The organism is Flavobacterium sp. (assembly GCF_025352015.1).
Taxonomy (GTDB): domain Bacteria; phylum Bacteroidota; class Bacteroidia; order Flavobacteriales; family Flavobacteriaceae; genus Flavobacterium.
Genome location: NZ_JANXUG010000012.1, coordinates 1 through 113,163, shown reverse-complemented (window position 1 = coordinate 113,163; position 113,163 = coordinate 1). Strand labels below are relative to the sequence as shown.

The window sequence follows — 113,163 nt, the reverse complement described above, 5'->3', positions numbered from 1 at the left end:
ATAATTCCCGGTAGTTACGGCTGTTGTTGATGCTAAAACGGTTCCTCCGGTGGCAACGTTATACCATTGCAAAGCTGTTCCTGTGGCAACTAAATTTGCAACCGTAGCTGATCCACAAAAGGTTTGTGCTGATGCTGTTGGCGGAGGTGGAGTCGCACCAGAAGCACTTACAGCAAAACTGATAGTTGTTGTTCCTGTACCACTATAATTTGAAGCTGCGATAGTATAGGTTGTTGTCGATTTTAATTCTGTTGGAGTACCAGACAAAACACCAGTGGTAGCATTAAAACTCATACCTGTTGGCAATGCTGGCGCAATTGTAAAAGGTAACAAAGAGGTTATTTTACGTATACGCTGCGTGTAAGAATCTGCAACAAATACATTTCCTAAAGCATCGGTTGTAACCCCAACTGGAAAATAAAAGGAAGCAACATTTCCTATTCCATCTGTATATTGGCTTGAGCCATTTCCGGCGTAAGTACTTACCAATCCGGTGTTATCAATTTTTCTAATAACCGAATTGTAATAATCTCCAACATAAATAGTACTTGTTGCATCAACAGCAATACCTATTGGATTATTAAAGTTTGCTAATGTCCCTTGAGCATCAGTATAACCGCCATAACTTCCTGCTAAAGTACTTACTGTTCCATCAGTAGCAATTTTTCGAATTCTATTATTTGTGGTATCGGCAACGTATAAAATTCCTGTTGTATTATCTATAGCTATGCCTTGAGGATTTTTAAATCTGGCGATATTTGATGCTCCATCTGCATAGCCTGAAAGAATATATCCGGCAACAGTGGTCACTAAACCCGTTGAACTAATTTTTCTAATACGACTGTTTTTTGTATCGGCAACAAAAATATTACCAGATGTATCTACCGTTAAACTATATGGATTGTTAAATTTTGCAGCAGTGCCTTGACCGTCAAGATAACCAACAGTACCGTCACCGGCAATTGTTGTCACAACTCCAGCAGGTGTAATTTTACGAATACTATTATTAAACGTATCTGCTACATAAATATTTCCTGCGGCATCAAGAGCTATTCCTTTTGGATTATTAAAAAATGCGACCGTTCCCTGACCATCAACATATCCTGTAGAAGTGTTACCCGCAAATGTTGAAACAATACCATCGGTGGAAACTTTTCGGATGCAAGAATTAAAATCATCTATAACATAGATTACACCGCTAGACACTGCTGCAACTGCAACAGGGCTGTTGAACATTGCCATTGTTCCGCCTTGTCCGTTTTCTAAACCACGCACAGCAGTTCCAGAAAAAGTATTAGTATCGCCAGTGCTAGTTATTTTTCGAATACAATTATTTGATACATCAGCTACAAAAACATTTCCCGAGGTATCTGTAGCAATTCCCTCTGGATATTTAAAAGTAGCTATAGTTCCTAAACCGTTTACAGCACCAAATGCACCTGTGCCTGAGAAGGTTGTTACTACGCCAGTACTAGTTATTTTTCGGATACAATTGTTATTATAATCTACAACATATATATTTGCCGAAGCATCAACTGATAAGGCACGTGGAGCGTTAAATTGTGCCGTTATTCCTAGCCCGTTTATTAGTCCTGGGCTACTGTTACCGGCTACTGTTGTTACATTTCCTGTATTTGATATTGCACGAATCCGATTATTAGACGAATCGCTCACATATACAATTCCTGAATTTGTTATTGCAACTCCTATTGGATTATTAAATTGTGCTGTTGTTCCTTGTCCGTCCAAATAACTGGCTGTTCCGTCACCAGCGATGGTAGTTACTGAACCTGTATTAGATATTTTTCTAATGCGATTATTACTTGCATCAGCTACATAAAGGTTTCCAGAAGTATCGACACTTAATCCTTTTGGACCCGAAAATAGGGCAGCAGAAACTTGACCATCAAGATAACCAGATGCTGCAACATTACCTGCAAAAGTAGATACTATTCCTGCCGCTGTGATTTTTCTAATCGCATTCGAATTTGACTCGGTAACATATACATTTTCGGAAGCATCCACAGCTATTGAATAAGGTACGTTAAATTGTGCCACATCACCACTACCGTTAGCAAATCCCGGAAATCCTGTACCTGCAAAAGTAGACACATACCCTGCTGCAGTTATTTTTCGAATACAATGATTTTGACTATCAGCAATATACATATTCCCCGAGGATGCAATTGCTATTCCTGTTGGACTATAATATTTGGGAGAGGCAGAACTACCATCGGCAAAACCAGCGGCACCATTGCCAGCAATAGTAGACACATTTGCTCTTACTGATGGAATTCCGGCGCTTAAAGATGGTGTAATGGGAACAATAACGTTGTTTATAGTATAGTTGCTTTGTACTCCCGAATACGTTACACTTGGAGCTTGGGCAGACATAAAAGTGCTGAAAAAAATAAATAAAAATAGCGTCAAGCTACTTTTGATATTTAATCTTTGCGTACTGGATTGTTTATTTTTCGGTAAAATGTAATTATTAGAAGTTACATTTATCATTTCAACTAAATTAAAATATGTTTGTGTAAATTTTTTCATTTTAAATTTGGAATTGCAATGATACTCAATTTTTAGATTTAAATACTTTCAAATCAAAAGATTGCCAAAATTTAACATCTTAAAAATGTAAGTTTTTTTCTAAAAAATAGTTATCATTAGTTATCAACAAAATTCATTTTTTTTAACTAAATTAATTTTTTAACATTTTAACAAAGAATATTATTATTATTTAATATTTTAAATAAATAAGATTTAAAATATTGTGATAAAATGAAAGTTATAAAGAAGAAGAAAATACTTCTAAATAAGCAATTTATCTATTAAAAGTAAATATATCCGCTGAAATACAATATTTTTTAATTCGTACGAATATTTTCATTAAAATAAAAATATTGTTTTTATATCCAAAAAAAAGCACTTTTTAGAACTTGTGCAATAAACATCCACAGAGAACTTTGAACTGGAATTTTACAAAACAATATTATTCAATTTATCGATTAAAATACAAATAAAATCTATGAAATGCACTATTTTATATTTTAATATAGAAGTATTCTTATTTTTTTAAAGATAATAACTAGTGAAAAGCAAAATATTATTTTTTTTGGGCATAAAAAAACCTCTTTATAAATAAAAAGGTTTGCTCTATATAATTATTATATCACTAATAATAAGTTGGTTATACTTTTTTAAAAAAATTATAAATCAATTTTATAGGTTTTTCTTGTTCTAAAAGTTGAGGGATCAAAATGTTTCCACATATTGTGAATGGCGTGATTATCTTCTAATTCTGGGGTTCTAATACAGTTTAGAATTCCCTTTTCATTAAAAGTTTTATAATATTCGTTAAAAATTATTGCTGTTACGCCTTTACTTTGATATTCTGGTGCAACACCTATTAAATAGAAAAGCACTTCTTTGCTCTCTTTTTTGGCTTTTAGCAAATGATAAAATCCAAAAGGAAACAGGTTCCCTTTTGCTTTTTGCAAGGCTTCAGAAAAACTGGGCATAACAATACTAAAAGCAACCATGGTATCATCTTTGTCCATCACGAACTTGATATATTCAGGATTAATGAAACTGATGTACTTGTTTTTGAAATATTCTTTTTGTTCATCAGTAATAGCGACAAAAGACGACAAGTTTGCATAAGAAGCATTAAACAAATCAAACATCTTACCTACATAAGGCATAATGTCTTTGTTTTTGGTGAAATTCAGAGCATGTAAATGATACCGCTGCTTAATCAATTCATCTGCCTTTAAAAAGAGTTCTTCTTTAACATTGGCAAAAGGAAATTTATTTTCGAGATATTCTTTTTCTTTAACATAACCCAGTTTTTCTAAATGCTCCGCGTAATACGGAAAGTTATACCACGTAATCATTGAACCAATCTCATCAAAACCTGTAGTTAAAACGCCAACTTTATCCAAATTTGAAAAACCCATCGGTCCTTCTACATATTCTAAATTGTTTTTTTTGCCAAGTTCATAAACTTTTTCAAGCAATGCTTTGGTCACTTCAATTTCATCAATAACATCCCACCATCCAAAGCGTACTTTGTTTTTTTTCTGAATGTTGACTTCATCCCAATTGATAATAGCAGCTATTCTTCCGACCACTTTATCGTTTTGATATGCCAAATAAAAAGTGGCTTCAGCCGATTTAAAGACGGGATTTTTTTCTTTATCGAACGTGTCTAATTCATCATTAATCAACGGCGGAACCCAATATGGATTATTTTCATATAAAGTAAATGGAAATTTCACAAAGGCTTTAAGCAGTTTTTTGGTATTGGCTTCGACTATGTCAATCATTTATTTGGTCTTTTCTAATTCTACTTCGTCTTTACGTTTTTTGCCTTTATCTTTTTTTGATTCTTTATCTTTTTTTGATTTTTTTTCGCCTTTTACCCGCTTATAATTTGTTTCATAATTGTTATCAAAACGCCAAGCCATACCAATATTTGCCAAAAGTAACGATGGTGTTTCTTTAATGTTTTTACTGAAAGAAGCATCTAACTGTATATTTTCACGAACCAAATAGGCAGCTCCAAGACGGAAAACGGTATCAGCATAATAATCACTTTTATACCCCTGGAACTCAAAAAATCCGGACCAAAGCATGCTAAATCCTCGAGTCATTGTGGATATTATTCCCAATGTTGGGTAGTCAGTCATGTATTTATCGGCAATAATATTGTTTACCCAAACCCATTTACTTCCAAAATGATGCTGTGTAATAATCATTACTTTTGGGCTAATCATTCTGTCCGTCGGGAAGGTAAACGGATTGTTTCCAAACTTTAAATTCACCCCAGCATAAACGGCAACTGCGGGAATAAATTGATTCCATTTGAAACTATGATTGGCTTTCCAACTCAATAAATTTGGCTTATCCTCTTTTATGAAAGGATCATAAACCAAATATTTTGCGCCTAAAGTAACCTGTTTAAAGCCACCTCGAGTGTCATTAACCAGGGGCGCTTGATACCAATCATACTGGTATTGTGTATTAAGATCAAACTCAAATTGGTCAAAAAACGCGCCATATCGTGCATCAAGTTCGGTTCCAAAACCATTGGCTTGATAACCCAATAAATCGTGTTTTTCTCTAATGCCATACAATCCAACTTCAGCTTGAATCACCGTTTTTCCAACAGAAAATGCTGACATCGATTTGCCAGGTCTGTTAGAGTTAATAATGTCTGTATATTGTGCGTACTGGCTAATAGAAATCAAAAGAAAACTTGCCACAAGCATATTTTTTATAGTCGTCATAAGGTACGGAAATTAATCAATAAAACTTTGTCAATCAAAAGTACTATATTTTATCATTTATTTAAGAAGTCAAACCAAATTTTAAATTGCGAAATTTAGTATTTTTGACAAAATTATTTTCACTATGGAAACCGCATCTTTTCAAACACTTTTAGATACTATTTTATTTATTGTCATTTTCTATTATGTTGTGAAATTTTTAGCGCGTTTGTTTTTACCCGTTTTAGCCAAAAAAGTAGTCGAAAAAGCATCACAACAATTTCAGCAACAACAACAAAATTATCAAAACCAAAATGCTGCTCAAAATCAAACGGCGGAAAAACCAAAAGATAAAAAAATCGTTGGCGACTATGTTGATTTTGAAGAAATAGAATAAATTCGCCTTTCAGTTGTTAACGAACTATCAACTGACCACTATCAACCTTCAACTAAAAACATGAAGCAACTTCAAAAGCACTATCCTCATCTTTTAGCCATAATCGGTTTTATTGTTATCTCTTTAGTTTACTTCTATCCTATCATTCAAGGCAAAAAAATCTACCAATCCGATATTGCAAAATATACCGGAATGGCGAAAGAACAAATTGATTTCAGAGCCGAAAATCATACCGAACCCTATTGGACTAATTCCTCTTTTGGCGGAATGCCAACCTATCAAGCTGGAGCCAATTATCCGAATGATTATATTGGAATGTTGGATAACGCTATTCGTTTTCTGCCTCGTCCGGCGGATTATTTATTCCTTTACTTTTTAGGATTTTATGTTTTAATGCTGGTCTTTAGAGTTGATCCTTTGAAAGCTTTTTTTGGCGCATTGGCTTTTGGCTTATCAACTTATCTGATTGTCATTCTGGGCGTTGGGCACAATGCTAAAGCACATGCTATTGGTTATATGCCGTTTGTAGTTGCTGGTTTTATTCTGGTTTTTAGAAAGCGATATTTGCTTGGAGGAATTCTAACCATGCTTGCTGTTGCGCTCGAAATTACTGCCAATCACTTTCAAATGACGTACTATTTGTTACTGCTTTTGATAGTCATGGGATTCTTTTTTGTATACCAACTTTATAAGGAAAAGAATCTAAAATCATTGCCAAAAATACTTGGAACATTTGCCGTTGGAATCATTTTAGCTGTGGGTGTAAATGCCACAAGTTTGATGGCGACAAAAGAATATACCGACTTTAGTACACGTGGTAAAAGTGAACTAACTTTCAATACAGATGGCACTAAAAAAGAAGCTAACATCGCCATGGATAGAAGCTATATCACCGAATATAGTTATGGCATTGTAGAAAGTTTAAATTTGTTTGCACCAAGATTATTCGGTGGTGGAAACAATGAAAAGCTAACCGAAGATTCCCATGTTTATAATTTTATGCTCAATTATGGCGCTTCACCAGAAGAAGCACATCAGCTTACGGATAATTACGCTGTGACCTATTGGGGCGACCAGCCACAGGTAGCTGCTCCGGCTTATATTGGCGCTGTAGTTTTCTTCCTTTTTGTATTGGCATTATACCATGATGAACGCAAAATAAAATATGCTTTCCTTGCCGGAGCTATATTCTCTTTATTACTTTCTTGGGGGAAAAATTTATCGATACTGACGGATTTCTTTATTGATTATGTTCCAATGTATGACAAGTTTAGAGCCGTTTCTTCTATTCAGGTTTTACTCGAATTGTGTGTGCCGGTTCTAGCCATTATGGGATTGCAATCGTTTTTTACCAATGACGAAAACCGTTGGAAAAGTTTATGGAAAACCAGCGCAACAACTTTAGGAATTATTGTTTTGTTATTTTTATGCAAAGGCATGTTCCACTTTGTTGGTGAAATCGACAGTCAGTTAATTGAAGCTTTGAAGCAACATCCGGATAAATCATTCGGACCACAATTTATAGAGGCACTTAAAGACGACAGACGAGATTTATATTCAGCCGATTTATTGCGTTCTGGATTTTTAATTACCATTACGTTCGGCGCACTTTATTTATATATCAAAAATAAATTGGCAGCTAATACAGCCGTGATTTTGGTTGGCGTATTTATGGTTTGCGATTTATTTTTTGTAGATAAAAATTATTTAAGTAACGATGGACAGCAATTCAGAAGCGCGCAGGAAGTTGCTGTACCATACCAACCAACACAAGCCGATTCGTTGATTCTTCAGGATACAACAAACTATAGAGTGTACGAAGTTGCCGGCGGAATTTACAGTCCGCGTTCGTCATATTTTCATAAATCAATTGGAGGCTACAGTGCCGTTATGCCAAGACGATTTAAGGAAGTTTACGAATATCAAATCCAAAAAAGTATAGCAGATTTGGGCAGCATCATCGACCCGAAAACACTTTCCATTACCAAAAGTCTTTCTGTTCTCAATGCGTTTAATATTAAGTATTTGATTGTTGGCACTGAAAAAGGCGATATTCCAATTGTGAATCCTTTTTATAATGGAAATGCATGGTTTGTTAAAGATGTTTATTTCGAAAAATCATCTGACGATGAAATAAAGGTTTTAGGTCAAATTGATTCCAAATACGTTGCTGTTACACAAGATAGGAATTGGTCAAAATTAGGTAAACCTAGAAAATATTTGACAGATAGTTTGGCAACAATCAAACTAGATTTATACAAGCCAAATCATCTCATTTACACTTCTAATAGTGCAGGTGATGGTTTCGCAGTCTTTTCTGAAATCTATTATAAAAATGGTTGGAAAGCTACAATTGACGGAAAAGAAAGTGCTATTTTTAGAGTTGATTACACTTTACGCGGAATGCAAATCCCAAAAGGAAAACACACTATCGAGTTCAAATTTGAACCACAGGTTGTAAAAACAGGAAGTACTATTGTGTTATTTAGTTCAATAATAATGTTGCTGGTGATTATTGGTGGCGTTTATTTTGATAGAAAAAGGATTCAAAATAGTTCAAGTTAATTTTGTAAATTTGAGATACTAATTCAACAAAAATGAAGCCAAGCAAATTAAATCACGCTCATCCTGCCAGAATGGAGTCACGTTATATTGATGAGATTAGAAAGATGTCTTCGCAACAGCGTTTTGAAAAACTGATGGCTATTATCGAAATATCCTATCTTTTGAAAACAGCCAAAAAAATATCAAAATAGTTAAATGGATAGTCAAATAATTGAAATTTGGAAGTATCTATTTTTAAATAAAGTCAAATATTTGACCATTGGTGGCTTTGCAGTAAGTATATATGGTTACGGAAGAAATACAGGAGACGTAGATTTATTTATTGAAGATTCGATTGAAAATAGAGAAAATTTAAGAGACGCTTTGAAAAAAGCAGGAATAGGAGATTTTGAAAACATAAAAACAATGCAATTTATACCTGGCTGGACCGATATTACTTTAAATTTTAATTTACGATTAGATATTATGACGTCCGTAAAAGGTCTAGAAAATAATACTTTTGAGCAACTTTTAGACAAAGCTTACATTACGGAAATTAACGACATTCCTGTTTATTTTTTAGATTATGAAAATTTGATTAAAGCTAAAAAAGCAGCTAATCGTCCAAAAGATATTTTAGATATTGAAGAATTAGAAAAAATCAATAAAAAATCTAATTCTTAAACTTGAAACCTGAAACCAAAAAACTCTTAATCATCACTTATTATTGGCCTCCAGCTGGTGGTCCCGGAGTACAGCGATGGTTAAAGTTTGTCAAGTATTTGCCAGATTTTAATGTTCAGCCGATTGTCTATATTCCTAAAAATCCAACTTATCCGATTATAGATGAAGGTTTGCAGAGTGAAGTTTCGAAGAAAGCAGTTATTATCAAAAACAAAATCTTCGAACCTTATGGTTTCGCTTCGATGTTTTCAAAAAACAAAACCAAGAAAATAAGCTCTGGCATTATTCCAAATCAAAAGAAACAATCCTTTTTAGAGAAAACTTTACTTTGGGTTCGCGGCAATCTTTTTATTCCCGATGCGCGGTTTCTTTGGGTAAAACCTTCTGTAAAGTATTTGAAAAAATATATTGAAGAAAATCATATTGACACGATTATAACATCGGGGCCACCCCACAGCCTGCACTTAATTGGTTTAGAGTTAAAGAAAGATTTGAACATAAAATGGTTAGCCGATTTCCGTGATCCATGGACAACGATTGGCTATCACAAAGCCTTGAAATTATCTTTGTATGCAGAGAAAAAACACAAAGCTTTAGAGGCAGCAGTCTTAAATTCCGCCGACACAATTATAGTAACCAGCAGAACCACAAAAACAGAATTTCAAGCAATTACATCGAAACCTATTGAAGTCATTACCAATGGCTATGATATTGAAAAAATCGATAAGCAACCGCTCGACGAAAAACTTACTTTGGCACATATTGGCTCCTTTTTATCCGAAAGAAATCCCAAAATACTTTGGCAAGCATTACAGGAATTGGTTACTGAAAATGCAGATTTCAAAAATGATTTCCGACTGAAATTAATTGGTGCCACAAGTCAGGAAGTTTTAGATACCATTTCCGAATTCAAGCTGAATGATTACGTCCAAAATTTGGGTTATATTTCGCATCAGGAAGCTGTCAAACATCAAAGAAAATCACAGGTTTTGTTACTCATCGAAATCAATTCCGAAGAAACTAAAAGCATCATTCCAGGAAAACTTTTTGAATATATGATTTCAGAAAGACCAATAATAGCAATCGGTCCAAAAGATTCCGATTTTGCTGAAATCATTACGGCAACCAATACCGGCGTTTTCTTTACCTACAACGAAAAGGAAAAACTAAAAGCCTTACTTTTGAAATACTATCAGGAATATAAAAACCAAAACCTAAAAGTTCATGCGGTTGGGTTGCAGCAATATTCCAGAAAGAGTTTGACTGCACATTTAGCAAAGTTAATTTCTTAACCACAAAGACACAAAGAAGGCACGAAGTTCACAAAGAAAAAAATGATACATTCGTAACTCATAACTTATAATTCATAACTCATAGCTCCAATATGGGAATCGTCCAAAGTCAATCTATTAAAAACACTATTATCACGTTCCTTGGATTTGGGATTGGTGCCATTAATGCGTTGTTTTTGTACACCACCTTTCTCGGAAAACTCCATTACGGAATTGTAGCAACGGTTCTTTCGGGCGCTAATATTATGATGCCGATTATGGCTTTTGGTGCACAGAATACTTTAATTAGATTCTTCTCTTACTATAAAAATCAAAAAGAGCGTGATGAGTTTTTGACCTTTATGTTGATACTTCCGCTGGCTTTAATCATTCCACTCGGATTAGGATTCTACTTTTTTTACGATAACATTTCACACAGCTGGATAAAGGAAAACCCAACGCTAAAACCGTTCTTCTGGCTGATTCCTGTCATTGGTTTGTTCATGGCGTATTTTGAAGTTTTTTATGCTTGGGCAAAGGTGCATATGAAATCAGTAACAGGTAATTTCATTAGTGAAGTGTTGGTTCGGCTTATTGTTATGCTTCTACTGATAGCTGTTCAATTCAATTGGATTGCTAAAAACACTTTTGTTTATGGTGTTGCCCTCGCCTATTTTGCACAATTAATCGGCATGAAATTGTATGCTATTTCAGTAAAGATGCCTGTTTTGCGTTTTGTAATTCCTAAAAATGTAAAGGAAATTATTCTGTATTCGCTGTTTATCATTGTCTCTGGAGGCGTTGCTGTGATGCTTGTCGACTTTGATAAAGTAATGATTCCACAATACAAAGACATTGGTCAAAATGCATTGTATGCCGTGGCGATTTTTATCTCTACAGTAATTGCTGTGCCAAGTCGGGCAATGACACAAATAATTGCACCGATTACTGCCAAATTAATGGTCGAAAACAAGCACGATGAACTGAATGATTTGTATAAAAAAAGTGCTATAAACCTTCAAGTAATTGGCGGATTTATAATGATATTAATTTTTGTTAACATTAAGGAAATGTATCACCTCATTCCGAAAGATTATAGCGGTGGAATCTTGGTTGTTTTCCTAATTGGATTATCTAAATTCTACGATGTTTTGCTTGGTAATAACAATTCGATTATTGTAAATACAAAACACTATAAAACTGTATTATTATTTGGAGTTTTTACAGTAGCATTGATGATTATTTTGAACATGATTTTCATTCCACTATATGGAATTGAAGGTTCTGCTTTTGCGACTTTAATTACGGTAATGATTTACAATACAATTAAACTTTTCTTTGTAGTCAAGAAAATGGATTTGTATCCGTTCACCAATAAAACACTAGAATCTTTTGGGATTTTGGCTTTGTGTTTCTTGCTATTTTACTTTTGGGATTTTCCGTTTTATACCATTATTAATATTGGATTGAAATCGATATTAGTTGGAGTTTTGTATGCGTTTCTAAATTATAAACTAAAAATTTCTGACGACATCAATACTATAATTAAGGACAATCTGAAGAAGGTGAAGCTCCTGTAATTCTTTTCGCAAACAATACTGAATATATTTTTGTATTTTCGTAATTCAAAATCAATTAAACCAATCTCATGAAAAAAACACTTGCGGGACTACTTGTTTTACTTACCATTACATTCATTAGTTGTAAATCTGATAAAAAAGAAAACAACGCCGATACCGACAAAAACTTCGCTTCTTTTGAAACTAAATTTTTAGATGCTTACTGGAAACAATATCCTGCTCAATCAATAAATCAAGGTTACGGAAAGTATTATGACAAGCTGGTTGTACCAAACGCAGCGGCTTTCGACGACAATGTCACTTTTTCTAAAAAATGGTTATCCAATTTAAACGCGTTGAATTATGATCAATTGAGTGATAACAATAAGATAAGTTTCAACATCATCAAAAACCAATTGGAAAGCGATATTTGGTACATATCCGTTTTCAAACAACAGGAATGGGATGCTTCTGTGTACAACATTAGCGGGTCTTGCGACTATATCATCAACCAGCCATATGCACCAATGGATGAACGTTTGAAAATCTTAACCAAATATCTGGAGAATTCGGATGCTTATTATAAAGCAGCTTTGGAGAATTTGAAACAACCAACCAAAGAACATTTGGAAATGGCTATCAATCAAAACAAAGGCGGAATGCAATTGTTTGGCAAATCGCTTACTGATTCGATTTCGGCTTCGCATTTAAACGCTGCGGATAAAAGGACACTGCAAAAAAACATTGCCAAAGCAGTTACTGCCATGAATGATTATGTGAGTGGTTTACAAAAAATTGATGCTGATAAAAACTTCAAATTCAAAGATTACAGAATAGGTAAAAAACTCTTTACCGAAAAATTCAAATACGATTTAGCGACTGATTTTACGCCAGAACAGATTTATGATAAGGCTGTTGCCGATAAAAAAATGTGGCACAACAAGATGTATGTTACAGCAGATAAAGTCTGGACAAAATATTATCCAACTCAAGCTAAACCAAAAGACAGCTTGGAAGTAATCCGAATGGTGTTGAGCAAACTACAAGGCAATCATCCCACACCAGCAGAATTTTATCCAACACTTAAAAAACAGGTAACTGAACTGAAAAAGTTTATTAACGAAAAGAACCTATTCGATTTCGATACTAGTTCTACTCCTATTAAAGTTAGATATATGCCGGAATATGCCCGTGGATTTGCATTAGCAAGTGCTGAATTTATTCCACCATATCAAAAAAAGGGAACAACCTATTACAACATTGATGATGTAACGAAATATCCGCCAGCAAAAGCAGAAAGCGCTTTACGCGAAACCAACTTCTACTCTTCACAAATATTATCTATACACGAAGCTGTTCCGGGACATTGCGTTCAGGGAATTTACAACAACAAAAAATCGCCAGATGTGTTGCGTTCTGTTTTTCAAAATGGCGCTATGATTGAAGGTTGGGCGGTGTATTGCGAAAACATGATGGTAGAAAACGGTTGGGGAAATCACGAACCCGAAATCGAATTGGCGTTGGGTGTTTGGAAACTTCGCGAATTAGCCAATGTTATTATTGATTATGATATTCAATGCTTAAACAAACCAAAAGAAGACATCGTAAAATTATTATCAAAAGAGTGTTTCCAAACTGACCAGCAAGTTGAAGAAAAGTACCACCGAGCAACCGTTTCGCAAGTACAACTTTGTTCCTATTACAGCGGTTCAACGGCGATTATGCAACTACGGGAAGAGTATAAAAAGAAAATGGGCGATAAATATAGCCTGAAAGATTTTCACGAGAAATTCCTAAGTTTTGGCAGTTCACCTGTGAAGTACATTCGTGAACGAATGTTAGAATAATTTAGTAAAAGACATAGTATGACAAAACAAATATGGCTCAATCTTCCTGTGAAAGATGCCCTGAAATCGAAAGACTTTTTTAGTAAAATTGGATTTACCTTTCTGGAAGAAAGAACAACACCCAATTCGGCTTGCATGATAGTTGGCGAAAGCAACTTCGTAGTCATGCTTTTTGGGGAAAGTATGTTTCAGAATTTTATCCAACACCAAATTACCGACACCAAACAATCAAGTGAATTCCTGATTTCGATAGATGCTGAAAACCGCAAAGAAGTAGATGCAATTGCACAAAATGCAAAAGCTGCAGGCGGAGTTGTTTTTGCCGAACCCGCCGAAAATCAAGGCTGGATGTATGGTTGCGGTTTCTGCGATTTAGATGGGCATCGTTGGAATGTGCTTTATATGGATTTAAGTAAAATGCCACAATAGACAGTATTCAGTGTTCAGAAAGCAGTTGACAGATACTTCTAAAACTATAAATATTTAAACTTAAAAAAATGGCATCAGTTAATCCTTATTTAGTTTTCAACGGAAATTGCGAAGCAGCATTCTTATTCTACCAATCAGTATTTGGAGGTGAATTTCCATATATGGGAAAATTCAAAGACATGCCGCCTTCAGATGACCCGAACTGTCCACCGCCATCAGCAGAAGAAGAAAACAGAGTTATGCACGTTTCTTTGCCTATTGGTAACGGAAGTGTTTTAATGGGAAGCGACAGCAATTCTCAAGGTGGTGATGTTGTTATCGGGGCGAATGTTTCTATTTCCATCAATACCGAAAGCCGTGCCGAAGCGGATAAACTTTTCAACGGATTATCATCGGGTGGTAATGCTTTTATGCCAATGAATGATACCTTTTGGGGCGCTTACTTCGGAATGTTTGTAGATAAATTTGGAATTCATTGGATGGTCAACTTTGATGAAGTTCCAAAGAAATAATTTTTAAAAACTATAATAACTTAAATGCCTGTTAATCGACGGGCATTTTTTGTTAATTATCTTCGAGACTTTCTTTATAAAAATATCTGAAATATAAGGTTTACTATTCATAATTATACATCTTAACTCATTATATGAATATTTTATTTTATATTTTAAATAAAAAAAAATATTTACATTCGTAAGATATTTATAGTATATATGGATGCCATTATAATGCTTGCTGGCAGCTTTATATTTCAGCTAACTCTATTTTAACCAATAAAATATTTATATATTCATGCAAAAAAACATCTTTAAAATAATTTTTATTTTGCTTAATTTTTACACTGGAGTGGCTCAAAACATTACGGGTAAAATTATTGATTCTAAAACCGGACAAACAATACCTTATGCCAATGTTAAAATTAATGGTTCTGAAAACCTGGTTTCCAATGCCGAAGGTTACTTCACCATTTCCGAAAATAATAGCAGCGATACCGCAGTGATGGCAGTTTCTTATTTGGGCTATATAGAACGTCATTTAACTGTGAAAGAACTTAAAGAATTAGCGCTAACTATTGCTTTAGAACCCGGGGTTGTTGAATTACAAGTCGTCAATGTATCAAATGTAAGACCCAATCCATTAAACATAATGGCAGAGGTAAAAAAGAATTTAAATCTGAATTACAAAAGTGATGGTCTGCCAGTAAAGAACAAAGTTTTTTTCCGCGAAAGCTATTCTCTTAAACCTTCCAAATTAGATCTGGAAATTACCAAATCTACTGGGTATTCTAAAAAAAATCTGCAGGAAGTGAATACTCAAGTAAATGCCTTTACCTCCAAATTAATTAAACAACCACCAGTTGTATATAGTGATATTCTCTTAAATTATTATACTAAAACCACTAAAAAAGACGATAAATCTATCTTTTTATCAAAACTTGAAGTTATAAAAGCTACCAGGCTCAAGGATGAAAATAATTCATCCTCACTTGATGATATTCAAGAAAAAGCCAGCAAACTATTTCTTCAACATTTAGATACTACTAAATACTACCGAGTTAAAAGTGGTTGGTTTGGCTCTCATGACACGATTTCGTTACGTAAAGATTTCCATAAGAAAGAGAAAGCGAGTCAATTGACTACCAAAAAATCCGATCTAAACCAATTTATTATGCAAAACAATTTTTTAAATAGTGGACGGCTTACTTTTGTAAATCAGCCCGAAATATATGACTACACTTATGAAGGTGCCATCTATTCTAAAGAAAATGAATTTGTATATGTATTATCGTTTAAGCCTCGTAAAAGCAAAGCACAATATATTGGCAAACTGTATATTTCGGAAACCGATTTTGCGGTATTGAGAGCTGACTTCGCTTTAGCAGAAGGGGAAACGGTCAGCGGCTTCAATATGAAATTTCTTTTGGGGATAAAACAATCTGAAAATGTAAGCACTGGAACAATCATTTATAAACAAAATTCATCAGGTGTTGGGTATTTCCTTCAATATGCTGCTATAGAAACTGGGCAGTATATTTATCTGAACCGACCTATCAAATTTATAGAGATAAGCAGTGAAGAAAGAGATGTGCTAGCTTTAGATCTTAAAATTGAAACCACTATAAAAACTAAAAAAGAATATCTCAACATATTGAAGTCTGAAAGCACACAAACAACGATAGTTAATTTAAAAGAGGAAGACTTTAAATATTTGAATTTAAAACATTACGACCCTAAAATATGGAAAGACTACGGCGTGATTGAACCTTTAGAAAAAATGAAGCAATTTCAAGCGGGAGATTAATTACAAAACATATCTATTTTTAACTGTTTTAATTACCAATTTCAGTGTCGAAATAAGGATTTAATTGCTAAAAATTTTAAATCCCAGCCACAGTTTTTATCTCATTAATAATCCTAACAGCTAAATCATCCGCTAGGTGTTGGGATTGCGCTTCGGTGTAAATTCGGATAATTGGCTCTGTGTTCGATTTTCTTAAATGGACCCAATTTTCAGCAAAGTCGATTTTCACTCCGTCAATAGTATTAATTACTTCATTTTTATATTTTTCAGTCATCGCAACCAAAATAGCATCAACATCAATCTGTGGTGTTAATTCTATTTTGTTTTTGCTCATGTAATACTGCGGATAAGAAGCGCGTAATTCGGCAACAGTCATATCAAGATTTGCCAAATGTGTTAAGAACAAAGCCACTCCAACCAAGCTATCTCTTCCGTAATGTGATTCCGGATAAATGATTCCGCCGTTTCCTTCTCCACCAATAATAGCATTGGTTTTCTTCATCAACTCAACCACATTTACTTCGCCAACTGCACTCGCCTGATAGCTTCCGTTGTGTTTGTTGGTAATGTCTCTTAAAGCACGAGATGATGACATATTGGAAACGGTATTTCCCGGAGTTTTACTCAATACATAATCGGCGCAAGCCACCAAAGTATATTCCTCGCCAAACATTTCACCATCGTTAGAAATAAAAGCCAAACGATCAACATCGGGATCAACAACAATTCCAAAATCGGCTTTTTCTGCTACAACCAATTTACAGATGTCGCCCAAATGTTCTTTTAGTGGTTCAGGATTATGCGGAAAATGTCCATTTGGTTCGCAGTATAATTTCACGCACTCCACTCCCATTTGCTCCAATAATTTTGGAATAATAATTCCACCCGAAGAATTCACACCATCAACAACCACCTTAAATTTTCTTTTGGCAACAGCTTCGGCATCAACCAACGGCAAATCCAAAACTTCATCAATATGAATATCCATGTAAGCATCATTCACTGTAATTTCGCCCAAAGAATCAACATCTGAAAAATCAAACGCTTCCGATTCGGCAATTTCTAAAATCAATTCACCTTCTTTTCCGCTTAAAAATTCGCCTTTAGCATTCAATAATTTTAAGGCATTCCATTGTTTCGGATTGTGCGATGCGGTAAGAATAATTCCACCATCGGCATTTTCCATCGGAACAGCAATTTCAACAGTTGGTGTTGTTGAAAGCCCTAAATCGATAACATCAATGCCTAATCCAAGTAAGGTATTCATCACCAAATTGTGAATCATTGGTCCTGAAATTCGCGCGTCCCGACCGATAACTACTTTTAATTTGTCATTCTGACGCAAGGAAGAATCTCGGTTATTTTTAAGGAACGTCCCATAAGCCGATGCAAATTTTACGGCATCAACAGGTGTTAAATTGTCACCAACTTCCCCGCCAATAGTACCACGAATTCCAGATATAGATTTTATTAGAGTCATTTTAGAGGTTTATAAGGTTATGAATTTAGAAAGTTTAGAACTTACTAGCAAATATAATTAAACTTGTACAGTTCCAAAATAGCATTATTCAAAGTATTTTTTAAATTTACAAAAGCTAAACTTCTAAACTTTCTAAACTCATAACCTTTCAATGAACTTCCTTGCTCACATCTTTCTTTCTGGCGATAACGATTTAGTAAAAATCGGAAATTTTATGGCGGACAGTATTCGTGGACATAGTTATGAAGTTTATCCCGAGGAAATCCAAAAAGGAATTCTGCTGCATCGTTCGATAGATAATTTTACCGATATGCACCACGTTTATAGGCAAAGTAAGCATCGTTTACACAAAAAATACGGACATTATTCGGGTGTGATTATGGATATTTTCTATGATCATTTTTTAGCCAAAAACTGGAATACCTATTCCAATGAAAATCTCGAAGATTACGCTGATAACTTTTACCATCTTCTAAAAGAACATTATGATATCCTTACCGAAAGAATAAAAGGCATGATGCCGTATATGATTGCCCGCAACTGGTTCGTGAGCTATGCCACTATTGACGGTTTACAAATAATCATGTTCCAGATGGATCATCGCACCAAAAACCGAGTAAATATGCACGAATCGATGGTAGAATTGCAACAATACTACACCGAATTTGAACACGAATTTACCTTGTTTTTTGAAGAATTACGTCAGCATTGTATTGATAAATTAAAAGAACTGAATGGTTAATATGAAACCGAAGGTTCACGAATTCCAAAAAACAAATTTTAAAGTTATGAGTAAAAAGTACTTCTTTTTATTGCTACTGATTTCCGTTTCGATTTATTCACAACAAAAAGGTCTTATTGCCGATAAAGCTATGGTTGTTTCTGCACGAGAAGAAGCCTCTAAAATTGGTATTGACATTGTCAAAAAAGGCTGCAATGCGGTTGATGCCCCCAGATTTCATAACCAATGGCTACCTGATGACATTATGGTAGAACCTAAAAATTTGATAAAATCATCATTGAAAATCTGATGTCTAAAGGACATAGTATCAATGAAAAATTTGCCCCTGTTTTAGGAAAAGTCGATGCTGTTTTGATCCAATCTGACGGAAAATTAGAAGGTGGAGCCGATTATAGAGGCGACGATAAAGCAGCGGGTTATTAAATTTAACTGTGTATTTTATGAAATACTCTTTTTAAGAAGTATTTTAGCAGATTCAAAATTTGTATAAATGCCTGCAAGCAAAGCTTCCAATTTTAAAATCATTTTCAGGAGTATTTTCAGGAGAGCCGAAAATTTAATTTTTCTTTTAAAAGACACATTAAGCCCGCGAAATTTTATCTACTTTGCTTGTGTTGTTGTGGCAATCACCTGCTCTTTTGCCGTAATTATTCTTAAAAGTTTTGCGCACAATATTTTCCTTTGGGCGAATGACATCAACGGTTTTTTAAAACTACCTTACATCAATAGTGTATTGCCAATCGTTGGTATTTTACTCACTGTTTTTGTTGTTCGGAATTTTTTAGGAAATAGTTTAGAAAAAGGCAGTTCCAAAGTACTTTATGCTGTAGCCAGAAAAGGCGGTATCGTTCCTAAAAAACAAATGTATGCCCAAATCATTACGAGTTCATTAACGGTTGGTCTTGGTGGTTCCGCCGGATTAGAAAGCCCCATTGTGATTACTGGTGCTGCTTTTGGTTCTAATTTTGCCCAAAAATATCATCTTTCTCAAAAAGACCGAATCTTGCTTCTTGCTTGTGGTGTTGCAGCTGGTATTGGTGCAGCCTTCAATGCTCCTATTGCTGGAGTTTTATTTGCCATAGAAGTGGTTTTAACAGATATTTCTATAGCCGCATTTATCCCTATCATTATTTCAGCAGCAACTGGCGCACTGATTTCTACGGTGTTTTTGAGCAGAGATACACTTTTAAATTTTGAACAAATTTTAAAATTTGATTATCACAATACGCCTTTCTATATTTTATTGGGGATTTTAGCGGGTGTCGCTTCTATTTATCATGCGCGAACATTCGAAAGAATTGAAAAATTCTTCGGTACTTTTAAAAATAAAGGCTATCGCAGAGCCTTATTTGGGGCTGTAATTTTAGCGATTTTAATTTTCTTTTTCCCCACTTTGTTTGGTGAAGGTTATGAAAGTATCAAAACCTTATCGTCCAAAAATCCGAGTATTTTATTAGACAACACCATACTCGAAAAATTTAAAAGCAACGATTGGGTTTTGCTTGCTTTTGTGGGCGTAACCATGCTTTTAAAAGTATTTGCGACAGGTTTAACAATCGGGAGCGGTGGTAACGGTGGCAATTTTGCACCCTCACTTTTTGTAGGCTCCTACCTTGGTTTTGTTGTGGCAAAAACAGTAAATTTACTTAACATCACGCATCATTTACCAATTGCCAATTTCACCGTAGTAGGTATGGCGGGAATCTTGAGTGGCTTGTTTCATGCACCCTTGACTGCTATTTTTCTTATCGGAGAAATTACCGGTGGTTACAATTTAATGGTTCCGTTGATGATTGTTTCCTCAATAAGTTATGCAGTTTCCAAACAATTCGAAAAACATTCGATGGAAGTAAAAGCACTGGCGGCAAAAGGCGAAGTTTTTACCAGTGATAAAGATAAAAATATCCTGCAAAGCATCGATTTTTATAACTTGGTACTACAAAACTATATAACTTTGAACATTGAAAGTTCTATGGAAAACGTAGTCGAAATTTTCTCAACTACTGCCCAAAAAATCATTCCCATCCTTGATGAACAAAAAAATTTAATTGGTATCATCGATTTTGAAGAGGTCAAAGCCATTATAGTTAATCCCTTTCGTGTAAAATTTATGAGCATCGGTGAAATCATGAGTCAACCCAAAGAGTTACTTTTATTTGAAGACAAACCTGAAAAAATAATGAAATCATTCGAAACAACCAAAGCTTCTATTTTACCAGTAATTTACAAAGGAAAATACTTTGGTTTCTTGACCAAAATTGATATACTCGAAAGCTACCGTCAACGGTTGAAGGAGATGATTATAGAATAATCTTTTTTAACAATAACTTCTAAACTGTCTATTCAAATTTTCCTCCCAAAACACTACCTTTGCGTTTTGCCAAAAATGCTATGTTAGATACAGAAAATACTATTGAAGTCCTTGGTGCTCGCGTGCACAATTTAAAAAATATTGACATCTCTATTCCACGTGAAAAACTAGTCGTTATTACTGGACTATCTGGGTCAGGAAAATCGTCTCTAGCTTTTGACACTATTTATGCTGAAGGTCAGCGAAGGTATATCGAAACCTTTTCGGCGTATGCACGACAGTTTCTTGGCGGATTAGAACGTCCTGATGTTGATAAAATTGACGGACTTTCTCCCGTAATTGCCATTGAACAAAAAACAACCAACAAGAGTCCGCGATCAACTGTAGGTACCATTACCGAGATTTATGATTTCTTGAGATTGCTTTATGCTCGCGCTGGCGAAGCATATAGTTATGTTACTAGCGAAAAAATGGTTTCCTATTCAGATGAGCAAATTAAGGAATTGATTATTCAAAATTTTACAGGAAAACGCATCACCATTTTGGCACCCGTTATTAGAGCCAGAAAAGGGCATTATGCCGAATTATTCCAGCAAATCACCAAACAAGGTTTTTTAAAAGTCCGCGTGAATGGTGAGGTGCAAGATTTACTACCTGGCATGAAACTCGACCGTTATAAAACCCACGACATCGAAATTGTGATTGATAGAATGGTCATTGAAAACAATGAAGAGCATGAAAAACGACTTATCGAAAGTATCAAAACCGCGATGTATCATGGCGAGAATGTATTGATGATTTTAGATCAGGATACCAATGAAGTCCGCTATTTTAGTCGGAATTTGATGTGTCCCACTTCGGGAATATCGTATCAAAATCCGGAGCCAAATTTATTTTCGTTCAACTCTCCAAAAGGTGCTTGCGAACATTGTAAAGGTTTGGGAACTGTGCACGAGATAAATTTGAAAAAAATAATTCCCAACTCGAAATTATCGATAAAAAATGGAGGTTTTGCTCCGCTTGGCGAATACAAAAGTTCATGGATTTTTAAACAATTGGAAATTATTGGTGAAAAATTCGGATTCAAAATCACAGATGCCATTGAAACGATTCCAACAGAAGCGATGGACGTTATATTGCAAGGTGGAAAAGAAAAATTTGCCGTTGCTTCAAAAACATTGGGTATCACCAAAGAATACAAAATTGAGTTTGAAGGCATCTCTCATTTTATAAAAAATCAATATAACGAGAATACCTCTACGGCTATTAAACGCTGGGCAAAAGAGTTTATGGATGAAATAGAATGTCCTGAATGTCATGGCTCACGTCTAAAAAAAGAAGCCATGTACTTTCGCGTTAACGAAAAAAGCATTTACGATTTATCGACTATGGATATCTCAGATTTGTTAGCTTGGTTTGAGGATTTAGATACTCATTTGAATGAAAAACAAAAAATTATTGCCATCGAAATCGTTAAAGAAATTAAAGATCGGTTACGCTTTTTAGTAAATGTTGGATTGAATTATTTATCGATAAATCGCAGTTCCAAATCCCTTTCGGGTGGTGAAGCTCAACGCATTCGTTTGGCGACTCAAATTGGTTCACAATTGGTGGGCGTATTGTATATTTTGGACGAACCAAGTATTGGTTTACACCAAAGAGACAACGAAAAACTCATTCATTCGTTAGAACAATTACGCGATATTGGGAATTCAGTTTTAGTCGTAGAACACGATAAGGATATGATTGAACGCGCCGATTATGTGATTGATATTGGTCCAAAAGCCGGAAAATTTGGCGGCGAAATTATCAGCAAAGGCACACCAAAAGAATTATTGAAAGAACACACCATTACAGCCATGTATCTTAATGGTGAAATGAAAATTGAAGTACCCAAAAAACGTCGAGAAGGCAATGGAAAATTTCTGAAACTGAATGGCGCCACGGGAAATAATCTCAAAAATATTTCTATCGAATTGCCTTTAGGAAAACTGATTTGTGTCACGGGAGTATCGGGAAGCGGAAAATCAACTTTGATTAATGAAACCTTGTATCCTATTTTGAATGCGTATTATTTCAACGGCGTCAAAAAGCCACAACCTTACAAAAAGATTGAAGGTTTGGAACATATAGACAAAGTAATCGATATCGACCAAAGTCCGATAGGCAGAACACCACGTTCAAATCCTGCGACTTATACTGAAGTTTTTTCGGAAATTAGAAGTTTGTACACCATGACCCCCGAAGCCATGATTCGAGGTTATAAAGCGGGTCGTTTTAGCTTCAATGTTTCGGGCGGAAGATGTGAAACCTGCGAAGGCAGCGGTGTGCGAACCATCGAAATGAGTTTTCTTCCAGATGTGTATGTAGAATGTGAAACGTGTATGGGCAAACGTTTTAATAGAGAAACTCTGGAAATTAGATACAAAGGAAAATCTATTTCGGATGTGTTGAATATGACTGTCGATGAAGCCGTTCCTTTCTTTGAAAACATTCCAAAAATATATAGGAAAGTAAAGACAATTCAAGATGTTGGTTTGGGTTACATTACTTTGGGACAACAAAGCACCACGCTTTCTGGCGGTGAAGCCCAGCGCATTAAATTGGCAACCGAATTGTCTAAAAAAGATACCGGAAACACCTTTTATATTATGGATGAACCCACTACAGGCTTGCATTTTGAAGATATTCGTGTGTTGATGGAGGTTATTAATAAATTGGTTGACAAAGGCAATTCTATTTTGATTATTGAGCACAATATGGATGTCATTAAACTAGCCGATTACATTATCGATATTGGTCCCGAAGGCGGAAAAGCTGGTGGTGAAATAGTAGCAAAAGGAACTCCAGAAGCGCTAATCAAAAACAAAAAAAGCTATACTGCGCAGTTTTTAAAAAAAGAATTACTTTAGTGCGTTTATTTAAAAGATAAAAATTACAATAAAATTGATATGCAATGAAGAAAGAAGATTTTCTAAATGAAGATGACAGAATCCACGATAAACTAAAACAGAAACCTTGGAACGAGATTCGAACAAACGATTCCTGGGCGATTTTTAAAATCATGTCGGAGTTTGTAAATGGTTATGAAACCATGGCTCGAATTGGACCTTGCGTTTCTGTTTTTGGTTCGGCACGAACAAAACCAGACGACAAATATTATTTATTAGCCGAAAAAATTGCCTATAAAATCAGTAAAGCTGGTTATGGCGTAATTACCGGAGGCGGTCCCGGAATTATGGAAGCTGGGAACAAAGGCGCTCATCATGGCGGTGGAACATCGGTTGGACTCAACATAGAACTGCCTTTTGAACAACATTACAATCCGTATATTGATAAAGACAAAAACCTAAATTTTGACTATTTCTTTGTTCGCAAAGTAATGTTTGTCAAATATTCACAGGGCTTTGTCGTAATGCCGGGTGGTTTTGGAACTTTGGACGAATTGTTTGAAGCGATAACTTTAATTCAGACAAAAAAGATTGGAAAATTCCCCATAATTCTTGTTGGCACTGATTTTTGGTCCGGTTTAATTGATTGGATAAAAACAGTTTTAATCGAAAAAGAAAAAACAGTTTATATTGAGGACATGAATCTCATCAAAATTGTAGATACCGAGGATCAAGTAGTAGAAGCTTTGGATAATTTCTATAAAAAATATAATTTGAGTCCAAACTTTTAATAACATTAAAATCAAAATCCCAAATCCCACTGGATATCTCATCGGAATTTGGAATTTATTTTTTGGATTCAAGAAAAAAAATATGTTTTTCAACTCGTTTCAGTTTGCCTTTTTCTTGCCAATAGTACTGCTATTGTATTGGATAGTTGGCGCTAATTCTAAAGTAAAACAAAATTATATTTTGATTGCAGCAAGTTACTATTTTTATTCTTGTTGGGATTATCGCTTTTTATTTTTACTGATTTTTTCAACCTCTTTAAGTTATTTCTCTGCGATACAAATAGAAAAAAGCACAACGCCCTCTGCAAGAAAGTTTTGGCTGTGGCTGTGTGTTATAGTGAGTATTGGTTTTCTCGGGATTTTCAAATATTATAACTTTTTTGCCTCTACCTTTTCTGGATTACTCAACTCCATTGGGTTGCATTCGAGTCCGCTTTTACTGAAAATTATTCTGCCTGTTGGAATCTCTTTTTACACCTTTCATGGATTATCGTATAGTATCGATATTTATTACAAACGCATCAAAGCGGAGCGAAATATAGTAGATTATTCTTTGTTTGTCAGCTATTTCCCGTTGCTTGTGGCTGGTCCTATTGAAAGAGCCACCCATTTGTTACCACAACTGAAAGTGCCAAGAAAGTTTGATTATGAAAAAACCAAAGAAGGAATCTACCAAATCATTTGGGGTTTAGTCAAGAAAGTCGTTATTGCTGATACCTGTTCGATGTATGCCAATGCTGTTTTTGATCATTACCATTCGATGAATTCTTTATCTTTGATTTTGGGGGCAATTTACTTTGCTTTTCAAATTTATGGCGACTTTTCGGGCTATTCGGATATTGCTTTGGGAACTTCAAAACTCTTTGGCATTGACTTATTGAAAAACTTTGATTTTCCTTATTTTTCCCGTGATATTGCAGAATTTTGGCGAAAATGGCATATTTCATTATCGTCGTGGTTTCGGGATTATGTATATATTCCCCTAGGTGGTAGCAAGGGTACTAAATTATTTCAAATCCGAAATGTATTCGTGATTTTCTTATTGAGCGGATTTTGGCATGGTGCCAATTGGACTTTTATCGTCTGGGGATTACTAAATGCGCTTTACTTTATTCCTTTGTTATTGTTAAACAAAAACAGAACTAACCTTACTGCCTTTAAAATTTCATTCGATTTTACATCCTTTAAAATTGTTATCAATATCGTGTTAACCTTTACTATAACCTGTTTTTCTTGGATTTTTTTCAGAGCCAAAACCATACAAGATGCACTAGCGTACATCAAACGCATGGTAACCAATTTAGATTTTACTCCACAATATTTCAACTTCGAACGCTACAGCTATGAACTCCTTTTTATGCTTTTGTTCTTTGTTATGGTTGAGTGGCATAATCGTTATAAAATAGAACCGCTATCGGGCAAATTTTCTTGGATTAAGATAAGTTTGAGCATCATGGCGATTCTAGCATTGGGCGTTTTTACAGATTATAAAAACTTTATTTATTTCCAATTCTGATGAAAAAGTTTTTACTATTTGTATCGAAAATTTTACTCGTTATCCTGCTTTCCGCTGTGGTGTTAGATGTTTTGTATACCGCTATTTATTTACAAAGTTCCAAAAGAAACAAGATAGAATACGTTTATAATTCCCAATGCAAAAACTTTGATGTAGCTTTTCTTGGTTCATCGAGAACACAAAATCACATGAAGGCAAAACTTTTCAATGATAAAGGAATTACAGCCTACAATTTTGGCATGAGTGGTTCCAAATTAGACGAAACGGCTTTGATGTTAAAACTAATGTTAGAACGAGGATATAAAATCAAAAACATCATTTTGGATGTCGATTTAAACCTTAATAGCAATGCATATTCGGATGGGGTTCGAGCTATGTATATGCCATATTTGACATGTTCACCAACGATACAAAACCACTACAAAACAATTCCTGAATATAACAAACTGCGGTATATCCCGTTTTATAGATACCTTGCGAACGATGCCAAAATTGGATTGAGGGAAGTATTCTTTTCATTAGTAGGTAAAAAATCTAATTCGTTGGAAAATTTTGGTTATTTTCCTTTAAGTGGAATGGGGAAAAATATGAGTTATGAACTTTCGGATTACACACCAAAAAGAAATTTTGCTTACGAAGAAATAAAAACTATTTGCAAAAAAAATACTATTCATCTCATTGCCATTAGCACGCCGATGTGTCAAGAATGTGATTCAAATACTTATTTTAACGCAATAAAATCTGTGTATCCCGAAGTTTATAATTATGAAAACAAAGTTACTGACGATAAGTATTTTTCCTCTTGTGGTCACATGAATGTAGCAGGTGCCACATTATTTACAACTATAGTAGTAAACGATTTTATCCAGAACAAATTCAAAAATTGAAAAAAATACTATTTCTTTTGTTTATTATCAATCAATCGCTCTTGGCCCAACATAATTCCAAAATGGTTGTAACGGTTGATCATGATAAGAAAGTACTGACTGTTAATCAGCAACTCACTTTTTCTAATCAGACCAACGACACATTGTCCACAATTGTTTTGAATGACTGGACTAACGGCTATAGTTCAAAATACACGCCTTTGGCTGCCCGATTTTCGGATGAATTTGAAAGAGGTTTTCATTTGGCCAAAGAAAAAGAACGTGGCAGAACTAGCGCGCTCGTAATTTTAGATGAAAATCAAACCGCTTTAACTTGGGAACGCGATGTAAATCACCCCGATGTTATTCAAATTGAACTAAAAGAAAAAGTAATGCCAAATCAAAAAATAACCATTGCATTACAGTATTCTGTTAAAATCCAAAGTGATAAATTTACCAAATATGGGTATAATGATAGTGGACAATTGTATTTAAAAAATTGCTTCCTTATACCAGCACGTTATGAAAATCATAGCTTTGTGAAATATGACAATTTGAATATAGATGATTGTGCCAATGCCCTTTCTGACTATCAAATTGAAATGAAAATCGCTCAAAATTTTGAATTAAATTCCGATTTGAAAGAAGTGCAAAAAGAGACTAGTAATGGCTTCACCACCTATCAATTATCTGGAGAAAAAAGATTGGATTACACGCTTTTGATTGAAGGAAAAAGGGATTTTGAAGTTTACAAAAATGGCGCAATCGAAATTGTTTCCAATATAAAAGACAATCGATTAAACGAAATTCAAAGAGCACTTATAGTCGATAGAGTTGTGACTTATGTAACCAAGAATTTAGGAGAATTTCCGCATGAAAAAATAACCATTACCCAAACAGACTATGACAGAAACCCATTTTATGGTTTGAATCAGTTGCCTTATTTTATTAGTCCGTTTCCAGAAGAGTTTATGTATGAAATTAAGTTTTTAAAAACGTATCTGAATAATTATTTACACAACTCCTTACAACTTGATCCAAGAAAAGATAATTGGATTTTTGATGGAATTCAGGTATATTTTATGATGAAATATATAGAAGAATTTCATCCAGAAAGTAAGATGATGGGCAGTATTGCCAAACTAAAGTTACTCAAAAGCTATAATTTGGTTTCACTCGATTTTAACGGTCAATACAGCTATTTATACATGTTGATGGCTCGCAAAAACTTGGATCAACCGTTGGGAAATCCAAAAAATACTTTGATAAAATTCAACGAAAAAATTGCCTCAAAATACAAAGCCGGATTAAGTTTAAACTATCTAGATGGTTATCTTGAAAACAATGTGGTTCAAAATAGTATTCAACAGTTTTTCGAATTGAATAAAAAACAACAAACCAATCAAAGTGATTTTGAAAGCATTTTAGCCGCCAATGCTCCAAAAAAAATCAACTGGTTTTTTGATGAAATGATCGATTCTCGTGACATTATCGATTTTAAATTCGACAAGGTTACCCGAACTAATGACAGCGTTAGCTTTTCGTTAAAAAACAGAACCCAAACCACGGTTCCAATTTCAATATATGGATTAAAAAACAAGAAAATTGTTTTCAAAAAATGGATTGACATTCCAACCTCTGACACCATTTACAGCCTGCCAAGAAACAACGCAGATAAAATTGTCATCAATTATAAAAATGAAATTCCCGAATTTAATTTAAGAAACAACTGGCGCTCTTTACGCAGTTTTCATTTGAACAACCGACCGCTAAAATTTATTTTTTTCAAAGATTTAGAAGACCCCAATTACAATCAAATTATTTATATACCTACGTTGGACTACAATTTATATGATGGTTTTTTGCCAGGTTTTCGTTTTCACAACAGAACCATATTGGACAAACCCTTCAATTTTGATTTGAATCCAACCATATCCACCCGAGCACAAAGCTTATCAGGCAGAGGTTCTTTGTTTATAAATCAGTACAACAGAGACAGCAATTTGTATAACATTCGCTATATTATGAGTGGGCAATATTTGCATTATGCTCCCGATGCTTATTATACAAAATTGGCTCCAACCGTTATATTTTCGTTTAGACCCGATGATTATAGAGATAATAAAAAGCAAACCATAGTGATCAAAGAAATTGTGGTCAATAAAGAAACAAGTGCCTTTACTATTGTGGAAAACAGCGAGAATTATGCTATTTTTAATGCAAAATATTATAATGTTCGTACCGAAGTTACCAAACATTTTTCGTTTTTGGGAGATTTTCAATACGCCAAAAACTTTGGCAAACTAGCTTCTGAAATACAATACCGAAAACTTTTTGACGATAACCGTTCGTTAAACCTTCGCTTTTTTGCAGGTACTTTTTTGCATAACAAAACAAATTCGACTTATTTCGATTTTGGTTTGGACAGACCTTCTGATTATCTTTTTGAAAGCGAATACATTGGTCGTTCAGAAACCAAAGGATTGTTTAGTCAACAATCCATTATTGCTGATGGTTTTTTTAAATCAAAATTAGAAACTAGAACCGCAAACAAATGGATGATTACAACTAATGCCAGTTATAGCATTTGGACATGGATTGAGGTGTATGGCGACATTGGTTTTATAAAAAACAAAGATGTTGCACCCCAATTTGTTTATGACAATGGTATTCGCTTGAACTTGGTTACAGATTATTTTGAACTGTATTTTCCTGTTTATTCTAATAATGGTTGGGAAGTAGGTCAAAAAAATTACGGACAAAAAATTCGTTTTATTGCCACATTTAGGCTCGAAACACTTGTTAATCTTTTTACTCGAAAATGGTTTTAAATCAAGGTAGATTTTTTAATAATTTGCGGATGCTCGTGCAAATCAAAAATTTTGTTGAATTTTTTTCAGTACACCGTCATTTAAAACAAATAAATTGCAGATAATTAAACCTATATTATTCCAGCAGAATATACTTTGTTACTGCTTTTTATTTAATTTTGTTTCCTCAAGAAATTTTTCCCGTCAATGGCTGAAACTACATCAAAAACCGAAATTACCTTTGCAGACTTCAAACTAGAAGTGCTAAACGATTACAAAATTGCAACAATCAGCAGAGAATGCAGTCTTCTTGGTCGAAAAGAAGTGCTAACAGGAAAAGCAAAATTTGGAATCTTCGGTGACGGAAAAGAAGTGCCGCAATTGGCAATGGCGAAAGCATTTCAAAACGGCGATTTTCGTTCAGGATATTATCGTGATCAAACGTTTATGATGGCAATTGGTCAATTGTCTATTCAGGAATTTTTTGCCGGTTTGTACGGTCATTCCAATTTAGCACACGATCCCATGAGTGCCGGAAGACAAATGGGCGGACATTTTACCACTCATTCAATCGACGAAAATGGCAACTGGAAAAACCTGACGCAACAAAAAAATTCTAGTGCCGATATTTCTCCAACTGCAAGTCAAATGCCGAGATTGTTAGGATTGGCACAAGCCTCCAAAATTTATAGAAATGTACGAGGCTTGGAAGATTTTACTGATTTTTCTAAAAAAGGAAATGAAATCGCATGGGGAACCATTGGTAATGCTTCTACTTCCGAAGGATTATTTTTTGAAACCATCAATGCCGCAGGAGTTTTACAAGTTCCCATGATTATCAGCGTTTGGGATGATGATTACGGAATTTCAGTTCATGCCCGACATCAAACCACCAAAGAAAGCATATCAGAAATCCTTAAAGGTTTTCAGCGCGATACAACTGTAAAAGGGTACGAAATTTTAACGGTCAAAGGTTGGGATTATCCAACTCTTGTCGCTACTTACGAAAAAGCCGCCGAAATTGCTCGTGAAGAACATGTTCCGGTTTTGATTCACGTTCAAGAACTGACCCAACCTCAAGGTCATTCCACATCGGGATCGCACGAACGGTATAAAGACACCAACCGATTAGCATGGGAAACCGATTTTGATTGCTTAACGCAAATGAAAAAGTGGTTACTTGAAAATGATTTGGCTTCCGCCGAAGAACTAAATACCATTGAAACCAACTCAAAAAAAGAAGTTCTGGAAGGGAAAAAAATTGCGTGGGCAGCTTTTATAGCACCTATGAAAGAAGAACAACAAGAATTAGTTTCGTTATTAAATTCAATAGCAACAACAAGCGCCAGCCAAGTTATTATCGAAAAAGAAGCATCAAATTTGGCATCCATAAAAGAGCCTATTCGTAAAGATATTTTAACCGTTGCCCGTAAGGTTTTGCGAATGATTGTTCATGAAAGCGGAAGGACACAACTAGCGGATTGGATTGCGAATTATACGAGCAAAATTCAACCCAAATTCAGTTCGCATTTATTTTCACAATCAGATAAAAATGTTTTGAATGCAACCGAAATTGCTGCCACATATCTCGATGATGCGCAAGAAGTAGATGCGCGATTGGTTTTGCGCGACAACTTTGATGCACTCTTTTCAAAATATCCGGAAGTGTTGGTTTTTGGCGAAGATGCCGGAAATATTGGTGACGTCAATCAAGGTTTAGAAGGCATTCAGGAAAAATACGGAGAACTTCGTGTCGCTGATGTGGGCATTCGGGAAGCCACAATTATCGGTCAAGGAATAGGAATGGCACTGCGCGGTTTGCGCCCCATTGCCGAAATTCAATATTTAGATTATTTGCTTTATGCCATCCAAATCATGAGCGATGATTTGGCAACGCTGCAATACAGAACTCGTGGCACACAAAAAGCACCTTTGATTATTAGAACACGCGGCCATCGTCTGGAAGGTATTTGGCATTCGGGTTCACCAATGGGAATGATTATCAACGCCGTTCGTGGCATTCATGTATTGGTTCCTAGAAATATGACCAAAGCCGCTGGTTTTTACAATACCTTGTTAACCACCGATGAACCAGCATTAGTAATCGAATGTTTAAACGGCTACCGTTTGAAAGAAAAAATGCCAACCAATTTAGGCGAATTCAAAACTGCCATTGGCGTGGTAGAAACTTTAAAGACAGGAAGCGATATTACGATTGTTTCCTACGGTTCAACACTTCGAATTATAGAACAAGCTGTAAAAGAGTTACTGGAAGTAGGTATAGATGCCGAAATTATTGATGCGCAATCCTTGTTACCCTTCGATATAAATCATGATTGTGCAAAATCGGTTACAAAAACCAACCGTTTGCTGGTAATTGATGAAGATGTTCCCGGCGGCGCAAGTGCTTATATCCTGCAACACATTATCGAGGAACAAAAAGCATATTCCTATCTTGATAGTCAGCCGCAAACATTGACAGCAAAAGCGCATCGTCCTGCTTACGGTACCGATGGCGACTATTTTTCGAAACCATCAGCAGAAGATGTTTTTGAAAAAGTATATGCCATGATGCATGAAGCAATGCCAAATAAATTTCCGAGTTTATATTAATACTAAAAATAATGCAACAAAAGCAATTACTAGACTTAACCGAAACCTTCGGAAATCCACTATATGTTTATGATGCCGATAAAATTGAATATCAGTACCAGCGTTTAAATAATGCTTTTAAAGTAGAAAAACTTCGCATTAATTATGCGATGAAAGCCTTGTCCAATGTTTCTATTTTAAAACTATTGAAGAATTTAGGTTCAGGATTAGATACCGTTTCTATTCAGGAAGTACATCTGGGTTTGCATGCAGGTTTTACGCCCGACAAAATTATTTTTACCCCAAATGGTGTTTCCTTTGAAGAGATTGAAGAAGTAGCCAAACTGGGCGTTCAAATCAATATTGACAATCTTTCTATTTTAGAACATTTTGGCACAAAATATCCAAAAGTTCCTGTTTGTATTCGTATCAATCCCCATGTCATGGCGGGTGGCAATGCTAATATTTCGGTGGGGCATATCGATAGTAAATTTGGGATTTCTATATATCAAATTCCGCATGTTTTAAGAATCGTTGCCAATACCAAGATGAATATCAACGGAATCCACATGCACACAGGTTCAGATATTTTGGATATTGAAGTATTCTTGTATGCCTCGGAAATTCTGTTTGATACAGCTAAACAATTTGCAGATTTAGAATTTCTCGATTTTGGTTCCGGATTTAAAGTCCCTTACAAAAAAGATGACATCGAAACAAATATTGAAGAATTAGGGGAAAAACTAACCAAACGTTTTTTGGCATTCGAAAAAGAATATGGTCGTGAGCTCACCTTGGCTTTTGAACCCGGGAAATTTTTAGTAAGCGAAGCTGGTTATTTTTTAGCCAAAGTAAATGTCGTAAAACAAACCACATCAACCGTTTTTGCAGGAATAGATAGCGGTTTTAATCACCTGATACGACCCATGTTTTATGGCTCACAACACAGCATAGAAAACATCTCAAACCCCAAAGGAAAAGAACGGTTCTACACCGTAGTAGGTTACATTTGCGAAACCGACACCTTTGCCAACAACCTCAAAATAGCCGAAATCCAAGAAGGTGATACCCTTTGTTTTAAGAATGCAGGAGCATATTGTTTCTCAATGGCGTCTAACTACAACTCCCGTTTTAAACCTGCCGAAGTGTTATGGAAAAATAACAAAGGGCATCTAATACGAGAACACGAAACCCTCAACGACTTGCTGCAAAACCAAATTATGATAGATTTATAATCATAATCCTAAATATCCAATACCGCAAAAGCATCTTTTAGAGATGCTTTTTTTGTGACTAGGTTATAAAATTCCTCCTCTAATCCCGTTAATTATTTATAAGATATTTTTATATATTTGAAATTGTAATAAAGATTGACGGGTGTCAGACTAATAAACCCACATTTGGTTAGATTAGTCTGATTTTATCAGACTAATAAATGAATTATAAATAAGCGTAGCGCCCCCAGGAATGAAAGACATTAATCGAAACTTTATGAAATATTATTATTTATCCTTTATTGTTTTTTTAATCTTTTCATGTACAAAGGAAGACGAGAATAATGTTGAATTTATATCCCTTGAAATAAATTCATGGGGCAAATCTGATTATAATGATGTGCAAATTTTTAGAAAACAAAATACTTATAAGCTTTTTGATACCTGTGATTTCAACATTAATTGGATTTACAATTTATCGTCAAAGTTATGATAGCTATAGAGAAACCCGAATTTTATTTTGGGGGTTGAATGGAGAAAAGGATACAAGCAAAGCCCTTTAAAACCGTTTAGCGAAGTAACTAATTTAATTTTCTTCAACCACATAAACGCATGCACTTCGTACCACTTTTTAAAACCATTCTGTAGTACTAAATAACTATTTACTTTTGTAGTACTATTTACTTGACGCCCCTGTTTCTATTTTCAATCCTTACTTTAATTCAATTGTTCTTGAAATACTTCAAGTAAAAATTTAGGCGAAATCATTTTGTTGGGTGAAGCTTCCATTGCTTTCAAAACACGTTCAACAGCATTTGGATTTAAACCCATATTGATGCCAATTTCATGTATTTTTACATGCTCGCGTTCATGCAAAACTCCGTCACTATGCATCAATAAAGCCAAACGATAAAATTGCTGCACGCGTTCAAATTCAGATTTAATAACAACAGGATACGCTTCTTGATGAAACAAGTTCTTAAAATCGGCTTTTGGTATCTGCAGTTGCTCCGCAATCATCGTCAGGAACAAATGTTCTCGTTCATGCAGCTTACCATCTATAACCGAAAAGGCAATCATTTCCAACAAAAGTGCTAATCGTTCCTCGTAATTGTTCATCAAGTGGTTATTAATTCTGAGCTAAAATATAATTTTTTGCGAAATTTTGCTACTTTATAGCTTTCAATTCATTTTTGATTTATTTTTACATTACTAAAAATGAAATCATGAAAAAGTTAAACCTTATTTTTTTAATACTACTACTCTGTGCTGTGACTGCCAAAGCGCAATTTGGAAACCCCAACAATAGCTTGAGATCTAACAGGATGCCAATGTCAGCGCCCAAAAAACCATCAGCAGAGGAAGTTGCAAAAAATAAAGAAGAACAAATAGATAAGTTCATCAATAAGCTAAAAAAAGATTTAACGCTGGATGAACTTCAAACGATAGCCATCAAAAACGAAATAGTAGCCAATAGTCGCAATATAGATATTGTAACAAAAAAAGAAATTTCGGACGAAAGTAAATCCAGCGAAATAAAAGCAATGATGGACAAGACCGAAGTAATCATCAACTCCTATTTGAATAAAGAGCAAAAAGAAAAATATATTGCTTTAAAAGCAGGTGGTAAATCCAAAACAAAAGATAAAAAAACCAAAAAAGAGGACACAAATACCGAAAAATAAAACTTAACCATACTCCATTTGAAACCTTATTTGTGGTTACTAATTGTATTAATTTTTGGCACTATCACGGCACAGCAAACAACCGCCAGTAAGCAAATTTCTACTTTTACAATTGACGCACCTCAATTAAAAATCACCAAAAAAATTTGGGTCTATCTACCCAAAAACTACAGCCAAACAACCAAGAAATACCCTGTCATTTATATGCACGATGCACAAAATTTATTTGATGCAACAACCTCTTACATGGGCGAATGGAATGTGGATGAAACCTTGGATAGCATCAGTGCGCAAGTTATCGTTATTGGGATTGAACATGGCGGAGACAAACGTATCGAAGAATTAACGCCATTCAAAAATACCAAATATGGTGGCGGTAATGCCGCTGCTTATTTAGACTTTATTGTAGTTACTTTAAAACCAAAAATTGATGCCACCTACCGCACTAAAACCAATTCAAAAAACACAGCCATTATGGGAAGTTCGCTTGGTGGGCTGGTTTCGTTTTACGCCGCATTAAAATACCCAAAAGTATTCGGGAAAGTAGGCTGTTTCTCGCCCGCATTTTGGTTTAACCGAATTGAGCTCAACGAATTACTAGCAAAAACTAAAGATTTTAAAACAAAAATCTATTTTTTATGTGGTGATAACGAAGGCGATGCCGATGTAATCCCCGACATGAAAAACATAGAACATTGGGTCAACACAAAACGTTGTGAATGCCTAAAACTAAACAAAGAAGTTATCGTCAAAGGAGGACAACACAACGAAAAATTGTGGAGAGAACATTTCAAAAAGGCGTATCTTTGGCTGTTTTAATTGGGTATTGGTTTTTAGGACTTGAGTCTTTGCTTTTTGCTCTTTGCCAAATGACTTTTGCCTTTCGCACTTTGCTTTTTGCCTTTCGCTCTTGAATTTTTAATTATAAATTTTAAAAAAATGAACAACAACGATATTTTTAAAAAACTTCGCGTAGCCTTGCAATTGCGAGACGATCAAATTGTAGAAATCCTCGAACTAGTAGATTTTATAATGTCAAGAGGAGAAATAGGCAACTTGTTTCGCAATGAAGACCATCCTAATTTTATGGAATGTGGCGATCAAGTGTTACGTAATTTTTTAAACGGATTGGTAATTCATCTGCGTGGCACCAAGGAAAATCCCAAAAATGCCATGGAGGTTATCAAACAAAATCAAGCAGTAGTAAAGAAAAATAATGCTGAAACCAGAACCAAAAACGAACAGAGCGCAGCTAAAGCTAAACCAGATTTCGCACGAACCAACAGCAAACCCAACGAAGCGAAACCTAAAACCAATTTCAAAAAGAAGCCCTTTAATCCCAAAGATAAAAAACCAGCACCAAAAATTCCGATAGTTGAAAAAGTTACCTTTAAAAACGGAAAAAAATAATTATTACATGGGGATAAATGATATATTTGCTTATCAATAAACCAATTAACCAAACATTATAACAATGAAACTAATCTGTAAATTTGTAATGGCCTCTCTTGCAACGGTCGTTTTTTCGTGCAACAATGAGGCTGAAAAAGCCAACAGTACTACTTCAAAAATCAGTACAGCAACATTAACTGTTACCCCAAAGAAATTTTTATTCGATGCTACAAAAGCCGAAACAGCAGGCAACGCTGATTGGGTAATTGATGAAGATTCCTCAAATCCACAACGCATTCCAACGCCTGCACAAGCAACCATTACGGCTACAACTCCCGAAAATTATTGGACAGGAGCGCTTTCGTCATGGGGAATTGCTTTAGTAAAACTGGGTCACACCGTAGAAACTTTGCCCGTAGGAACTGCTATTACTTATGGTGGTACGGGAGCCCAAGATTTGAAAAACTATAGTGTATTTGTAGTGGATGAACCCAACACACGATTTACAGCCACCGAGAAAACTGCCATTTTAAACTTCGTAAAAAACGGTGGCGGATTATTTATGATTTCAGACCATACCATTTCAGACAGAAATAATGACGGCTGGGATTCTCCCGCAATATGGAATGATTTGATGTCAAATAATGCGGTACAAACCAATCCTTTTGGAATTACCATTACCTTAAATAATTTTTCAGAAACTACTTCTAACCGCTTAAGCGCAACAACCAACCCCATTTTGAATGGCTCGCAAGGAACCGTTTCCCAACTGAAATATTCCAATGGCGCTTCAATGTCTATTACAACTACTGTCAATCCTACTGTTCAAGGACTCATTTGGAGAAGCACTTCATCGCAAGGAACCTCAAACATTATGTGTGCTTCGTCCACTTTTGGAACCGGAAGAGTTTTCGCAATTGGTGACAGTTCGCCTGCCGATGACGGAACAGGTGCTGCTGGTAATACACTATATCCTGGTTGGACCGAGCTAGCTTCGCACGCGCGTTTGCATCTCAATGCTTCATTGTGGTTGGCGAAGTTGTAAAACTTAATTATAGAATAAAAAAATCCCCTCGTTTTAAAACGAAGGGATTTTTTTATTAATCATCTTTAATGGTGATGACCACTTCTTCATCGAACTTGTATTCGCCTTTTTTATAAACATCTTTGTTGGGCAGTACAACTTCGTATGTATAAATGCCTTTGGGTAATAAAAAGAGGCATTCTTTACCGTTTTTTTGTATAACGAGTTCTTTTTTAATCTCGTCTCCTTCCTCGTTTTTACCCACTATCCTGAAAGTAATTTTATCAACCAGTTTGTTTTTGACGCAAACACTTTCAATAAATTTACTATCCGATTTAGCTCCTTTGGCGGTTTTAAAAATACTTAAACCGGTTAGCAGTAATTCTCCGCCTTTAAGAGCAGTTTGAAGATCGGATTGGGCAAAGCATAAAGTAGGTATTATTAGTAATACCATTTTAAATTTTGACAACATGGCTCCAAGTTGTACCTCATCAAATCTTAAAAATGAAATCTACGCTTATTGAAATTTACTTTGTTCTAACAATGTTAATAACTTGTCTATCATGATATTTCTCTAAATTAATATTGTACTTACCTGAAATAGTGTCCATAATATTTTTGAAATTATTAAGGTCATATTCTTTACTATCTAATTTAATTTTAGATTTACTATTTTTAGAATTAATAATTGATTGAACTAATGCATTATCATTATTTGTAGAATAAGCATCCAAACTAGTTGATTCTATTTTAGTATCACTTGATATGTATGTTTTTTTTGAACAATTAACGAGTGAGAACATTAATAGAATTAACAATATTGTTTTTTTCATCTTAGTATTTTTTTATTGGTACTAATTTAAGGTTAAAAAATTAAATCTACGGTTTTAATTTACAAACATTGCTCAAACCACAAACATTATTCAATGCCTGAGTTGCTGCACTTCCTGGAACAAAAAAACGCACACCAGTAACATCATCTGAATACCATAAGCCGGCAATCGCACAATCACCACCTCCATACCAAAGTCCATGAGTTGCTGTAACTCTATTTCCATTTACATCATTTAATACATAAATAAAACCACTTTCATTAGAACAGGCATTAGTTACTTCTATTGAAGTGAAACGGTCAGATTTAAATTTAAAAGGTTTAGTAGAAATTAATTCTGCTTCCACAACTTCAAAATCAGAACTTTCAATTTTGTCTAAGTCATTTAATTTATACAAACTCTCGAGTTTTAAAAATTTCAACTCTACTTTTGGGTTCTCCTGTCCATAAGATATACTACTAAACACTACCACGGCAAATAAGCCAAATACTAATTTTTTCATTTTTAATTGTTTTTAAAATTATACATTTTTTCCGTTTAACAAAACATTTCGCGATATATTTTGATATTGTAAAATTGCTACTATTCTTAACCATTGCCAAACAACAAATTGTTTAAATCAAACAACTTATTGTTTGAAATTATTAAAAAGTTGTTTGAAAAAACATCCTTTTTATACAATAAATCTGTAATTCCTTCGTTATACTCTACCACACTTTAATAAATTTCAAATACCACAAAAAACAAATTATTAATAATTAAAAAAATCAAAACCATGACAACAGGTATTAAATTGAAATTGTTACGAGAAAAAAGAAAATTATCCCAAGAAGAATTGGCCTATAAAATAGGTGTAGTTCAGGCCACAATTGGCAATTGGGAACGTGGTAAAAGCATTAAAGTGGATTATATCCCCAAATTGGCTGATATACTAGAGGTGTCGTCAACCTATTTTATGGAAGAAAGTCAGCCAATAATTAATGATCCAATTACTGATGCAATAGTCAATAATGAAACAGGTTTTGAAATAACAATAAAAACTCCCAATACTTTATTTGATGACCTTAATAAAAAAATGGATTTTATAATTAACCAGTTCAATGGTGTCTTATAATTACTAAGTCAATAAAAACAAAATCAACTTACAGTATATACAACAAAAAATCCTGAGCTTTCACTCAGGATTTTTTTTATTCGTTTCGATGTCTTTTCTGTTCGCGCGCCAACAAGGTATTCTTCAGCAGCATGGCAATCGTCATTGGACCAACCCCGCCGGGAACTGGTGTTATATATGAGGCTTTTTTTGAAACCGCTTCAAAATCTACATCACCGGTAATTCGGTAGCCTCTTGGATCATTTTTATCTTCAACACGTGTAATTCCAACGTCAATTACGACTGCATCATCTTTAATCATTTCGGCTTTCAAATAATTAGGAACACCAAGAGCCGTGATAATAATATCAGCTTGTGTTGTGATTTGGGCAATGTTTTTAGTATAACTATGAGTGAGTGTTACGGTTGAATTTCCCGGAAAACCTTTTCTTCCCATCAGTATACTCATTGGCCTTCCTACGATGTGACTTCTTCCAATCACAACAGTGTGTTTGCCTTTGGTTTCAACATTATATCGCTCTAATAATTCCAAAATTCCAAAGGGTGTTGCCGGAATAAAAGTGGTCATATCCAGCGCCATTTTTCCAAAGTTTTCAGGATGAAAACCATCTACATCCTTGCTTGGATCAATGGCCATTAATATTTTCTGTGTATCAATTTGTTCGGGCAAAGGCAATTGAACGATGAAGCCATCGATATCATCATTTTCGTTAAGTTCAGCAATTTTTTTCAATAGCTCCGTTTCCGAGGTGGTACTTGGCATTTGGATTAAAGTCGATTCAAATCCAACCAATTCACATGCTTTTACTTTGCTTCCTACATAAGTTAAGCTTGCACCATCATTGCCCACAATTACAGCCGCCAAATGAGGAACTTTTTCATGGTTTAACTTCATCTTGTCAACTTCAGCTGTGATTTCGAGTTTGATGTCTTTAGCGATTTTTTTACCGTCCAATAATTTCATAATTATTTAAAGTTTTAGCTTGAGCGTTTTATATATATGAAATCCTGTTACTAGCTATTTTATAAAAAAAGGTTTAAATTTTGCTACTTGAAAATTTAAACCTTACACTTTTATTTCATTCCTCCCATCATCTTCATCAAATTTTTTCCGCCGCCGCCTTGCATCATTTTCATCATTTTGCTCATTTGCTCAAATTGTTTCATCAACTGGTTTACTTCTTCTATTTTTCTACCCGACCCTTTGGCAATTCGCAATTTTCTTTTCATATCAATTACAGAGGGTTTGCTGCGCTCTTTTGGCGTCATCGAATGAATTATAGCCTCAATATGTTTGAAAGCATCATCTTCAATTTCTACATCTTTCAATGCTTTTCCGGCACCCGGAATCATTCCAACAAGGTCTTTCATGCTCCCCATTTTTTTTACTTGCTGAATTTGAGCCAAGAAATCATCAAACCCAAATTCGTTTTTGGCAATTTTCTTCTGAATTTTTCTGGCTTCTTCCTCATCATATTGCTCTTGTGCTCGCTCTACCAGCGATACAACGTCGCCCATTCCGAGAATTCTTTCTGCCATACGTGCTGGATAAAACACATCAATCGCATCCATTTTTTCTCCAGTTCCAATAAATTTGATTGGCTTATCGACTACTGATTTAATAGAAATGGCAGCTCCACCACGAGTATCGCCGTCTAATTTGGTTAGTATAACGCCGTCAAAATTCAATCTGTCATTAAACGCTTTTGCTGTATTGACCGCATCTTGACCCGTCATGGCATCTACAACAAACAAGGTTTCTTGTGGTTTAATAGCGGCGTGAACATTGGCAATTTCGTTCATCATTTGCTCATCAATTGCCAATCGACCAGCCGTATCGACAATCACGACATTAAAACCTTTTGATTTTGCGTAAGCAATAGCTTTTAGAGAAATGTCAACCGGATTTTTATTTTCGGGTTCTGAATATACTTCCACTCCTATTTGGTCTCCCACCACATGCAACTGATTGATTGCCGCAGGACGATATATATCACAAGCGACCAAAAGTGGTTTTTTATTCTTTTTAGTTTTAAGATAATTGGCGAGTTTTCCAGAGAAAGTTGTTTTCCCAGAACCTTGCAAACCCGACATTAAAATCACGGTTGGATTACCCGAAAGGTTTATTCCTGTTGCATCGCCACCCATTAATTCGGTTAATTCGTCTTTCACGATTTTAACCAATAATTGTCCTGGCTGCAAAGTCGTTAATACATTGGCACCAATTGCTTTTTCTTTAACTTTTGTGGTAAAATCTTTGGCAATTTTAAAGTTAACATCGGCGTCAAGCAAAGCACGACGTACTTCCTTTAAAGTTTCGGCTACATTTACTTCGGTTATTTTCCCATGTCCTTTGAGGATATGGAATGCTTTATCTAGTTTATCACTTAAATTACTGAACATGATTTTTTATTTTGAATGGTAAAGGTACTATTTTGAATTGAAATTTGAAATTTGAAATTATTGAAACTACATTCGATCTGGCACTTCAATTCCTAATAATTTAAAGGCAGATTTTATAGTTTCGCCTACTTTTTTTGAAAGTTGAACTCTGAACGTTTTTTTAGTCATATCTTCTTCCCCTAAAATGGATACTGACTGATAAAATGAATTGTATTCTTTCACTAAATCATAAGTGTAGTTGGCTATCAAAGCCGGCGAATGATGGTGTGCCGCATTCTGAATTACTTCAGGAAAAAGTTCCATTTGTTTTACTAATTCTTTTTCTTTCGGATGTAATTCTTTTATGTTTAAAACAATACTCAAATCAAATTCGGCTTTTCTCAAAATAGACTGAATTCTCGCATACGTATATTGAATAAAAGCTCCCGTATTACCAGCAAAATCAACAGATTCTTCGGGATTAAAAAGAATTTGTTTCTTCGGGTCTACTTTCAAAATGTAATATTTTAAAGCTCCAAGTCCAATGATTTTAAATAGTTTCGCTTTTTCATCAGCAGAATATCCTTCGAGTTTTCCTAATTCGGTTGCAATTTTTCCGGCAGTTGCGGTCATTTCTTCCATCAAGTCATCAGCATCGACAACAGTTCCTTCTCTTGATTTCATTTTCCCCGACGGCAACTCCACCATTCCATAAGACAAATGATATAAACTTTCTGCCCATTCAAATTCCAATTTTTTTAAGATTAAAAACAATACTTTGAAGTGATAATCCTGTTCGTTTCCGACGGTATAAACCATACCGCCTATATCTGGAAAATCTTTCACGCGTTGAATAGCGGTTCCAATATCTTGCGTCATATAAACGGCTGTCCCATCAGAGCGCAGGACAATTTTTCTGTCAAGACCGTCGGCAGTTAAGTCAATCCAAACCGAACCGTCAGCATCTTTCTTGAAAACACCTTTTTCTAATCCAATTTGAACGACTTGCTTTCCCAGCAAATAGGTGTCGCTTTCATAATAATAGCTATCAAAATAAACTCCCAAATTTTTGTACGTTTGCGCAAAACCATCATAAACCCATTGGTTCATAGTTCTCCAAAGCTCGATTACTTCTGGTTTTGCCGCTTCCCAATCTAAAAGCATTTGTTGGGCTTCTTGAATAATTGGTGCTTGTTTTTTGGCTTCCTCTTCTGTTTTTCCTTGAGCAATTAGTGTCGCTATTTGGACTTTATATTCTTGGTCAAATTTTACATAGAAATTTCCAACCAGTTTATCTCCTTTTAAGCCAGTATTTTCAGGTGTTTGACCGTTGGCAAATTTTTGCCAAGCCAACATTGATTTGCAAATATGAATTCCACGGTCGTTGATGATTTGGGTTTTATAAACTTTTTTGCCCGATGCTTTGATGATTTCTGCTACAGAATAGCCCAAAAGATTATTACGTACGTGTCCTAGATGCAGTGGCTTGTTAGTATTTGGCGAAGAATATTCTACCATTATTGCTTTTGCATTTGGCGAAGCCGAAACAAATCCGAAACTTGGATTATCTTTTATTTCGTTGAAGAAATTGATATAATAGTCATCCGAAACTACCAAATTTAAAAACCCGGAAACAACGTTAAAACCAATAACAACTGTACTATTTTCAGTTAAATAATTTCCAATTTTTGTTCCAATCTCCATGGGGTTTCCTTTAATAATTTTCAATAAAGGAAAAACAACCATCGTTGTATCACCTTCAAATTCTTTGCGAGTAATTTGAAAATCAACTTTTTCGATTGAAATATCAAATAAATGACTGACTGCATTTTGAATTTGTATCGTAAGGATTTGATAAAGCATGGCATAATTTGTTAGAGTTGGCAAAGATAAACATTACAGTAGAATTTTAATAACAACATGGCTTTATAAAAAATAAGAAATTATACGTTTAAAAAATATATAATGTAAGTTTTTTTGTTTTAAAATTAACAATATTATGTATTTAATCGATAATATTTGTATTTTAACGACACATTGAATAATCTTTGTCTTGTCAAAATCCCCAAATTATGAAAAAGATATTACTCCTAACCTTACTCACACTTTCCATCACTGGTTTTTCGCAACCAATATCGGTAAGTACCACAAATTACACAGTACCACAATTGGTAAATAATGTGTTAATCAATTCACCGTGTGTCTCTGCTACCAACATCACGTGGCGAACAGGCACTAATTTTGGTTCATCCAATGGGATTGGATTTTTTCAAAATACTAATACAAATTTTCCCATGACAAGTGGTGTTATTTTAAGCACTGGAAATGTTGTTAATGCACCTGGCCCCAATACCTCTTTATTAAATGACGGTTCATCATCTTGGTCTGGCGATGCTAATTTAGAAGCAACATTGGCAGCTTCTGGAATTAATATGGTTTCTAAAAATGCTTCTGTTTTGGAATTTGATTTTACGCCCATTTCTCCCAACTTTAGTTTTGATTTTATTTTTGCTTCCGAAGAATATGGTAATTTTCAATGTTTATACTCTGATGCATTTGCATTTTTACTAACAAACATGAGTACAGGCGTTACTACAAATCTAGCAGTAATACCAGGTACCAATGTGCCAATTTCCGTGGTAAATATTAGAGATTTTCAGTATAATTCTTCTTGTCCATCGGTAAATCCGCAATATTTTGGAAGTTTTAATGGTGGTTCAGGAGCTGCAAACTCGGCTACAAATTACAACGGACAAACAAAAGTTTTGACAGCAGCATCTGTATTAACTGCTGGTGTTCCTTATCATATTAAATTAGTTATCGCTGATAGAGCAGATCCGCAATCAGATTCTGCAATTTTCTTATCTTCGAACAGTTTTAATATTGGACAAAATGTTTTAGGTCAAGATTTAACATCAGCCAATAGTGCTGCTTTATGTTTTGGCACAACTCATACACTAACTACTGGCTTAAGTACAAGTAGCTATTCATTTATATGGAAAAAATATGGTGTAACTATTTCTGGAGCCACTGGATCTACACTAGATGTTACTCAAGCGGGTATTTATAGTGTAACCTATACGAACTTATTTAGCACTTGTTCCCCTGTAACTGATTCTATAACTGTAGAATTTAATCCTGAAATAACTTCTCCTAATCCCGTTACACTTTACAGATGTGACATGGGTTTAGCAACATATAATTACAATTTAGGTTTAAACACGCCTGTAGTTAAACAAGGTTTGCCCGCAACAACAGTAGTTACTTATTTTGCATCACAAAGTGATGCAGATAACAATAGTAACGCATTACCGTTAGTATATACTAGTCCCGCTGGAGCTACTGTATATGTTAGAATTCAATTGCCCAACAGTCCCTGTTTTTCTACAAAATCATTTCAGTTACAAGTTTCTCCTCCACCAATTGCCAACCAACCGCCAAATATGATTAGATGTACAAATACACCTGAACAAAATACGGCATATTTCAATTTTACGCCACAAACTGCTGTTGTTTTAGGAACACAATCACCAAGTATATATGGCGTTAGTTATTACACTTCATCAAATAATGCTACCAATAGAATAAATCCAATTGCAGATCCCACTTATGGTTTATATGCTAGCACAACAATTTATGTGAGAGTTGAAAACAGTAGCGATCCAGGATGTTTTAGTGTAACGAGTTTTAATTTAATTGTAAATCAAACTCCAATAGTTGATGTGTTTGAAGATGTAATTGTTTGTAATACGTATACATTACAACCGTTAGTAAATGGGAATTATTTCACCCAAATTGGTGGAGGTGGCACACCTTTGTTTGCGGGAGATGTTATAAGTCAAACCCAAACTATCTATATTTTTAATCAACCTGGCGGACCCGGAACTTGTGCTGCGAACAGTTCCTTTAAAGTTACTATAGTTGATGAAAATTCGCTGTCACCTGTAGATTTAAGTAGTTGTGGAAGCTATACATTACCAACATTAACATACGGAAAATATTATACACAATCTGGTGGACCAAACGGTGGTGGAACAGTAATTCCTTTTGGAACAGTAATAACCACTTCACAACTGGTCTATTATTATTTTACTACTACAATTGCGCCAATTTGCGTTGTTAATTCAAGTTTTTATGTAACAATTATTACAAATTTATCTGTTGGGATAAGAAATGATGTATTTGATTGTTCATCGTATGTTTTACCAACGTTATCCGTCGGAAATTACTATACTGGACCAGGTGGAACTGGCACTCAGTTACCCGCTGGTACAGCAATTATGTCTAATCAAACTGTTTATGTGTACTCCACTACAACTGGACCAACGCCATGTTCGGCCGAAGATAGTTTTGAGGTTTTTATAGGAATTGTTCAACCTGCCGATGTTTCTCAATGTAATGGTTATACTTTACCACAATTACCAATTGGCAATTATTTTACTGCACCAAATGGAGGAGGTCAACAAATTCCTGCAGGCACTATTATTAATACGAATTCAATTATTTATATTTATGTTCCAACAACAAGTGAAGGAGTTAATTGTACCAATAATTTACATTTTACATTAACTTTTGCGCAACCACCTGTTGATACCTTACCAAATGTTTCGGTATGTGAAACTTTTACTTTACAAGCACTGTCAAATGGAAGTTATTTCTCTGGTACTGACGGAACAGGAACGCCAATGTTTGCTGGTGATGTTATTTTATCAACTCAAACTATTTATATCTTCAAGAGATTGGATGCGACTTGTTCCAACCAAACTAGTTTTACGGTTACTATAAACCCTTTACCAACAATCGATTCTCGTTCAGATATTGATATTTGTGACCAATATGTTTTGACTCCGTTAAATGTTGGAAATTATTATACGGGTTCGGGCGGAACTGGATTAATGTTAGCAGCTAATACGGTTATAACCACCTCTCAAAGGATTTATATTTATGCTATTACAAACACAACCCCAGCATGTAGCGCCGAAAATAGTTTTCAAATTAATATTTTTACAACTTCTGCAGATGTGATTCAGAATATAACTGCATGTGATAGCTATGTTTTACCGCAATTAACGACTAATAATAAATATTATACTCAAACTGGCGGACCAAATGGAACAGGAATGGAAATTGCTGCAGGAGCAACAATAACATTGAGTCAAACGATATACATTTTCAAAGAATCAATCATAAGAACTGCATTTTCATGTATTGATGAAACTTCATTTACTGTGACGATAAATCATACCCCAACTCTAGCACCTATTTCAAATTCTTTTTCATGTAATTCGTATACTTTACCTTCATTAACATTTGGTAATTATTATACAGGTTCAAATGCAACGGGAACTTTGTTAAACGCAGGAGCTATTTTAACAGCAAATCAAACGGTTTATGTATTTGCTCATTCGGCTACATCACCAGATTGTACTACAGAACGAAGTTTTGCCGTATCAATTTTCAATGTTGATAATTTACCAAACGTGACCATTTGTGAAAGCTTTCCGCTTCCCGCATTGTCTTTTGGCAACTATTATACAGGTCCAAATGGTACAGGAACTCCTTTAAATGTTGGAACAGTTGTTAGTACATCGCAAACTATTTATATATATGCTTTGTCGCCATTTCTACAAAGATGCAGTGATGAAAGTTCATTTACAATAACTATAATAGACACACCAATTGCGCATCCAATTCCTGCAAATTTTACAACGGTTTGTGACCAAGATGGTACCAATGATGGAATAACATTATTCAACCTAACGTCATTATCTGCAACAGTTTTGGGAACTCAAACAGGAAGTGAATTTCAAGTTACCTATTACGAAAGTCTAGCCGATGCAACTACAGGAGCAAATCCAGTAACAGCCTCTACCCAATCTGTTGTTTATGTGAGAGTAAAAAATACATTGACGGCAAATTGTTTTGACGTAAAACCAATTTCGATTCTAGTTAATAAATTACCTGAACCAACACCTACCGACGGTATCATTTGTATAGATAGTAAAACAGAGATTCTTTTAAATCCATACAACATTTACAGTGGTCTACCAAGTGCCAACCATACTTTTGTATGGACGAATGCAACAGGAACCACAGTTGGAACTGCCAATAATTATCAGGCCGTTTTACCAGGAATTTATACTTTAGTAGCTACCAATAGTACAACGGGTTGCAGTTCACCAGCGGTAAATATTACTGTTTCTCCATCAGAACCAGCGGTTGTTGCTTATGAAGTGAGTCAAGATTTTTCGGATAATCAATCCGTTACTGTGACTGCAACGGGTCAAGGAAATAATTTTGAATACCAACTAGACGATGGAAATTTCCAAGACAGTCCTATTTTTGAAAATGTAGGTTCAGGTATTCATACAATAACCGTTAGAGATAAAAATGGTTGCGGAAGCACTACTGTTCGGGCTCTAATTGTGAATTATCCAAAATTCTTTACGCCCAATGGGGATGGTTATCACGACACATGGAATATTAAAGATTTATCTAATCAATCCACCGCTAAAATTGAAATTTATGACCGATATGGAAAATTGCTTACGCTAATAAAACCAAGTAGTAATGGTTGGGACGGAACCTATAACGGTCATTTAATGCCATCTGACGATTATTGGTTTAGTGTCAAATACACCGATCAACATCAGGTTGCACAAGAATTTAGAGCCCATTTCGCCATGAAGCGATAACCTACATTACAATTATGTTGTGCAAAAGCCATCTTTTAACGGATGGCTTTTTGTATTTAGAAGAAAATTTTACCATTTAATAATAGCACTTGCCCAAGTAAATCCGCTACCAAAAGCTGCTAGAACTAAAGTGTCGCCTTTCTTAATTTTTCCGTTTTCCCAAGCTTCGGTTAACGCAATAGGAATGGAAGCTGCTGTTGTGTTTCCATATTTTTGAATATTATTAAAAACCTGGTCGTCACGTAACCCAAATTTCTTTTGAATAAACTGCGAAATCCTCAAATTTGCCTGATGTGGAATCAACATATTAATATCAGAAACTTGTAAATCATTGGCTTGTAAACCTTCATTAATTACTTCACTAAAACGAACCACAGCATGTTTGAATACAAATTGTCCATTCATATAAGGAAAATAACTTTCGTCGTCGGGATTTTTATCTGCCAAAATATCAGTAACCCATCGTCCTCCCATTCCCGGTGCTAAAACAGCTAATTCTTTGGCGTGTTCCCCTTCTGAATGTAGATGCGTTGACAGAATGCCGCTCGCATCATCGCTCCTTGTCAAAATTACAGCACCAGCGCCATCTCCAAAAATTACCGAAACGCTTCGACCTCGCGTGGTCATGTCTAATCCTAATGATTGTACTTCGGAAGCAACCACTAATATATTTTTATACATCCCAGTTTTAATAAACTGATCGGCAACAGACAAAGCATAAATAAAACCCGAACATTGATTGCGAATGTCTAAAGCACCTATAGTTTTCAAACCTAGTTCTTTTTGCAATTCAACGCCTGCTCCAGGAAAATAATAATCCGGTGAAATGGTTGCAAAAACTATAAAATCAATTTCATCAGTAGCAATTTCGGCGCGTTCTATAGCAATTTTTGCAGCCTTTACTCCCATTGAAGTTGTGGTATCTTGACCGCGAATAATGTGTCTTCGTTCCTGAATTCCAGTTCGCTCTTGAATCCATTCGTCACTAGTTTCCATTATTTTAGACAAGTCATCATTGGTAACCACATTTTCTGGAACATAAAAACCTAACCCTGATATTTTTGAACGAAACATATAATTTGTATTAAATTATCGAAAAGAGAAACAAATTTAAGCATTTTTCACGGGTAGCGATTTTATTTTAAGATTTAATAAATATGTAACTACGAGTTTGTAAATTGGCAGAATAAATCAAATCTTTTTGTTATGAAAAAATTAAAGTTGCTTGTTGTTATTTCTTGCTTTTGGACAACAATATCGGCAGCCCAAGAAAATCTTGCCTATCAAAAACCGCCCGCAACAATTTTAGCGTTGGCAGATTATGAAAAAGCACCAAATGTGAGTATGGATTCAAAAAAAGAGTACCTGCTTTACACCTATCGAAATACTTATAAATCGCTTGATGATTTAAACCAAGACGAAATGCGTTTAGGAGGTTTGCGCATCAATCCGATTACTAATATTGCTAGTGCGGTGAATTATATTTCAAACTTAAAAATTAGAAAAATAACCAACAAAACTGAAACTCAAATTAGCGGTTTGCCCGAAAAGCCACGAATTGCATTTGTAACGTGGTCGCCTAATGAAAAGAAAATTGCGTTTACCAATACGATCGCAACCGGAATTGAATTATGGGTTATAGATGTTGCATCGGCTACAGCCCAAAAGCTTACCTCTGCCAAGCTCAATGCCAATCTTGGAACCCCAATAAATTGGATGAACGACAGCAAAACTTTATTGGTAAAAATGATTCCTCAAAATCGTCCATCCTTACTTGATACTAAAAAGGAATTACCAAAAGGACCAACTGTTTCTGGAAGCGATGGCTCAAAATCGCAAAACAGAACCTATCCTGATTTATTAAAAAACAAGACAGATGAAACTAATTTTGAAACGCTAATAACTTCAGAATTATACAAAGTTTCGATAACAGGGAAAGTTGATTTTTTCAAAGAAAGCGATTTATATGCTGGCGAAAGTTTTTCTCCAGATGGCACTTATTTAATGTTGACAACCATTCAAAAACCGTTTTCTTATATCGTTCCTTACAGTCGTTTTGCTCAAAAAACTGTGATTTATGATACCAATGGAAAAGAAGTTAAAGTGGTCAATGAAATTCCGTTGAACGAAGTGATTCCTAAAGGTTTTTCATCTGTAAGGAAAGGGAAAAGAAGTTTAGGCTGGAGAGCGGATAAACCAGCAAATTGGGCGTATGTAATAGCATTAGATGAAGGTGACCAAGCAGTAAAAGCAGCCTTTAGAGACGAAATTTTTACGTGGGATGCACCCTTTAATAGCGAACCAACATCATTAATTAAAACGCAACAACGTTTTGATAACGTAATTTGGGGCAACGAAAAAATTGCTGTAGTTACGGATGAATGGTATGACACCAGAAATACGAAAACATATCTGATTAATCCATCAAATCCGAATAAAGCTGCAAAAATTATTTCAGACAGAAACTCCCAAGATATTTATGCTGATCCTGGTAATTTTGAAACCAAACGAAACGAAAACAATCGCTATGTTCTGGCAATCGAGAACAACAATGCGTATCGTATTGGGAATGGTTTTACAAAAGACGGGCAGTTTCCATTTATTGATGAATTTAATTTGGAAACTTTGAAATCAAAACGTTTGTATACCTCAACATTTAAAGACAAAAAAGAAACATTACTTTCGATTGAAGATTTCAAAAAAGGAGAAGTTTTGGTGCAAATTCAATCTAAAAATGAATTTCCAAATTATTTTTTCAGAAATATAAAATCTAATAAATTACTGCAACTTACCTACTTCAAAAATCCGTTTGAGAGTATAAAAAATGTATATAAGGAAGTGATTAAATACAAGCGCAAAGATGGAGTAGATTTATCTGGAACCTTGTATTTGCCCGAAGGTTATGATAGCGCTAAAAAGTCTGCGAAATTACCTTTATTGATTTGGGCTTATCCCGCAGAATTTAAGGACAAAAGCTCTGCAGGACAAAATGATAAAAATCCAAATGAGTTTACCTTTCCTAACTATGGCTCTTTTGTTTATTGGGTAACCAAAGGCTATGCTGTTCTTGATGATGCTTCGTTTCCTATTATTGGGGAAGGAACCGCTGAACCCAATGATACTTTTATAAAGCAATTAGTAGATGATGCTGCCGCAGCTATTGATGCCGTTGATAATTTGGGGTATATCAATAAAAAGAAAGTAGCCATTGGTGGTCATTCCTACGGTGCATTTATGACAGCAAATTTATTGACACATTGCTCTCTTTTTGCCTGCGGAATTGCCAGAAGCGGGGCATATAACAGAACCTTAACTCCGTTTGGGTTTCAAAGCGAACAACGAAACTATTGGGATATTCCAACAATTTATAATGAAATGTCGCCCTTTATAAATGCCGATAAAATGAAAACGCCTTTACTACTTGTTCATGGCGATGCCGACAATAATCCAGGAACTTTTACGCTACAATCGGAACGGTATTTTCAGGCCTTGAAAAATTTAGGTGCACCTGTTAGATTGGTATTATTGCCAAAAGAAGCGCATGGCTATGTTGCAAAAGAAAATATTTTGCACTTGCTTTGGGAACAAGATCAATTTTTAGAAAAATATTTGAAGGATTAATTTATACCAAAGAATATTTAAAGAAAAGAAATACTGAATTTTTTTGATTCAGTATTTCTTTTTTAAATAAAATGTGTGTCCAATTGGAATAGTGTTTTCACTTTCAAAAAACAAACTTCCCTTGTTATAGTTGGCTTCAATGAGGTAATGACTTCCTAAAAAATAGGAATTTATAACGGTAACTTTCAAATCTGATTTGATTACTATTTGTAATTGATGTGGATAAATTAGTTCAGATTTTCCGTGAACTATAATTTCGTTTACATCCCCAAAAAGAGATGCGATATACTTGGTTTTTGGAGTTTCGTAAAGTGCTTTAGGATTTCCTTCTCTGATAAGTTTGCCATCTTTTAAAACTAAAACTTGATTTGCAAATGCCAAAACATCGGCACTATCATGGGTTGCAAAAATAGTTGTGATTTGTTTTTCTTTTAAATAACTAAACAATTTTCTACGCAAACTGTTTTTTCTAAAATTATCAATATGACTAAAGGGTTCATCGAGCAACAAAACTTCGGGTTCCAATGCTAAAACTTTAGCCAATGCAACGCGTTGCATTTGTCCTCCACTTAAATATTTTGTTTTTACAGCTGCATATTCAGTCATTTCCACAGTTTTCAAAAGATCAGCTATTCTTTCTTTTTTCTTTATCGGAAAGACATTTGAAATAAAGTTACCTACATTTTCGGCAACTGTTGTAAACGGCATTAAATCAAAATCTTGAGCTAAATATTTCATAAAATCCATTCCTGGAATAACAAGATATTTTGGTCCTAATATTTGGCTTTCTTGCCAAAAAATTTGACCTTCATCCAAATCATAAAGTCCGTAAACCAATTTAAGCAAAGTACTTTTTCCGCAACCACTTTCACCAATAATAGCCAAGTTTTCACCTTTTTTTACATTAAAAGAGAGAGAACTGATTGTTAATTTTTCTTGGTAAGAAAATGAAATATTGTTGACTTGTAGCATCATATAAAATGAATTACAAAATTGAACATTCTGTATTGAAATAAAAAATATATTTAAGTAAGTAGCCGTTTTTAAAAATTTTATTTTTGTTTAACATGCAGATTTTAAGGTATATTTTATATTTTTTATTAAATTAGATTTACTTTTGTATACCCAATGTCAGTTACCATTTGAATGATTTATGAAATTGAAAATCTACATAACCTCGCTTTTATTTTTAGCAATAGTTAAAACGTATGCACAAGTTGGTATTGGCACCACATCGCCCGATGCCTCATCAATGCTAGATATTACATCAACTAACAGCGGACTTTTGATTCCAAGAGTGTCTTTAACAAGTGTGAGTGATGTAGCTACCATTGCTTCTCCGCTAACTTCTTTATTAGTTTACAATTCGGGGTTTTCACCTAATGGATATTATTACTGGAATGGCTCAATCTGGGTTCAACTGGCTGTAGGTTTAAATGCTGATTGGTCGCTTACAGGAAACACAGGTACAAGTGCAGCTACAAATTTCTTCGGAACTACTGATGATGTTGACATAGTTTTTAAACGATTTAATATTAGATCGGCATTTATAGGCAACCCTACTGGAGCAACTTCTACCACCGCAAATGTAAAAAACACTTCGCTAGGTGCCAACTCGTTGGTAAATCCTGCAGCTGGTTACAGAAATACAGCTATTGGCACTAATGTGATGCCGGGCAATACAACTGGGAGCAGAAATGTGGCTGTAGGAGATGTAGCTTTGTCTTCGAACACAACAGGGATAGAAAATGTTGCCATAGGTGTAGGTGCTTTATTTTCTAATTCAACTAATAGTTCAAACGTTGCCGTGGGAAGAAATGCTCTGACTGCGAATACTGCAGATTTTAATACTGCTGTTGGTGATAGAGCTTTAAATACAAATTCCAATGGCACATTAAATACCGCTATTGGTGTAAATTCATTATTTCAAAATACACTTGGAAATAACAATACCAGTGCAGGCGTTCAATCTTTGAGATCTAATACTACAGGAAATAACAACTCCGCATTTGGATATCAAAGTTTTTTTAGTAATATTTCTGGTATTGGAAATCTTGGCTTGGGATATCAAGCAGGATATAATGAAACCGGGAGTAATAAACTTTATATTGAAAACTCTAATGCAGATGCTAATAATGCTCTAATTTATGGTGAGTTTGACAATAATATTGTTAGAATAAACGGAACATTGCAAATTAGTAATCCAGCTTCTGCACCAGGCTATTCGCTGCCAATTGTTAGAGGAACAGCTGGGCAATTTTTACAAACAGACGGTAATGGCGGAAGCTCTTGGTCGTCTAATACTGTTTTTCCTTACACAACAACTGGCGCAGCAACTGGCGTTTATCTTGTAGCACTAACACAATATACTATTAGAGTTTTTGGCTCTGTTTCAGAAATCAGGTTACCAACACCAGTTGGTAATACAGGAAAAATATTCGTAATTATTGGTAGTAATGGCATATCTTCCAAAGTCTTTTCAAGTACTTCTGGAAATATTTATGATGACGTTACCAATGCATTCATTACAACTATATCTGGCAGTGTGCGATATACTGTTCAGAGCGATGGCACTGATTGGATTGTTATTGCACGGTAATAATCAAAATTATTTGTAAAAGACAAGAGCGACAGAACTCAAACGTGGAGTGTCGCCCTTATCAACCTAACCAATAAATAACCACAATTTCACTTAAGAAATATATTTTTCAAATGACTTGGTGTCAATTCGAGCTTTTAAATCGTGTAACAAATTATACAATCCAAAGAAAGTTCTGTTGATGTATAAAAAATGTTTAGAGCCTCTATTTCCATTCATTTTTCGGAGTTGTGTGTCTTTTGAAAATTCTTCGCCCATTTGAGCAATTTTTCCAAAGAAATCATCATCAGAAAAATCAAAAAATTCTCCGTGAAAAGGTTTAGTGAACAAGCTCAATAAATCGTGAAAGATTTTGGTGAAATATTTTATTTCCTCTTTGCTGTCATCTAAACGTAAAATCTCTAATTCATATAATTTTTCATTAAATAAATCTGGATTGTTGATTATTTTTGGATTCGCCAATTCAAAATAAGGAACATAAAACTCTTCAGGCACTTGTTTTATGCAACCAAAATCTATAGCGATTAAAGTATCATTTTCATCAATTAAAAAATTTCCAGGATGCGGATCGGCATGTACTTGTTTTAAATAATGCATTTGATACATGTAAAAATCCCATAGCGTCTGTCCAATCTTATCTCCTTTCTTTCTATTCTGATTATGAGCCGTAAACTCGGATAAATGCTCACCATCAATCCATTCCATAGTAAGGATTTTTTCGGAAGATAATTCAGGATAATACTCAGGAAAACGAAGATTTATTATTGGTTTACACCATTCCGAAAACTCTATGCTTTGCTTTAATTCCAAAATATAATCCGTTTCTTCGAGCAATTTATTTTCGACTTCCTGAAAATATTTTTCTGAATCTTTGCCTTTTAAATTAAACATTCTTGTAGCAAATGGTTTTACCAATGCCAAATCTGAACTTATACTTTCCGCCACTCCAGGGTATTGGATTTTCACAGCAAAGTTTTTCCCGTCTTTGGTTGCTTTATGTACCTGACCGATACTTGCAGCATTCATAGCATCTGGAGTGAAGGAATCGTATATTTCTTCGGGATATTTCCCTAAATATTTTTTAAATGTTTTGCGTACCAATGGTGCTGATAGCGGTGGAACCGAAAATTGCGATAACGAAAATTTATCAACGTATGCTTGTGGCATAATACTTTTGTCCATGCTCAACATTTGAGCCACCTTCAACGCGCTTCCTTTTAAATTTTTTAATCCATCATAAATATCTTCAGCATTATTTTCATTCAGTTTATCTCTGTTCAAAGACGGATTGACTATTTTTTCTCCATAATAAGCAACATAATTTCCGCCTACTTTAAAACCAGTTTTTACTAATTGGCTTGCTCTTTCTATTTTTCCTGTTGGAATTTTATCTAATGTTTTCATTATTTTCTTTTTTCTTTCCAAAGAAATTTTCCTAAATCTAACAAATTCTCCAATTGTTTTGTGTCTAACAATCCAACAACTGTGTTTACGGATTTTTCAATTAAAATATCTGTTTTTTCAAAATTTTTGGACGTATCGTGGTTCCAAAATTTTAACAAAAGTAAAAACTGAATCCAAGCACCTTCGGAAAAAACAGGTTCGATAACTTTCAAAAATTTTTCATTACTACTTGTCGAAGATTCTCTAATAATCGCAGTTATATACTCTTTAAATCGGTTTCTAAACTGTTTTAAATATTTTAAATTTTTGATTCCTTCTTTATTATTTTTCAGAGCGAATAGCACGTATGACCTATTTAAAGTCATTATTTCAAAAAGAGTAAAATATAAAGTGAGCAATTTATCTTTATCGGCGTAACTTTCAAATGCGGTATCTTTTTCGATAATAACCAAAGCATTGTCAAAAAATTTAACCCAAATTTCATTTTTTAAAGCCTCAAAAGAACCAAAAAAAGAATAAAAATCGCTCTCATTAAAATCGTGATTTTTACAAAAAATATATATATTTTTAGGTTCTTGATTATGAAGTAGTACATCATTCATATAGTCTGAAATGATTTGATTATCATCAATTAAATTTTTTTTTATAGAAGCTTTTTTAGATGTTGCCATGATAATTGTTTTACCGTACAAAACTACAAACTGTTTAATCATTTTCAATATATATTAAACAAAATATTTTGTTAAAATTTTAGTTCATAAAAAAAGGCTGTCTTTGTTAAGACAGCCTTTTAAATTGCGTTAAACTATAATTTATTTTTCTGTTTGCTTTTTTGCGTCTTGAACCATTTTATCATTTGCAGTAATAGCAAACTCAACGCGTCGGTTTTGACTTCTACCTTCGGGCGAATCATTAGTCGCAATTGGATCTGCTACGCCAATACCTGTAGTTACAAATCGTGAAGAAGCTAATCCTTTACCTGATAAATAACTTTTAACAGATGCGGCTCTTTGATCAGACAATTTTAGATTATATTCTGCTGAACCCGTATTATCGGTGTAGCCATAAATTTGGATATTAGTGTCAGGATATTGATTAAAAACTGAAACTAACTTATCCAAATTAGCTTTTGCAGCGGCAGTCAAAGTTGATTTATTAGTATCAAAACGTACTGCATTTTCACCCAAAACCAATTTAATACCTTCTCCAACTCGTTCAACTTGAACACCAGGCAAAGCGGTTTGAATTTCACGTGCTTGCTTGTCCATTTTATTTCCAATAACGCCACCAGCAACGCCGCCTATTACACCACCCAGTACTGCGCCCAGCGCGCCATTGCCACCTTTTCCAATATTATTTCCTAAAATTCCACCTAAAAGCGCACCTCCAACGGCACCAATAGCTACACCTCGTTGTGTTTTATTGGTATTCTTTGCTGCTTCGCAACTTGTGAATAAATTAACTGAAAGAAAAAGACTGACTAAAACTATAATTATTTTATTTTTCATATTGATTTGATTTTTAATTTTTATTAAATTGATATACTACATCGATCATTTTTCCAGCTATATTCACGTTTTCTGTAAGCTGAAAAGAAGTATCTGTTTGATTGGCTATGTTCAAAACATAACCCGACTTCACTGTTTTAGCTTTTGCTGCATCTAAAATTTTCATTACAAACTGTCCATCTTTGTTTATAAACCAAGTAATCGGCGTACTATAAGAAGTACATTTTGGACTGTTTATTGTGAAGTTGCCTTTGTTATTGTTAGCTACAAATTTCCAAGTACTCCCAACAAAACATTTGGAATCAGCCAAGTCAAATGAAGTAGCTTTGATTACATCTGAACCAGGATACGTAACCGCAGAAATGGTCCAGTTTCCCTTTATTCCACTTTCTGTTCTTGTGTCCACTTTTGTACTTGTGGCAGAATTGGATTTGCAACTGAAAATTAAAATCGAAAATAAAGTTGCTAAAATAATTTTTTTCATAATTTATACTTTTAAAAATAATGCAAATATACGCTCATTTTTTATTTGTCATTTACATAATAACACAAAATTTACAAAGAGTTATTTGTACGTCAATTTGTCATAAATGAAAATATTGGTATTAGTTTTGAGATGTCGATTAAAAATGAATTAATCCACCTGTCAGTTGGCAGGCTTAAAAATAATAAATATGACAACAGGAAAAATTAATGTATCAGTAGAAAACATCTTTCCACTTATTAAGAAGTTTTTATACAGCGACCACGAAATTTTCTTGCGCGAATTGGTATCCAACGCTACTGATGCAACGCTAAAATTGAAACATTTAACCAGCATTGGAGAAGCCAAAGTAGAATATGGTAATCCAATTATTGAGGTTAAAATAGACAAAGAAGGCAAAAAATTGCACCTTACTGACCAAGGATTAGGCATGACTAGCGAAGAAGTTGAAAAGTACATCAATCAAGTTGCGTTTTCTGGTGCTGAAGAATTTTTAGAAAAGTATAAAGACTCTGCCAAAGATTCCGGCATTATTGGTCACTTTGGACTCGGTTTTTATTCGGCATTTATGGTTGCAGAAAAAGTGGAGATTATTACCAAATCTTACAAAGATGAGCCAGCCGCACATTGGATTTGTGATGGAAGCCCATCATTTACATTGGAACCGCATGATAAAACCACAAGAGGAACAGAAATTATTCTTCATATTGCAGAAGATTCTCTTGAATTTCTAGAAGAATTCAAAATTAGAGAGTTATTAACCAAGTATAACAAGTTTATGCCAGTGCCAATTAAATTTGGTACTCGCAAAGAAAAAATTGAACAAAAAAAAGGTGAAAGTGTTGCCGAAGAAGATAAAGACAAAATCTTTACTGAAGTAGAAGTAGATAATATCATTAATAACCCAAATCCTGCTTGGACAAAACAACCAGCAGATTTAACCGATGAAGATTACAAAAAATTTTACCGCGAACTGTACCCTATGCAGTTTGAAGAACCATTATTTAACATTCATTTGAATGTAGATTATCCGTTTAATTTGACTGGAATTTTGTATTTCCCTAAAATGTCTGCCGATTTGCAATTGCAAAAAGACAAAATTCAGTTATATCAAAATCAAGTCTATGTAACTGATAATGTTGAAGGAATTGTTCCTGAATTTCTTGGCATGTTAAAAGGTGTCATCGATTCGCCAGACATACCCTTGAACGTCTCGCGTTCGTACTTGCAAGCTGATGGAAACGTGAAAAAAATTGCCAATTATATTACTCGTAAAGTAGCCGATAAAATGAAATCATTGTTTTCTGAAAATCGTGAAGACTTTGAAAAAAAATGGAACGATATCAAAATCGTTTTAGAATATGGTATGCTTTCTGAACCAAAATTCTATGAAAAAGCAGGCGATTTTGTTTTATATCCAACGGTGGATGACAAATATTATACATTGACCGAACTTAAAGAAACTATCAAAGCAAACCAAACCGATAAAAACGGAAAGTTAGTTGTTTTGTATGCCTCAAACAAAGATGCACAACACGGTTATATTGAAATCGCCAAAGAAAAAGGATATGAAATTATCTTGCTTGACTCTCCTATTGTTTCGCATTTAATTCAAAAATTAGAAGCAGATAATGAAAATCTAACTTTTGTTAGAGTTGATTCAGACCATATTGATAAACTCATTCAAAAAGAAGAAACACAAATTTCTAAACTATCTGACGATGAGTCAACTCAATTGAAAACCGTTTTAGAAGAAATTGTGCCAAAGTCTAATTATTCAGTGCAGTTAGAACCTATGGATAGTGCGGCCGCACCATTTATAATTACGCAACCTGAATTCATGAGACGAATGAAAGAAATGAGTCAAAGTGGCGGTGGCGGAATGTTTGGAATGGGCAATTTTCCAGAAATGTACAACTTGGTTGTTAACACCAATTCTGATTTGGCAACCACCATTTTAAATACATCTGACAAAACCGCTCAAGAAGAATTGGTAAAACAAGCTTTAGATTTGGCAAAAATTTCACAAGGATTATTGAAAGGTGAAGCGTTAACTGCTTTTGTTAAGCGTAGTTTTGAGCTTATAAAATAAAAGTGAATTTTGCAAATTTAACCCTGTACGAGTTTAAAGCTTTGGCAGGGTTTTTTATTGTACTTATTTCCCACCTTCGCACTTTGTAATAGTAATTTCCATGACCTTACATATAGAAACCCCAGCGCTTCTCTTTTCGGCAACATCATTGATTTTGCTTGCCTATACCAATCGTTTTTTAACTATTGCTCAAATCATCCGTAATCTAAAAAAACATTACGATGAAGTGCATACAAAAACGATTTTGCTACAAATTAACAATCTAAACCTCCGATTATCGCTCATAAGATACATGCAACTATTTGGTGTGGTGTGCTTATTCCTTTCGGTATTTGCCATGTTTTGTTTGTTTTTAGAACAAATAACTATTGGAATTTATCTTTTTGGAGCGAGCTTACTAACACTGTTGATATCATTAGGAATATCGTTTTGGGAAATAAGCATATCAGTTAAGGCATTGCGGTTGCATTTGAGCGATTTGAAAGAATCAGAAGATAAAAAATAATAAGCTACCTTTGACGAATAGTTTTTTTTAAACTAAATTGCTAAATAAAACTGCTCTTATGGAAATCAAAAATGATTTAAAACTAGCCGTATTAATTGATGCCGATAACGTTCCGTATGCCAATGTTAAAGAAATGTTTGAGGAAATTGCCAAATATGGTACTCCTACATTCAAACGAATTTACGCCGATTGGACAAAACCAACAGTAAGCGGATGGAAAAAAGTTTTACTCGAAAACGCCATTACGCCAATTCAACAATACAGTTACAGTAGCGGGAAAAATGCCAGCGACAGTGCTTTGATTATAGATGCGATGGATATCCTTTATACTGGAAAAGTAGATGGTTTTTGCATTGTTTCAAGCGATTCAGATTTTACACGATTGGCAACGCGTCTGCGAGAAGCCGGTATGAAAGTTATTGGCATTGGCGAAAAGAAAACCTTAACACCATTTATAACCGCTTGTGACAAATTCATCTATATTGAAATTTTAAAAAAACCAGATACCGAATTAGTTGTCGAAACCAACAATAAAAAAGTTTCCAAAAATACTAAAACATCATCTAGCAATCCAATTAGTCAAATAGATCCAAAAATAATCAAGCTTTTTGCGGATTCCATCGCTGATATAGAAGATGAAAACGGCTGGGCATTTCTGGGTGAACTTGGAAATTTAATGCTCAAAAAGAAACCTGATTTTGATTCCAGAAATTATGGTTTCCCAAAATTACTTGGACTTATTAAAAACATTGACCGTTTTGAAATTGACGAACGCGATAGCGGCAAAAACAACATTAAACTCATATACGTTAAAAGAAAATAAGTGACTGCTTAATTCGAGTGCATTTTAAAAAAAAATAATGATTGGCATAAGAATTCAGAAATTGTACAAAGTAGGAGAATGAAAAATACTTTTGGATTACAAATAACGAATAATAAATTATCAGAGCTTTAAACTGTGGAACTTTTTTTAACAATGCCGTCAAAGAGTATACAATAATTAGTAAAACAAATTAAATGGAAAACAAGCAAGACAATCTTAAAATTCTCAAAAATAAATATATCCCTACCGCTGAATTTTATAGCCAAATAATTGACAGCTTACAAGACTATTCGATTTTTACATTAAACAACGAATTTATCATCAATAGTTGGAGTTCAGGTTCAACAAAAATATTTGGTTACGAGACCGAGGAAGTTATTGGACAATCTTTCCATTTAATTTTTACAGAGGATGATCTAAAAAACGGTATCCCAAAAAAAGAAATAGAAACTGCTTTAAAAGAAGGCAGAGCCACTGATAATAGATGGCATATTGCTAAAGATAAAAGTCTTTTTTATGCTTATGGATTGGTTTTTCCACTTATCGGTTTTGAAGGAGAGCTATTGGGTTATGTTAAAATTTTACGAGATTTAACAGAAAGAAAACAATCTGAAGATGCTATAAAAAAATACATCAGGGATTTAGAAGAGCTAAATACTCACAAAGAAAGTGTTTTGGCAATTCTCTCACATGATTTAAGAAGTCCGCTATCGGGTATTATCAGCACCGCAAAGTATTTAAAAGAAAATTTCTATAAAATGGAACCAGATGCTGTACAGAAAATGCTCGACTTACTTTATAAAGCATCTACAGAAGAATTAAATATGTTAGATTATTTAGTAGAATGGGCTCGAATTAAATATGCATCAGATACCTTTTCTCCCAAAAAAATAAAACTAACCGAATATATTGATAAAGTATTTGAAACTTTAAACGAAACTGCTCAAATAAACACTATAAATCTGCATCACGAAATTGAAGACAATACCTCTGTTTTTGCGGATGGTAAAATGTTGATCTCTATCATACAAAATATCGTTTCTAATGCCATAAAACATACCGAAAAAGGAGGGACTATTTCGGTTACAGCAAAAAGCACAGAAAACAAAATTATTGTTCTAGTAAAGGATACTGGTGTGGGAATGTCGAAAGATATTATGCAAAGACTTTTTACGCCTCAAATGAAAACACTTTCAGAAACTAGAAAAAAAGATAAAGGTGCAGGCATCGGATTGTTATTGGTAAAAGGATTTTTAGAAAAAAATGGAGGCGAAATATGGGTTGAGAGCATTGAAGGTGAGGGCTCGTCTTTTTATTTTACATTACCTATTGAGAAACCATTATACAAAATTGGAAGTTCAGAGGAAATTATGTTCGATGAAAGTGAATAATAATATGAGCATTATACTTCTACAGAAACAAACCTTAAATAAGCGATTACAGTGTTTAAGTATTTTCTAATGCTGAAATCGTTTTCTACTCTATTTATTTGTGTTTTGTAGTCTATACTGATGATTTAGAACATAAAAAAACAAAAAAAATCCGCTGTAAAGCGGATTAAATTTTAAGCCAAAGAGTAGAATTATAGTGCCAAAACACTATTTTCTGCTCCAGCAAATTCATTATAAGCAAAACTATCTGCTTCTGGATCGTTAAGGTAATTTCCATCAACTAAATATTTGAACTCAAAAGAATTGTCTTTTGGTAAATCAAAAGTAGCTTTGAAAGTTCCCGTTTTTAGTTTTAATAATTCGCCTTCTGCTGGATTCCAATTATTGAAATCACCAACTACTGCAGCGGTATTTGCTCCTTTTGCTTCGATAGAAAAGGTAACTTTAACAACTGGTTTTGTTTTTATAACTTGTTTTTTAATAGCCATAACTAATTCATTTATAGATTACTGCGCAAAGTAACGCATAAGTTTTATATGTTTTACACCGCTCATCACTTTTAGGATATTACTAAAAAGAAAGCCAATTTTAGAGAAGATATTTATTTTTAAGTACTTTTAATTTTACATCTGTGACTAAGAAAACGTTTTCTTACTACATTATCTTTAAATGAGATTTCTACATTTTAAAAATAAATTCTACCTTTAATGCATTAATTTGACACTATGGAATCTGAAAAATATGAATTATATGAATATGCAAAAAGCAGAATCAAACAAAAAAAACGTTTGTACTATCATTTTGTATTGCTCTGTTTAGGTAGTGTTTTCTTATTTGTTGCTAATAAATGGTTGTCCTTTTATCCTGATACCTCTTGGTGGAAATGGGTAGTTACTGTTTGGGTTTTTATTTTTATACTTCATGCCATTAAAATTTTTATTACCAATAGCTTTATGAATAAAAATTGGGAGCGTAATGAAATTGATAAATTGATTGTAAAACAATCTAAAAAAGTGGAACAAATACATTACGATTTAGATAATTCAAAATCAACTACCGAATGATTACTCTCATTGCTGCTGTAGGCGAAAAAAATGAACTTGGCAAAAACAATAAATTACTCTGGCACTTGCCCGATGATTTTAAAAGATTTAAAAACGTAACTTCAAATCATTATATTATTATGGGAAGAAAAACTTTTGAAAGTTTTCCTAAACCCTTACCCAATAGAATACATGTTATTATTACTCGTCAAAAAAATTATGCGCAGGAAGGTTGCCTCGTAGTTGATTCTCTTCAAAAAGCGATTGCAGTTTGCAGGCATGGTGAAGAAATATTCATTATTGGTGGCGGTCAAATTTACAATCAATCTTTAGAAATTGCTGATAAACTAGACATTACCAAAGTGCATCATACTTTTGAAGCCGATACTTTTTTCCCTGAAATTGATACCACGAAATGGAAATTAACCTCATCGGAATTTCATCCAAAAAACGAAAATCATCTCTTTGATTTTAGTTTTGACACCTATTTGAGAAAGTAAATAGAGACAATGCCTTGTATTAAAATATTGGTTTATATTTGCCAAAAAATTTGCATGTCAAAGAATATTACTCCCTATAAAGATTCGTCATTAGGTAAAAAAGAACAAATTACGCAAATGTTTGACAACATTTCTGGAAGTTATGACGGTTTGAACAGAGTTATTTCGCTTGGAATAGATGTAAAATGGAGAAAAAAAGTGGTAGCTCTCGTGGCAGCAAAAAATCCAGAAAATATTCTTGATATAGCCACTGGTACTGGAGATTTAGCGATTTTAATGGCTAGTACATCAGCAAAAAAAATTATTGGACTTGATCTTTCGGTTGGTATGCTTGAGGTTGGAAAGCAAAAAATTCTCGACAAAAATCTTGCTAATAAAATTGAAATGGTTGTAGGCGATAGCGAAAACATTCCGTTTCCTGATGATTATTTTGAAGCTATTACAGTTTCCTTTGGCATTCGAAATTTTGAAACATTAGACAAGGGTTTAACTGAAATTCATAGGGTTTTAAAACCAAACGGGCTTTTTGTAATATTAGAAACTTCTCTTCCAACCCAATTTCCGTACAAACAAGGTCATGCCTTTTACACTAAATTTATGCTCCCTATCATTGGAAAAATCTTTTCTAAAGACAAAGATGCTTATGGCTATTTATCAGAATCGGCGGCAAATTTTCCTTATGGCGAGGCTTTAAACAATATTTTGAGAAAAAATTCGTTTATAGACTGTAAAGCTATGCCGCAAACATTTGGTGTTGCTACAATTTACACGGCAACTAAAAAATGAAACTGAATTTTTCGGTATTATGAAAAAAATATTTATTTTACTTCTATTCATTTCCTTTCATACTAAAGCACAATTGGGTAAAAGTTTGTTTACCAAAGATCCTATCATCAATTTGGAAAATTTTGATAAACAAAAAGTGTATTGGGGATATTATTTGGGTTTTAGTAATTTTGATTTCAAAACCGAATTTAGAAATAACACTGCTCCTGCAATAGATGTAAAGGGTCAAACGGGATTTGATGTTGGACTTGTCGGCGTATTTAGGCTTCAAGAATATATTGAACTTAGATTTGAACCCGGCTTGTACTATGCCAGCAGAACCTTAACCTATTCGCAGTTTACTAATGATCGTGATGGTGTGAGAGAAGTAAAATCAACGTATATTGATTTTCCGTTGTTGCTTAAATTTTCGTCGTTAAGAACAGGAAATGTGAGACCTTATTTAGTTGGCGGATTGTCTGCCACATTAAATCTTTCAAGTAATTCAAAATCAAAAGATGATAATTTGCAACAAAAATTCAGGGTAAAACCTTGGACTCAAAATTATCAATTGGGTTTTGGTGTTGATTTTTATTTCGAATATTTCAAATTTTCTCCTTCTATACGCGGTGTTTTTGGTTTAAAAAACGAATTAATTCCAGACGATGACCCCAATAGTCCTTGGACAGGCAATATTCAGTCCTTAAAAACACGCGCTGTTCTTATCAATTTTACTTTTCATTAATAGATCTTCTAAACTCGCTCAAGAAAATAGCTGCGGCTGTGGCTACATTCAAACTTTCGGTTTGTTGCATATCGCCAAATCTAGGAATCGCAATTTTGTTTTTAATTATTTTTTTTAAACCATCAGAAATACCATTGGCTTCGTTTCCAAGAATTAAAATGGCTTCTATGGGTAATGCTGCCTGATAGATGTTTTGACCGTTCATAAATGTGCCGAAAACTGGGAGCGAACTTTCTGATATAAAGGTATTCAAATCTAGATAATTTATAGTAACCCTCGAGATTGAACCCATTGTAGCCTGAATAACTTTTGGACTATAAACATCCACCGTTTCAACAGAGCATAGCAATTGCTTGACGCCAAACCAATCACAAAGTCTAATAATAGTGCCTAAATTTCCTGGATCACGAATATCATCCAAAGCAAGGATTAAACCCGAGGTTTCTATTTTTTTTGCTATTGGAATTTTAAAAATACCTAAACAAGAACTTGGCGAGTTCAAAGCCGAAATTTTGTTCATGTCTTGCTCTTTCAAAGTTGTTTTTTGAGTGCTATTTACTTGTTCAAAAAAAGTATCCGTAACATATAAATGTTCTAACTCAAAATTTGATTGTAACAATTCCTGTATTACTTTTACACCTTGGGCAATAAACAATTGATGCGCGTTTCGGTATTTTTTTAGTTGAAGACTTGTAATTAGTTTTATTTGGTTTTTACTAATCATAAAATACTGTACTTTTGAATTAAATATTTGACAACTCTTGAAAAATAGTCTCACAAAAATATCATTATTTATTCTAATTGGTGCAATTATCTTTGGGTGTAATACCACTAAAAGAGTCCCTAAAGGAAAAAATCTTCTTACCAAAAATGACGTTTATGTTGATAATAAAAAGAACACTCTTGATGATATTTTAAACCAACTTTACCAAAAACAAAACACCGCTATTCTTGGGTATCGCCTCCGATTAAACATTTACAATTTGGCCAAACAAAAAACCGATTCCATATATAGAGCAAAGTTTTACAACAATCCCGAAAAATATTACCGCAAAGCAAAATGGCTTTCAAAAAAACAGGTCAAACGATTGGGCGAATCTTTTTGGTATGCTGGCATACATAATTTCTTAAGAAAAACTGGTGAAGCTCCAGTGATTTTGGATACTACCAGCACAAAAAAATCACTTCGCCGCTTGAAATCATATTATTTTAATCGTGGCTATTTTGATGTTACGACCAAATACAAAATTGACAGCGTTGGCGCAAAAAAAGTAAAGCTCCGATATGATATTGTAACCGGAAAACCATACATCCTAGACAGCATCAACTCCTACATTTTGAGCAAACCACTAGATTCCATTTATCAACTACGAAAGAAGAATTCCTTTTTGAAATCAGGACAAAAATTTGCAACAAGCAATTTTGATGAGGAAAAAGCCAGAATCAGTGCCGATTTTAGAAATAATGGTGCTTATCGTTTTCAACAAAATTATGTAACTTTTGATATTGATACTTTGTCGGATAAGCATTTGGCCGACGTAGATTTGATCATTCAAAACGAAACAGTAAGAAAAGAGGATAGTTTAAAAAACGTTCCTTTTGAACTGTATAAAATTAGCAAAGTCAATATTTTTTCGGATCATAGCCCTGCTAATCCTAATGCTATAATTAAAGATAGCACCGTTTACAAAGATTTTACATTATACAGCGTCAAAAAATTAAAATACAGACCAAAAGCAATAACTGATGGTATTTTTGTGACCAAAGGCAATTATTTTTCTGAAAACCGAACAACATTAACTTCAAAATATTTAAGTAATCTTAAAGTTTTTAACTATCCCTTAATTCAATATGTAGAAGACAAAACGCAAAAAAACGGATTGATTGCCAACATTTATTTAACGCCAAGAAAAAAATATACTTTTGGTTATTCCAATGATTTCACGCACTCTAACATTCAGGATTTTGGAATATCAGGAAATACTTTTTTAGGTATTCGAAACGTATTTAATGGTGCCGAAACTTTCGAAATTGGTTTCAGAGGCAACATTGGTGCTTCGAGAGATTTAGCTAATCCGAACAATAATTTTTTCAATATTTCAGAGATTGGAGCTGATGCAAAATTGAATTTTCCTAGATTATTTTTACCCTTCAAAACCGATAAAATTATTCCAAAAACGATGATTCCTTATTCTACTATTAGTGTAGGTTATTCTAAACAAACCAACATTGGATTAGACAAACAAAACTTTACAAGTTCGCTCGTTTATAATTGGACTCCAAAAAAAAATACCACCTTCCGTTTTGATTTATTCAATATTCAGTTTGTAAAAAATATCAATGCCGGAAACTATTTCAATGTCTATCGATCTTCCTATAAAGCCTTGAATACGTTAGCCATAAATTACGGAGCAAATCCAAGTTACTTCACAGATGGAAATTTAACTATTGAAGACGGAGTAAATCACTTTTTAGCCGATGTAAATAACAACACGTTGGCTCTTTCACCCACAGATGTGCGATCTGTGAGCAGTATTGTTGAACAAAAATCTCGATTAACTGAAGACAATTTGATTTTCGCATCTAGCATTTCGTTTTCAAAAACCTCAAAAAAGGATTTATTTGATAATAATTTTTATGCTTTTAAAGCAAAGGTGGAATCGGCAGGAAACACTTTATCTATCATATCAGTAGCTTCAAGAATGACACAAAATGGTTCCAAAACGGTTTTTGGCGTTGCCTATTCTCAATACATCAAAACCGAGTTTGAATTCATCAGACATTGGGATTTGAGACGAAAAAAAGTATTGGCTAGTAGAGCATTCATGGGCATTGCTATTCCTTATGGCAACTCAAATAGTGTTCCTTTTTCACGAAGTTATTTTGCCGGAGGTTCTAACGATATTAGAGCATGGCAATCCTACGGTTTAGGTCCAGGAAAAACGGGTTCGGTCAACGATTTTAATGAAGCCAATATGAAATTACTTTTGAGTACAGAATTCAGATTTAATATTTTTCAGCAATTATTTGGAGCTCTTTTTGTTGATGCCGGAAACATCTGGAATGTGAAAGATATAGTTACCAATCCTGATGCTACCTTTACGGGCTTAAAATCTTTAGAAAATATTGCCGTTGGTTCTGGTTTTGGTTTTAGATATGACTTTAATTTTTTTGTGGTTAGATTGGATTTTGGCTTTAAAACTTACAATCCCGCAAACCTTGAAAACGAAAAATGGTTAAAAGAAATACGTTTTAACAAATCTGTTTTAAATATTGGAATTAATTATCCGTTCTAAAATTAGAAATTATTATTTTTGTAGACTTAACTTAAACAAAACACAATGTCTCACAATATTAAACCTGGAGTAGCAACTGGCGATGAAGTTCAAGCCATTTTTGCTTACGCAAAACAAAAAAGATTTGCTCTTCCTGCTGTAAATGTTATCGGATCGAGCACTATCAATGGGGTATTGGAAACAGCCGCCAAATTAAAAGCTCCTGTTATCATTCAATTCTCGAACGGTGGCGCAGCCTTTAATGCTGGAAAAGGACTTTTAAATGCTGGCGAAAAAGCAGCCATCGCAGGAGGAGTTGCTGGTGCCAAACACATTCATACTTTAGCCCAAGTTTACGGAGCAACAGTAATTCTTCATACAGATCACTGTGCCAAAAAATTATTACCATGGATTGATGGTTTGTTAGACGCATCCGAAAAACATTTTGCAGAAACGGGAAAACCTTTATATTCCTCGCACATGATAGATTTATCCGAAGAACCTATTCATGAAAATATTGAAATTTGTAAAACTTATTTGGCTCGAATGAGCAAAATGGGAATGACTCTAGAAATCGAATTAGGAATTACTGGCGGCGAAGAAGATGGCGTTGATAATTCAGACGTGGACAGTGCAAAATTATACACACAACCCGATGAAGTAGCCTATGCTTATGAAGAATTAATGAAAGTATCGCCAAGATTTACCATCGCAGCAGCTTTCGGAAATGTTCATGGTGTTTACAAACCAGGAAACGTAAAATTGACTCCAAAAATTTTGAAGAATTCTCAAGATTATGTTCAAAATAAATTCAAAACCGATACAAATCCTGTTGACTTTGTTTTTCATGGTGGTTCTGGATCTACGCTAGAAGAAATCAGAGAAGCTATAAGTTATGGTGTCATCAAAATGAATATCGATACCGATCTACAATTTGCTTTTACAGAAGGAATTAGAGATTACATGGTCAACAATATAGATTATTTAAAAACTCAAATTGGAAGTCCAGACGGCGCAGATTCACCAAACAAAAAAAATTACGACCCAAGAAAATGGCTTCGTGAAGGCGAACTGACTTTCATCAAAAGATTAGAGCAAGCATTTGCTGACTTAAATAACATAAACACTTTATAAATTTCAATTTACGAATTACGGAGTTCAACTCTTAATTCTTAATTCACAATTCATTATGGCTTGGTTTAAAAGAACAGAAAAAGGAATTACTACCGCAACCGAAGATAAAAAAGACGTTCCAAAAGGACTTTGGTATAAATCGCCAACCGGAAAAATTATTGATCAAGATGAATTGGCTAGAAATCTTTGGGTGAGTCCTGAAGATGATTTTCATGTTAGAATTGGCAGTAAAGAATATTTTGAAATCTTGTTTGACCACAATGAATTCAAAGAATTAGATGCCAAGATGACATCTAAAGACCCATTAGGTTTTGTAGATACCAAAAAATATGCTGACCGATTGAAAGATGCCATGGAAAAAACAGGATTAAAAGATGCTGTTCGAACAGGTGTTGGAAAATCAAAAGGAAAAGATTTAGTAGTTTGTTGCATGGATTTTGCCTTTATAGGCGGTTCTATGGGAGCTGTTGTTGGCGAAAAAATTGCTCGTGGTATTGATTATTCTATTAAAAATAAAGTGCCATTTGTTATGATTTCTAAATCGGGTGGTGCCCGTATGATGGAAGCGGCGTATTCGTTGATGCAATTGGCAAAAACTTCGGCCAAATTAGCGCAACTTGCAGAGGCTAAAATTCCGTACATTTCATTATGTACAGACCCAACAACTGGCGGAACAACTGCTTCTTATGCTATGCTTGGCGATGTTAATATTTCTGAACCTGGTGCTTTGATTGGTTTTGCGGGTCCAAGAGTTGTTCGGGATACTACAGGAAAAGATTTGCCCGAAGGTTTTCAAACGGCTGAATTTGTATTAGATCATGGTTTTCTAGATTTTATTACACACCGTAAAGAATTGAAAGACAAGATTAACTTGTATTTGGATTTGATTTTGAATGAAAATATCCGTTAAGGTCTACCGTTTTAAAATACTAAAAACACAAGGTCTTCACTTTGTGTTTTTTCTTTTAAATCCCACTTCTAATAGCTTCCACAGGATCTAATCGTGAAGCCGAAATGGCAGGAAGTATACCAGCAATTAATCCGATGATGGCAGCCAAACTTGTACCTAGAATAATATTCCCTATGCCGAGAAGAAATTCAAAGTCTAGTACTTTAGTTAAGATTAAGGCAATAATCCAAACTAAAAACAAGCCAACAATTCCGCCTATAACACAAAGAATGATGGCTTCAAAAAGAAACTGAAATAGAATAAATTTGTTCTTGGCTCCCAAAGATTTTTGAATACCAATTAGATTAGTTCGTTCTTTTACTGAAACAAACATAATATTGGCAATGCCAAAACCTCCCACTAACAAAGAAAACAGACTAATAATCCAACCTCCTATTTTCAGATTTGAAATTATACCATCTATCAAATCGGTGAATCCCGATAAAATATTAATAAAAAAATTATCGATATCCCCTTGTTTTACCCCTCTATAATTTCGTAATTTTTGCGTTATTTGACCCCTTAATGATGGAATATCTGTTCCTTTTTCGGGTTTAATAATAATTACAGGCAGTAGCTGCTTATTTTTATCCCCATAAATTCTTTTTAAAAATAGTGAGGGGAAAAAAGCAGAAGTATCATCGTTGCCTCCAAGTTCTAATGCTGAATTACCTTTCTTTTTAGTAACACCAATCACTGTAAAACGTTGTCCGTACATTCGAACAGATTTACCAATAGGATTAATATCATCGAATAATCCTTTAGCAACATCATTTCCTAAAATAACAACTTGTTTTCCGGCAATAGATTCCTCCTCATTAAAAAAACGTCCATCTGCAAACTCCAATCGTTGAATAGCAACAAATTCAGAAGTTACTGGAACCATATTAACTGTTGACACCGTTTTTGAATCGCATTTTATATTTTGATCACTTGTAAAATATTGAAAACAAGTGTTCTCAACATGAGTTAAATTATTTTTTAAATATTGATATTCATCATAGGTTACTTTGGGAAACTGTTCTCTTTTCCATTTCGGAACTTCGCTTGGTCCAAATGTTTGGCTCATCAAATAGATGGTGTTTTTATCCAATGTACTTAAATCGGCTTTAATTTTTTTATCCAAAGAATCAACAGCTGCCAAGACCGCAATAATCGAAAAAATACCGATAGTAACGCCCAGCAATGACAGGATAGTTCGCAGTTTATTGTTACGCAAAGCATTCATAGCAAACGCAAAACTTTCGTTGAGCAATCTAAAGTATAATAACATGTGTAACCTATTTATGGTATAGTAAATTTTAATAAAAATAATGAAAATTTCTGGTCATTTATTAAATGCCTTAATAGGTGTCCTATAATAAAATATTGTTACAAAAAAGTGAAAAATCAAATTGCTTCGTTACTCACAATCACCTACTTTTGTTTGCTTATATCTACCTTCTGACACACAAGCACAACCAAAACATCATGACTAGAACAAAAACAATACAATCAGCCCTAATTTCTGTCTTTTCAAAAGACGGACTAGAACCGATAGTTCGCAAATTACACGAACAGAACGTCATTATTTATTCTACAGGTGGCACTGAAGAATTTATAAACAAACTCGGAATACCAGTAGTTCCAGTAGAAGAAGTAACTTCTTTCCCCGAAATTCTTGGTGGACGAGTAAAAACCTTGCACCCCAAAATTTTTGGTGGCATCCTCAATCGTCAAGAAAATGAAGGTGATATTCAGGAAATGATTGACTTTGAAATTCCACAAATTGATTTGGTGATTGTTGATTTGTATCCGTTTGAAAAAACAGTTGCTTCAGGAGCTAGCGAAGCCGACATTATTGAAAAAATTGATATTGGTGGGATTTCGTTAATTCGTGCAGCGGCGAAAAATTTTAATGATACAATTATCGTGGCTTCGGTAAATGAATATTCCACTTTATTAGATTTGATTTCAAATCAAAATTGCGCCACAACACTAGAGCAAAGGAAATTTTTGGCAACCAGAGCGTTTCATGTCACCTCTCATTACGACACAGCAATTTTTAATTATTTCAATACTGAAGATACCTATTTTAAAACTAGTATTTCTGAAGGTCAGATTTTGAGATATGGAGAAAATCCTCATCAAAAGGGATTTTTCTTCGGTGAATTTGATAGAATGTTTAGCAAATTACACGGTAAAGAATTGTCCTATAATAATTTGTTAGACATTGACGCCGCAGTGAATTTGATATCAGAATTTAAAAACAACGAACCCACCTTTGCCATCTTAAAACACAACAATGCATGTGGAGTAGCCACAAGAAACACCATTAGAGAGGCATATTTGGCTGCTTTGGCTTGTGATCCAACTTCGGCTTTTGGAGGCGTTTTAATCGCCAACGGAAAAATAGATTCGGCTACTGCCCACGAAATAAATTCGCTTTTTTGCGAAGTGGTAATTGCTCCAAGTTTTGATGAACAAGCTGTTGCCATTTTATCCGAAAAGAAAAATAGAATTATTTTGGTTCAACATGTAGTCGAATTGCCCAATAGACAAATCAGAACTTGTTTAAATGGATTATTAGTTCAAGACAGAAACTCAATAACCGACTCAAAAGAAGACTTAAAAGTGGTTACTAATACGGCTCCAAATCAGCATGAAATTGAAGATTTATTATTTGCATCAAAAATTTGTAAAAATACCAAATCCAACACGATTGTAATTGCAAAAAATACTACATTAGTGGCATCGGGAACAGGTCAAACTTCTCGCGTGGACGCCTTGAAACAAGCTATAGAAAAAGCACAAAATTTTGGGTTTGATTTGAATGGTGCCGTTATGGCAAGTGATGCATTTTTCCCATTTCCGGATTGTGTCGAAATTGCTCATAACGCTGGCATCACTGCTGTTATTCAACCTGGAGGTTCGATAAAAGATGCATTGAGTATCAATTTTTGTAATGAAAATAAAGTTGCAATGGTATTTACTGGAACACGTCATTTTAAACATTAATTTGTTTAACTTTGTGCGTTAAAATTTTATAAACGTTAAACCCTACATAAACATATGGGATTTTTTGATTTCATGACCGAGGACATTGCTATTGACCTTGGAACCGCCAACACTCTGATAATACACAACGACAAAGTTGTAATTGATTGCCCATCAATTGTTGCTAGAGATAGAATATCGGGGAAAATTATCGCTGTTGGAAAAGAAGCCAATATGATGCAAGGCAAAACTCATGAAAACATAAAAACCATTCGTCCTCTAAAAGATGGGGTTATTGCTGATTTTGACGCGTCTGAAAAGATGATTAGCATGTTCATCAAAAGCATACCTGCATTAAAGAAAAAAATGTTTACACCAGCACTTCGAATGGTGGTCTGTATCCCGTCTGGAATTACCGAAGTTGAAATGCGAGCCGTTAAAGAAAGTTGCGAACGTGTTAACGGTAAAGAAGTTTATTTAATCCACGAACCTATGGCTGCAGCAATTGGTATTGGTATCGATATCATGCAACCAAAAGGAAATATGATTGTGGACATTGGTGGCGGAACAACCGAAATTGCAGTAATTGCCTTAGGCGGAATCGTTTGCGATAAATCTGTTAAAATTGCAGGAGATGTTTTCACGAATGACATTGTGTATTATATGAGAACGCAGCACAATTTATTTGTGGGTGAAGCAACAGCCGAGAAAATTAAGATTACGATTGGTGCCGCCACAGACGATTTAGAAACACCACCAGATGATATGTCAGTTCAAGGTAGAGATTTATTGACTGGTAAACCCAAACAGGTTGAAGTGTCTTATAGAGAAATTGCTAAAGCTTTAGATAAATCGATTCAGCGTATTGAAGATGCGATTATGGAGACCTTATCACAAACGCCACCGGAATTAGCTGCTGATATTTATAACACAGGAATTTATCTTGCGGGTGGAGGTTCAATGTTAAGAGGTTTAGACAAACGTATTTCACAAAAAACAGATTTACCCGTTTATATTGCCGAAGATCCATTGAGAGCCGTTGTTCGAGGAACTGGTATGGCTCTTAAAAATATTCCAAAGTTCAGAAGCATACTGATTAAATAAATTCCAAATAAATAAATTCCGAATCCCAATTTTAGCTATTTAATATACAGCTTTTGGTATTTGGATTTTGAGATTTTATTTTTTAAAAATTTTAATTTTTTACGATGCAGCAAATAATTAATTTTATACTTAAAAACAGTTATAGATTACTGTTTTTGCTGCTTTTGATACTTTCTCTTTCTTTGACGATTCAGTCCCATTCGTATCACAAAAGTAAAATCATCAGTTCAGCAAATTTCTTTACAGGCGGTATTTATGAAAAAATAAACAATGTTGATGAGTATTTTGGTTTGAGAGCTCAAAACGAGGAATTGGCTAAAGAAAATGCACGATTAAAATCGATAGTATTCAATCAAAAAGACACTACAAAACTTCCTAAAATTGATTCGATAAAAGGCGTTAATAAAATAGATATTATTGTTTCTAAAGTAATTCACAACTCGTACAGCATTCAGGAAAATTTTATAACCATAAACAATGGTTCTGCTTCTGGCATTAAATCCAATATGGGCGTAATCAACAGTGCAGGAATTGTTGGAATTGTAGATAATACTTCCAAAAATTTCGCAACCATCATTAGTGTTCTGAATGTCAATATTAAGATTAATGCAAAAATCAAAAAATCAAATCATTTTGGCACTTTAAGTTGGAATGGGAAAAACACCGGTTTTGCTCAATTGACTGATGTACCAAGATTGGCGGGAGTTCGCAAAGGCGACACCATAGTTACGGGTTCAGAATCAAGAGTTTTTCCAGAAAATATTGGTATTGGAACTATTGAAAAAGTGTATATAGACAACGAAACAAATTACTATACTTTGGATATTAAATTGTTTAATGACATGACTAATCTTGGTCATGTTTATGTTATTAAAAACAAGGATGCCGAAGAGATACTAAATTTAGAAAAACAAGGCAAAAAAGATGAATAGTACTTTGCTAGCAAATATTGCTCGATTTATCTTGTTGCTTGCCGCACAGGTTCTACTATTCAATAGGATGGATCTTTTTGGATATATCAATCCGTTTCCTTATGTGCTTTTTATTATTTTGTATCCTGTAAATGGCAATAAAACAGGTTTGTTAGTTGCTAGTTTTTTATTGGGATTATTGATGGATATGTTTTGGAATTCTGGCGGTGTCCATGCTGCCGCTTGCGTAATTCTTGCTTATTATAGACCTGCCATTTTTAAGTTCTCCTTTGGATTAAGTTATGAATATCAAACGGTAAAACTTAATGATGTATTAACGCCGGAGCGCTTTTCCTTTATCTTAATTGCGGTAGTAATTCACCACTTTGTATTGTTTATACTCGAAGTTTTCAAGATTAGTTTTGTATGGGATATTTTATTGCGCACCTTTTTGAGTACACTTTTTACAATACTCACGTCTATAATAATTATCTACATCATTAAGCCAAACAAGCGATGAGAAAAGCCTTGTTACCTACAATTATTTTTACTGGAACAATTTTGTTGATATTGCGCCTTTTTTATTTACAGGTTATCGATGATTCTTTAAAATTGAAATCTGATAATAATGCCATAAAAATAAAATATGATTATCCAGAGCGAGGGTATATTTATGATAGAAATGGCAAACTTTTGGTCGCCAATCAACCATCCTATGACATTATGGTTATCCCAAAAGATGTGAAAGATATTGACACCACCGAGTTTTGTTTGTTATTGAACATCACTAAAGAAGACTTTTTAACAAAAATTGCAAAAGCTAAAATTTACAGTCCAAGACTTCCTTCAGTGTTTCTGTCGCAACTTAATAAAAAGGAATATGCTGCTTATCAAGAAATACAACGAAAATTTTCGGGTTTTTATATCCAAAAGCGTGCGTTAAGAGATTATCAAGTAGCTTATGGTGCCAATGTATTTGGTTTTATCACGCAGGTTAATGATAAAATCATTGAAAAAAATAAATACTACAACAGCGGTGATTTAATTGGTCGTCAAGGTGTTGAAGAAAGCTATGAAGATTTTTTACGGGGAGTAAAAGGCGTGAAATATATTCAAAAAGACAAATACAATAGGGAAATAGGTTCCTATAAAGAAGGAAAATTTGACACTATAGCTGTACAGGGAAAAGACATTAATTTATCTATAGATGCAGACCTTCAAAAGTATGGAGAAGAATTAATGGTCAACAAGCGTGGCGGAATTGTAGCTATCGAGCCTAAAACAGGAGAAATTTTAGCATTGGTTACCGCTCCTTCTTACGATCCGGCTATTTTGGTGGGAAGACAACGTTCGAAAAATTATACGATTTTATTCCATGATTCGATTGCAAAACCATTATATGACCGAGGCTTATTAGCCGAATATACGCCCGGTTCACCATTTAAAATCCTGACAGGTTTAGTGGCTTTACAAGAAGGCGCCATAGATGAGAATACCACTTTTTTTTGTCACCATGGTTTTAGTTATGCACCCGGGCGTTTTATGAAATGTCACTGTCATGGTGGTGCTATGCAATTTCACCGAGGGATTTATGAGTCGTGTAATACTTTCTTTTCAAGCTCTTACATGAAAACCATCGATAAATTTAACAATCCACCAAAAGGAGTTGATGTTTGGAGTAATCACTTAAAAAGTTTTGGTTTAGGACAATTCATGGGTTACGATTTACCAACAGGAAAAAAAGGAAGTTTACCAACATCAAAAACGTATAAAAAAATGTATCCCGGATGGGGTTGGTCAAGTAAAACGATTGTCTCTAATGCCATTGGTCAAGGAGAGGTTTTGATGACACCCATTCAGTTAGCAAATATGATTGCTGCCGTTGCCAATAGAGGTTATTATTATACGCCTCATATCATCAAAAAAATTAAAGGTCAAGCTATAGATAAACGGTTTACAACCAAACATGTAACAACCATAGATGCTAAATATTTTGAACCCATGATTAGCGGTTTGTTTGATGTGTATAATTTAGGAACGGCTCACGGATTGAACGTAGAAGGAATTGAAATATGCGGAAAAACAGGAACTGCCGAAAATTTCGCAAAAATTAATGGTAAAAGAGTAAAGCTTCAAGACCACTCTATTTTTGTGGCTTTTGCGCCAAAAGATAATCCTAAAATTGCGATTGCAGTCTTTGTGGAGAATGGTTATTGGGGTGCTCGATGGGCTGGTCCAATTACTAGCTTGATGATTGAAAAATTCATCAAAAAGAAAATTACCCGAACCGATTTAGAAAAAAGAATGTTAGAAGGAAGTCTTCAAGGGGAGTACAATAAATATTACGCAAAACCTATAATAGATACTTTGATTAAATCAAAACCAGCTATAAACGGAAAACCTATAGTGACTAAACCAGAAATTAAAGTACCTGATGCACCAGAAAATTAATTTCAAACCAATATGAAAAATCAAAGCGTAACCAATAATCTCGACTGGATGAGCATTGCCATTTATATTACCTTGGTAATATTGGGTTGGCTCAACATTTATTCGTCATCATTATCCTCTATTGCTCGAGAGACTTCTATTTTTGATTTTACACAAATTTATGGCAAACAGTTTATGTTTATTATCCTGACCATTCCTTTGATACTCGTTGTAATGTCAGTAGAAGGCAAGTTTTATGAAAAATTTTCTAGCGTCATTTATGTTATAGGATTATTATCCTTGGCTGGTTTATTTGTTTTTGGAAAGACAATAAAAGGTCAAGCCAATTGGTATTCTTTTGGTTCATTTGGCGTACAACCTTCGGAGTTTGTTAAGGCTGCAACTGCATTGGCTCTTGCCAAATATTTGAGCGATGTTCAAATCAATCTCAAAGATTTAAACAGACAAATTCAAGTATTGGGAATCCTGTTTTTACCCATACTTTTGATAGTTCCCCATGATCCAGGAAGTGCGCTAATTTATTGTGTTTTCATTTTAGTATTGTATAGAGAAGGCCTGCCTTCATGGTACGTTTGGACGGGTTTTATTGGTTTAGTCTTATTTGTTTTAGCGTTAGTTATTAAACCTTTAATTCTAACTCTTGCAGCATTGGCTGTCATTATTTTTATTTATTATAGAAGCCGAATGATAAATAGAAACTGGCTATTAAGTTCTATTATTTTTTTAATGATTGGTGGTTTTGTTTTTTCAGTAGATTATGTTTTTGAAAATGTTTTTAAGCAACATCATCGCGACCGATTCAATATTCTTTTGGGCAAAGAAGTAGACATGAAAGGCATTGGTTATAATACCAATCAATCCGAAATTGCTATTGGTTCTGGTGGCTGGTTTGGTAAAGGTTATCTTGAAGGAACACAAACCAAAGGAGGTTTTGTACCAGAACAACATACAGATTATATATTTACAACCGTAGGCGAAGAATGGGGTTTTGTGGGCTGCCTTTTGGTGATGTTGCTTTTTGTTACTTTAATTATACGAGTAATTTATTTGGCTGAAAGGCAAAAAACCAAGTTTAGCCGAGTCTATGGTTATTGTGTTGCCGGCATTTTGTTCATCCACTTTTTTGTCAACATTGCAATGGTTGCAGGTATTTTTCCAACGATAGGCGTTCCGCTTCCTTTCTTTTCTTATGGTGGGTCGGGTTTATGGGGTTTTACAATCTTATTATTTATCTTTTTGAAAATGGATGCCAATAAAGTAAACGAGTGGTAATTTTGTTGCAAATTATAAGTAAATCATTTTATTTATATTGCTAATACTGTGTTTAATGAGTTAGGTTACTAAAACTTTTTAAAACTTTTAGCCCAATTATAAAAAAATAACCCAAAAATCTATTCAGATTTTTGGGTTACGAATTTTCTGGATTGTTAGTGGTTTAATCTACATTATCGTGCAAAAATGAATTGTTGGAACGTAACTGCGTGTCATCGTTACTATCAATACCTATTGACATTCTAGATTTTGTATCAGCTGGTATATTGGTTGACAAATCAACACCATTGCGCTTGTAAGCCGGTTCTTTCTCTAATTCATCAATTTTTGAAGGATTGTTATGAAATTTATAATTGAACTCTTTTAACTTTTTTCTTCTATCGTCAGCTCTATGTTTCAGGGTTTCTTCGATAGTCATCTCTACTGGCGAGATATCTTCAAAATGGCTTACTGTGGAGGTTGGTTTTTGAACATCTACCCGTTTCATCGTGATTTTCAACTCATCGGCAACTGGCTCTTCAACTACAATAGCTGCGGCTGGTTTTGAGTTTAACAAATCGTTTTCTAACTCCATATATTCTTCCAGAGAGTATTTAATCATACCTCCTTCGTTCAACTCGGTTACAGGTATAAATTGCAAGGGTTGATTCACTTCAATATCATTTGGCGAGTCGGATAAATCAAAAATAATTCTGTTTTCTTCAACTGCTTTAACTGAATTTACCTCTTCTACTCTTTCAAATGTTGGCATGGCTGGCATATCAAAAGTAAAAGTAATTTGCTCCTCTTCAACCTGAACTTGTTTTAGGCTCTCATCAACGATAGCTTGTGATTCAACCACTTTCATTTCTCGAACTTCTGGAGTGGTTACCTTGAAATCGATGTCATTTATTGGCGATACAATTTCAAAAGTTACATCCAAATTTCTGATGAAATGATTCATTGCAATCAATTCTTTTTCATCAATTGAACTGACAACTGAAGCTTGCTGCACCATTTCGATTTTGCTCGAATCAAATTCATCTTCGATTAATTCAAAAAATATTTTTTCTTCCTTAATTTCCTTGGCTGGTGTATCAATGATAGTTTGAAAAACAGCTACTGGTTTTTGAGTTAAATCGCGTTCTATTTTATGTTCTCCGTCTAAGGAGTGGATTATTTTTTTTTCTTCTAGATTTAAAATTCCATTTTGTTGTTCTTCATTAAAACCTGTAGCAATAATAGTTACTGCTATTGAATCGCCCAATGTTTCATCTTCTCCAACACCCATGATGATATTAGCATTATGCCCCGCTTCTGATTGAATATGGTCATTGATTTCCCCGATTTCATCAATTGTAATTTCATTATTTCCAGAAACGATAAGCAACAAGACGTTTTTGGCACCTGAAATTTTATTGTCATTTAATAATGGTGAATCTAATGCTGAAATTATAGCTTCTTTTGCGCGATTATCTCCCGATGCAGTAGCAGAACCCATGATAGCTCTTCCGCTATTTTCCAAGACTGTTTTAGCATCTTTTAAATCGATATTTTGTGTATAATGATGCGTAATTACTTCTGCAATTCCACGAGAAGCGGTAGCCAACACTTCGTCTGCTTTAGAAAATCCAGCTTTGAAGCCAAGGTTTCCGTATACTTCTCTTAATTTATTGTTATTAATAACAATCAAAGAATCGACTTGCTTTCGCAATTTTTCAACACCTAACAACGCTTGTTCTGAACGAACTTTACCCTCAAACTGAAAAGGAATAGTTACAATACCTACAGTAAGAATGTCTCTTTCTTTTGCCAATTGCGCAATTACTGGAGCAGCACCAGTTCCTGTTCCTCCACCCATTCCTGCGGTAATGAAAACCATTTTGGTATTGGCATCTAACATTTTTTCTATATCGCCTATACTTTCAATGGCTGATTGTTGTCCAACATCTGGATTTGCGCCAGCGCCTAGACCTTCGGTAAGGTTTACTCCTAACTGAATTTTATTGGGCACAGGACTGTTTTGAAGTGCTTGTGAGTCTGTATTACAAACTATAAAGTCAACTCCTTTTATTCCTTGCTTGAACATGTGATTGATCGCATTGCTTCCGCCGCCACCAACTCCGATTACTTTAATCACATTTGATTGATTTTTTGGTAAATCAAATGAGATGTTTCCAATTTCTGAGTTGCTTGTCATACTATTTTGGTTTTGTTAGGTTTTATTCTTTTATACTTATTCTGCGTTATCTAAAAAGTCTTTAATCTTATCTACATATTTGTCAAAAAAAGACCTTCTAATTCTTTTTTCAGTGGTTTCCTCTTCTTCAACTTCTTCATGCGCCACAACATTTAAAATTACTTCTTTTTCTTCAACAACTTTCTGAAAATCTGGTTGTTTTGGGATAGGATTAACTTCTATCAACTCAATTTTATGGGCGCTTTGTGTGGTGTTTGCAATACTATTCATTACCAATCCAACAGCGGTAGCAAATAACGGACTGGAAATTTCTTCACTTGAATTGCCTGCCAAATGTTCGTTTGGGTAGCCAATTCTAGTGTCCATTCCTGTGATGTATTCTACCAGTTGCTTGATGTGTTTTAATTGAGATCCTCCACCGGTTAAAACAATTCCCGCAATTAATTTTTTGCGAGGATCTTCATGCCCGTAAACTTTGATTTCGGTAAAAACCTGCTCGATGATTTCAACCACTCTTGCATGAATTATTTTAGACAAATTCTTTAACGAAATCTCTTTCGGATCTCTTCCTCTTAATCCTGGAATCGACACAATTTCGTTGTCTTTATTTTCGCCTGGCCAGGCAGACCCAAATTTTGTCTTTAATAATTCGGCTTGCTTTTCAATGATGGAACAACCTTCTTTAATATCATCTGTAATTACATTTCCCCCAAAAGGAACTACCGCAGTGTGACGGATGATTCCGTCTTTGAAAATAGCCAAATCTGTTGTTCCTCCGCCAATATCAATCAACGCAACACCCGCTTCTTTTTCTTCCTGGCTCAACACCGCTTCTGCAGATGCTAACGGCTCTAAAGTCAATCCTGACAAGCCTATTCCTGAACTTTGAATGCATCTTCCCACGTTACGGATAGACGATGCTTGACCAACAACAACGTGAAAACTAGCTTCTAACCTTCCGCCATACATTCCGATAGGTTCTTTGATTTCTGACTGACCATCGATTTTAAATTCCTGTGGCAAAACATGAATAATTTCTTCCCCAGGAAGCATCGCTAATTTATTTACTTGATCAATTAACATTTGAATGTCTTTGCCGCTGATAACCTCTTCTGGGTTGTTTCTAATTACGTAATCGGTATGTTGAATACTGCGAATGTGTTGCCCTGCAATACCAACAACCACATCGTTTATTTTATATCCTGAATTATTTTCGGCTTCGAGAACTGCTTGTTGAATAGACTGAATGGTTTGGGTAATATTATTAACTACACCACGAGCAACACCCAAACTTTTGGATTTTCCCACACCCAAAATTTCTAGCTTGCCATACTCATTCTTCTTGCCAATCATGGCAACAATCTTGGTTGTTCCTATGTCTAATCCTACTGCAATATTCTCTTTTTCCATAATCTTTTATTTAATGCACACTACTTGCTTGGTGAACTTCAAATTAATTCTTTTATACTTATTCAAAGTACTATCTGAAACTGCCTTTTGAAAAAAGGCTTTGTAGTTTTTAAATTTCTTTTCGATGTTGATAGTGCGTCCAAAATCTATTTGAAAATCATAATTTCTGTTCTCCATGATTAAGCTACCGTCAGGCAAAACTTGAAGACCGATGATGTTTTTTTTCAAAAAATCATCTTGAGTAATCATCTTTAAAACTTCAGATAATTTTTCTTTGTTTACTACGTTAATTTCACCCGAAACTAGTGGGACTCTTGCTGTGTAATTCTCTGATAAGGGCATTTTATTTCCCTCGCAATCAATATAAAAAGAACCCGTTTCGTCAAACACTCTTCCCACAGGTGTTTTTTGTTTTACTACTGCTTTTAAAACCCCATCAACGCTAACAAACACATCTGCTTTTTGGATCATTTCTTGTTTGTTGACAGACTTCTCCAATTCCCTCAAATCTAAATCAACTTTATTGATTGTTTTTAGTTCTTTATTTTTTTCTATTAACAATTTATTAACCATTTCGGGCTTTAAAAAAAGCGTGTTTTCGCCCACAAAAACCACTTCTGTTTTCTTTATTTTGCGTCTTTCATTTCGGTAGGAAGTGAACGAGAATAGACCGATTATAACGGCAATCATCATTGCTAATCTAATATTAATCCAAGTGAAATATTTCATAATAAGGCTTGTTTTATGTTTGGAACTAATTCACCAATATCTCCTGCACCAATTGTCACAATTATTTGGGCATTGCTTTTTAAAATTGAAGGGATTAATTCGTCTTTTGAAACCAATTTTTTGTTGGTATTTTCAATTTTTGAAAGCAGCCAGCTTGAGGTGATTCCTTCTATGGGTAATTCTCTTGCGGGATAAATATCTAACAACAAAATTTCGTCGAATTGGGATAAACTTTTGGCAAAATCATCGGCGAAATCTTTGGTTCTACTGAATAAATGAGGTTGAAAAATAGCCAACACTTTTTCGTTCGGATACAATTCACGAACGGCTTGATGCACGGCATTAATTTCGGTTGGATGATGGGCATAATCATCGATGTAAACTAACGCATCTGATTTGATTTGATAGGAAAACCGGCGTTGGATTCCTTTAAATGATGCCAAGGCTTTAGCAATGGAACTGGTCGGGGTGCCATACATTTTAGCCATCGCTAAAGCCATTAAAGCATTCATTAAATTGTGTCTTCCTGGTAAACCCAATTGAAGGTTTTGAATCGTTTCTGACGGCGTTTGAACATCAAAAAAATAGAAGCCATTTTGTATACGAATATTGAAAGCATTGTAGGTTGCTTCTTCATCGATTCCGACGGTTAATCCTTCTAGCGGCAATCTTTTTGGGACAAAAATTTTAGTTTTATCTTCTACTTTATTGGCAAATTCTCGGAACGATTCTTCAATCGCATCGGCATCGCCATAAATATCCAAATGATCCGCATCCATCGAGGTTACACAAGCGATATTGGGATGCAAATGCAAAAACGAACGATCAAATTCATCGGCTTCGACAACGGTAATGGTTTTGCCGTTTCCAATTAAATTGGAATGGTAATTTTCTACAATTCCGCCAATAAAAGCGGTAACATCGGCTCCACTTTCATAAAGTATGTGTCCAAGAATACTTGATGTTGTTGTTTTTCCGTGAGTTCCTGCCACTGCGAAACAAAAGGTGTCTTTGGTAATTATTCCTAATACTTCGGCACGCTTTTTAACTACATAATCTCTTTCTAAAAAGTAATTCCACTCGGAGTGTGTTCTTGGGACGGCTGGCGTGATGATGACCAAGGTGTTTTCGGTGTAATAATTGGTTGGAATTAAACTGATGTTGTCTTCAAAATGAATGTTCATACCTCCCGCAATCAACTCATCTGTGAGCATGGTTGGTGTCTTGTCATAACCCGAAACATTTTTGCCTATGTTTTGGAAATACCTTGCCAAGGCACTCATACCGATGCCTCCGATGCCGATGAAATAGACGTTATGTATTTGATTTAGATTCATTTTATGACTTAATGTCTAATGTCTTCATGTCCAAAAGTCGTTTGACTTTATGACTTTTGACTTTCGATTAATTTAATTATTTCTTCGACAATATCTTTAGTAGCATTTGGCTTTGCCAATTTTTTTATGTTTTCGGATAATGTTGTTTGTAAATTTTGATTTGTTATTAAATCTGAAAAAACGGTTTCAAATTTTTCATCGAGTTCGCTTTCGTTTAAGAGGATTGCTCCGTTTTTATCTACAATGGCGCGGGCATTTTTGGTTTGATGATCTTCTGCAACATTGGGAGAGGGTATAAAAATGGTTGGCTTTCCTATTAAACATAACTCTGAAATGGATGATGCTCCGGCTCGGGAAATCACAAAATCGGCGGCGGCGTAAACTAGATCCATTCGGTCAATAAAAGCAACGACTTGAACGATTTTACGATCTGTAAAATGGTTGTAATCGTGGTAATACAATTTGCCACATTGCCAGATAATTTGAATGTCTTTTGAAATAATATGGTAGATTTCTTTTTCAATTAGTTTGTTAATTCTTCTTGCTCCAAGACTTCCTCCGAGCACCACAAGTGTTTTTTTGGTGGGGTCTAAATTGAAATATTTGATGGCTTCTCGTCGTTTGAGATTGACCTGTAGTAAGTCTTGACGCACTGGATTCCCTGTGAGAACTATTTTGTTTGCGGGAAAAAAGCGTTCTAAATTTTCGTATGCAACACAAATGGTTTTGGCTTTTTTACTTAATAATTTGTTGGTGATACCAGGATAGGAATTTTGCTCTTGAATGAGGGTGGGAATATTAAAACTATTGGCAGCTTGTACTAAAGGTCCGCTGGCAAAACCGCCTGTTCCGATGACTACATCTGGGTTGAATTTTCTGATTATTTTTCTGGAGTTCCATAAACTGTTGGCTAATTTCATGGGGAACAATACATTTTGTAAAGTCAATTTTCGTTGTAAACCGGTGATCCAAAGTCCTTCAATTTGGTATCCTGCTTGAGGTACTTTTTGCATTTCCATTTTGTCTTTGGCACCTACAAAAAGGAATTCGGCATCGGAAAAACGCGTTTTCAATTCGTTGGCAATAGCAATGGCTGGGTAGATATGTCCACCTGTTCCGCCGCCGCTTATTATGAATTTTAGTTTGTGCATTACCTACTTTTTAGAATTGGTTCCAATGGATTTGCTGTATCTATAATCGAGAAATCTTCGGTCTCTGCTGTCTCATCTTCTTGCAGTTGTTTGTCGATTAGCTTTTGCAAAGCGGCTTCTCGTTTTTGTTTTTCGGCTTGTTCTTCGGCAATTTCTTCTTCTTTCTTGGTTACGCTCAAAATTATTCCTAGAGCGATGCATGTCATCCAGATGGAGCTTCCGCCGCTGCTAATTAATGGTAAAGTTTGTCCTGTTACTGGCAGCAATTCGACTGCAACTGCCATGTTTGTCATGGCTTGAAAAATAATTGGGAATCCGAGGCCAACGACGACGAGTTTTCCGAAGAGTGAACTGGCTTTGTGAGCTGCGACGACAAATCGGAAGAGTAACAATAAGTATAATCCTAAAACGGATAACGCGCCAATCATACCGTATTCTTCGACGATTATGGCATAAATAAAATCGGATGAGGATTGAGGCAAAAAGTTTTTTTGGACACTTTTACCAGGACCAAGTCCGTAGATTCCGCCTGATGCAATGGCTATTTTTGCTTTTTCGATTTGGTAATCATCTTCGTCAACTTTGTTGCTGGTGAAATTATCGATACGATTAATCCATGTATCAACACGATTGGGGAAAGCATTTGGGTAGGCTTTGGCAACCAGAATAAAAAAGGTTAAACCGATGATTCCTGCTCCTACTATGATACCAATGTATTTTAAAGGATATTTCCCAATGAATACGAGCATCATGACCATCGCAAAGATTAAAGCAGCGGTGGATAAATTGGCAGGAAGAATAAAAATTATAGTGATAAAAACGGGTGTCCATAATTCCCAAAGCGAGTTTTGAAAGGTGATGGGCGTTTCTCTTTTTTTGGATAAATATCGGGCAACAAAAACATAAAGCACAATAGATGCCAGTGTAGAGGTTTGAAATGTGATTCCGATAAACGGAATTTGTATCCATCGGCTGGCATTGGCACCTTCGATTACGGTTCCTTTTAACAAGGTATAAATAAGTAAAATCCAAACGACAGGCAATAAGATTTTGGATATAGTTTTGAAGTAATGGTAGGGAACTTTGTGCACTTTATACAAAATGAAAAATCCAACCAGTACTTGCGCTGCGTGTTTAAGCAAATAAGTAAAGGCATTGCCAGAGCCATGACGCATGTATGCCAAATTGCTGCTGGCACTAAAAACAGGCATGAACGAAAACAACGCCAACAAGGCCACGAATGCCCAGATGACTTTATCTCCTTTTAAGCTGTTTATTATTTCTTTCATTTTTCTGATGCTTTGGGCTTTAAGCTTTTGTTTTTTGCCTACAGCTTATTGCTTACGGCTTATTGCTTTTTATAAATTCTGAACGGCAACCTTAAATTGTTTTCCTCTGTCTTCATAATTTTGAAATAAATCAAAACTTGCACATGCTGGCGATAGCAGCACGACATCTCCTTTTTCGGCTATATGTTTTGCAGTTATTACGGCATCACGCATGTTGTCTACTTCGACCATCATATCGACCACATTTCCAAAAGCATCAACAATTTTTTTATTGTCAACACCCAGGCAGATGATTGCTTTTACTTTTTCGCGCACTAAAGACATCAAATCGTTGTAATCGTTTCCTTTATCGACACCGCCTACTATCCAAACGGTTGGAACCGTCATACTATCGAGCGCAAAGAATGTGGCATTGACATTGGTTGCTTTACTGTCGTTGATGTATTGCACATTTTGAATTTTGAGTACTTTTTCTAAACGATGTTCTACGCCTTGAAAATTAGAGAGACTTTCGCGGATAGTTTCCTTTCTGATTTTCAACAATTGCGCTACGGAAGTTGCTGCCATAGCGTTTTTCATGTTGTGTTTTCCTTCTAGTGAAACTTCTCCAGTTTTCATTTCAAATTCTTCGTGGTTGATGTTAACTTCCATAGTGTCATTTTTTATAAAGGCTCCGTTTTCAAAAGATTTTGTTAGTGAAAAAGGAATTAATTGGGCTTTTGTTTTGTTTTGTTTGAACCATGCTGAAATTGTTTCGTCATCGGCGTCATAGATGAGATAATCGCTCTCGGTTTGGTTCATTGTTATTCTGAATTTTGATGCTATATAGTTTTCATATTTATATTCATATCGGTCTAAATGATCTGGGCTTATATTTGTTATTATCGCAATATCTGGTCTGTACTTTATGCTTCCGTCTAACTGAAAACTGCTCAATTCCAACACATAGTAATCGTAATTTTCTTCGGCTACTTGCCAGGCGAAACTTTTACCAATATTGCCTCCCAATCCTACATTTAATCCACCTTCTTTTAACAAATGATACGTCAACATTGTCGTTGTTGTTTTCCCGTTGCTTCCTGTGATTCCAATGGTTTTTGCATTGGTAAACTGTATGGCAAACTCCATTTCAGAAATCACCGTAATCCCCTTTTCCAAAAGCATTTTTACAATTGGTGTTTTTTCAGGAATTCCTGGACTTTTCATTACTACATCCGCATTCAAAATCAAGTTTTCGGTATGAGTTTGGTCTTCCCATTTAATATCATACTGTTTAAGAACTTCTTTGTAATTGTCTTTTATCTCCCCATAATCGGACACAAAAACATCATATCCTTGTTGCTTTCCCAAAATGGCCGTTCCTACTCCACTTTCTCCACCTCCTAATATTACCAATCGTTGCATTATCTCAATTTTAAGGTCACAATAGAAACTATGGCTAACAGAATTGCTACAATCCAAAAGCGCGTTACAATTTTGCTTTCATGATAGCCTTTCTTTTGATAATGATGGTGCAATGGCGACATGAGAAAAATTCTTTTGCCTTCACCAAAACGATTTTTGGTGTATTTGAAATAAGAAACCTGCATTATTACAGATAAATTTTCGGCAAAAAAGATGGCGCACAGTACGGGTAACAACATTTCTTTTCTGACCGAAATTGCTAAAACTGCTATAATTCCGCCAATGGTTAAACTTCCTGTATCGCCCATAAATACGGTTGCTGGATAGGAATTGTACCAAAGAAAACCTATTAATGCTCCCACGAACGCCGCAATAAAGACTGTCATTTCACCCGAATTTGGGATGTACATAATGTTTAGATAGCTAGAAAAGATAACGTTACCGGAAACGAAAGTAAAAATCCCAAGTGCAAGTACTGAAATTGCCGAAGTTCCCGCTGCTAATCCGTCGATACCGTCGGTTAAATTGGCTCCATTGGAAACTGCCGTTATGATGAAAATCACAATAGGAATAAAGACTAGCCATGCCCAATTTTCATAACCATCGCCTGTCCATTCGATTATTTTGGCATAATCCAATTCGTTATTTTTGGTAAACGGAATGGTTGTCAAGGTAGATTTAGTTTCGAGCGGTGTTTGGGTAGCTACATTTTGAGATTGATTAAAAGAAATGGGCGTTGCCGAACGCTCTCTAATGGTAACACTTGGATTAAAATACAAAACCGAACCAACGATTAATCCTAATCCTACTTGACCAAATACTTTGAAAATTCCTTTTAATCCTTGTTTGTCTTTTTTGAAGATTTTGATGTAGTCGTCAATAAAACCAATGGTTCCCATCCAAAGGGTGGTTACTATCAAAAGAATAATGTAGATATTATTTAGTTTGGTTAACAAAACCACTGGAATTAAAGTGGCGATAATAATGATTAAACCACCCATAGTTGGGGTTCCCGATTTTTGAGTTTGCCCATCCAATCCTAGTTCTCTGACGGTTTCTCCAACTTGCTGGGCTTTTAGGAAATTAATGATTTTTTTTCCATATATGGTTGATATCATTAATGAAAGTATCAAAGCCAACGCAGAACGGAAAGTAATATACTGGAAAACTCCTGCTCCAGGAAAATCCATTGTTTTGTCGAGGTATTCAAATAAATAATATAACATATTTGGTTATTTGTTCAATTGTTCTAATAATTCTTTCACTATTTGCATATCATCAAAATCATGGCGAATACCTTTTATCTCTTGATAGTTTTCGTGTCCTTTTCCGGCAATAAGTATAATATCATTTGCACTTGCCAATTGACACGCAGTTTTAATAGCTTGCTTTCTATCAACGATAGCTAATGTTTTTCTTTGGTATTGTGGTTCAACACCAGCTTCCATATCGGCAATAATATCTATTGGGTCCTCGGTTCTTGGATTATCCGATGTAATGATTACCTTGTTACTCATGGTGGAAGCAATGTTTGCCATGATGGGTCTTTTAGTTTTATCCCTATCGCCACCACAACCTACAACGGTTATCAATTGTTCGTTATTCGTTCGAATATCATTTATGGTTTTCAGAACATTCTCTAAAGCATCAGGCGTGTGGGCATAATCAACTATTGCCGTTATTTTGCTATCTGAAACAATAAACTGAAATCGGCCAGAAACACTTTCTAATTCTGATAATAATCGCAATGTTTCTAATTTGTCTAAACCTAGTTCTATTGCCGTTCCGTAAATAGCCAATAAATTATAGGCATTGAAAGTGCCAATCAATCGAACCCAAACTTCGCTTTCGTTGACTTTTAATAACAATCCTGATAATTGATTTTCTAAAATTTGTGCTTTATAATCAGCGTATGATTTCAAAGCGTACGTTAGTTTTCGGGCAACGGTATTTTGTATCATCACCAACCCATTTTTATCGTCAATATTGGTTAAAACAAACGCCGACTTTGACAAATGGTCAAAAAATGATTTTTTTACATCCCGATATTCCGCAAATGTTGCATGATAATCTAAATGATCATGAGATAAATTGGTGAAAACGCCGCCTTCAAAATGCAACGCTTCCGTTCGCTTTTGATGAATGCCGTGTGAACTCACTTCCATAAAGCAATATTCTACACCTTCTTCGTTCATTTTTGCCAAATAATAATTGATAGTTAGCGAATCTGGTGTGGTGTGTGTGGCTTTAAATTCGGTATGATCAACCATGATTTTTACAGTTGATAACAAGCCAACTTTATAGCCTGCCTTTTGGAATAATTGATACAATAAAGAGGCAATAGTTGTTTTACCATTGGTGCCTGTGATGCCTATTAATTTTAAATTATGTGATGGATTTCCATAAAAATTGGCTGCCAAAAAAGCCAAAGCAGTATTGGTATCTTTCACTTGAATATAAGTAACACCCGTAACAATAACAGCCGGCAAAGTATCACATACAATCACAGTTGCGCCAAGATTTATAGCTTTTTCAATAAAATCATGACCATTGGAAACCGTGCCGCGAATGGCTACAAAAACATCATTCTCTTGAATTTTTCGCGAATCGAACTCAATTTTATTGATGCTCATTTCCGTCGAACCTTTTACGGCTTCGATAGCGACTTTGTATAATATGTCTTTTAAAATAATCACGATAATTCGAGTATGATTGTTTTGTTTTTATCTAAAGATTCCCCAGCCGGAATAGATTGTTTTTTTACTTTTCCTGCACCGATTACTTTTACTTTCATTTTTAAATTTTCTAAAAGCGCTACGGCATCCATTCCGCTCATTCCTTTCAAATTGGGAATCACTTTTATTTCTGAACTTGATTTGATATTATAATCATCGTAAGCCAATTCCTGTTTGTTTATTTTGTTATTGATGTTTTTAACCACATTTGTAGAAGGAGAATCGGTAAAAATCTTTTGTGCTATTCGTTTGAAAACGGGTCCAGCAACATCGGCACCATAATAATTATTGCCCGACGTGTTAGGTTTATGAACTACCACAATACAAGAATATTTGGGATTTTCGGCCGGAAAAAATCCAACGAAAGACGAAATATAATGCTTTTCTGAACCTCCATTTTTAGCATAATTGGCTTGTGCTGTCCCTGTTTTTCCGGCCATTGAGAAATCTTTGGAATACAACTTTGCTCCAGTTCCTTTCTTAACCACATTCTGCATCACAGCTTTAATCTTCTTAATGGTTTCTTCAGAACAAATTTTTGGATTGATGACTTGCTTGTCATATTTTTTGATTGTTTGATTCCATTCTTTTATTTCGGAAACAAATTGTGGTTTTACCATTTCACCATTATTAGCAATGGCGTTATACAAGGTTAATGTTTGCAATGGCGTTACTGCAACACCATATCCAAAAGCCATCCAAGGCAAGGCTATAGGGTTCCAACTTTTTTCTCCTGGTTGTGGAATCGTTGGAATTCCTTCCCCTTGAAATGGCAATCCTAATGGCTTGTTTAATCCCATTTTGTCAATTCGGTCTACAAATTGCTGCGGATTATTTTTGTAATTTTCATAAACCGCCTGAACCATAACGGTATTTGAAGAAACTTCAAAACCTCGTGCCAATGAAATTTTTCCGTAGCCGCCATCGTGGGAATCTCGAACTTTATCTTTTCCGTAGGTAATTATTCCGCCATGAGTGTCATAGACTTTACTAGTATCAATTTTATGATCGTCAAGCAAAGCAATCATATCTACCAGTTTAAACGTTGAACCTGGTTCGTGCGCTTCAGCAATGGCGTAATTTGTGGTTTCAAAATAGGTGGAATCGGTTTCTTTTAGCTTTCCTAAATTGGATATAGCTTTTATTTTTCCTGTTTTAGTTTCCATTACTACCACGCAACCATGCTCTGCTTTAAATTCGGTTAACGCTTTCAATAATGCATGATGAGCAATATCCTGAATGTAAACATCAATGGTAGAAATGACATCGTAACCATCTTTTGGGTCTATTTCATTACTATCACGAATAGGTTTCCATTGTCCTTTGGCAATTTTTTGTTTTAAAACCTTGCCGTCTTTACCGTTCAAATATTCTCTAAAAGACCATTCAATTCCTTTGCCAACTCGGATTCCGCTTTCGTCAATTCTATCATATCCAATGGTTCGTTCTGCAATTTTCCCAATGGGATGTTCTCTAACGGTTTCTTGCTCGGTTATGATACCGCCTTTATTTGCTCCCAAATTGAATAAAGGAAAACTTTTAATTTTTACATATTGTGAGTAACTCAAGTCTTGTGCGATTAATAAATATCTATTTTTATTTACTCTAGCTTTTTTCAATTCTACCAGAAAAAAAGTACTCGGTTTACACATCATTTTTCCTAAAGAATCTGCCAAAGAATATACATTTTTTTTAAACACTTCGGATTTTGGCACCACTGCATCAAATCTGATATTGTAATTAGGAATTGAAGTGGCAAGCAAACTACCATCTGCTGAATAAATATTTCCTTTGTTGGCGGGAATAATAAAACTTTTTACCGTCTCTTTTTTTGCTAATTCCCGAAGATTTGGTCCTTCCACCCATTGAATTTTGGAAAGTTTGAAAGTAATTGCAACTGCCAACAAAAAAATGCTGAAAGCAACTAAATAAATTCTATAAGAGATATGTTTATCTACTACTGCCATAACTTTTGAAAGAATCCTTTTTCTGTAGGTTTTTTAACTTTTATTTTTTTTGGTGGAACTGATGATGGAAAAATATTTCTTGTTTCCATTTTTTCTGAAACAGTCGATTCCATTTTTAATTTCATTAGCTCTGAACGTTTATCTACAAATTCCGAACGCAATTCCTTTACTTGGTTTGTTAGTTCAGCAATTCTGTATATTTTTTCATCATATTTATGCTCATTGGCAATCATTACAATAGCTAAAAAGATTAAAAAAACTATGAAACGCCAATTTCTGGTGGCGTCTTCATTGACTAAAAATCGAGCTTTTAATATGCCGTAAACTCCTTTTTTCATTTTCAAGCTGTGCGCTTTAAGCAATAGGCTTTGGGCTTTTTATCGATTACTACTTTTTTTCTGCTACTCTCAATTTGGCACTTCTTGCCCTGTTGTTTTGCTTTATTTCTTCTTCTGTTGGTACAATTAATTTTTCTACACTTACAAACGGTACTGAAAAATTGCCATAAAAATCGCGTTCTGGCTCTCTGTCAAACAAACCATTTTTTAAAAATCGTTTTACCAGCCTGTCTTCCAATGAGTGATATGAAATCACGCTTAATCTTCCTTCCGGTTTTAATATTTCGAGTGATTGTTCAAGAAATTCTTTTAAAACATCTATTTCTTGATTCACTTCAATTCGTATGGCTTGATATATTTGAGCCAAGATTTTATTTTTAAAATGTTCTGGCAGAAACCTTGATAAAACCGTTTTCAATTCTTCAGTAGTACTGATAGCTTTGTTTTCTCTTGCCTCGATAATTGATTTGGCTAAAGCTGGAGCTATTTTTAATTCGCCGAAATCCAAAAAGACTCTTTTTAAATTGATTTCATCATATTCATTGACCACTTTGAACGCATTTAATTCGTTTTTTTTACTCATTCTCATGTCTAATTCTGCATCAAATCGAGTAGAAAAACCTCTTTCTGGAACATCAAACTGGTGGGAAGAAACGCCTAAATCGGCTAAAATTCCATCCACGCTTTTCACACCGTGGAATCTCAAAAACCGTTTGATATATCTAAAATTTTCAGGTATCAGCGTAAATCTTTCATCTAACAAACTATTGGCAAAAGCATCCTCATCTTGATCGAAACCGAAAAGTTTGCCCGCTGGACCTAATCGATTTAAAATTTCTTGCGAATGTCCACCACCGCCGAAAGTTACATCCACATAAATTCCGTCAGGTTTGATATTTAATCCGTCAACCGTTTCTTTTAATAAAACTGGGTTATGATACTCCATCTCTGTCATCATTTACATTTCCCATCACATCTTCGGCCAAATCTGCAAAATCGATATCATCACCAGCAATCGATTTTTCATACAACTCTTTATCCCAAATTTCGACGATGTTTACAGCAGAGGATAAGACAATATCTTTTGAAATTTTACTAAACGCCACTAAATCTTTTGGAATCAGCAACCTCCCTAAATGATCTACTTCAACCACTTTTACTCCAGCAGTAAATCGACGGATGAAATCGTTATTTTTCTTAACAAAACGGTTTAATTTGTTGATTTTTTCCATCATCAAATTCCATTCAGTCATTGGATATAATTCGAGACAGGGTTGAAAAACAGAACGCTTAAAGACAAATCCATCTTGCAGAGAATTAGCAAGTTGCTTCTTTAACGCCGAAGGAATCATCAATCTTCCTTTGGTGTCAACTTTACATTCGTATGTTCCGATTATGGTGTTCAAGGTTTTTGTTTTATCAATAGCAAAAATATAAAAATAATTACCACAATTTACCACATCTTACCACTTTGTTAATAAGTTTTACCACATTTATGCATTTTATTTTAAAATATTGCAGAAATCTATACGTCTGAATTTTAACAAATCGTTAAGAAAAGTCTAACTAGCAAGAAAACTGCTTTATAACCATTAGTTTTTGAAAACGTTAATTTGAAAAAAATTAAAGTAGTTATCAATTATTATAGTTTGTGGGTGTAGATAAGGTTGATTTAATTCAAGGTTTTAGTAGTAAATAATCCTTGTATAAAAGGGTTTTAATCATTAAAATCATATATTTGTTGCCGAGGTAAAAGTCAAAATATATGGAGGGAAAATTTAAAAAAGAAGGCAGATATTCTTATTTTGAAGCTGGTGAAGGAACGCCAATAGTGGTTTTGCATGGTTTAATGGGTGGTTTGAGTAACTTTAAAGAAGTTGCAGACTATTTTTCCTCCAAAGGCTACAAAGTTGTTATACCCGAACTTCCGCTGTATTCGCAAAACATTCTTAAAACTAATGTCAAAGCTTTTGCAAAATATGTAAAAGATTTTATAAATTTTAAAGGTTTTGATAGGGTAATCCTTTTGGGAAATTCTCTTGGAGGACATATTGCCTTATATCATGCCAAAGCCTATCCAGAGAAAGTAGCTGGACTTGTAATTACAGGAAGTTCAGGACTATACGAAAGTGCGATGGGTGATAGCTATCCTAAACGTGGCGATTATGAATATATCAAGAAAAAAGCCGAAGCTGTTTTTTATGATTCAAATATTGCTTCAAAAGAAATAGTTGACGAAGTTTTTTCAGTGGTAAACGACAGAATTAAAGTGATTAAAACATTAACCATTGCTAAAAGTGCTATTCGTCATAATATGGCTAAAGATTTACCAAAAATGCATATAAAAACATGTATTATTTGGGGTAAAAATGATCAAGTTACACCCCCGGAAGTTGCTGAAGAATTTCATAAACTGATGCCCAACTCTTCTTTATACTGGATTGACAAATGTGGTCATGCTGCGATGATGGAACATCCAGATGAATTTAACAGTATTCTCAATGCATGGTTAAAAGAAGTCCATTTATAAAACAGAAGTCCTTAATTTGGGCTTTTTTATTTTTAAAAAATGAAAATTACTATCGCCGAATTTATAATCAGCAATTCTGATGTAAGCAAATGTCCTCTAGAACGTTTACCAGAATATGCTTTTATAGGTCGTTCCAATGTTGGGAAATCATCATTGATTAACATGTTGGCCAATCATAAAAACCTGGCAAAAACATCTGGAAAACCGGGAAAAACGCAACTTATTAATCATTTTAAAATCAATTCTAACTGGTTTCTGGTCGATTTACCTGGCTATGGCTATGCGCGTGTTTCCAAAAAAACCAAAGAAGTTTTTCAGCAATTTATTACTGATTATTTTGAGAAAAGAGAGCAATTAGTTTGTGCTTTTGTGTTAATTGACATACGATTAGAGGCTCAAAAAATCGACTTGGAATTCATTAATTATCTTGGCGAAATAGAAGTTCCGTTTTGTATAATTTTCACTAAAGCTGATAAAATTAGTAAGACTAAAATAGATTCGCATCTTGCCGCCTATCGGAAAGCACTTTTTGCAAACAACTGGGAAGAAATACCTCAATATTTTGTAACATCAGCAACAGAAACTACTGGTAAAGATATTGTTTTGGATTTTATTGATGGTGTGAATGAAGAGGTTTTTAAAGATTTAAATAAGTTTTGAAAGCTACTTTTTCAAATCCAGTTTTTCGGCAAAATAATCACAAAAATCTTTCATAGTTTCTGCCATTTTGTCGTCTTGGGTAGCACGTTGAAACGTGTCAGCCATTGCCACAAGGGTTTGATGGAAAAATAATTTCATTTCGTCAACAGGCATGTCTTTTGTCCATAATTCTATTCGCAACGTTTCTTTGAGTTTGCTATCCCAAATAGAAAGCATCATCGCTTTAGCATCTTGAAGTTCTACACCTCCGTCTTGAGCTGACCAAGTCAACTTTTCGGGAACACGATTTTCGTCTAATTCAACAAGAAATTTAATTTCAGAAGTAATGGTTTTACTCATTCTTTTTGAGGTTTGTATTTTGATTTTTCAAATAGTACTTTCGGGCTTATTTTGAGCATGTCTTGCAAACTAACATCGTTGTTTTGCATAAAGGAACGCACAATTTGCCAACCAATCCATTGGCCAACTCTTCCGGGAGATTCGTTGTCAATTTCTAAATAAAATTTGGAAAACGGAGCCAAGTTTATAAATCGATTGGGCAATTTCGAATCTGTGCTGTACAATAATTCCTTTTCGATAAAATAACGCCAAATATAACTTTCATTTTCTTGACACCATTTAATTTGTTCAGGCAAATATCCAATTTTTTCAGCGTCATTATAAACAGGCAATAATTCATCTTTTAAATACAATTGTTTACCATAATAAATCATGTCAGCCAGTAAAGTCTTCTCTCTTGAGGATGGGATTTTCCCCAAAGAAAAACTTGTTACGATATCGGGCATCATTTGTCTTTCTTCAAAATTTTGTTCCAAATATTTTGGAAATTCATAGAATTTATGTTGTGCTCCGAGATACAACTCCAAGGAAATGATCAGTTTATCGTTGGCATAAATGGTTTTACTGTTATAATCCATTTCAGCGATTATGGTGTAAACTTTTGGTGTAACAGTTTTAGGAAAATAATATTTTATGTGTTTCAACAAATCTTCAATTTCTAAAGTTTGCTTACCAAAATTCGTATATTTTTTTTCAACTGCTTTATATAATTCTTTCCATTGTGGATTTTGCATTTTGTCTAACCAAACTTTATCTGGGGTTTCTTTTGGAAAAAAAAAGGGATATTGTGCTTTCAACTTGGACAACTCATTTGGAGGTGTTTCAAAAAATGCTTTATCAAAACGATACACTTTAAGTTTCAATGGAATTTTCTCAACTGCCTTTTCAACTTTTGATTTTTTATCACATGAAATGAAAACGAAAATAACTAAAAAACAAACGAAATATTTTTTCATTAAAAGCAAAATTTATCAAGTTCGAAAAAACGCTATATCTTATGATTTTTTTACTTTTGCAAATATACATTGCAGTTTCTAAAAAAATTCATAAAACATGGCGAAAAAAAGCAAAATTAAAGTAGCAGAAACCAATAACTACATTGTTACATGGTTGAAAGAATATGCGGTGAAAGCAAAAATAAATGGTTTTGTAATAGGAATTTCTGGCGGAATAGACTCGGCGGTTACCTCAACATTGTGTGCGCAAACAGGATTAACAACTTTATGTGTTGAAATGCCAATTCATCAAGAGGTTAATCAAATGGATAGAGGAAAAGAACATATTGAGCAATTAAAAAAGCGATTTCCTAATGTTAAAAGTACTACTATTGATTTGACTTCAGTTTTTGAAACGTTTAAAAAGGAAGTGTCGGCATCAGAAAATGAATCAAACCATGATATATCGTTGGCCAATACACGAGCGAGATTACGAATGACAACGGTGTATTATTTTGCGGGAATTCATCGTTTATTAGTTGCTGGAACTGGGAATAAGGTAGAAGATTTTGGCGTCGGGTTTTATACAAAATATGGTGATGGCGGTGTTGATTTGAGTCCAATAGCCGATTTGATGAAAAGTGATGTGTATCAATTAAGCGACTATTTGGAAATTCCAAAATCAATACAAAATGCAGCGCCAACTGATGGATTATTTGGCGATTCAAGAACAGATGAAGAGCAGCTTGGAGCCAGTTATGACGAGTTGGAATGGGCAATGAGGGAAGTAGAAAAGAATAAAACAGCAGATAATTTTATCGGAAGAGAAAAAAAAGTTTTTGAAATTTATATTAATTTGAATACTATCAATCAACATAAAATGAAACCAGTTCCAGTATGTATCATCCCAGAGTACTACAAAAATTGTTAATAATTTTAACGTTTTTTTTAAAATAATTAGTTAACTTTACACGAAATTTCTATTAATTTTTATCAAATACCACGATTATGATAAATGTATGTATTGCTGATAACTTTCCGGTTGTACACTTTGGAATGAAAGCTTATTTTAAGGATCACCCTGAAATAAACATCACTTCTAACGTAGGTAATTTTTTTATGGTTCCCGATGCATTAAGAAACAAAGAAATTGACGTCTTAATCATTGATTTAGAGCTTGAAGGATTAAAAAGTATTTATGAAATCAAGTCAATCATTAAAAATTTCCCAAAAACTAAAGTTATTATTTTTAGTAGCTTGTCAGAACACATCTATGCACCAAATGCTATAAAAGCTGGGTGCGCAGGTTATGTTCATAAGACATCAAAACTTGAAAGTTTAGGTATTTCTATTGTCAAGGTAAGCCAAGGACAGATTATCCTAAATGAAGAAATCAAGAAAAATTTAGTGTTAATTGCTAAACAAAACAAGTCAGAACGTTTGTACCGCAAACTTTCTAATCGAGAAATCGAAGTGCTTCGTTTTTTGAGCGATGGCAAGAAAAACAACGAAATTGCTAAAATTTTGACGCTTAACGAAAAAACTATTAGTACTTACAAACTTCGTCTTTTGACGAAACTCAACGTAACGAATTTAGTTGACCTTGTTAACAAAGCCAAAACGTTAGAAATCGTTTAAAAATAAAACCCCGCAAAAGCGGGGTTTTTTTATAAATAAGTTGATCGTATTCGTCCTATTTTATTAGTGAGATTAACCTTTAGCTTGTTGTAATCATTTATTGTTGTCTTTAGTTCTTCCAAATCATTTTCTTCTTCATTTTTGTAATTACTTATCAAATCTGTAATTAATTTATTGATTAGATATTCTCGTAAAGAAACAATAGTTTCAGAAACATATTGACTTACATTTTGATTTTTAGATTTTACATAAATTTGCTTGGTTTCCCAGTTATGTAACAATTCTTTTTCTTCAAGCATTACTATATCAGTAATCACTTTTGATTGTTCAGAAGATAAATTCATTAAATAATGCTCAATATTAAATTGTTCGGTTTGATTGTAGTAGGCAATTAAATCATTATAAATTTCTTTAAACAAAGGATTTGCCAATTCTACTTCGTCTTCCTGCAAACTCATATAAATACGTTGATAGACTTTAACAGTGCTGGTTTCTTTTTCTTCAATCATTTCGCCTTCTTCATTACCTTTCAAAATAAAATCATCAAAATCAGCTTCTAGAGAACCATAAAGCAAAAGCATTTCAATAATTTTACGTTCAAGTTCATAAATAATATTGACTTTATCCTGCGCTGTGTGATTTTCGTTTTTTACAATTTCTAAAGCTTTATACTCTTGTTTGCCTTTTTTTGCAGCTTCGGAAATGTCTTTCTGAACAAGCTGTGCCAAAGTATTCAACAAAACCTGCTCTGAAATATCCATAATTCGCGAACATTCCTGAATATAGATTTCTCGTTTAATTCTGTCTGGAATTTTAGAAATACTAACCACCATATCCCTAATCAAATCGGCTTTTTTGACGGGGTCATTATTGGCTTCATTCATCAAAAGTGACGCTTTAAACTGAATAAAATCTTTAGAATTGTTTTCTAAATAATGAACCAAATCTTCAAAAGAATTCTTTCTAGAAAAACTATCGGGATCATCACCATCAGGGAATGTGCATACTTTTACATTCATTCCTTCTTCGAGAATCAAATCGATTCCCCGAATGGAGGCACGTAATCCGGCAGCATCACCATCAAAAAGTACCGTAATATTTTTGGTTAGACGATTGATTAACCTTATTTGATCAGAGGTTAAAGCAGTTCCCGAAGATGCTACGACATTTTCAATTCCAGCCTGATGCATCTGAATCACATCGGTGTAACCTTCAACTAAATAGCAATTGTTTTGTTTTGCTATGGCTTGCTTGGCATGGAAAATTCCGTAGAGAACTTTACTTTTATGGTAAATTTCGCTTTCGGGTGAGTTTAGATATTTGGCTGCTTTTTTATCATTGGTTAAAATCCTTCCACCAAAACCTAAATTTCTGCCCGATAAACTTTGAATAGGAAACATTACTCTTCCTTTGAAACGGTCAAAATGCTTGCCATCTTCTCTAACAATGGTCAATCCTACTTTTTCAAGATAATCCAATTGATATCCTTTCGCCAAGGCTTCTTTCGTAAAGGCGTCCCAAGATTCGGGCGAATATCCTAATCCAAATTTAGTTACAGTTTCACTGTTAAAACCTCTTTCTTTGAAATAAGTCAAACCTAATGCTTTCCCTTCTTCGCTGTTAAAAAGTGTTGCTTGAAAATAGGTTTTGGCAAATTCAGAGACCAAAAACATACTTTCCTTTTCGTTAGCTTCAAATTTGTCTTCTTGAGAAACTTCGTTTTCTTCAATTTCGATATTGTATTTTTTTGCCAAAAATCGAATAGCTTCTGGGTAGGTGAAATGTTCGTGTTCCATAAGGAAAGTCACAACGCTTCCTCCTTTTCCTGAACTAAAATCTTTCCAAATTTGTTTTACTGGAGATACCATAAAAGACGGCGATCGCTCTTCCGAAAACGGACTCAATCCTTTGTAATTGCTGCCTGCACGTTTAAGCTGAACGAAATCGCCAATGACTTCTTCAACCCGAGCGGTTTCAAAAACTTTGTCTATGGTTTCGCGAGTTATCAAAATTAGATTTTTAGGTTTTTAGGTTTTTTGAAATCCGAAAAATTGAATGCGGGTAAATTTACACATTCAGAATTTAAAATTTAAAATTTAAAATAAAAAAAGATGCTCCATTACTGAAACATCTTCTCGAAGTATAAACTAACCTAAAAAAAATCTAATTCAAGTCAAAACGAATACCTAGAGATATGTTGTTTTGTTTAGTGGCATTGTCTTTAAACAACGGATTTAAATCATATTTCAGATACAAACTCGTTTCGCCATAACCAAGATACGTGCTCACACCATAAATGAAATCATTGGTGTTAAAACCACCTTTTTCTTTAACTGTGACATCATGACCATCAGCTTCGTACTCTAAAATCTGTTTTGATTTTACTCTAAATCCAGCGTAACCACCAATTCCGAATCGAACGCTTTGATAGGTTCTGAATATTGTTTTCCCTTCGGCATTCTTTTTAGCTTTTGTAAAATCAAATTCTAAATGAACTGGTGCCGTTAGGTAAACGTTTCTGAAACGCGAATCATTAAGATTAACTGAGCTAGTTTCAAGATCGGTTTGGTTTCCATTTGCTACAAACAATCGGTTGTCAGTTGGACGAAGATTATTATACATTACCGAAAATCCATATTTTAAATGCAACAAATTATCATTTTTGAAAAGCCTCGTGTTCGAAGTAAATCCCCATTCGTAGAAATGTGAACCCCAATATCTATAATCAGAATTAGCAACACTTTTGTTAGTTACCAAATTATTTACACCTGCTGCAAATACAAATTGTGAAGTTGTTCTTCTTTCTCCAGACTTTTTTCTGTCATTATATTTTCTTCTAATTCCTTTGATATCAATATAAGTACTGTCTACAACTTTAGATGTTATTTTATATTTCTTACCAATTTGTACAATGCTATCCCTTTCATTAGGATTGCTTTCAGAACTTAAAATCTTTCCGTTTACTTTTTGCTGCACTAATTCTTTTAGTTCTTCATGAGAAACAGCTACTTTGTTTTCAATTATAATTGCGCGTGCTTCGGCTAATTTTTTCTTTTTAACATCCGCTTCTACTTTGGTAATAGCTCCGTTTTCGAATTGTTTATTAACTTCTTCAAGCTCAATTTTCAATGCTTCTTTTTCGTCTTTTGTGATTTTTTCAATCTTATCGGCAATTTGTCTTGCTTTTGATTCGAAGGTTTCCTGCGCAACAACTTTCCCAACAAATAGGCATGCCGTTAGTGCTAAATAAATTGTAAAATTTTTCATGGTGTTTGATTTAAATGTGATTAATGATTGTTTTATTATTCGTTATTTCTATTGGCCAAAGCCACTTTAAGTTCCTTGTAGTTTTTTGTTAATCTATTGATTGCTTTTTCCCGAAAAGTCATTTCAACTTCACCATCAGCATGAGATAATAAAGTGTTTGCATCAACATTAATTTTATCAGATTTTGCTGTAGTTTGTGTTTTACCAATATTTTCAGCCGAAGCCAATAGTGCATCAACATTAATATATGTTGTTTTTTTCTGAACTTCTTTTGGCGTTGTTGAAATAACTCTTGGCAACTCTTTTAAAGCCACATCGGAACTGTTTTGATATTCAATTTCTTTTTCATGATTGATTACTTGATTTTGATTACTTGATTTTTGATTGCTGATTGAAACTCGTTGATTAGTGGTTGTCGGTTGTCGGTTGTTAGTCGTTAGTTGATTTGAAACGACTGCCTGATTTTCTTCATATTTTGGAGTTTGGAATTTGGAATTTGGAACTTTTACCATAGAGTCCTTCTTAACTTCAGTTTCAACAACATTATTTTCAGGTTGAATTACTGTATTTTTTTGAGAGAAGAAAAATATACCAGCAGTTAGCAAAACCGTGATGCTTGCAGCAATATACAACCAACCAAAAGGTCGTCTTGTTTTTTTTTCTTCAGCAACCGAAAGCATTGCGTCTAATCTGTCCCAAGCCTGACCTGAAGGTTGAATTTCTCTCGAATTCAACTTTTCTTTTATTTGATTTTCTAATTTATTTGGTTCCATTTTAATTCGTCTTTAATATTATTTTTAAAGGTCTTATTGAATTCGCTTTGGAAATAATCTTTTATCGATTACTTTTATTAACGCTCATTTCGTAATTTTTTAGTTTGATAATGTTGTCTTGCAACATTTTTCGTGCGTGTGACAACTGCGATTTCGATGTGCCTTCATTAATTCCGAGCATTGTTGCAATTTCTTGATGCTTAAATCCTTCGATGCAATACAAATTGAAAACCATTTTGTAACCATCGGGTAAATTATCAATTAGAAACTGAATATCTTCTACCGAAAATTTGCTTTCAATATTGTTATGACTTTCTTCAAAATAAGTTTCGTCTTCAATGAACTTTACTTTTTTCTGAACTCTGATAAAAGAAATGCATTCGTTAATCATGATTCTTCTTATCCAACCTTCAAAACTTCCTTTATGCTCAAAATGTTGAAGATTGGTAAACGCTTTCATAAAAGCCGTAATCATAATATCTTCTGCCTGCTGCAAATCTTTAATATATTGGTGGCAAACACCCAGCATTTTTGAAGAAAATTTAGAATATAATTTATGTTGTGCTTGGCGATTATTTTCGACAGCCAATTCGATTAATTCTTTTTCTTCCTGATATAAATTGATTACTTTCAAAACTATTGGTTAGTGTTCTATTAGCATAGACGAGAGTGGTTGGGAAATAGTTGCATGAGGTAATGTGAAAATTTGGAAATTATGAAAGAATCCAATAAAATCAAAGCTTCAAAGAGGAAAATTATTTTAAATAAATTATTTTTTTCTTTCGATAACGTAATTTACCATCTCTGAAAGTGCCACTCGATATTCCGACGGGGGAAATTCATGCAGTAATTGAAGTGCTTCCTGCTGAAAGAGAGCCATTTTTTGTTCAGCATAAAGTAAACCGTTTTTATCTTTTACAAATTGGATGACTTCTTTGACACGTTTTTTATCCTTATTATAGTTTTTGATGGAGTTGATACACCAGCTTTTTTCTTTGGTAGAACAATTATTCAAAGCATGAATTAACGGAAGTGTCATTTTTTGTTCTTTGATGTCAATACCAGTAGGTTTGCCAATTGCATCATCAGTATAATCAAATAAATCATCTTTTATTTGAAACGCCATGCCGATAAGTTCTCCAAATTTTCGCATGGCTTCTACCTGAATTTCATTATCAGTAACCGATTTAGCACCAAGCGCACAACATGAAGCAATCAAAGTTGCTGTTTTTTTTCGGATGATTTCATAATAAACATCTTCAATAATATCTAACCGGCGTGCTTTTTCTATCTGAAGCAATTCGCCTTCGCTCATTTCGCGTACGGCAACCGATATTATTCGCAATAAATCAAAATCGCCATTATCAATAGAAAGTAGCAATCCTTTAGACAGCAGATAATCGCCTACGAGAACGGCAATTTTATTCTTCCACAAGGCATTGATAGAAAAAAATCCACGACGCCTATTACTGTCATCTACCACATCATCGTGTACTAAAGTAGCCGTATGAATAAGCTCTATAACACTAGCGCCACGATAGGTTCTTTCATTGACTTCATGCTTTTCGGAAAGCATTTTGGCAACCAGGAAAACGAACATTGGCCGCATTTGTTTTCCTTTTCGGTTTACAATATAATAGGTAATTCGATTCAGTAACGCAACCTTTGAAGTCATTGATTCATAAAACTTTTTTTCGAAAAGTTCCATTTCTTGCAATATGGGTTTTTTTATTTGCGAAGTGATATTCATCGATTTCAAAGATACAATAAAGCCATGGTTTGAAAAAAATATTTATATTTGATTAAACCTTTTTAAAAGACTATATTCTTAATTAAAAATCTTTAAATCTTTTTACATTATGAAAACAAATTCTTTATTTAAAACGATAGCATTAATAGCTATTATTTCTTTGGCTAGTTGTTCAAAAGACAGCAGCTCCTCGACCGCAGATTCAAAATTGACTAGCGCAGATGCAATAGCCAATAGTAAAATGGATCAAGCCTCTAATGACGTTTCTGATGTTGTAGAAGAACAAGAAGGAAAAACGTATCTGGATGCCTCTGCTGGAAAAACTGTAGACACAGCAAATTCTTTAGTGACCAGTTGTGCTCACATTACTAGAGTCCCTGATTTTGGAACAGCACCAACAGTGGGCCTAACAGTAACCAAAACTATTGATTTTAGTTTTAATAATCCTAGTGGATGCACATTGGCTAACGGTTCAACTTTAAAAGGAAAAATTATAATTTCTTTTGTTTATGATCCAAATGCTACTTCGCATACCATAAATTACAGTTTTGATAATTTTTATCATAACGGAAATCACATAGAAGGAAACAGATCGATAACAAGAAGTATTGGTACTAGTTCATTACTTACTGCACCTCACCCAATTCATGCAATGACTGTGGATATGACCGTAACTTTCGAAAACGGAGGGGTTTATCATAGAGTTGGAACTAGAACTAGAGAATGTGTGGCAAATTTTGGTAACAACAACGTAAATGACAATGTTTATAAACTATACCAATCTATTACCACTACAAGACCAAATGGTGCGCAGCATGTATATAGTGTTGTAGTAGCTACTCCATTAACAATTGACATGGCTTGTCAATACAGAGTTATAAGCGGAATTCTTACCGTTACAGGTCCTTTACATAGTGCTGTTATAGATTATGGTTCAGGAACATGTGATAATAACGCAACTATCGCAATAGATGGTGGAACACCGACAGCTTTTACATTTGGGAATTAAAAATTGTTTTTTATAAAAGGAAAAAGTCCCGAATCTAAAATTAGATTCGGGACTTTTTATGACTTATTAGCTAATTGTCCACAAGCCGCATCAATATCTTTTCCTCTGCTTCGGCGTACTTTAGCCACAATGTCATTGCGCTCCAAAGCTTTGATGTAATTATTGATTGCTTCATCTGAAGCTTGTTGAAATTCGCCGTCATCAATCGGATTGTATTCAATCAAATTGACTTTACACGGAACGTATTTGCAGAATTTTACCAAAGCATCAATCGAAGCTTTATCATCGTTAATACCTTTCCAAACCACATATTCATAGGTGACTTTGCTTTTGGTTTTTTGGTACCAATACTGTAAAGCTTCTTTCAATTCGGGCAACTGAAAGTTTTTTGTAAATGGCATGATATGGTTTCTGGTTTCTTCAATAGCTGAATGCAATGAAACAGCAAGCTTAAATTTTACATCATCGTCTGCCATCTTTTTTATCATCTTTGAAACTCCCGAAGTGGAAACCGTGATTCTTTTTGGCGACATTCCCAAACCTTCTTCTGAAGTAATCATAGCAATCGCTTTCATCACATTATTGTAATTCATCAATGGTTCGCCCATGCCCATAAAAACAATATTAGAAAGTGGTCGGTTATAATACAAACGGCTTTCTTTGTCTATGGCAACTACTTGATCATAGATTTCGCCTGGCTCCAGATTTCGCATTCTTTTTAATCGTGCCGTAGCGCAAAAATTACAATCCAAACTGCAGCCTACTTGGCTCGAAACACAAGCTGTAGTTCGGGTTTGTGTGGGAATCAAAACACTTTCTACAATTAATCCATCGTGCAAACGAACGGCATTTTTGACCGTGCCATCTTCACTGCGTTGCATCGTATCGACTTTGATATGATTAATTACAAAGTTGTTTTCGAGCATCGTTCTAGTTTCCTTTGAAACATTGGTCATGTCCTCAAAATTGTGTGACGCTTTGCTCCACAACCATTCATATACCTGATTGCCCCGAAAAGCCTTATCGCCATTGGATGTAAAAAAATCGCGCAATTGTTCTTTGGTTAAACTTCGGATGTCTTTTTTCTCAATTTCCATGTGGTAAATTTAGACTATTTTGATACGTTGGTAATTTGTATTTTTGTAAAAAAAAATACCATGCATTTCCTTTCTGACGAATTAGATACTTATGTTACGCTACATTCTCAAGACGAACCTGAATTGTTGGCGCAACTTAATAAAGAAACTTATCAAAAAATATTGCAGCCACGCATGTTGAGCGGTCATTTTCAAGGCAGAGTTTTGAGCATGCTTTCAAAAATTATTCATCCCTCATCCATTCTGGAAATAGGAACCTATACCGGTTACGCCACACTTTGTCTTGCTGAAGGGTTAACCGAAAATGGATCTATTGACACTATTGACATTGAGGAAGAATTAGTTGATTTTCAAAGAAAATATTTTGACAAAAGTACTTGGGCAAATCAAATTATACAGCATCTTGGTGATGCTTTGACTATAATTCCAACGTTGAACAAAAAATATGATTTAGTTTTTATTGATGCCGATAAGGAAAATTATATTAATTATTTTCATTTGATTATTCCCTTGATGAACAAAGGCGGCATAATTCTTTCTGACAATGTTTTGTGGAGTGGAAAAGTTCTTGAGGAACTAAAAGCCAACGATACCGCAACGAAAGTTCTACTAGAGTACAATCAGTTATTAAAAGACGATGTACGAGTAGAAACAGTTTTACTTCCTATTCGTGATGGGTTGACTGTTTCGAGAGTTAAATAAAAGTTGCGTCTTTCAACTGCGCTCAATGTGACAATATATATTTTGAGTACAATTTATAACAAACAATCCCAAAAAAAGCACCAAAAGCATACCCTGTCAAAACATCTGCAGGAAAATGTAATCCTAAATAAATTCTGCTGTAAGCGAAAATTAATGGAAACAAAAACAATAGATAAGCATGTGAATAATATTTCTTTAAAATCATAAAACTGAAAAACGCAGTTGCCATTGAATTTGTGGCATGACCAGAGAAAAAACTAAATGAGGAACTTGTTTTAACAATTCTAATAATTCCTTTTAATTCAGCATCGTTACAAGGTCGTAAACGTTCAAAACCGAGTTTAAAAAAATTGGCTGTTTGATCGCACACCAATAATAGAATGGCAGTAAAAAGAAGGTAATATCCAAAGTTTTTCCAACCTAATTTTCTTTGTAAGATAAAAAAAATCAGTAAAAAAAAGGGTGTCCAATAAAGCTGATTTGTAATGTTTAACCACAATCCGTCCCATTTTTCAGAACCTAATCCATTTAGAAAGACAAAAATATTTTTATCACACTGGATTATTTTTTCCAACATTATGGTTGCCTTTTAATAGGTCCTGTCAATTCTTCAAGCTCATCTTTTAGTTTCGTAGCTTCGGGTAAAACTGTGGTGTCTATATTTGACTTTACTTTCTCAACTTCATCACTAAATGAAGATGTTAACTCTTTTAAAGAAGTTTCAATTCCATTTGCCTCTACACCTTTTTGGATTTCGCTTTTTATATCGTTGGTTGCATTTTTTAATTGCGCCATCGCTTTTCCCATAGTTCGGGCTATATCAGGAATTTTTTCTGAACCAAAAAGCATCAATGCTATGAAAATAATAAAAATTAATTCGCCGCCGCCAATTCCAAACATAAAATTTATTTTTTATAAGTAACACAAAGTTACTTAATTTGCTTTCATTTTTTTAATAAATCCAAATATTTAATAGCTAAATCAGAGAATATAAAACGAGCCATAATTTTGTTTTTTGCATTCAAAGCACTAGCCAATTTTGAATCTTCAACCGAGTAATACCAAAATCCTCGAATATATTCTTTTGGAATTTTTAAATTATCACTGAAATAGCTTTCCTGAAACATATATTCAATTTTTTGTAGTAATTTTTCTTTTTTCTCAATTGTTAATTCTTTCTTTAACATTGCTGTTCGTCCAGAAATAGCATTTAAAAGAGGATCTAGTCCAACAGAGCCGCCGGCCATTAGTCCAATGTTAGCTGTAGGATAAGCAGCTGTTGCGGTTCTAAACTTTCTTTCTGCCAGTGTATAAACTTTTGCAGGTCGTTGTAATATACCCAACGAAACTGCATTGATATTGGGATATTTTTTAATTGCTACTTCCTCCAACGAAATTACTTTTGCTTCTACGTTAATTATATATAATGTCTTGGCAATAGCACTTTCATCAATAACTGCTTTTTTGGTAATTACCTGCAAACCCGTAAACTGTAAAGTATCGCCTACTTTTACAAACATTGAAAAGTTTCCACTGCCGTCTGTAGTTGTACTAAAATCCGAACGAAGATTGGTCACAAATACCGAATTCAGCTCTTTAATTTGGGAAATAACTTTTCCTTTTAAAAACGATAAAGTCTGACTTTGAGCAATAGCTGAAGCAAAAAATAAAAACAAGATTACACTTTTTAATAACTTCATTATTCTAAATTTACGCTGTAAAAATAGCTGTAGAAATTGTTAAAACTTAATAATCTAATGTTAAACTTATAAGAATGAAAAAAATGATCATCGCCAGTACTTCAACATTTCCTGGTGGCAACTATTTAGAGTATTTAATGCCTGTTTTAGAAAATCATTTTCAGGATTATGAAGAAATACTTTTTATACCGTTTGCGCGTCCTGGAGGAATTTCACATGATGATTATACTGCAGTTGTTCAATTGGCTTTCGCCAAAATAAATAAAAAAATAAAAGGATTGCACGAATTTGAAAATCCCTTGGAGGCTATTATAAATGCAAAAGGAATTTTCACAGGTGGCGGCAATACTTTTTTACTGGTAACACAATTATATCAAAATAAAATAATGGAAACTTTAGCAAAAGTGGTTGAAAATGGCACACCATATCTAGGTTCAAGCGCTGGAAGCAACATTACCGGAATGACCATGCAAACTACAAATGATATGCCAATTGTATATCCGCCATGTTTTAAAACGTTGGGTTTGATTCGGTTTAATTTAAACCCGCATTATCTTGATGCCGATTTGCAAAGTAAACACATGGGCGAAACTAGAGAAACCCGCATTAAAGAATTTCATGCGTTCAATGAAACACCTGTTTTAGGATTACGAGAAGGAAGCTGGCTCGAAGTAACTGGCGAAAATATACTTTTAAAAGGAGATTTAACCGCTCGTTTGTTTTTGCAAAATAAGCTCCCGCAAGAACTTGAGGTTGGCAGTGATTTGTCATGGATTGGGGTTTAAATTTTGTTAACGACTGTAGCGAAAATCTTTTAATGAATATGACGGCATTAAAGGAATAAAAAAATGTTTAGAAAAGTGCTTCTCAAAGAGCAAACGTTAAAAATAAAAAAGTCCTAAACTAAATGTTCAGGACTTAAGAGCGGAAGACGAGGCTCGAACTCGCGACAACCAGCTTGGAAGGCTGGAGCTCTACCAACTGAGCTACTTCCGCAATATTGAGGTGCAAATATATAGAATAACATTCTTTCGATGCAAGTTTTTTTAAAAAAATATACCAATTATTAAACCTAAACATTTGTTGAGGTAACTTATTTAAAGTGATGAAGTTATGTTTTTATTATCTCAAATTTAAAATAAAATTTGCTAGAATAGAGATAAAAGAAATTTTATAGAAAATGAAAGTACAAAATTATCGACGAAGATTTAAAAATAAGAATGTTGAGAAACACTTGCTGCTATTTTCAAATTAGCCGTTTAATCTAGAAAGTATCTCCTGATTTTTGGAAGGATGAAAAATGAACAAACACGATTTATCCTTAATGACATTTATGATTTTTTCATTCATGTCCAGCGGAATCGCAGGACAGCCTTGACTTCGTCCTAATCTTTTATTTTGTTTAATAAAAGTTTCAGATACATAATCTGCACCATGAATTACAACTGCTCTCTCTCTTGCATTATCATTCAGTCCTTTTTCTAGACCGTCCAATTTTAATGATAATCCATGTTTACCATTGTAAATCTCGCCCGTTGCATAAAACCCAATACTACTTTTGAAAGATTCTGCTTGGTTTGAAAACTCATTTGCATATTCTTCGCCTGTATTTCTTCCGTGTGCAACCAAGGTTTGAAACAAAACAACATTTTTTTCTAAATCAATTACCCAAAGACGTTTTGTATTGGATGACAAACTAAAATCAACCAAGGTTAAAATGTTTTTGTTAACAAGTCCTCTTTGTTTGAGCAAATAAAAGCCGTTTAAAGCCGTGTTGAAACAATCAAAACTAGGCAATTCAAAAGAGTTTAATTCTAATTGATTGTAAACAGAAACATTTTTAGAAACAGTAGCAACTTCAGTTGAAGTATTAATTTTTGTAGCATTTGATTTGTCCGGAAGATTAGTAAACGACATCAACAGAACAACAAAAAACAAAGGAAAAAGTTTATAATTCATAGATGTATGTAGATTTAAAGTTTAGATTTGGTTTCACAAACATAGAATAAAATTTAAAAAATAAAAATATTTA

98 protein-coding genes and 1 tRNA gene are annotated in these 113,163 nt (G+C 34.3%); 53 read left to right on the top strand and 46 right to left on the bottom strand.

Annotated features, from left to right (window positions below):
* From Q0Q96_RS01805 to Q0Q96_RS01795, 3 genes are all read right to left on the bottom strand, one after another.
* Window positions 1-2,394: putative Ig domain-containing protein (locus tag Q0Q96_RS01805; RefSeq protein WP_293870972.1), on the bottom strand; the 2,394-nt coding region annotated here is incomplete at its 3' end.
* An 815-nt stretch (window positions 2,395-3,209) separates the two neighbouring features.
* A complete protein-coding gene (locus Q0Q96_RS01800) occupies window positions 3,210-4,328 on the bottom strand; it encodes a GTP cyclohydrolase (RefSeq protein ID WP_293870970.1) in 1,119 nt (372 codons plus the stop codon).
* Window positions 4,329-5,291: a transporter gene (locus Q0Q96_RS01795; protein WP_293870967.1), complete on the bottom strand. Its 963-nt coding sequence runs from the start codon at window positions 5,289-5,291 to the stop codon at window positions 4,329-4,331.
* 124 nt (window positions 5,292-5,415) lie between these two features.
* On the opposite strand from Q0Q96_RS01795, the gene Q0Q96_RS01790 reads away from it, so the two are divergent.
* From Q0Q96_RS01790 to Q0Q96_RS01745, 10 genes are all read left to right on the top strand, one after another.
* Window positions 5,416-5,667 (top strand): DUF4834 domain-containing protein, encoded by a 252-nt coding sequence (locus tag Q0Q96_RS01790; protein WP_293870965.1) that lies wholly within the window; start codon window positions 5,416-5,418, stop codon window positions 5,665-5,667.
* Window positions 5,668-5,727: 60 nt separating this feature from the next.
* A complete protein-coding gene (locus Q0Q96_RS01785) occupies window positions 5,728-8,232 on the top strand; it encodes a YfhO family protein (RefSeq protein ID WP_293870962.1) in 2,505 nt (834 codons plus the stop codon).
* Between the two features lie 32 nt (window positions 8,233-8,264).
* Window positions 8,265-8,423 carry a hypothetical protein gene (locus Q0Q96_RS01780; RefSeq protein ID WP_293870961.1) on the top strand — a complete coding sequence of 53 codons (159 nt, stop codon included), beginning with the start codon at window positions 8,265-8,267 and terminating at the stop codon, window positions 8,421-8,423.
* Window positions 8,424-8,427: 4 nt separating this feature from the next.
* Entirely contained in the window at window positions 8,428-8,895 is a 468-nt protein-coding gene (locus Q0Q96_RS01775) for a nucleotidyltransferase (protein ID WP_293870958.1), read from the top strand.
* A 2-nt stretch (window positions 8,896-8,897) separates the two neighbouring features.
* The gene (locus Q0Q96_RS01770; protein WP_293870956.1) at window positions 8,898-10,187 is read left to right on the top strand and encodes a glycosyltransferase family 4 protein; all 1,290 of its coding nucleotides are present in this window, start codon (window positions 8,898-8,900) and stop codon (window positions 10,185-10,187) included.
* Window positions 10,188-10,279: 92 nt separating this feature from the next.
* Complete coding sequence (locus tag Q0Q96_RS01765) at window positions 10,280-11,746, top strand: polysaccharide biosynthesis C-terminal domain-containing protein (RefSeq protein WP_293870954.1); 1,467 nt, start codon at window positions 10,280-10,282, stop codon at window positions 11,744-11,746.
* A 68-nt stretch (window positions 11,747-11,814) separates the two neighbouring features.
* Window positions 11,815-13,572, top strand: a complete 1,758-nt coding sequence (locus tag Q0Q96_RS01760; protein WP_293870951.1) for a DUF885 domain-containing protein — start codon at window positions 11,815-11,817, stop codon at window positions 13,570-13,572.
* Window positions 13,573-13,590: 18 nt separating this feature from the next.
* Window positions 13,591-14,001, top strand: a complete 411-nt coding sequence (locus Q0Q96_RS01755) for a VOC family protein (protein ID WP_293870948.1) — start codon at window positions 13,591-13,593, stop codon at window positions 13,999-14,001.
* Between the two features lie 68 nt (window positions 14,002-14,069).
* On the top strand, window positions 14,070-14,513 hold the full coding sequence (locus Q0Q96_RS01750) for a VOC family protein (RefSeq protein WP_293870946.1): 444 nt from the start codon (window positions 14,070-14,072) through the stop codon (window positions 14,511-14,513).
* 280 nt (window positions 14,514-14,793) lie between these two features.
* The gene (locus tag Q0Q96_RS01745; protein WP_293870944.1) at window positions 14,794-16,302 is read left to right on the top strand and encodes a carboxypeptidase-like regulatory domain-containing protein; all 1,509 of its coding nucleotides are present in this window, start codon (window positions 14,794-14,796) and stop codon (window positions 16,300-16,302) included.
* A 76-nt stretch (window positions 16,303-16,378) separates the two neighbouring features.
* Here the strand turns inward: Q0Q96_RS01745 and glmM are convergent, their stop codons facing one another.
* Window positions 16,379-17,782, bottom strand: a complete 1,404-nt coding sequence (gene glmM / locus Q0Q96_RS01740; protein ID WP_293870942.1) for a phosphoglucosamine mutase — start codon at window positions 17,780-17,782, stop codon at window positions 16,379-16,381.
* Between the two features lie 151 nt (window positions 17,783-17,933).
* Between glmM and Q0Q96_RS01735 the strand changes: the two genes are divergently transcribed.
* The 11 genes from Q0Q96_RS01735 to lysA all read left to right on the top strand — a co-directional run bounded on the left by Q0Q96_RS01735 (window position 17,934) and on the right by lysA (window position 33,536).
* A complete protein-coding gene (locus Q0Q96_RS01735; RefSeq protein ID WP_293870940.1) occupies window positions 17,934-18,524 on the top strand; it encodes an acyl carrier protein phosphodiesterase in 591 nt (196 codons plus the stop codon).
* 46 nt (window positions 18,525-18,570) lie between these two features.
* Entirely contained in the window at window positions 18,571-18,813 is a 243-nt protein-coding gene (locus Q0Q96_RS01730) for a hypothetical protein (protein WP_293870938.1), read from the top strand.
* Entirely contained in the window at window positions 18,813-18,947 is a 135-nt protein-coding gene (locus tag Q0Q96_RS01725) for a hypothetical protein (protein WP_293870935.1), read from the top strand. Before Q0Q96_RS01730 ends, Q0Q96_RS01725 begins: the two co-directional genes overlap by 1 nt.
* Before the next feature lie 67 nt (window positions 18,948-19,014).
* Window positions 19,015-20,835, top strand: a complete 1,821-nt coding sequence (locus Q0Q96_RS01720) for a chloride channel protein (protein WP_293870932.1) — start codon at window positions 19,015-19,017, stop codon at window positions 20,833-20,835.
* Between the two features lie 80 nt (window positions 20,836-20,915).
* Window positions 20,916-23,747: an excinuclease ABC subunit UvrA gene (gene uvrA / locus Q0Q96_RS01715; RefSeq protein ID WP_293870929.1), complete on the top strand. Its 2,832-nt coding sequence runs from the start codon at window positions 20,916-20,918 to the stop codon at window positions 23,745-23,747.
* Window positions 23,748-23,791: 44 nt separating this feature from the next.
* On the top strand, window positions 23,792-24,517 hold the full coding sequence (locus Q0Q96_RS01710) for a TIGR00730 family Rossman fold protein (RefSeq protein ID WP_293870926.1): 726 nt from the start codon (window positions 23,792-23,794) through the stop codon (window positions 24,515-24,517).
* Window positions 24,518-24,599: 82 nt separating this feature from the next.
* Entirely contained in the window at window positions 24,600-26,033 is a 1,434-nt protein-coding gene (locus tag Q0Q96_RS01705; protein WP_293870923.1) for an MBOAT family O-acyltransferase, read from the top strand.
* Window positions 26,033-26,920 carry a hypothetical protein gene (locus tag Q0Q96_RS01700; protein ID WP_293870920.1) on the top strand — a complete coding sequence of 296 codons (888 nt, stop codon included), beginning with the start codon at window positions 26,033-26,035 and terminating at the stop codon, window positions 26,918-26,920. The genes Q0Q96_RS01705 and Q0Q96_RS01700 overlap by 1 nt, the downstream gene beginning before the upstream one ends.
* Window positions 26,917-29,730: an aminopeptidase gene (locus Q0Q96_RS01695; RefSeq protein ID WP_366068775.1), complete on the top strand. Its 2,814-nt coding sequence runs from the start codon at window positions 26,917-26,919 to the stop codon at window positions 29,728-29,730. The genes Q0Q96_RS01700 and Q0Q96_RS01695 overlap by 4 nt, the downstream gene beginning before the upstream one ends.
* Before the next feature lie 186 nt (window positions 29,731-29,916).
* The gene (locus Q0Q96_RS01690; protein ID WP_293870918.1) at window positions 29,917-32,322 is read left to right on the top strand and encodes an alpha-ketoacid dehydrogenase subunit alpha/beta; all 2,406 of its coding nucleotides are present in this window, start codon (window positions 29,917-29,919) and stop codon (window positions 32,320-32,322) included.
* A gap of 11 nt (window positions 32,323-32,333) precedes the next feature.
* Entirely contained in the window at window positions 32,334-33,536 is a 1,203-nt protein-coding gene (gene lysA, locus Q0Q96_RS01685) for a diaminopimelate decarboxylase (protein WP_293870915.1), read from the top strand.
* 696 nt (window positions 33,537-34,232) lie between these two features.
* On the opposite strand, the gene Q0Q96_RS01680 is transcribed toward lysA, so the two are convergent.
* The gene (locus Q0Q96_RS01680; RefSeq protein WP_366068773.1) at window positions 34,233-34,637 is read right to left on the bottom strand and encodes a TerB family tellurite resistance protein; all 405 of its coding nucleotides are present in this window, start codon (window positions 34,635-34,637) and stop codon (window positions 34,233-34,235) included.
* A 104-nt stretch (window positions 34,638-34,741) separates the two neighbouring features.
* Here Q0Q96_RS01680 and Q0Q96_RS01675 point away from each other — a divergent pair, with 104 nt between their 5' ends.
* The 4 genes from Q0Q96_RS01675 to Q0Q96_RS01660 all read left to right on the top strand — a co-directional run bounded on the left by Q0Q96_RS01675 (window position 34,742) and on the right by Q0Q96_RS01660 (window position 37,637).
* Window positions 34,742-35,200, top strand: coding sequence for a hypothetical protein (locus Q0Q96_RS01675; RefSeq protein ID WP_293870910.1), 459 nt, complete (start codon window positions 34,742-34,744; stop codon window positions 35,198-35,200).
* An 18-nt stretch (window positions 35,201-35,218) separates the two neighbouring features.
* Window positions 35,219-36,019 carry an alpha/beta hydrolase-fold protein gene (locus Q0Q96_RS01670; protein WP_293870907.1) on the top strand — a complete coding sequence of 267 codons (801 nt, stop codon included), beginning with the start codon at window positions 35,219-35,221 and terminating at the stop codon, window positions 36,017-36,019.
* A gap of 120 nt (window positions 36,020-36,139) precedes the next feature.
* Window positions 36,140-36,610 carry a DUF1456 family protein gene (locus Q0Q96_RS01665; RefSeq protein ID WP_293870905.1) on the top strand — a complete coding sequence of 157 codons (471 nt, stop codon included), beginning with the start codon at window positions 36,140-36,142 and terminating at the stop codon, window positions 36,608-36,610.
* A 64-nt stretch (window positions 36,611-36,674) separates the two neighbouring features.
* Window positions 36,675-37,637 carry a hypothetical protein gene (locus tag Q0Q96_RS01660; RefSeq protein WP_293870902.1) on the top strand — a complete coding sequence of 321 codons (963 nt, stop codon included), beginning with the start codon at window positions 36,675-36,677 and terminating at the stop codon, window positions 37,635-37,637.
* Between the two features lie 55 nt (window positions 37,638-37,692).
* On the opposite strand, the gene Q0Q96_RS01655 is transcribed toward Q0Q96_RS01660, so the two are convergent.
* From Q0Q96_RS01655 to Q0Q96_RS01645, 3 genes are all read right to left on the bottom strand, one after another.
* On the bottom strand, window positions 37,693-38,070 hold the full coding sequence (locus tag Q0Q96_RS01655; RefSeq protein WP_293870900.1) for a hypothetical protein: 378 nt from the start codon (window positions 38,068-38,070) through the stop codon (window positions 37,693-37,695).
* Between the two features lie 73 nt (window positions 38,071-38,143).
* Complete coding sequence (locus Q0Q96_RS01650) at window positions 38,144-38,449, bottom strand: hypothetical protein (RefSeq protein WP_293870898.1); 306 nt, start codon at window positions 38,447-38,449, stop codon at window positions 38,144-38,146.
* A gap of 46 nt (window positions 38,450-38,495) precedes the next feature.
* The gene (locus tag Q0Q96_RS01645; protein ID WP_293870896.1) at window positions 38,496-38,951 is read right to left on the bottom strand and encodes a hypothetical protein; all 456 of its coding nucleotides are present in this window, start codon (window positions 38,949-38,951) and stop codon (window positions 38,496-38,498) included.
* 273 nt (window positions 38,952-39,224) lie between these two features.
* On the opposite strand from Q0Q96_RS01645, the gene Q0Q96_RS01640 reads away from it, so the two are divergent.
* Window positions 39,225-39,563: a helix-turn-helix transcriptional regulator gene (locus Q0Q96_RS01640; RefSeq protein WP_293870894.1), complete on the top strand. Its 339-nt coding sequence runs from the start codon at window positions 39,225-39,227 to the stop codon at window positions 39,561-39,563.
* A 76-nt stretch (window positions 39,564-39,639) separates the two neighbouring features.
* Here the strand turns inward: Q0Q96_RS01640 and Q0Q96_RS01635 are convergent, their stop codons facing one another.
* The 3 genes from Q0Q96_RS01635 to argS form a co-directional block, all read right to left on the bottom strand.
* On the bottom strand, window positions 39,640-40,527 hold the full coding sequence (locus Q0Q96_RS01635) for a bifunctional 5,10-methylenetetrahydrofolate dehydrogenase/5,10-methenyltetrahydrofolate cyclohydrolase (protein WP_293870892.1): 888 nt from the start codon (window positions 40,525-40,527) through the stop codon (window positions 39,640-39,642).
* Window positions 40,528-40,637: 110 nt separating this feature from the next.
* Window positions 40,638-41,966: a signal recognition particle protein gene (gene ffh, locus Q0Q96_RS01630; RefSeq protein WP_293870890.1), complete on the bottom strand. Its 1,329-nt coding sequence runs from the start codon at window positions 41,964-41,966 to the stop codon at window positions 40,638-40,640.
* Between the two features lie 66 nt (window positions 41,967-42,032).
* Window positions 42,033-43,808, bottom strand: coding sequence for an arginine--tRNA ligase (gene argS, locus Q0Q96_RS01625; protein ID WP_293870887.1), 1,776 nt, complete (start codon window positions 43,806-43,808; stop codon window positions 42,033-42,035).
* A gap of 209 nt (window positions 43,809-44,017) precedes the next feature.
* On the opposite strand from argS, the gene Q0Q96_RS01620 reads away from it, so the two are divergent.
* Window positions 44,018-48,640, top strand: coding sequence for a choice-of-anchor L domain-containing protein (locus Q0Q96_RS01620; RefSeq protein ID WP_293870884.1), 4,623 nt, complete (start codon window positions 44,018-44,020; stop codon window positions 48,638-48,640).
* A 69-nt stretch (window positions 48,641-48,709) separates the two neighbouring features.
* Here Q0Q96_RS01620 and Q0Q96_RS01615 read toward each other — a convergent pair whose 3' ends face one another.
* Window positions 48,710-49,714, bottom strand: coding sequence for a beta-ketoacyl-ACP synthase III (locus tag Q0Q96_RS01615; RefSeq protein WP_293870882.1), 1,005 nt, complete (start codon window positions 49,712-49,714; stop codon window positions 48,710-48,712).
* A gap of 132 nt (window positions 49,715-49,846) precedes the next feature.
* On the opposite strand from Q0Q96_RS01615, the gene Q0Q96_RS01610 reads away from it, so the two are divergent.
* The gene (locus Q0Q96_RS01610; protein WP_293870879.1) at window positions 49,847-52,261 is read left to right on the top strand and encodes a prolyl oligopeptidase family serine peptidase; all 2,415 of its coding nucleotides are present in this window, start codon (window positions 49,847-49,849) and stop codon (window positions 52,259-52,261) included.
* A 48-nt stretch (window positions 52,262-52,309) separates the two neighbouring features.
* On the opposite strand, the gene Q0Q96_RS01605 is transcribed toward Q0Q96_RS01610, so the two are convergent.
* Entirely contained in the window at window positions 52,310-53,233 is a 924-nt protein-coding gene (locus tag Q0Q96_RS01605; RefSeq protein WP_293870975.1) for an ABC transporter ATP-binding protein, read from the bottom strand.
* A gap of 181 nt (window positions 53,234-53,414) precedes the next feature.
* Between Q0Q96_RS01605 and Q0Q96_RS01600 the strand changes: the two genes are divergently transcribed.
* On the top strand, window positions 53,415-54,860 hold the full coding sequence (locus tag Q0Q96_RS01600; RefSeq protein ID WP_293870876.1) for a hypothetical protein: 1,446 nt from the start codon (window positions 53,415-53,417) through the stop codon (window positions 54,858-54,860).
* 93 nt (window positions 54,861-54,953) lie between these two features.
* Here the strand turns inward: Q0Q96_RS01600 and Q0Q96_RS01595 are convergent, their stop codons facing one another.
* The 4 genes from Q0Q96_RS01595 to Q0Q96_RS01580 form a co-directional block, all read right to left on the bottom strand.
* Complete coding sequence (locus Q0Q96_RS01595) at window positions 54,954-56,264, bottom strand: AarF/ABC1/UbiB kinase family protein (RefSeq protein ID WP_293870874.1); 1,311 nt, start codon at window positions 56,262-56,264, stop codon at window positions 54,954-54,956.
* Window positions 56,264-56,935, bottom strand: coding sequence for a TetR family transcriptional regulator C-terminal domain-containing protein (locus Q0Q96_RS01590; RefSeq protein ID WP_293870871.1), 672 nt, complete (start codon window positions 56,933-56,935; stop codon window positions 56,264-56,266). Before Q0Q96_RS01590 ends, Q0Q96_RS01595 begins: the two co-directional genes overlap by 1 nt.
* Before the next feature lie 141 nt (window positions 56,936-57,076).
* Window positions 57,077-57,772, bottom strand: coding sequence for an OmpA family protein (locus Q0Q96_RS01585; protein WP_293870868.1), 696 nt, complete (start codon window positions 57,770-57,772; stop codon window positions 57,077-57,079).
* 13 nt (window positions 57,773-57,785) lie between these two features.
* Complete coding sequence (locus Q0Q96_RS01580; RefSeq protein WP_293870865.1) at window positions 57,786-58,256, bottom strand: lipocalin family protein; 471 nt, start codon at window positions 58,254-58,256, stop codon at window positions 57,786-57,788.
* A 190-nt stretch (window positions 58,257-58,446) separates the two neighbouring features.
* Here Q0Q96_RS01580 and htpG point away from each other — a divergent pair, with 190 nt between their 5' ends.
* The 4 genes from htpG (at window position 58,447) to Q0Q96_RS01560 (ending at window position 63,067) form a co-directional block, all read left to right on the top strand.
* On the top strand, window positions 58,447-60,348 hold the full coding sequence (gene htpG, locus Q0Q96_RS01575; RefSeq protein ID WP_293870862.1) for a molecular chaperone HtpG: 1,902 nt from the start codon (window positions 58,447-58,449) through the stop codon (window positions 60,346-60,348).
* 100 nt (window positions 60,349-60,448) lie between these two features.
* Window positions 60,449-60,853 carry a DUF2721 domain-containing protein gene (locus Q0Q96_RS01570; protein WP_293870860.1) on the top strand — a complete coding sequence of 135 codons (405 nt, stop codon included), beginning with the start codon at window positions 60,449-60,451 and terminating at the stop codon, window positions 60,851-60,853.
* Between the two features lie 58 nt (window positions 60,854-60,911).
* Window positions 60,912-61,676, top strand: a complete 765-nt coding sequence (locus Q0Q96_RS01565) for an NYN domain-containing protein (RefSeq protein WP_293870858.1) — start codon at window positions 60,912-60,914, stop codon at window positions 61,674-61,676.
* Between the two features lie 194 nt (window positions 61,677-61,870).
* Window positions 61,871-63,067: a PAS domain-containing sensor histidine kinase gene (locus tag Q0Q96_RS01560; RefSeq protein WP_293870855.1), complete on the top strand. Its 1,197-nt coding sequence runs from the start codon at window positions 61,871-61,873 to the stop codon at window positions 63,065-63,067.
* Window positions 63,068-63,258: 191 nt separating this feature from the next.
* Here the strand turns inward: Q0Q96_RS01560 and Q0Q96_RS01555 are convergent, their stop codons facing one another.
* Window positions 63,259-63,555, bottom strand: coding sequence for an isoamylase early set domain-containing protein (locus Q0Q96_RS01555; protein WP_293870852.1), 297 nt, complete (start codon window positions 63,553-63,555; stop codon window positions 63,259-63,261).
* Window positions 63,556-63,792: 237 nt separating this feature from the next.
* On the opposite strand from Q0Q96_RS01555, the gene Q0Q96_RS01550 reads away from it, so the two are divergent.
* Genes Q0Q96_RS01550 through Q0Q96_RS01535 form a run of 4 tightly spaced genes read left to right on the top strand, consistent with a single transcriptional unit; the run spans window position 63,793 to window position 66,120 of the window.
* Window positions 63,793-64,131 carry a 2TM domain-containing protein gene (locus tag Q0Q96_RS01550; protein WP_293870850.1) on the top strand — a complete coding sequence of 113 codons (339 nt, stop codon included), beginning with the start codon at window positions 63,793-63,795 and terminating at the stop codon, window positions 64,129-64,131.
* The gene (locus tag Q0Q96_RS01545) at window positions 64,128-64,610 is read left to right on the top strand and encodes a dihydrofolate reductase (protein ID WP_293870848.1); all 483 of its coding nucleotides are present in this window, start codon (window positions 64,128-64,130) and stop codon (window positions 64,608-64,610) included. Before Q0Q96_RS01550 ends, Q0Q96_RS01545 begins: the two co-directional genes overlap by 4 nt.
* Window positions 64,611-64,664: 54 nt before the next feature.
* Complete coding sequence (gene ubiE, locus Q0Q96_RS01540) at window positions 64,665-65,396, top strand: bifunctional demethylmenaquinone methyltransferase/2-methoxy-6-polyprenyl-1,4-benzoquinol methylase UbiE (protein WP_293870846.1); 732 nt, start codon at window positions 64,665-64,667, stop codon at window positions 65,394-65,396.
* Between the two features lie 19 nt (window positions 65,397-65,415).
* Entirely contained in the window at window positions 65,416-66,120 is a 705-nt protein-coding gene (locus Q0Q96_RS01535) for a porin family protein (protein ID WP_293870845.1), read from the top strand.
* On the opposite strand, the gene Q0Q96_RS01530 is transcribed toward Q0Q96_RS01535, so the two are convergent.
* Window positions 66,107-66,844, bottom strand: a complete 738-nt coding sequence (locus Q0Q96_RS01530) for an RNA methyltransferase (protein WP_293870843.1) — start codon at window positions 66,842-66,844, stop codon at window positions 66,107-66,109. The two genes, Q0Q96_RS01535 and Q0Q96_RS01530, sit on opposite strands and share 14 nt — an antisense overlap.
* Before the next feature lie 37 nt (window positions 66,845-66,881).
* Between Q0Q96_RS01530 and Q0Q96_RS01525 the strand changes: the two genes are divergently transcribed.
* Genes Q0Q96_RS01525 through accD form a run of 3 tightly spaced genes read left to right on the top strand, consistent with a single transcriptional unit; the run spans window position 66,882 to window position 71,439 of the window.
* Window positions 66,882-69,416, top strand: coding sequence for a BamA/TamA family outer membrane protein (locus Q0Q96_RS01525; RefSeq protein ID WP_293870840.1), 2,535 nt, complete (start codon window positions 66,882-66,884; stop codon window positions 69,414-69,416).
* A gap of 45 nt (window positions 69,417-69,461) precedes the next feature.
* The gene (fbaA, locus tag Q0Q96_RS01520) at window positions 69,462-70,529 is read left to right on the top strand and encodes a class II fructose-bisphosphate aldolase (protein ID WP_293870837.1); all 1,068 of its coding nucleotides are present in this window, start codon (window positions 69,462-69,464) and stop codon (window positions 70,527-70,529) included.
* Window positions 70,530-70,584: 55 nt separating this feature from the next.
* Entirely contained in the window at window positions 70,585-71,439 is an 855-nt protein-coding gene (gene accD / locus Q0Q96_RS01515) for an acetyl-CoA carboxylase, carboxyltransferase subunit beta (protein ID WP_293870834.1), read from the top strand.
* 55 nt (window positions 71,440-71,494) lie between these two features.
* Here accD and Q0Q96_RS01510 read toward each other — a convergent pair whose 3' ends face one another.
* A complete protein-coding gene (locus Q0Q96_RS01510) occupies window positions 71,495-72,751 on the bottom strand; it encodes an ABC transporter permease (RefSeq protein WP_293870831.1) in 1,257 nt (418 codons plus the stop codon).
* Between the two features lie 197 nt (window positions 72,752-72,948).
* Here Q0Q96_RS01510 and purH point away from each other — a divergent pair, with 197 nt between their 5' ends.
* From purH to rodA, 6 genes are all read left to right on the top strand, one after another.
* On the top strand, window positions 72,949-74,475 hold the full coding sequence (gene purH, locus Q0Q96_RS01505; protein WP_293870828.1) for a bifunctional phosphoribosylaminoimidazolecarboxamide formyltransferase/IMP cyclohydrolase: 1,527 nt from the start codon (window positions 72,949-72,951) through the stop codon (window positions 74,473-74,475).
* A gap of 54 nt (window positions 74,476-74,529) precedes the next feature.
* Window positions 74,530-75,558, top strand: coding sequence for a rod shape-determining protein (locus Q0Q96_RS01500; RefSeq protein WP_293870825.1), 1,029 nt, complete (start codon window positions 74,530-74,532; stop codon window positions 75,556-75,558).
* A 104-nt stretch (window positions 75,559-75,662) separates the two neighbouring features.
* Complete coding sequence (mreC, locus tag Q0Q96_RS01495; RefSeq protein ID WP_293870822.1) at window positions 75,663-76,490, top strand: rod shape-determining protein MreC; 828 nt, start codon at window positions 75,663-75,665, stop codon at window positions 76,488-76,490.
* Entirely contained in the window at window positions 76,483-76,989 is a 507-nt protein-coding gene (locus Q0Q96_RS01490; protein WP_293870820.1) for a rod shape-determining protein MreD, read from the top strand. Before mreC ends, Q0Q96_RS01490 begins: the two co-directional genes overlap by 8 nt.
* Window positions 76,986-78,920 (top strand): penicillin-binding protein 2, encoded by a 1,935-nt coding sequence (gene mrdA / locus Q0Q96_RS01485; protein ID WP_293870818.1) that lies wholly within the window; start codon window positions 76,986-76,988, stop codon window positions 78,918-78,920. The genes Q0Q96_RS01490 and mrdA overlap by 4 nt, the downstream gene beginning before the upstream one ends.
* A 12-nt stretch (window positions 78,921-78,932) precedes the next feature.
* Window positions 78,933-80,192: a rod shape-determining protein RodA gene (gene rodA / locus Q0Q96_RS01480; RefSeq protein WP_293870815.1), complete on the top strand. Its 1,260-nt coding sequence runs from the start codon at window positions 78,933-78,935 to the stop codon at window positions 80,190-80,192.
* Between the two features lie 163 nt (window positions 80,193-80,355).
* Here rodA and ftsZ read toward each other — a convergent pair whose 3' ends face one another.
* The 13 genes from ftsZ to mraZ all read right to left on the bottom strand — a co-directional run bounded on the left by ftsZ (window position 80,356) and on the right by mraZ (window position 96,137).
* On the bottom strand, window positions 80,356-82,371 hold the full coding sequence (ftsZ, locus tag Q0Q96_RS01475; protein ID WP_293870812.1) for a cell division protein FtsZ: 2,016 nt from the start codon (window positions 82,369-82,371) through the stop codon (window positions 80,356-80,358).
* A 36-nt stretch (window positions 82,372-82,407) separates the two neighbouring features.
* Complete coding sequence (gene ftsA, locus Q0Q96_RS01470) at window positions 82,408-83,781, bottom strand: cell division protein FtsA (RefSeq protein ID WP_293870810.1); 1,374 nt, start codon at window positions 83,779-83,781, stop codon at window positions 82,408-82,410.
* A gap of 6 nt (window positions 83,782-83,787) precedes the next feature.
* Window positions 83,788-84,510, bottom strand: a complete 723-nt coding sequence (locus tag Q0Q96_RS01465; protein WP_293870807.1) for a cell division protein FtsQ — start codon at window positions 84,508-84,510, stop codon at window positions 83,788-83,790.
* Window positions 84,507-85,847, bottom strand: a complete 1,341-nt coding sequence (murC, locus tag Q0Q96_RS01460; protein WP_293870804.1) for a UDP-N-acetylmuramate--L-alanine ligase — start codon at window positions 85,845-85,847, stop codon at window positions 84,507-84,509. The genes Q0Q96_RS01465 and murC overlap by 4 nt, the downstream gene beginning before the upstream one ends.
* A 47-nt stretch (window positions 85,848-85,894) precedes the next feature.
* Entirely contained in the window at window positions 85,895-86,998 is a 1,104-nt protein-coding gene (gene murG / locus Q0Q96_RS01455; protein ID WP_293870801.1) for an undecaprenyldiphospho-muramoylpentapeptide beta-N-acetylglucosaminyltransferase, read from the bottom strand.
* Window positions 86,998-88,287 carry an FtsW/RodA/SpoVE family cell cycle protein gene (locus Q0Q96_RS01450; protein ID WP_293870798.1) on the bottom strand — a complete coding sequence of 430 codons (1,290 nt, stop codon included), beginning with the start codon at window positions 88,285-88,287 and terminating at the stop codon, window positions 86,998-87,000. Before Q0Q96_RS01450 ends, murG begins: the two co-directional genes overlap by 1 nt.
* Window positions 88,288-88,356: 69 nt before the next feature.
* Complete coding sequence (murD, locus tag Q0Q96_RS01445) at window positions 88,357-89,691, bottom strand: UDP-N-acetylmuramoyl-L-alanine--D-glutamate ligase (protein WP_293870796.1); 1,335 nt, start codon at window positions 89,689-89,691, stop codon at window positions 88,357-88,359.
* Window positions 89,691-90,917, bottom strand: a complete 1,227-nt coding sequence (gene mraY / locus Q0Q96_RS01440) for a phospho-N-acetylmuramoyl-pentapeptide-transferase (RefSeq protein WP_293870793.1) — start codon at window positions 90,915-90,917, stop codon at window positions 89,691-89,693. Before mraY ends, murD begins: the two co-directional genes overlap by 1 nt.
* 6 nt (window positions 90,918-90,923) lie before the next feature.
* Window positions 90,924-92,387 carry a UDP-N-acetylmuramoyl-L-alanyl-D-glutamate--2,6-diaminopimelate ligase gene (locus tag Q0Q96_RS01435; protein WP_293870791.1) on the bottom strand — a complete coding sequence of 488 codons (1,464 nt, stop codon included), beginning with the start codon at window positions 92,385-92,387 and terminating at the stop codon, window positions 90,924-90,926.
* Window positions 92,384-94,393, bottom strand: a complete 2,010-nt coding sequence (locus tag Q0Q96_RS01430) for a penicillin-binding protein (RefSeq protein ID WP_293870790.1) — start codon at window positions 94,391-94,393, stop codon at window positions 92,384-92,386. Before Q0Q96_RS01430 ends, Q0Q96_RS01435 begins: the two co-directional genes overlap by 4 nt.
* Window positions 94,384-94,731: an FtsL-like putative cell division protein gene (locus tag Q0Q96_RS01425; RefSeq protein ID WP_293870789.1), complete on the bottom strand. Its 348-nt coding sequence runs from the start codon at window positions 94,729-94,731 to the stop codon at window positions 94,384-94,386. The genes Q0Q96_RS01430 and Q0Q96_RS01425 overlap by 10 nt, the downstream gene beginning before the upstream one ends.
* A 49-nt stretch (window positions 94,732-94,780) precedes the next feature.
* Window positions 94,781-95,689 carry a 16S rRNA (cytosine(1402)-N(4))-methyltransferase RsmH gene (rsmH, locus tag Q0Q96_RS01420; protein WP_293870787.1) on the bottom strand — a complete coding sequence of 303 codons (909 nt, stop codon included), beginning with the start codon at window positions 95,687-95,689 and terminating at the stop codon, window positions 94,781-94,783.
* Window positions 95,664-96,137 (bottom strand): division/cell wall cluster transcriptional repressor MraZ, encoded by a 474-nt coding sequence (mraZ, locus tag Q0Q96_RS01415; RefSeq protein ID WP_293870784.1) that lies wholly within the window; start codon window positions 96,135-96,137, stop codon window positions 95,664-95,666. Before mraZ ends, rsmH begins: the two co-directional genes overlap by 26 nt.
* A gap of 359 nt (window positions 96,138-96,496) precedes the next feature.
* Here mraZ and Q0Q96_RS01410 point away from each other — a divergent pair, with 359 nt between their 5' ends.
* Together Q0Q96_RS01410 and yihA are read left to right on the top strand one after the other, a co-directional pair.
* Window positions 96,497-97,261, top strand: coding sequence for an alpha/beta hydrolase (locus tag Q0Q96_RS01410; RefSeq protein WP_293870781.1), 765 nt, complete (start codon window positions 96,497-96,499; stop codon window positions 97,259-97,261).
* Between the two features lie 39 nt (window positions 97,262-97,300).
* Window positions 97,301-97,921 (top strand): ribosome biogenesis GTP-binding protein YihA/YsxC, encoded by a 621-nt coding sequence (gene yihA / locus Q0Q96_RS01405; protein ID WP_293870778.1) that lies wholly within the window; start codon window positions 97,301-97,303, stop codon window positions 97,919-97,921.
* 3 nt (window positions 97,922-97,924) lie between these two features.
* Here yihA and gldC read toward each other — a convergent pair whose 3' ends face one another.
* Complete coding sequence (gene gldC, locus Q0Q96_RS01400) at window positions 97,925-98,260, bottom strand: gliding motility protein GldC (protein WP_293870775.1); 336 nt, start codon at window positions 98,258-98,260, stop codon at window positions 97,925-97,927.
* Window positions 98,257-99,216, bottom strand: coding sequence for a gliding motility lipoprotein GldB (gldB, locus tag Q0Q96_RS01395; RefSeq protein ID WP_293870773.1), 960 nt, complete (start codon window positions 99,214-99,216; stop codon window positions 98,257-98,259). The genes gldC and gldB overlap by 4 nt, the downstream gene beginning before the upstream one ends.
* A gap of 97 nt (window positions 99,217-99,313) precedes the next feature.
* On the opposite strand from gldB, the gene nadE reads away from it, so the two are divergent.
* Window positions 99,314-100,126 (top strand): NAD(+) synthase, encoded by an 813-nt coding sequence (gene nadE / locus Q0Q96_RS01390; RefSeq protein ID WP_293870770.1) that lies wholly within the window; start codon window positions 99,314-99,316, stop codon window positions 100,124-100,126.
* Between the two features lie 77 nt (window positions 100,127-100,203).
* A complete protein-coding gene (locus tag Q0Q96_RS01385; protein WP_293870768.1) occupies window positions 100,204-100,833 on the top strand; it encodes a response regulator transcription factor in 630 nt (209 codons plus the stop codon).
* A gap of 29 nt (window positions 100,834-100,862) precedes the next feature.
* On the opposite strand, the gene dnaG is transcribed toward Q0Q96_RS01385, so the two are convergent.
* The 5 genes from dnaG to Q0Q96_RS01360 all read right to left on the bottom strand — a co-directional run bounded on the left by dnaG (window position 100,863) and on the right by Q0Q96_RS01360 (window position 106,623).
* Window positions 100,863-102,842 (bottom strand): DNA primase, encoded by a 1,980-nt coding sequence (dnaG, locus tag Q0Q96_RS01380; RefSeq protein ID WP_293870765.1) that lies wholly within the window; start codon window positions 102,840-102,842, stop codon window positions 100,863-100,865.
* Between the two features lie 154 nt (window positions 102,843-102,996).
* Window positions 102,997-104,100 carry a hypothetical protein gene (locus tag Q0Q96_RS01375; RefSeq protein WP_293870762.1) on the bottom strand — a complete coding sequence of 368 codons (1,104 nt, stop codon included), beginning with the start codon at window positions 104,098-104,100 and terminating at the stop codon, window positions 102,997-102,999.
* Between the two features lie 35 nt (window positions 104,101-104,135).
* A complete protein-coding gene (locus Q0Q96_RS01370; protein WP_293870759.1) occupies window positions 104,136-104,873 on the bottom strand; it encodes a hypothetical protein in 738 nt (245 codons plus the stop codon).
* A 61-nt stretch (window positions 104,874-104,934) separates the two neighbouring features.
* Complete coding sequence (locus Q0Q96_RS01365) at window positions 104,935-105,507, bottom strand: RNA polymerase sigma factor (protein WP_293870756.1); 573 nt, start codon at window positions 105,505-105,507, stop codon at window positions 104,935-104,937.
* A 135-nt stretch (window positions 105,508-105,642) separates the two neighbouring features.
* Window positions 105,643-106,623: a polyprenyl synthetase family protein gene (locus tag Q0Q96_RS01360; RefSeq protein ID WP_293870753.1), complete on the bottom strand. Its 981-nt coding sequence runs from the start codon at window positions 106,621-106,623 to the stop codon at window positions 105,643-105,645.
* Window positions 106,624-106,732: 109 nt separating this feature from the next.
* On the opposite strand from Q0Q96_RS01360, the gene Q0Q96_RS01355 reads away from it, so the two are divergent.
* The gene (locus Q0Q96_RS01355) at window positions 106,733-107,632 is read left to right on the top strand and encodes a hypothetical protein (RefSeq protein ID WP_293870751.1); all 900 of its coding nucleotides are present in this window, start codon (window positions 106,733-106,735) and stop codon (window positions 107,630-107,632) included.
* 56 nt (window positions 107,633-107,688) lie between these two features.
* Here the strand turns inward: Q0Q96_RS01355 and rlmN are convergent, their stop codons facing one another.
* Complete coding sequence (rlmN, locus tag Q0Q96_RS01350; protein ID WP_293870748.1) at window positions 107,689-108,729, bottom strand: 23S rRNA (adenine(2503)-C(2))-methyltransferase RlmN; 1,041 nt, start codon at window positions 108,727-108,729, stop codon at window positions 107,689-107,691.
* A 60-nt stretch (window positions 108,730-108,789) separates the two neighbouring features.
* On the opposite strand from rlmN, the gene Q0Q96_RS01345 reads away from it, so the two are divergent.
* The gene (locus tag Q0Q96_RS01345; protein ID WP_293870745.1) at window positions 108,790-109,431 is read left to right on the top strand and encodes an O-methyltransferase; all 642 of its coding nucleotides are present in this window, start codon (window positions 108,790-108,792) and stop codon (window positions 109,429-109,431) included.
* Window positions 109,432-109,453: 22 nt separating this feature from the next.
* Here the strand turns inward: Q0Q96_RS01345 and Q0Q96_RS01340 are convergent, their stop codons facing one another.
* Genes Q0Q96_RS01340 through Q0Q96_RS01330 form a run of 3 tightly spaced genes read right to left on the bottom strand, consistent with a single transcriptional unit; the run spans window position 109,454 to window position 111,131 of the window.
* Window positions 109,454-110,008 carry a phosphatase PAP2 family protein gene (locus Q0Q96_RS01340; protein WP_293870742.1) on the bottom strand — a complete coding sequence of 185 codons (555 nt, stop codon included), beginning with the start codon at window positions 110,006-110,008 and terminating at the stop codon, window positions 109,454-109,456.
* A complete protein-coding gene (locus Q0Q96_RS01335; protein ID WP_293870739.1) occupies window positions 110,008-110,331 on the bottom strand; it encodes a twin-arginine translocase TatA/TatE family subunit in 324 nt (107 codons plus the stop codon). The genes Q0Q96_RS01340 and Q0Q96_RS01335 overlap by 1 nt, the downstream gene beginning before the upstream one ends.
* 44 nt (window positions 110,332-110,375) lie before the next feature.
* Complete coding sequence (locus Q0Q96_RS01330; RefSeq protein WP_293870736.1) at window positions 110,376-111,131, bottom strand: hypothetical protein; 756 nt, start codon at window positions 111,129-111,131, stop codon at window positions 110,376-110,378.
* A gap of 74 nt (window positions 111,132-111,205) precedes the next feature.
* On the opposite strand from Q0Q96_RS01330, the gene pepE reads away from it, so the two are divergent.
* Window positions 111,206-111,916 carry a dipeptidase PepE gene (gene pepE, locus Q0Q96_RS01325; RefSeq protein ID WP_293870734.1) on the top strand — a complete coding sequence of 237 codons (711 nt, stop codon included), beginning with the start codon at window positions 111,206-111,208 and terminating at the stop codon, window positions 111,914-111,916.
* 138 nt (window positions 111,917-112,054) lie between these two features.
* Here pepE and Q0Q96_RS01320 read toward each other — a convergent pair.
* Both Q0Q96_RS01320 and Q0Q96_RS01315 read right to left on the bottom strand, forming a co-directional pair.
* A tRNA-Gly gene (locus Q0Q96_RS01320) sits at window positions 112,055-112,127 on the bottom strand.
* Window positions 112,128-112,382: 255 nt separating this feature from the next.
* A complete protein-coding gene (locus tag Q0Q96_RS01315) occupies window positions 112,383-113,090 on the bottom strand; it encodes a murein L,D-transpeptidase catalytic domain family protein (RefSeq protein WP_293870732.1) in 708 nt (235 codons plus the stop codon).
* Window positions 113,091-113,163 lie beyond the last annotated feature (73 nt).

Bases quoted from the DNA above. Each gene is read 5' to 3' on its own strand.
- lysA (WP_293870915.1), top strand. From the start codon at position 32,334: ATGCAACAAAAGCAATTACTAGACTTAACCGAAACCTTCGGAAATCCA.
- Q0Q96_RS01565 (WP_293870858.1), top strand. From the start codon at position 60,912: ATGGAAATCAAAAATGATTTAAAACTAGCCGTATTAATTGATGCCGAT.
- mrdA (WP_293870818.1), top strand. From the start codon at position 76,986: ATGAGAAAAGCCTTGTTACCTACAATTATTTTTACTGGAACAATTTTG.
- Q0Q96_RS01560 (WP_293870855.1), top strand. From the start codon at position 61,871: ATGGAAAACAAGCAAGACAATCTTAAAATTCTCAAAAATAAATATATC.
- Q0Q96_RS01660 (WP_293870902.1), top strand. From the start codon at position 36,675: ATGAAACTAATCTGTAAATTTGTAATGGCCTCTCTTGCAACGGTCGTT.
- Q0Q96_RS01590 (WP_293870871.1), bottom strand. From the start codon at position 56,935: ATGGCAACATCTAAAAAAGCTTCTATAAAAAAAAATTTAATTGATGAT.
- murC (WP_293870804.1), bottom strand. From the start codon at position 85,847: ATGAATCTAAATCAAATACATAACGTCTATTTCATCGGCATCGGAGGC.
- Q0Q96_RS01655 (WP_293870900.1), bottom strand. From the start codon at position 38,070: ATGGTATTACTAATAATACCTACTTTATGCTTTGCCCAATCCGATCTT.
- Q0Q96_RS01705 (WP_293870923.1), top strand. From the start codon at position 24,600: ATGTTTTTCAACTCGTTTCAGTTTGCCTTTTTCTTGCCAATAGTACTG.
- ubiE (WP_293870846.1), top strand. From the start codon at position 64,665: ATGTCAAAGAATATTACTCCCTATAAAGATTCGTCATTAGGTAAAAAA.
- Q0Q96_RS01555 (WP_293870852.1), bottom strand. From the start codon at position 63,555: ATGGCTATTAAAAAACAAGTTATAAAAACAAAACCAGTTGTTAAAGTT.
- uvrA (WP_293870929.1), top strand. From the start codon at position 20,916: ATGTTAGATACAGAAAATACTATTGAAGTCCTTGGTGCTCGCGTGCAC.
- Q0Q96_RS01530 (WP_293870843.1), bottom strand. From the start codon at position 66,844: ATGATTAGTAAAAACCAAATAAAACTAATTACAAGTCTTCAACTAAAA.
- argS (WP_293870887.1), bottom strand. From the start codon at position 43,808: ATGCTTTATCAAATCCTTACGATACAAATTCAAAATGCAGTCAGTCAT.
- Q0Q96_RS01710 (WP_293870926.1), top strand. From the start codon at position 23,792: ATGAAGAAAGAAGATTTTCTAAATGAAGATGACAGAATCCACGATAAA.
- Q0Q96_RS01650 (WP_293870898.1), bottom strand. From the start codon at position 38,449: ATGAAAAAAACAATATTGTTAATTCTATTAATGTTCTCACTCGTTAAT.
- Q0Q96_RS01340 (WP_293870742.1), bottom strand. From the start codon at position 110,008: ATGTTGGAAAAAATAATCCAGTGTGATAAAAATATTTTTGTCTTTCTA.
- Q0Q96_RS01675 (WP_293870910.1), top strand. From the start codon at position 34,742: ATGAAAAAGTTAAACCTTATTTTTTTAATACTACTACTCTGTGCTGTG.
- Q0Q96_RS01370 (WP_293870759.1), bottom strand. From the start codon at position 104,873: ATGGAACCAAATAAATTAGAAAATCAAATAAAAGAAAAGTTGAATTCG.
- Q0Q96_RS01355 (WP_293870751.1), top strand. From the start codon at position 106,733: ATGAAAACAAATTCTTTATTTAAAACGATAGCATTAATAGCTATTATT.
- Q0Q96_RS01665 (WP_293870905.1), top strand. From the start codon at position 36,140: ATGAACAACAACGATATTTTTAAAAAACTTCGCGTAGCCTTGCAATTG.
- Q0Q96_RS01745 (WP_293870944.1), top strand. From the start codon at position 14,794: ATGCAAAAAAACATCTTTAAAATAATTTTTATTTTGCTTAATTTTTAC.
- mraY (WP_293870793.1), bottom strand. From the start codon at position 90,917: ATGTTATATTATTTATTTGAATACCTCGACAAAACAATGGATTTTCCT.
- rsmH (WP_293870787.1), bottom strand. From the start codon at position 95,689: ATGATGACAGAGATGGAGTATCATAACCCAGTTTTATTAAAAGAAACG.
- Q0Q96_RS01345 (WP_293870745.1), top strand. From the start codon at position 108,790: ATGCATTTCCTTTCTGACGAATTAGATACTTATGTTACGCTACATTCT.
- Q0Q96_RS01510 (WP_293870831.1), bottom strand. From the start codon at position 72,751: ATGTTATTATACTTTAGATTGCTCAACGAAAGTTTTGCGTTTGCTATG.
- Q0Q96_RS01755 (WP_293870948.1), top strand. From the start codon at position 13,591: ATGACAAAACAAATATGGCTCAATCTTCCTGTGAAAGATGCCCTGAAA.
- Q0Q96_RS01780 (WP_293870961.1), top strand. From the start codon at position 8,265: ATGAAGCCAAGCAAATTAAATCACGCTCATCCTGCCAGAATGGAGTCA.
- Q0Q96_RS01550 (WP_293870850.1), top strand. From the start codon at position 63,793: ATGGAATCTGAAAAATATGAATTATATGAATATGCAAAAAGCAGAATC.
- murG (WP_293870801.1), bottom strand. From the start codon at position 86,998: ATGCACAAACTAAAATTCATAATAAGCGGCGGCGGAACAGGTGGACAT.
- Q0Q96_RS01595 (WP_293870874.1), bottom strand. From the start codon at position 56,264: ATGAAAACATTAGATAAAATTCCAACAGGAAAAATAGAAAGAGCAAGC.
- Q0Q96_RS01720 (WP_293870932.1), top strand. From the start codon at position 19,015: ATGCCTGCAAGCAAAGCTTCCAATTTTAAAATCATTTTCAGGAGTATT.
- Q0Q96_RS01605 (WP_293870975.1), bottom strand. From the start codon at position 53,233: ATGCTACAAGTCAACAATATTTCATTTTCTTACCAAGAAAAATTAACA.
- rodA (WP_293870815.1), top strand. From the start codon at position 78,933: ATGAAAAATCAAAGCGTAACCAATAATCTCGACTGGATGAGCATTGCC.
- Q0Q96_RS01785 (WP_293870962.1), top strand. From the start codon at position 5,728: ATGAAGCAACTTCAAAAGCACTATCCTCATCTTTTAGCCATAATCGGT.
- mreC (WP_293870822.1), top strand. From the start codon at position 75,663: ATGCAGCAAATAATTAATTTTATACTTAAAAACAGTTATAGATTACTG.
- Q0Q96_RS01545 (WP_293870848.1), top strand. From the start codon at position 64,128: ATGATTACTCTCATTGCTGCTGTAGGCGAAAAAAATGAACTTGGCAAA.
- purH (WP_293870828.1), top strand. From the start codon at position 72,949: ATGACTAGAACAAAAACAATACAATCAGCCCTAATTTCTGTCTTTTCA.
- ftsZ (WP_293870812.1), bottom strand. From the start codon at position 82,371: ATGACAAGCAACTCAGAAATTGGAAACATCTCATTTGATTTACCAAAA.
- Q0Q96_RS01750 (WP_293870946.1), top strand. From the start codon at position 14,070: ATGGCATCAGTTAATCCTTATTTAGTTTTCAACGGAAATTGCGAAGCA.
- Q0Q96_RS01610 (WP_293870879.1), top strand. From the start codon at position 49,847: ATGAAAAAATTAAAGTTGCTTGTTGTTATTTCTTGCTTTTGGACAACA.
- Q0Q96_RS01795 (WP_293870967.1), bottom strand. From the start codon at position 5,291: ATGACGACTATAAAAAATATGCTTGTGGCAAGTTTTCTTTTGATTTCT.
- Q0Q96_RS01760 (WP_293870951.1), top strand. From the start codon at position 11,815: ATGAAAAAAACACTTGCGGGACTACTTGTTTTACTTACCATTACATTC.
- Q0Q96_RS01465 (WP_293870807.1), bottom strand. From the start codon at position 84,510: ATGAAATATTTCACTTGGATTAATATTAGATTAGCAATGATGATTGCC.
- Q0Q96_RS01700 (WP_293870920.1), top strand. From the start codon at position 26,033: ATGAAAAAGTTTTTACTATTTGTATCGAAAATTTTACTCGTTATCCTG.
- fbaA (WP_293870837.1), top strand. From the start codon at position 69,462: ATGTCTCACAATATTAAACCTGGAGTAGCAACTGGCGATGAAGTTCAA.
- Q0Q96_RS01535 (WP_293870845.1), top strand. From the start codon at position 65,416: ATGAAAAAAATATTTATTTTACTTCTATTCATTTCCTTTCATACTAAA.
- Q0Q96_RS01410 (WP_293870781.1), top strand. From the start codon at position 96,497: ATGGAGGGAAAATTTAAAAAAGAAGGCAGATATTCTTATTTTGAAGCT.
- Q0Q96_RS01800 (WP_293870970.1), bottom strand. From the start codon at position 4,328: ATGATTGACATAGTCGAAGCCAATACCAAAAAACTGCTTAAAGCCTTT.
- Q0Q96_RS01690 (WP_293870918.1), top strand. From the start codon at position 29,917: ATGGCTGAAACTACATCAAAAACCGAAATTACCTTTGCAGACTTCAAA.
- Q0Q96_RS01725 (WP_293870935.1), top strand. From the start codon at position 18,813: ATGTCTAAAGGACATAGTATCAATGAAAAATTTGCCCCTGTTTTAGGA.
- Q0Q96_RS01360 (WP_293870753.1), bottom strand. From the start codon at position 106,623: ATGAATATCACTTCGCAAATAAAAAAACCCATATTGCAAGAAATGGAA.
- Q0Q96_RS01775 (WP_293870958.1), top strand. From the start codon at position 8,428: ATGGATAGTCAAATAATTGAAATTTGGAAGTATCTATTTTTAAATAAA.
- Q0Q96_RS01375 (WP_293870762.1), bottom strand. From the start codon at position 104,100: ATGAAAAATTTTACAATTTATTTAGCACTAACGGCATGCCTATTTGTT.
- nadE (WP_293870770.1), top strand. From the start codon at position 99,314: ATGGCGAAAAAAAGCAAAATTAAAGTAGCAGAAACCAATAACTACATT.
- Q0Q96_RS01635 (WP_293870892.1), bottom strand. From the start codon at position 40,527: ATGAAATTATTGGACGGTAAAAAAATCGCTAAAGACATCAAACTCGAA.
- Q0Q96_RS01730 (WP_293870938.1), top strand. From the start codon at position 18,571: ATGAGTAAAAAGTACTTCTTTTTATTGCTACTGATTTCCGTTTCGATT.
- Q0Q96_RS01335 (WP_293870739.1), bottom strand. From the start codon at position 110,331: ATGTTTGGAATTGGCGGCGGCGAATTAATTTTTATTATTTTCATAGCA.
- Q0Q96_RS01645 (WP_293870896.1), bottom strand. From the start codon at position 38,951: ATGAAAAAATTAGTATTTGGCTTATTTGCCGTGGTAGTGTTTAGTAGT.
- glmM (WP_293870942.1), bottom strand. From the start codon at position 17,782: ATGACTCTAATAAAATCTATATCTGGAATTCGTGGTACTATTGGCGGG.
- murD (WP_293870796.1), bottom strand. From the start codon at position 89,691: ATGCAACGATTGGTAATATTAGGAGGTGGAGAAAGTGGAGTAGGAACG.
- gldB (WP_293870773.1), bottom strand. From the start codon at position 99,216: ATGAAAAAATATTTCGTTTGTTTTTTAGTTATTTTCGTTTTCATTTCA.
- gldC (WP_293870775.1), bottom strand. From the start codon at position 98,260: ATGAGTAAAACCATTACTTCTGAAATTAAATTTCTTGTTGAATTAGAC.
- Q0Q96_RS01385 (WP_293870768.1), top strand. From the start codon at position 100,204: ATGATAAATGTATGTATTGCTGATAACTTTCCGGTTGTACACTTTGGA.
- Q0Q96_RS01790 (WP_293870965.1), top strand. From the start codon at position 5,416: ATGGAAACCGCATCTTTTCAAACACTTTTAGATACTATTTTATTTATT.
- accD (WP_293870834.1), top strand. From the start codon at position 70,585: ATGGCTTGGTTTAAAAGAACAGAAAAAGGAATTACTACCGCAACCGAA.
- Q0Q96_RS01315 (WP_293870732.1), bottom strand. From the start codon at position 113,090: ATGAATTATAAACTTTTTCCTTTGTTTTTTGTTGTTCTGTTGATGTCG.
- rlmN (WP_293870748.1), bottom strand. From the start codon at position 108,729: ATGGAAATTGAGAAAAAAGACATCCGAAGTTTAACCAAAGAACAATTG.
- Q0Q96_RS01330 (WP_293870736.1), bottom strand. From the start codon at position 111,131: ATGAAGTTATTAAAAAGTGTAATCTTGTTTTTATTTTTTGCTTCAGCT.
- Q0Q96_RS01600 (WP_293870876.1), top strand. From the start codon at position 53,415: ATGAAATTGAAAATCTACATAACCTCGCTTTTATTTTTAGCAATAGTT.
- Q0Q96_RS01735 (WP_293870940.1), top strand. From the start codon at position 17,934: ATGAACTTCCTTGCTCACATCTTTCTTTCTGGCGATAACGATTTAGTA.
- Q0Q96_RS01570 (WP_293870860.1), top strand. From the start codon at position 60,449: ATGACCTTACATATAGAAACCCCAGCGCTTCTCTTTTCGGCAACATCA.
- ffh (WP_293870890.1), bottom strand. From the start codon at position 41,966: ATGTTCAGTAATTTAAGTGATAAACTAGATAAAGCATTCCATATCCTC.
- Q0Q96_RS01585 (WP_293870868.1), bottom strand. From the start codon at position 57,772: ATGAAAAATAAAATAATTATAGTTTTAGTCAGTCTTTTTCTTTCAGTT.
- Q0Q96_RS01640 (WP_293870894.1), top strand. From the start codon at position 39,225: ATGACAACAGGTATTAAATTGAAATTGTTACGAGAAAAAAGAAAATTA.
- htpG (WP_293870862.1), top strand. From the start codon at position 58,447: ATGACAACAGGAAAAATTAATGTATCAGTAGAAAACATCTTTCCACTT.
- yihA (WP_293870778.1), top strand. From the start codon at position 97,301: ATGAAAATTACTATCGCCGAATTTATAATCAGCAATTCTGATGTAAGC.
- Q0Q96_RS01615 (WP_293870882.1), bottom strand. From the start codon at position 49,714: ATGTTTCGTTCAAAAATATCAGGGTTAGGTTTTTATGTTCCAGAAAAT.
- Q0Q96_RS01500 (WP_293870825.1), top strand. From the start codon at position 74,530: ATGGGATTTTTTGATTTCATGACCGAGGACATTGCTATTGACCTTGGA.
- pepE (WP_293870734.1), top strand. From the start codon at position 111,206: ATGAAAAAAATGATCATCGCCAGTACTTCAACATTTCCTGGTGGCAAC.
- Q0Q96_RS01425 (WP_293870789.1), bottom strand. From the start codon at position 94,731: ATGAAAAAAGGAGTTTACGGCATATTAAAAGCTCGATTTTTAGTCAAT.
- Q0Q96_RS01450 (WP_293870798.1), bottom strand. From the start codon at position 88,287: ATGAAAGAAATAATAAACAGCTTAAAAGGAGATAAAGTCATCTGGGCA.
- Q0Q96_RS01620 (WP_293870884.1), top strand. From the start codon at position 44,018: ATGAAAAAGATATTACTCCTAACCTTACTCACACTTTCCATCACTGGT.
- Q0Q96_RS01430 (WP_293870790.1), bottom strand. From the start codon at position 94,393: ATGGCAGTAGTAGATAAACATATCTCTTATAGAATTTATTTAGTTGCT.
- Q0Q96_RS01765 (WP_293870954.1), top strand. From the start codon at position 10,280: ATGGGAATCGTCCAAAGTCAATCTATTAAAAACACTATTATCACGTTC.
- Q0Q96_RS01580 (WP_293870865.1), bottom strand. From the start codon at position 58,256: ATGAAAAAAATTATTTTAGCAACTTTATTTTCGATTTTAATTTTCAGT.
- ftsA (WP_293870810.1), bottom strand. From the start codon at position 83,781: ATGGAAAAAGAGAATATTGCAGTAGGATTAGACATAGGAACAACCAAG.
- Q0Q96_RS01490 (WP_293870820.1), top strand. From the start codon at position 76,483: ATGAATAGTACTTTGCTAGCAAATATTGCTCGATTTATCTTGTTGCTT.